This window comes from Veillonella intestinalis (assembly GCF_943192895.1).
Classification (GTDB): domain Bacteria; phylum Bacillota; class Negativicutes; order Veillonellales; family Veillonellaceae; genus Veillonella_A; species Veillonella_A intestinalis.
The window spans coordinates 1-115,343 of the sequence record NZ_CALPCB010000001.1 but is presented as its reverse complement, the minus strand read 5'-3'; the positions used below and the strand labels follow the sequence as shown (position 1 = coordinate 115,343).

108 protein-coding genes, 2 tRNA genes, 1 rRNA gene, 1 other RNA gene, 2 pseudogenes and 1 CRISPR repeat array (1 of these 115 running past the window's edge) are annotated in these 115,343 nt (G+C 37.2%); of the genes and pseudogenes, 30 read left to right on the top strand and 84 right to left on the bottom strand.

Annotation, left to right across the window (positions count from 1 at the left end; genetic code table 11):
* A protein-coding gene (locus tag NFR27_RS00565; protein WP_251441480.1) for a DODA-type extradiol aromatic ring-opening family dioxygenase crosses the window boundary here: on the bottom strand, positions 1-242 show its start. Its footprint begins 685 nt before the window's first position; only the first 242 of its 927 coding nucleotides appear in the window; the start codon lies at positions 240-242; its stop codon lies off the left edge, out of view.
* Between the two features lie 307 nt (positions 243-549).
* Here NFR27_RS00565 and NFR27_RS00560 point away from each other — a divergent pair, with 307 nt between their 5' ends.
* Positions 550-1,908 (top strand): hypothetical protein, encoded by a 1,359-nt coding sequence (locus NFR27_RS00560; protein ID WP_251441479.1) that lies wholly within the window; start codon positions 550-552, stop codon positions 1,906-1,908.
* 970 nt (positions 1,909-2,878) lie between these two features.
* A CRISPR array of direct repeats spans positions 2,879-3,958; the repeat unit is 31 nt; unit sequence ACTTCAATCCACTTACACACATGTATAAGAC.
* 191 nt (positions 3,959-4,149) lie between these two features.
* On the opposite strand, the gene cas2 is transcribed toward NFR27_RS00560, so the two are convergent.
* From cas2 to NFR27_RS00510, 10 genes are all read right to left on the bottom strand, one after another.
* Positions 4,150-4,440, bottom strand: a complete 291-nt coding sequence (gene cas2 / locus NFR27_RS00555; protein WP_251441478.1) for a CRISPR-associated endonuclease Cas2 — start codon at positions 4,438-4,440, stop codon at positions 4,150-4,152.
* Positions 4,441-4,545: 105 nt separating this feature from the next.
* Positions 4,546-5,577 (bottom strand): type I-C CRISPR-associated endonuclease Cas1c, encoded by a 1,032-nt coding sequence (gene cas1c, locus NFR27_RS00550; protein WP_251441477.1) that lies wholly within the window; start codon positions 5,575-5,577, stop codon positions 4,546-4,548.
* On the bottom strand, positions 5,574-6,227 hold the full coding sequence (gene cas4, locus NFR27_RS00545; protein WP_251441476.1) for a CRISPR-associated protein Cas4: 654 nt from the start codon (positions 6,225-6,227) through the stop codon (positions 5,574-5,576). The genes cas1c and cas4 overlap by 4 nt, the downstream gene beginning before the upstream one ends.
* 32 nt (positions 6,228-6,259) lie before the next feature.
* Entirely contained in the window at positions 6,260-7,108 is an 849-nt protein-coding gene (cas7c, locus tag NFR27_RS00540; protein WP_251441475.1) for a type I-C CRISPR-associated protein Cas7/Csd2, read from the bottom strand.
* A gap of 125 nt (positions 7,109-7,233) precedes the next feature.
* A complete protein-coding gene (gene cas8c / locus NFR27_RS00535) occupies positions 7,234-9,225 on the bottom strand; it encodes a type I-C CRISPR-associated protein Cas8c/Csd1 (protein WP_251441474.1) in 1,992 nt (663 codons plus the stop codon).
* On the bottom strand, positions 9,222-10,019 hold the full coding sequence (gene cas5c / locus NFR27_RS00530; protein WP_251441473.1) for a type I-C CRISPR-associated protein Cas5c: 798 nt from the start codon (positions 10,017-10,019) through the stop codon (positions 9,222-9,224). The genes cas8c and cas5c overlap by 4 nt, the downstream gene beginning before the upstream one ends.
* A gap of 13 nt (positions 10,020-10,032) precedes the next feature.
* On the bottom strand, positions 10,033-12,804 hold the full coding sequence (locus tag NFR27_RS00525) for a CRISPR-associated endonuclease Cas3'' (RefSeq protein ID WP_251441472.1): 2,772 nt from the start codon (positions 12,802-12,804) through the stop codon (positions 10,033-10,035).
* A 376-nt stretch (positions 12,805-13,180) separates the two neighbouring features.
* Positions 13,181-14,584, bottom strand: coding sequence for an anion permease (locus NFR27_RS00520; protein ID WP_251441471.1), 1,404 nt, complete (start codon positions 14,582-14,584; stop codon positions 13,181-13,183).
* A gap of 84 nt (positions 14,585-14,668) precedes the next feature.
* Positions 14,669-15,220, bottom strand: a complete 552-nt coding sequence (locus NFR27_RS00515) for a FumA C-terminus/TtdB family hydratase beta subunit (protein ID WP_251441470.1) — start codon at positions 15,218-15,220, stop codon at positions 14,669-14,671.
* A 9-nt stretch (positions 15,221-15,229) separates the two neighbouring features.
* Complete coding sequence (locus tag NFR27_RS00510; RefSeq protein WP_251441469.1) at positions 15,230-16,072, bottom strand: fumarate hydratase; 843 nt, start codon at positions 16,070-16,072, stop codon at positions 15,230-15,232.
* Between the two features lie 215 nt (positions 16,073-16,287).
* Between NFR27_RS00510 and NFR27_RS00505 the strand changes: the two genes are divergently transcribed.
* Entirely contained in the window at positions 16,288-17,169 is an 882-nt protein-coding gene (locus NFR27_RS00505; RefSeq protein WP_251441468.1) for a LysR family transcriptional regulator, read from the top strand.
* A 206-nt stretch (positions 17,170-17,375) separates the two neighbouring features.
* Here the strand turns inward: NFR27_RS00505 and NFR27_RS00500 are convergent, their stop codons facing one another.
* Complete coding sequence (locus NFR27_RS00500) at positions 17,376-17,513, bottom strand: rubredoxin (protein ID WP_251441467.1); 138 nt, start codon at positions 17,511-17,513, stop codon at positions 17,376-17,378.
* A gap of 124 nt (positions 17,514-17,637) precedes the next feature.
* Positions 17,638-18,306, bottom strand: coding sequence for an NAD(P)H-binding protein (locus NFR27_RS00495; RefSeq protein WP_251441466.1), 669 nt, complete (start codon positions 18,304-18,306; stop codon positions 17,638-17,640).
* A gap of 341 nt (positions 18,307-18,647) precedes the next feature.
* Here NFR27_RS00495 and NFR27_RS00490 point away from each other — a divergent pair, with 341 nt between their 5' ends.
* Positions 18,648-19,019, top strand: coding sequence for a pyridoxamine 5'-phosphate oxidase family protein (locus tag NFR27_RS00490; protein WP_251441465.1), 372 nt, complete (start codon positions 18,648-18,650; stop codon positions 19,017-19,019).
* Between the two features lie 195 nt (positions 19,020-19,214).
* Here the strand turns inward: NFR27_RS00490 and NFR27_RS00485 are convergent, their stop codons facing one another.
* Positions 19,215-20,075 carry an MBL fold metallo-hydrolase gene (locus tag NFR27_RS00485; RefSeq protein WP_251441464.1) on the bottom strand — a complete coding sequence of 287 codons (861 nt, stop codon included), beginning with the start codon at positions 20,073-20,075 and terminating at the stop codon, positions 19,215-19,217.
* Between the two features lie 230 nt (positions 20,076-20,305).
* On the opposite strand from NFR27_RS00485, the gene NFR27_RS00480 reads away from it, so the two are divergent.
* Positions 20,306-20,935 (top strand): TetR/AcrR family transcriptional regulator, encoded by a 630-nt coding sequence (locus NFR27_RS00480; protein WP_251441463.1) that lies wholly within the window; start codon positions 20,306-20,308, stop codon positions 20,933-20,935.
* Between the two features lie 258 nt (positions 20,936-21,193).
* On the opposite strand, the gene NFR27_RS00475 is transcribed toward NFR27_RS00480, so the two are convergent.
* From NFR27_RS00475 to NFR27_RS00425, 11 genes are read right to left on the bottom strand one after another with little or no spacing between them, the layout of a single operon-like run.
* On the bottom strand, positions 21,194-21,757 hold the full coding sequence (locus NFR27_RS00475) for a hypothetical protein (protein ID WP_251441462.1): 564 nt from the start codon (positions 21,755-21,757) through the stop codon (positions 21,194-21,196).
* Entirely contained in the window at positions 21,747-22,295 is a 549-nt protein-coding gene (locus NFR27_RS00470) for an N-acetylmuramoyl-L-alanine amidase family protein (protein ID WP_251441461.1), read from the bottom strand. The genes NFR27_RS00475 and NFR27_RS00470 overlap by 11 nt, the downstream gene beginning before the upstream one ends.
* The gene (locus NFR27_RS00465; RefSeq protein WP_251441460.1) at positions 22,295-22,531 is read right to left on the bottom strand and encodes a hypothetical protein; all 237 of its coding nucleotides are present in this window, start codon (positions 22,529-22,531) and stop codon (positions 22,295-22,297) included. The genes NFR27_RS00470 and NFR27_RS00465 overlap by 1 nt, the downstream gene beginning before the upstream one ends.
* A 12-nt stretch (positions 22,532-22,543) precedes the next feature.
* Positions 22,544-22,804, bottom strand: coding sequence for a hypothetical protein (locus NFR27_RS00460; RefSeq protein ID WP_251441459.1), 261 nt, complete (start codon positions 22,802-22,804; stop codon positions 22,544-22,546).
* A gap of 28 nt (positions 22,805-22,832) precedes the next feature.
* Positions 22,833-22,988 carry a CD1375 family protein gene (locus tag NFR27_RS00455; RefSeq protein WP_251441458.1) on the bottom strand — a complete coding sequence of 52 codons (156 nt, stop codon included), beginning with the start codon at positions 22,986-22,988 and terminating at the stop codon, positions 22,833-22,835.
* Positions 22,989-22,990: 2 nt separating this feature from the next.
* Positions 22,991-23,275: a hypothetical protein gene (locus NFR27_RS00450; protein WP_251441457.1), complete on the bottom strand. Its 285-nt coding sequence runs from the start codon at positions 23,273-23,275 to the stop codon at positions 22,991-22,993.
* A 15-nt stretch (positions 23,276-23,290) separates the two neighbouring features.
* Positions 23,291-24,676: a phage tail-collar fiber domain-containing protein gene (locus tag NFR27_RS00445; RefSeq protein ID WP_251441456.1), complete on the bottom strand. Its 1,386-nt coding sequence runs from the start codon at positions 24,674-24,676 to the stop codon at positions 23,291-23,293.
* A gap of 3 nt (positions 24,677-24,679) precedes the next feature.
* Complete coding sequence (locus NFR27_RS00440) at positions 24,680-25,354, bottom strand: putative phage tail protein (protein ID WP_251453858.1); 675 nt, start codon at positions 25,352-25,354, stop codon at positions 24,680-24,682.
* Entirely contained in the window at positions 25,329-26,378 is a 1,050-nt protein-coding gene (locus NFR27_RS00435) for a baseplate J/gp47 family protein (RefSeq protein ID WP_251441454.1), read from the bottom strand. Before NFR27_RS00435 ends, NFR27_RS00440 begins: the two co-directional genes overlap by 26 nt.
* Before the next feature lie 12 nt (positions 26,379-26,390).
* The gene (locus NFR27_RS00430) at positions 26,391-26,825 is read right to left on the bottom strand and encodes a DUF2634 domain-containing protein (protein ID WP_251441453.1); all 435 of its coding nucleotides are present in this window, start codon (positions 26,823-26,825) and stop codon (positions 26,391-26,393) included.
* A 12-nt stretch (positions 26,826-26,837) separates the two neighbouring features.
* Positions 26,838-27,248, bottom strand: a complete 411-nt coding sequence (locus tag NFR27_RS00425; protein WP_251441452.1) for a DUF2577 family protein — start codon at positions 27,246-27,248, stop codon at positions 26,838-26,840.
* Positions 27,249-27,384: 136 nt separating this feature from the next.
* Here NFR27_RS00425 and NFR27_RS00420 point away from each other — a divergent pair, with 136 nt between their 5' ends.
* From NFR27_RS00420 to NFR27_RS00395, 6 genes are all read left to right on the top strand, one after another.
* Entirely contained in the window at positions 27,385-27,561 is a 177-nt protein-coding gene (locus tag NFR27_RS00420) for a hypothetical protein (RefSeq protein WP_251441451.1), read from the top strand.
* Between the two features lie 2 nt (positions 27,562-27,563).
* Positions 27,564-27,725 (top strand): hypothetical protein, encoded by a 162-nt coding sequence (locus NFR27_RS00415; protein WP_251441450.1) that lies wholly within the window; start codon positions 27,564-27,566, stop codon positions 27,723-27,725.
* Positions 27,726-27,736: 11 nt separating this feature from the next.
* Positions 27,737-28,021, top strand: a complete 285-nt coding sequence (locus tag NFR27_RS00410; RefSeq protein ID WP_251441449.1) for a hypothetical protein — start codon at positions 27,737-27,739, stop codon at positions 28,019-28,021.
* Between the two features lie 110 nt (positions 28,022-28,131).
* A complete protein-coding gene (locus NFR27_RS00405; protein WP_251441448.1) occupies positions 28,132-28,665 on the top strand; it encodes a hypothetical protein in 534 nt (177 codons plus the stop codon).
* Between the two features lie 121 nt (positions 28,666-28,786).
* Positions 28,787-29,122, top strand: a complete 336-nt coding sequence (locus NFR27_RS00400) for a hypothetical protein (protein ID WP_251441447.1) — start codon at positions 28,787-28,789, stop codon at positions 29,120-29,122.
* Entirely contained in the window at positions 29,106-29,393 is a 288-nt protein-coding gene (locus NFR27_RS00395) for a hypothetical protein (protein ID WP_251441446.1), read from the top strand. Before NFR27_RS00400 ends, NFR27_RS00395 begins: the two co-directional genes overlap by 17 nt.
* A 142-nt stretch (positions 29,394-29,535) precedes the next feature.
* On the opposite strand, the gene NFR27_RS00390 is transcribed toward NFR27_RS00395, so the two are convergent.
* The 17 genes from NFR27_RS00390 to NFR27_RS10125 form a co-directional block, all read right to left on the bottom strand.
* Entirely contained in the window at positions 29,536-30,525 is a 990-nt protein-coding gene (locus tag NFR27_RS00390) for an XkdQ/YqbQ family protein (protein WP_251441445.1), read from the bottom strand.
* Positions 30,526-30,531: 6 nt separating this feature from the next.
* Entirely contained in the window at positions 30,532-31,368 is an 837-nt protein-coding gene (locus NFR27_RS00385; RefSeq protein WP_251441444.1) for a hypothetical protein, read from the bottom strand.
* Positions 31,368-33,620 (bottom strand): phage tail tape measure protein, encoded by a 2,253-nt coding sequence (locus tag NFR27_RS00380; protein WP_251441443.1) that lies wholly within the window; start codon positions 33,618-33,620, stop codon positions 31,368-31,370. Before NFR27_RS00380 ends, NFR27_RS00385 begins: the two co-directional genes overlap by 1 nt.
* 178 nt (positions 33,621-33,798) lie before the next feature.
* Positions 33,799-34,236, bottom strand: coding sequence for a phage tail assembly chaperone (locus NFR27_RS00375; RefSeq protein ID WP_251453856.1), 438 nt, complete (start codon positions 34,234-34,236; stop codon positions 33,799-33,801).
* A gap of 61 nt (positions 34,237-34,297) precedes the next feature.
* Positions 34,298-34,735 (bottom strand): phage tail tube protein, encoded by a 438-nt coding sequence (locus tag NFR27_RS00370; RefSeq protein WP_251441441.1) that lies wholly within the window; start codon positions 34,733-34,735, stop codon positions 34,298-34,300.
* Positions 34,736-34,777: 42 nt separating this feature from the next.
* Entirely contained in the window at positions 34,778-35,869 is a 1,092-nt protein-coding gene (locus NFR27_RS00365) for a phage tail sheath C-terminal domain-containing protein (protein WP_251441440.1), read from the bottom strand.
* Positions 35,870-35,872: 3 nt separating this feature from the next.
* Complete coding sequence (locus tag NFR27_RS00360) at positions 35,873-36,307, bottom strand: phage tail terminator family protein (RefSeq protein ID WP_251441439.1); 435 nt, start codon at positions 36,305-36,307, stop codon at positions 35,873-35,875.
* 3 nt (positions 36,308-36,310) lie between these two features.
* Positions 36,311-36,736, bottom strand: coding sequence for an HK97 gp10 family phage protein (locus NFR27_RS00355; RefSeq protein ID WP_251441438.1), 426 nt, complete (start codon positions 36,734-36,736; stop codon positions 36,311-36,313).
* Positions 36,715-37,101, bottom strand: a complete 387-nt coding sequence (locus NFR27_RS00350; RefSeq protein ID WP_251441437.1) for a phage head closure protein — start codon at positions 37,099-37,101, stop codon at positions 36,715-36,717. Before NFR27_RS00350 ends, NFR27_RS00355 begins: the two co-directional genes overlap by 22 nt.
* A complete protein-coding gene (locus tag NFR27_RS00345) occupies positions 37,098-37,397 on the bottom strand; it encodes a head-tail connector protein (RefSeq protein ID WP_251441436.1) in 300 nt (99 codons plus the stop codon). Before NFR27_RS00345 ends, NFR27_RS00350 begins: the two co-directional genes overlap by 4 nt.
* A gap of 11 nt (positions 37,398-37,408) precedes the next feature.
* Positions 37,409-38,560 carry a phage major capsid protein gene (locus tag NFR27_RS00340; protein WP_251441435.1) on the bottom strand — a complete coding sequence of 384 codons (1,152 nt, stop codon included), beginning with the start codon at positions 38,558-38,560 and terminating at the stop codon, positions 37,409-37,411.
* Positions 38,561-38,642: 82 nt separating this feature from the next.
* On the bottom strand, positions 38,643-39,221 hold the full coding sequence (locus NFR27_RS00335) for an HK97 family phage prohead protease (RefSeq protein ID WP_251453853.1): 579 nt from the start codon (positions 39,219-39,221) through the stop codon (positions 38,643-38,645).
* Positions 39,222-39,281: 60 nt separating this feature from the next.
* The gene (locus NFR27_RS00330; protein WP_251441433.1) at positions 39,282-40,481 is read right to left on the bottom strand and encodes a phage portal protein; all 1,200 of its coding nucleotides are present in this window, start codon (positions 40,479-40,481) and stop codon (positions 39,282-39,284) included.
* A 3-nt stretch (positions 40,482-40,484) separates the two neighbouring features.
* Complete coding sequence (locus tag NFR27_RS00325; protein ID WP_251441432.1) at positions 40,485-40,655, bottom strand: hypothetical protein; 171 nt, start codon at positions 40,653-40,655, stop codon at positions 40,485-40,487.
* A gap of 12 nt (positions 40,656-40,667) precedes the next feature.
* Positions 40,668-42,335 (bottom strand): terminase large subunit, encoded by a 1,668-nt coding sequence (locus tag NFR27_RS00320; RefSeq protein WP_251441431.1) that lies wholly within the window; start codon positions 42,333-42,335, stop codon positions 40,668-40,670.
* A 3-nt stretch (positions 42,336-42,338) separates the two neighbouring features.
* Complete coding sequence (locus NFR27_RS00315) at positions 42,339-42,698, bottom strand: hypothetical protein (protein WP_251441430.1); 360 nt, start codon at positions 42,696-42,698, stop codon at positions 42,339-42,341.
* 459 nt (positions 42,699-43,157) lie between these two features.
* On the bottom strand, positions 43,158-43,496 hold the full coding sequence (locus tag NFR27_RS10125; protein ID WP_371875179.1) for an HNH endonuclease: 339 nt from the start codon (positions 43,494-43,496) through the stop codon (positions 43,158-43,160).
* Positions 43,497-44,546: 1,050 nt separating this feature from the next.
* Between NFR27_RS10125 and NFR27_RS00310 the strand changes: the two genes are divergently transcribed.
* Genes NFR27_RS00310 through NFR27_RS00280 form a run of 7 tightly spaced genes read left to right on the top strand, consistent with a single transcriptional unit; the run spans position 44,547 to position 47,988 of the window.
* Positions 44,547-45,140, top strand: coding sequence for a hypothetical protein (locus NFR27_RS00310; protein WP_251441429.1), 594 nt, complete (start codon positions 44,547-44,549; stop codon positions 45,138-45,140).
* A 22-nt stretch (positions 45,141-45,162) separates the two neighbouring features.
* Positions 45,163-45,453, top strand: a complete 291-nt coding sequence (locus tag NFR27_RS00305) for a sigma factor-like helix-turn-helix DNA-binding protein (RefSeq protein ID WP_251441428.1) — start codon at positions 45,163-45,165, stop codon at positions 45,451-45,453.
* Positions 45,443-45,739, top strand: coding sequence for a hypothetical protein (locus NFR27_RS00300; RefSeq protein WP_251441427.1), 297 nt, complete (start codon positions 45,443-45,445; stop codon positions 45,737-45,739). Before NFR27_RS00305 ends, NFR27_RS00300 begins: the two co-directional genes overlap by 11 nt.
* Before the next feature lie 58 nt (positions 45,740-45,797).
* Complete coding sequence (locus NFR27_RS00295; RefSeq protein WP_251453850.1) at positions 45,798-47,420, top strand: hypothetical protein; 1,623 nt, start codon at positions 45,798-45,800, stop codon at positions 47,418-47,420.
* 1 nt (position 47,421) lies between these two features.
* Positions 47,422-47,568 carry a hypothetical protein gene (locus NFR27_RS00290; RefSeq protein ID WP_251441425.1) on the top strand — a complete coding sequence of 49 codons (147 nt, stop codon included), beginning with the start codon at positions 47,422-47,424 and terminating at the stop codon, positions 47,566-47,568.
* Between the two features lie 53 nt (positions 47,569-47,621).
* Positions 47,622-47,837, top strand: coding sequence for a hypothetical protein (locus NFR27_RS00285; protein ID WP_251441424.1), 216 nt, complete (start codon positions 47,622-47,624; stop codon positions 47,835-47,837).
* Positions 47,824-47,988, top strand: coding sequence for a hypothetical protein (locus NFR27_RS00280; RefSeq protein ID WP_251441423.1), 165 nt, complete (start codon positions 47,824-47,826; stop codon positions 47,986-47,988). The genes NFR27_RS00285 and NFR27_RS00280 overlap by 14 nt, the downstream gene beginning before the upstream one ends.
* Positions 47,989-48,706: 718 nt before the next feature.
* On the opposite strand, the gene NFR27_RS00275 is transcribed toward NFR27_RS00280, so the two are convergent.
* On the bottom strand, positions 48,707-49,216 hold the full coding sequence (locus tag NFR27_RS00275; RefSeq protein ID WP_251441422.1) for a hypothetical protein: 510 nt from the start codon (positions 49,214-49,216) through the stop codon (positions 48,707-48,709).
* A 126-nt stretch (positions 49,217-49,342) separates the two neighbouring features.
* Here NFR27_RS00275 and NFR27_RS00270 point away from each other — a divergent pair, with 126 nt between their 5' ends.
* Positions 49,343-49,933: an N-terminal phage integrase SAM-like domain-containing protein gene (locus tag NFR27_RS00270; RefSeq protein ID WP_251441421.1), complete on the top strand. Its 591-nt coding sequence runs from the start codon at positions 49,343-49,345 to the stop codon at positions 49,931-49,933.
* 38 nt (positions 49,934-49,971) lie between these two features.
* Positions 49,972-50,502, top strand: a pseudogene (locus NFR27_RS00265) (site-specific integrase); the annotation flags it as partial.
* A gap of 297 nt (positions 50,503-50,799) precedes the next feature.
* Here the strand turns inward: NFR27_RS00265 and NFR27_RS00260 are convergent.
* The 12 genes from NFR27_RS00260 to NFR27_RS00205 form a co-directional block, all read right to left on the bottom strand.
* Positions 50,800-50,875 (bottom strand) — tRNA-Thr (locus tag NFR27_RS00260).
* Between the two features lie 112 nt (positions 50,876-50,987).
* Complete coding sequence (locus tag NFR27_RS00255) at positions 50,988-51,812, bottom strand: TPM domain-containing protein (protein ID WP_251441419.1); 825 nt, start codon at positions 51,810-51,812, stop codon at positions 50,988-50,990.
* Positions 51,813-51,869: 57 nt separating this feature from the next.
* Positions 51,870-52,424, bottom strand: a complete 555-nt coding sequence (locus NFR27_RS00250; protein ID WP_251441418.1) for a LemA family protein — start codon at positions 52,422-52,424, stop codon at positions 51,870-51,872.
* 178 nt (positions 52,425-52,602) lie between these two features.
* Positions 52,603-53,556: a magnesium transporter CorA family protein gene (locus NFR27_RS00245; protein WP_251441417.1), complete on the bottom strand. Its 954-nt coding sequence runs from the start codon at positions 53,554-53,556 to the stop codon at positions 52,603-52,605.
* A gap of 199 nt (positions 53,557-53,755) precedes the next feature.
* Positions 53,756-55,852: a heavy metal translocating P-type ATPase gene (locus NFR27_RS00240; protein WP_251441416.1), complete on the bottom strand. Its 2,097-nt coding sequence runs from the start codon at positions 55,850-55,852 to the stop codon at positions 53,756-53,758.
* Between the two features lie 428 nt (positions 55,853-56,280).
* On the bottom strand, positions 56,281-56,841 hold the full coding sequence (locus tag NFR27_RS00235) for a Fe-S-containing hydro-lyase (RefSeq protein WP_251441415.1): 561 nt from the start codon (positions 56,839-56,841) through the stop codon (positions 56,281-56,283).
* 17 nt (positions 56,842-56,858) lie between these two features.
* Positions 56,859-57,701, bottom strand: coding sequence for a fumarate hydratase (locus tag NFR27_RS00230; protein ID WP_251441414.1), 843 nt, complete (start codon positions 57,699-57,701; stop codon positions 56,859-56,861).
* A 792-nt stretch (positions 57,702-58,493) separates the two neighbouring features.
* The gene (gene narI / locus NFR27_RS00225) at positions 58,494-59,156 is read right to left on the bottom strand and encodes a respiratory nitrate reductase subunit gamma (RefSeq protein WP_251441413.1); all 663 of its coding nucleotides are present in this window, start codon (positions 59,154-59,156) and stop codon (positions 58,494-58,496) included.
* The gene (gene narJ / locus NFR27_RS00220) at positions 59,153-59,725 is read right to left on the bottom strand and encodes a nitrate reductase molybdenum cofactor assembly chaperone (protein WP_251441412.1); all 573 of its coding nucleotides are present in this window, start codon (positions 59,723-59,725) and stop codon (positions 59,153-59,155) included. The genes narI and narJ overlap by 4 nt, the downstream gene beginning before the upstream one ends.
* A complete protein-coding gene (narH, locus tag NFR27_RS00215; RefSeq protein ID WP_251441411.1) occupies positions 59,718-61,190 on the bottom strand; it encodes a nitrate reductase subunit beta in 1,473 nt (490 codons plus the stop codon). Before narH ends, narJ begins: the two co-directional genes overlap by 8 nt.
* Complete coding sequence (locus tag NFR27_RS00210) at positions 61,180-64,902, bottom strand: nitrate reductase subunit alpha (RefSeq protein WP_251453847.1); 3,723 nt, start codon at positions 64,900-64,902, stop codon at positions 61,180-61,182. Before NFR27_RS00210 ends, narH begins: the two co-directional genes overlap by 11 nt.
* 291 nt (positions 64,903-65,193) lie before the next feature.
* Positions 65,194-65,874 carry a Crp/Fnr family transcriptional regulator gene (locus NFR27_RS00205; protein WP_251441409.1) on the bottom strand — a complete coding sequence of 227 codons (681 nt, stop codon included), beginning with the start codon at positions 65,872-65,874 and terminating at the stop codon, positions 65,194-65,196.
* Between the two features lie 470 nt (positions 65,875-66,344).
* Here NFR27_RS00205 and NFR27_RS00200 point away from each other — a divergent pair, with 470 nt between their 5' ends.
* Both NFR27_RS00200 and NFR27_RS00195 read left to right on the top strand, forming a co-directional pair.
* Entirely contained in the window at positions 66,345-67,682 is a 1,338-nt protein-coding gene (locus NFR27_RS00200; RefSeq protein ID WP_251453844.1) for an MFS transporter, read from the top strand.
* A gap of 431 nt (positions 67,683-68,113) precedes the next feature.
* Positions 68,114-68,548 carry a Dps family protein gene (locus tag NFR27_RS00195; protein ID WP_251441407.1) on the top strand — a complete coding sequence of 145 codons (435 nt, stop codon included), beginning with the start codon at positions 68,114-68,116 and terminating at the stop codon, positions 68,546-68,548.
* A 200-nt stretch (positions 68,549-68,748) separates the two neighbouring features.
* Here the strand turns inward: NFR27_RS00195 and NFR27_RS00190 are convergent, their stop codons facing one another.
* The 9 genes from NFR27_RS00190 to ffs form a co-directional block, all read right to left on the bottom strand.
* Entirely contained in the window at positions 68,749-69,726 is a 978-nt protein-coding gene (locus NFR27_RS00190) for an aldo/keto reductase (protein ID WP_251441406.1), read from the bottom strand.
* 282 nt (positions 69,727-70,008) lie between these two features.
* Complete coding sequence (locus NFR27_RS00185) at positions 70,009-71,334, bottom strand: MFS transporter (RefSeq protein ID WP_251441405.1); 1,326 nt, start codon at positions 71,332-71,334, stop codon at positions 70,009-70,011.
* 218 nt (positions 71,335-71,552) lie between these two features.
* Positions 71,553-72,479 carry an RluA family pseudouridine synthase gene (locus NFR27_RS00180; protein ID WP_251441404.1) on the bottom strand — a complete coding sequence of 309 codons (927 nt, stop codon included), beginning with the start codon at positions 72,477-72,479 and terminating at the stop codon, positions 71,553-71,555.
* Positions 72,480-72,535: 56 nt separating this feature from the next.
* Complete coding sequence (locus NFR27_RS00175; protein ID WP_251441403.1) at positions 72,536-75,106, bottom strand: 3'-5' exonuclease; 2,571 nt, start codon at positions 75,104-75,106, stop codon at positions 72,536-72,538.
* Between the two features lie 15 nt (positions 75,107-75,121).
* On the bottom strand, positions 75,122-75,355 hold the full coding sequence (locus NFR27_RS00170; protein WP_251441402.1) for a hypothetical protein: 234 nt from the start codon (positions 75,353-75,355) through the stop codon (positions 75,122-75,124).
* A gap of 9 nt (positions 75,356-75,364) precedes the next feature.
* Positions 75,365-75,955 (bottom strand): recombination mediator RecR, encoded by a 591-nt coding sequence (recR, locus tag NFR27_RS00165; RefSeq protein ID WP_251441401.1) that lies wholly within the window; start codon positions 75,953-75,955, stop codon positions 75,365-75,367.
* A gap of 1 nt (position 75,956) precedes the next feature.
* Positions 75,957-76,292 (bottom strand): YbaB/EbfC family nucleoid-associated protein, encoded by a 336-nt coding sequence (locus NFR27_RS00160; RefSeq protein ID WP_006555898.1) that lies wholly within the window; start codon positions 76,290-76,292, stop codon positions 75,957-75,959.
* Between the two features lie 35 nt (positions 76,293-76,327).
* A complete protein-coding gene (dnaX, locus tag NFR27_RS00155) occupies positions 76,328-78,658 on the bottom strand; it encodes a DNA polymerase III subunit gamma/tau (protein ID WP_251441400.1) in 2,331 nt (776 codons plus the stop codon).
* Positions 78,659-78,747: 89 nt separating this feature from the next.
* Positions 78,748-78,847, bottom strand: an RNA gene (gene ffs / locus NFR27_RS00150) — signal recognition particle sRNA small type.
* Positions 78,848-79,086: 239 nt separating this feature from the next.
* Between ffs and NFR27_RS00145 the strand changes: the two genes are divergently transcribed.
* The 3 genes from NFR27_RS00145 (at position 79,087) to NFR27_RS00135 (ending at position 83,117) form a co-directional block, all read left to right on the top strand.
* Positions 79,087-80,508 (top strand): alanine/glycine:cation symporter family protein, encoded by a 1,422-nt coding sequence (locus tag NFR27_RS00145; protein WP_251441399.1) that lies wholly within the window; start codon positions 79,087-79,089, stop codon positions 80,506-80,508.
* A gap of 805 nt (positions 80,509-81,313) precedes the next feature.
* Positions 81,314-82,144, top strand: coding sequence for a basic amino acid ABC transporter substrate-binding protein (locus NFR27_RS00140; RefSeq protein WP_251441398.1), 831 nt, complete (start codon positions 81,314-81,316; stop codon positions 82,142-82,144).
* A 181-nt stretch (positions 82,145-82,325) separates the two neighbouring features.
* Positions 82,326-83,117: a basic amino acid ABC transporter substrate-binding protein gene (locus tag NFR27_RS00135; protein WP_251441397.1), complete on the top strand. Its 792-nt coding sequence runs from the start codon at positions 82,326-82,328 to the stop codon at positions 83,115-83,117.
* Between the two features lie 35 nt (positions 83,118-83,152).
* Here NFR27_RS00135 and NFR27_RS00130 read toward each other — a convergent pair whose 3' ends face one another.
* Together NFR27_RS00130 and NFR27_RS00125 are read right to left on the bottom strand one after the other, a co-directional pair.
* Positions 83,153-84,295, bottom strand: coding sequence for a 2-methylaconitate cis-trans isomerase PrpF family protein (locus NFR27_RS00130; protein ID WP_251441396.1), 1,143 nt, complete (start codon positions 84,293-84,295; stop codon positions 83,153-83,155).
* Between the two features lie 2 nt (positions 84,296-84,297).
* Positions 84,298-86,232, bottom strand: coding sequence for an aconitate hydratase (locus tag NFR27_RS00125; RefSeq protein ID WP_251441395.1), 1,935 nt, complete (start codon positions 86,230-86,232; stop codon positions 84,298-84,300).
* A 158-nt stretch (positions 86,233-86,390) separates the two neighbouring features.
* Between NFR27_RS00125 and NFR27_RS00120 the strand changes: the two genes are divergently transcribed.
* Positions 86,391-87,275, top strand: a complete 885-nt coding sequence (locus tag NFR27_RS00120; protein WP_251441394.1) for a LysR family transcriptional regulator — start codon at positions 86,391-86,393, stop codon at positions 87,273-87,275.
* 100 nt (positions 87,276-87,375) lie between these two features.
* Here the strand turns inward: NFR27_RS00120 and NFR27_RS00115 are convergent, their stop codons facing one another.
* The 3 genes and pseudogenes from NFR27_RS00115 to NFR27_RS00105 form a co-directional block, all read right to left on the bottom strand.
* Complete coding sequence (locus tag NFR27_RS00115; RefSeq protein WP_420910576.1) at positions 87,376-91,380, bottom strand: UvrD-helicase domain-containing protein; 4,005 nt, start codon at positions 91,378-91,380, stop codon at positions 87,376-87,378.
* Complete coding sequence (locus NFR27_RS00110) at positions 91,340-94,882, bottom strand: PD-(D/E)XK nuclease family protein (RefSeq protein WP_251441392.1); 3,543 nt, start codon at positions 94,880-94,882, stop codon at positions 91,340-91,342. Before NFR27_RS00110 ends, NFR27_RS00115 begins: the two co-directional genes overlap by 41 nt.
* A 352-nt stretch (positions 94,883-95,234) precedes the next feature.
* A pseudogene (locus tag NFR27_RS00105) lies at positions 95,235-95,750 on the bottom strand (thiamine pyrophosphate-dependent enzyme); the annotation flags it as partial.
* On the opposite strand from NFR27_RS00105, the gene NFR27_RS00100 reads away from it, so the two are divergent.
* From NFR27_RS00100 to NFR27_RS00090, 3 genes are all read left to right on the top strand, one after another.
* Positions 95,741-96,019 (top strand): PLP-dependent transferase, encoded by a 279-nt coding sequence (locus tag NFR27_RS00100; RefSeq protein ID WP_251441391.1) that lies wholly within the window; start codon positions 95,741-95,743, stop codon positions 96,017-96,019. The pseudogene NFR27_RS00105 and the gene NFR27_RS00100 overlap by 10 nt on opposite strands.
* A gap of 422 nt (positions 96,020-96,441) precedes the next feature.
* Entirely contained in the window at positions 96,442-97,626 is a 1,185-nt protein-coding gene (locus NFR27_RS00095; RefSeq protein ID WP_251441389.1) for an SAM-dependent methyltransferase, read from the top strand.
* 164 nt (positions 97,627-97,790) lie between these two features.
* Positions 97,791-98,345, top strand: coding sequence for a folate family ECF transporter S component (locus tag NFR27_RS00090; RefSeq protein WP_251441388.1), 555 nt, complete (start codon positions 97,791-97,793; stop codon positions 98,343-98,345).
* Between the two features lie 96 nt (positions 98,346-98,441).
* On the opposite strand, the gene NFR27_RS00085 is transcribed toward NFR27_RS00090, so the two are convergent.
* Entirely contained in the window at positions 98,442-99,152 is a 711-nt protein-coding gene (locus tag NFR27_RS00085; protein ID WP_251441387.1) for a DUF554 domain-containing protein, read from the bottom strand.
* A gap of 195 nt (positions 99,153-99,347) precedes the next feature.
* On the opposite strand from NFR27_RS00085, the gene NFR27_RS00080 reads away from it, so the two are divergent.
* Positions 99,348-99,438, top strand: a tRNA-Ser gene (locus NFR27_RS00080).
* A gap of 306 nt (positions 99,439-99,744) precedes the next feature.
* Here NFR27_RS00080 and NFR27_RS00075 read toward each other — a convergent pair.
* The 13 genes from NFR27_RS00075 to NFR27_RS00015 form a co-directional block, all read right to left on the bottom strand.
* Positions 99,745-101,103: a DUF389 domain-containing protein gene (locus NFR27_RS00075; protein WP_251441386.1), complete on the bottom strand. Its 1,359-nt coding sequence runs from the start codon at positions 101,101-101,103 to the stop codon at positions 99,745-99,747.
* Positions 101,104-101,443: 340 nt separating this feature from the next.
* Positions 101,444-102,451, bottom strand: a complete 1,008-nt coding sequence (locus NFR27_RS00070; RefSeq protein ID WP_251441675.1) for an electron transfer flavoprotein subunit alpha/FixB family protein — start codon at positions 102,449-102,451, stop codon at positions 101,444-101,446.
* A 14-nt stretch (positions 102,452-102,465) separates the two neighbouring features.
* Positions 102,466-103,266, bottom strand: coding sequence for an electron transfer flavoprotein subunit beta/FixA family protein (locus NFR27_RS00065; protein WP_251441385.1), 801 nt, complete (start codon positions 103,264-103,266; stop codon positions 102,466-102,468).
* Positions 103,267-103,280: 14 nt separating this feature from the next.
* Positions 103,281-103,562, bottom strand: a complete 282-nt coding sequence (locus tag NFR27_RS00060; RefSeq protein ID WP_162099112.1) for a ferredoxin family protein — start codon at positions 103,560-103,562, stop codon at positions 103,281-103,283.
* A complete protein-coding gene (locus NFR27_RS00055) occupies positions 103,559-104,839 on the bottom strand; it encodes an FAD-dependent oxidoreductase (RefSeq protein WP_251453840.1) in 1,281 nt (426 codons plus the stop codon). Before NFR27_RS00055 ends, NFR27_RS00060 begins: the two co-directional genes overlap by 4 nt.
* 251 nt (positions 104,840-105,090) lie before the next feature.
* The gene (locus tag NFR27_RS00050) at positions 105,091-106,779 is read right to left on the bottom strand and encodes a sulfate adenylyltransferase subunit 1 (protein ID WP_251441383.1); all 1,689 of its coding nucleotides are present in this window, start codon (positions 106,777-106,779) and stop codon (positions 105,091-105,093) included.
* A 31-nt stretch (positions 106,780-106,810) separates the two neighbouring features.
* Complete coding sequence (gene cysD, locus NFR27_RS00045) at positions 106,811-107,710, bottom strand: sulfate adenylyltransferase subunit CysD (RefSeq protein WP_251441382.1); 900 nt, start codon at positions 107,708-107,710, stop codon at positions 106,811-106,813.
* 84 nt (positions 107,711-107,794) lie between these two features.
* Positions 107,795-108,109, bottom strand: coding sequence for a 4Fe-4S dicluster domain-containing protein (locus NFR27_RS00040; RefSeq protein WP_251441381.1), 315 nt, complete (start codon positions 108,107-108,109; stop codon positions 107,795-107,797).
* Positions 108,093-109,811 (bottom strand): adenylyl-sulfate reductase subunit alpha, encoded by a 1,719-nt coding sequence (locus tag NFR27_RS00035; RefSeq protein WP_251441380.1) that lies wholly within the window; start codon positions 109,809-109,811, stop codon positions 108,093-108,095. Before NFR27_RS00035 ends, NFR27_RS00040 begins: the two co-directional genes overlap by 17 nt.
* Positions 109,812-109,853: 42 nt before the next feature.
* On the bottom strand, positions 109,854-110,933 hold the full coding sequence (locus NFR27_RS00030) for an ABC transporter ATP-binding protein (RefSeq protein ID WP_251441379.1): 1,080 nt from the start codon (positions 110,931-110,933) through the stop codon (positions 109,854-109,856).
* A 164-nt stretch (positions 110,934-111,097) separates the two neighbouring features.
* A complete protein-coding gene (locus NFR27_RS00025) occupies positions 111,098-111,931 on the bottom strand; it encodes a sulfate ABC transporter permease (protein ID WP_251441378.1) in 834 nt (277 codons plus the stop codon).
* A 1-nt stretch (position 111,932) separates the two neighbouring features.
* On the bottom strand, positions 111,933-112,784 hold the full coding sequence (cysT, locus tag NFR27_RS00020) for a sulfate ABC transporter permease subunit CysT (RefSeq protein WP_251441377.1): 852 nt from the start codon (positions 112,782-112,784) through the stop codon (positions 111,933-111,935).
* A 9-nt stretch (positions 112,785-112,793) separates the two neighbouring features.
* Positions 112,794-113,861 (bottom strand): sulfate ABC transporter substrate-binding protein, encoded by a 1,068-nt coding sequence (locus NFR27_RS00015; RefSeq protein ID WP_251453838.1) that lies wholly within the window; start codon positions 113,859-113,861, stop codon positions 112,794-112,796.
* 772 nt (positions 113,862-114,633) lie between these two features.
* Between NFR27_RS00015 and NFR27_RS00010 the strand changes: the two genes are divergently transcribed.
* Positions 114,634-114,975, top strand: a complete 342-nt coding sequence (locus tag NFR27_RS00010; RefSeq protein ID WP_251441375.1) for a nucleoside triphosphate pyrophosphohydrolase family protein — start codon at positions 114,634-114,636, stop codon at positions 114,973-114,975.
* Between the two features lie 279 nt (positions 114,976-115,254).
* On the opposite strand, the gene rrf is transcribed toward NFR27_RS00010, so the two are convergent.
* Positions 115,255-115,343 (bottom strand): 5S ribosomal RNA (gene rrf, locus NFR27_RS00005); the annotation flags it as partial.

Below are 115,343 nucleotides of genomic sequence, written 5' to 3'. Positions count from 1 at the left end.
GCCTTTGGCTTAGGTATATTCGCTACTATTTTCTCCCATTCTTTAGTCCAAGGATTGTCTTCTATTAGATTCATGGGGGAACCATGTCCTATAAATAAAACAGGCATACTTGATTTAACTCTGATATTCTCTGAAGTTGCTGATTTTGAAACTGCTCTCTCCGAAATGGCTTCCTCTGAAACCATCACCGTATTTGCTATATTTCTTTGATGTAAGTGTACTGTTTCTTTTTCCTCCATCATAATAAAAACCTCTTTTCAATCTACTATTCAACGCTATAACTTACCTATCTTCTCATGATACCATTATAATATGTAATATAAATCATTACAACTGTTATCTTTGTTATATACTCTCTCTGTTATATATTCCCTTTGCTTTTCTACTTTATATATTTCTGCCACTTTTTTATTATATATTTTGCCTCACAACCTATTTTATACACCAGTTCATATTATATTTATGCGCTTTATATATACTTACTATATAGCTTATTAAGCAACTATTTAACCAATACTACTTTATTTTATTATAGTAAAGAGGCGCATTATGAAACCAACCGTTTATAAAAATACAATACATACACATAATAAAACTAACATTGCACGAAAACTTTTATTAACGTCCACAATGTTAACAATCCTAGCTATGAATCCTGTGTTAGCTAATACAGCTTCAGCAATAGATTTTAACAAAATTCCTCCCCTCCCACCTATGCCCAATGCTACTATGTTACCGCCAATTGGTGACCATAGCATTTCAGAAATCCCTGCCTATGATTATGGTGCCTCTAAAATAGTTAATGCTCGAACCGAAACATTGAATAAAGAGCTAACTAATACTCAATCTGATGAAAATGTAATTATGGCCAAGAAAACTGGCATTGCCAATGTAACTAATATAAAGATATCCAAAACTGGCAACACAACGAGTGAAGACAATAGTAACTTTTACGGACAAAATGCAGCTATATTAGCTACACCTAGTAGTACCATTTATCTAAATGGCACTACTATCAATACAGATGCTAATGGTGCTAATGCCGTTTTTGCTAGTGGTAAAAACGCAAATATTGAAGCTAATAATATTTCCATTCACACAAAACAAGACTCCTCACGTGGCCTTGATGCAACCTATAACGGTGTTGTCATTGGTAAGCAGGTAACAATCACTACAGAAGGGGCCCATAGTGCCTCTCTAGCTACTGATCATGGTGAAGGTACTATCAATGTTTCAGAAGCAACCCTTCATACTAGCGGCCAAGGCAGTCCACTCATTTATTCTACCGGTAATATTACTTTACAAAATGGCGTTGGTGAAGCCACTGATAGCGAAATTGGCGTCATTGAAGGAAAAAATAGTATAACCATTGTAAATTCAAATCTCACGGGCCATGTGGATAATGGCTTTATGCTCTACCAAAGTTTTTCAGGCGATGCGAAAAGCGGTATTGCTCAACTTGATGCAAGCAACTCCAAACTGACAACTTACGCAGATGGTGCTTTTATTCATGTGAATAATACCCAAGCGACAGCAACCTTAGAAAATAATGAAATCATTATGCCAAATACAAATGTCTTAATCAAAGCGGCCGCCAACCGCTGGGGTACAAAAGGCGAAAATGGCGGACATTTAACATTTACTGCTAAAAATCAGCAATTAACCGGGCAAATCATAGCCGATTCTATTAGCACTATTAATCTGTCACTCACCAATGGCTCCATTTTAACAGGTTCTATTAACCCTGATAACCAAGCGCAGGCAATTACCTTAACACTAAGTAAAGATTCCATTTGGAATGCAACAGAAGATTCAAATGTAACTACCTTAACAAATGAAGATCCTACTAATAGTAATATCCATACTAATGGTCATATTGTAAAAATAGCAGGAACTGTACTTAAATAATGAGGTTTAAATAGGAATAAAATAAAAATAAAAATCAAAATAAAGACTTACCTTAAAATTACTAACATAAACTAAGATAGTAATAACAAGGTAAGTCTTTTTTGTTTTAAGTATATTTGAGGTGTATTTCAGACAAGCTTGTACTTATAAAAATAAAACTATAAGTTAATTATGATATAGAAAGATAATTGTTGATTTAAAAACGGCAATCATAAACATAAGACTTTCAATCATTATTTAATTCACCTTCGGTATCATACTTCAACCCGCTTTGCACTCATAAGTACAAGACGTTCATCGAGCAAATAATAGGCTTCATTTTTCTACTTCAATCCGCTTTGCGCTCATAAGCACAAGACTGGTTGGTTCTTATGCAGATTTAAGTCGTATGAAAACTTCAATCCGCTTTGCGCTCATAAGCACAAGACTTTACCATTTGAAGAAATATTGGATATAGCCAAAACTTCAATCCGCTTTGCGCTCATAAGCACAAGACAAGGTTTACGAGCATTACAAATTAAAGCCATCAAACTTCAATCCGCTTTGCGCTCATAAGCACAAGACCCTCTTTTAGGGCGCGTGCGCCTAATCGAGCTTGACTTCAATCCGCTTTGCGCTCATAAGCACAAGACCCAGTTGCTGTTGCATTTATACCTTGGATAAAGAACTTCAATCCGCTTTGCGCTCATAAGCACAAGACTGCTACATATAGTAGTAAAGACTATCTATATAGCACTACTAGAATATATCATAAATAATACTTACTACTAATAATTCATTCTTACACTAAAGTTATAGAATACATTAAAATTTTAGTGCGAAACTATTTATAAATCACATTTAACTTATTATTCGCACTACCACCAATCAAGTAATTCAAATAAGACAAATCATACTATCTCATCATATGTTAAAATTACCACTTTTTCACACATGCACAAGACCATTTCAGCGAACAGACAGGGACCACACTTCAACCCACTTACACACATGTATAAGACCGCCCTTTACCAAGGCGGGGAATATTATTGCTTGAACTTCAATCCACTTACACACATGTATAAGACTTTTTTGAGGAGTTAATCAATGAATAAAAATAAAACTTCAATCCACTTACACACATGTATAAGACTTGATTGGCTCGTAGATGAGGCTGATACAGCCGAGACTTCAATCCACTTACACACATGTATAAGACATAAGTTACTGTTTCGGTATCTTTCCAAAATTTGACTTCAATCCACTTACACACATGTATAAGACTTGATTGGCTCGTAGATGAGGCTGATACAGCCGAGACTTCAATCCACTTACACACATGTATAAGACATAAGTTACTGTTTCGGTATCTTTCCAAAATTTGACTTCAATCCACTTACACACATGTATAAGACATAATCTAAATGATGAGTTACAAACTCCAGTACCAACTTCAATCCACTTACACACATGTATAAGACCATAATAGCGAATCTACAAAAATTCGTGAATGGATACTTCAATCCACTTACACACATGTATAAGACCTCGACATTGTTACGGAGTAAATAAATTGGATCTCACTTCAATCCACTTACACACATGTATAAGACGACCGAAGCCGAAAAGAGAAAGGCTAAAATCGAGACTTCAATCCACTTACACACATGTATAAGACGTATTGTAAATGTAATTTTATTTCTCGTGTTAGCACTTCAATCCACTTACACACATGTATAAGACCTTTAATGGATTTTGAAGCTGGAAAAAGTTTAGATACTTCAATCCACTTACACACATGTATAAGACACAATTGGCATGTGAGAGCTGTAAATATGGAGCTGACTTCAATCCACTTACACACATGTATAAGACTTAGGCGGTAACAGTTCCCACTGCTACCGCTACCACTTCAATCCACTTACACACATGTATAAGACACTCCGTAAATGGCCCTGAAAAACGAAGTGTTGATACTTCAATCCACTTACACACATGTATAAGACCTTAATATTTCATCAGTTTCAATCGGCTGACCATACTTCAATCCACTTACACACATGTATAAGACTGCTACATATAGTAACTAAAAAACACATATCCACTATATCTAAATCAAATTATTAATACTAATTGTTAATAAACTCTCATCCATTATAATATATTATCAACATAAAAGAAAAAGAGTGCGAACTGAATTTACTTTTATAAACAACTTACTATTCGCACTCTAACACAAACAACTATAAATCTATCTCTAGCTTAAATAATCATTGGCCCTTCTACATCATAAGAAGGATCTTTCCCCATAGTTTCAATGCTACTTTTATAATTTTTGCCTAAACGATAAAAACGCAAATTATCAATGTCTGCATCAATGATTTTTTCCAATTTATGCTTTAATAAGCAAAATTGCCCCTCATCTACACTACATTCAAAGACCGAATTTTGAACTCGTTGCCCGTAATCAAGGCATACTTTAGCCACCTGGCGCAATCGACGTCTACCAGCCGTACTTTCTGTATTAATATCATACGTCACTAATACATACACACTACCACATCCATCCTAATTACCATTGTATTACACTGTTTCATTATCTAATTAAGGCTCACCACACATTTATAGTCGCCTATATAATTTATCCAGTCTAGACTATCATTTCCACATAAAAGGTGGATATGCGTCCAAGTCGCCACGTAAGAAACGCGCATATAAAAGAGCCTGTACAAAAGGCACCAAACCCCAAGGAATCTTTTCCTCTAAAAATGGATGCACTAATGTTTCTTTTTTACGTTCCTGCCATTTAGCTACTACAGTTCGTCGAGCATCATCATTCATTAAAATCGCTCCATTGCTTTCCTCTGAAAAATCCTTACTGTTAACTACTTTACGGTTAATCAAAGACAATACAAATCGATCTACCAATGGTGAACGCAACTCTTCTAACAAATCTAAAGCAAAGGAAATCCGCCCCGGCCGATCTACATGCATAACACCGGCATAAGCATCAAGGCCTACTGACTCTAAAGCACTAGCCACATCATTAGCGAGTACGCTATACATAAAAGACAATAACGCATTAACACGATCTAATGGAGGTCTACGAGACCGTATTGTAAATTGAAACGACTCTTTTTGATTTAAAATCATATCATCAAAAACACTAAAATATTCAGATTGAGCCACCCCTTCAATACCACGCAAATGCGCCATATTGGCAGAGGAAGTGCATTGTTTAGTATAGGCTGTTAACGTGTTAGACACACTTTTCAAGCGACTCGTATCAAGGCGTTCGCTATATTGTCTAATGTAACGCTCCAATGTCCATTTTTCATTATATATTTTGGCTGTAATTACATGCTTTGCCACTGCCAGTGCTCGCTCTGTATCATCACATAATCGATATTGCTCACGGCGTAATAAAATATTACCTTGTGAACGCCCCTGCATACGACTAATTAAACGTCCATGACTAGTCATAAATGCAATACCGATACCCTGTTCCATGCAACGTTCTAATAACTTAGGACTAATCCCACTATACGCAAACGTTACGATGTCTTGAATATTATGCAAAGGATACCGACCTAACGTATCACCGTCTTTTTTCAAAACTACATTTTCACCTGCTGTCGCTAGGTAAATATCCGGAGTCATAACATATAAGGTATTTTGTAATACTTTCATTCCTCCAACCGCCTTTGCATATATTCTGTTGCCGATTTTACCTTACTCAGTTCAGGCAAACAAATATTTTGTAACGAGCAGGCCTTGCATCGTTTACTAATTTTTACTTTCGGAGTATACTGACGTGCGTAATATTGATTCATTTCAGCTACCATTTGCTTAATATAATCGCGCATAGCCTCTGTAATAGATACTACTTCACGCCGTCTTGTTTCATGATAAAACAAAGCGCCCTCTGCAATTTTAATGCCCAGCATTTCTTCTAAGCATAGTGCCTGAGCTACAACCTGCAATTGATCGCTTAAGTCTTCTTTAGATTTACCACGCTTATACTCTACGGGAATTACAGTATACTTGGCATCATATTTACTAAAATATTCGCCGGTATCTGATTCTACAAGTTCCACAGCATCACAAATTCCACGAATACCTAAGGTATGGGAGATAACTGGCAACGAACGGAGCACCCGTTTGTTGCCAATTTTTTCATCCGTTTTGCCAGTATCGACTTTCTCATGTTTAATACTGCCATCAATGGTAAAAAAGTTATCTGCCCACGCCTGTTCAATATGAATCAGCGCCCATTGCCTACGGCAAAAAGTAAAATGTTGAATACCTGCTATTTGTAAATAATCATCTTCTTGTGTCATATAATCACACTTATTCAATACTTATTCATTGCTTATTCAATGATTTCAACAGTAAGCCCATCCGCCTTATAGCTAGCTAACTTATCTTCATTAAGTGTGATTTCATAATCAGCAAAGCTACGAGGTGCCCCTTCAGCCAAATGTTTTACTTCTACTAAATTATGAATATGTGCTGTCGATGTACAGCCCAATTTATTAGGATGCGTAAACCAATATAAACGTTCTACGGCCATACTACCTTCTGGACGAGCAGAGGACATATCATTTTCAAATAAAGTTTGTAATGCTTCTTTCACAATTTCAGCATCTTCATCTGTGAAACCTGTTTTTTCAGCAAAATAACAGTTAATGCTACCACATACTTTATAAACACCATATTCAACAAAATATTTTGTCCCCATTGTATCGGAAGAACGTTTACCAACTTCAGCATTCATCCCATTCGTACTACGCGTAATTTGCATAGTAATAACATCTACTACATCAAGACTTTTACCACGGCTAATAGATACAGGCCCACGAATACCAATAGAGCGCTTTTGGAACGTCATAACTTGGCCAAAAGCACGCACATCAAGCCATGTTTCACAAGATTCTTTCACTACATCTTCGGTGCTTACTTTATCACTAAATTTATTAGTGAAACGAGCTTCTAATGAGGAAAAGCCATCATCAACTCGCTCTTGTGATTTTACAAAAATTTCATGGCCCGTATCTTGGAAACGATTACGTAATTTACGTTTAATCGCCACATCAGACACTTCTCCATAGCCATCATAATCAGAACGAGGCGTATTCCCCATCAAAGGATCACCATTAGGATTCGCCCCATTTACAGAAAAGAACAAAACAAAATCGATTTTTTTACTTAATGTACTCATAATAGTACCTCCCTAATCATTAATCATTATGACTTAGACTTGCATATATTTCTCTGTAGACCACTCGTATTCGATCACTACAGTTTTAAATTACTCTCCACTTTTAATCATTCTTAACTGTTAGCCTATTCTTCAGTTTCAAGCTTAACCTCTGTTTTATCTTTCTTAGTATAAAAACTTTGTTTTTGTGCATAATAACCAAGTATAAAGTCTTCTTTTAACACAGCTCTTGCTACAAGAGTATTTTCTTCTGTAGCTTTAATCGCCGTATACAATTCCGTTAATAGTTTATCGTAATTAACATATAGCCCCATTTTTCTCTTTTTCAAACTATTCTGATACGGCATGCTCTTACGCTGTAATAAAACAGAAATTTGCAATGGTCGGCTCTGCATAGCACTCCACAAGCGTTCCGCATTTGTTATACGGCCTTCACTTTTACTATTACTAGACATAGCATCCATTTCTAACTTTTCATAGGTCGCTAGTAAACGACCATACAAGAAACTGCGTGAATTTTCCATACGCAAAGCCCCCTTCTCATCAAACACTTGATAGCCCTTATCCGCTTTATGTTTCTTTATAATACTACAACAACGATTTAGTGCAGCATCCCAGAATTTATCGTATGATTCTCTATTTTTTAACCGATTAACCGCGGTCTGATAAAAATCAATAGGCAATGGTTTACCTGTTAAAACACAAGGCAAAAGTCGTTCTAAATTTTTGCGCACTACCTTTTTTTGTTGACAAATAATCCCTTTATCGCCTTCTTCACCGTAAGTATAGTTAATCAACTTCCGCAAACTAGGTGCTTGCATAATGCGAGTCTGATTTTCCACATCCCAATGAGGCCAAGCCAAATCGATATACCATTGCTGAGCCCGTTCTTTAATATCTGAAATAGCAAAACTTTGGAAATATTTCACAGACATACGGCCATTACTACTTTTTTCAATAATCAAAACACAGAAAAAATCGTCCGCTTCTGTCACTTCACGCTCACTAACGCCAGCAAAATAACGAGTCAACGCAGGAACAATATAACCTAATAGTACATCTTCATGCTTCATAGGTTCTGCTGAAGTATCGTCATTTTCCGTTTCATCTACTTGTGTTTCATCACTGGAGTAGCCCTCATCAGACTGTCGAACTTCTTGGTCTTCATATAAAGGGGCTTGCGCTGCTAATAAATCATAAGAAAGCCAAGATACACAATAGGAGTTTTCTCCTAAATAATGCTTATATTTATCGCTATCTAGTAAGAATTTCAACATATTATGGATTTTTTGCGACGTTTCATAGCCAATATGAATAATCTGCTCCCCATCGGTGAATCGGCCAAAGTAAGTATCCTTATGATTACTAATACTAATTAACTTCGCTTTACCCACAAGTCCACGGTGAGTACTAATGCAGTACATTTTTTTACCAGAAATATCACAATATTCTTGTTCTGGCTGTGCTTCATTCTGCGCCGTTACATACTCAATATATAACTGATGAAGCTCCTTATCTTGTGAAACAGTGATTATACCCTTATCTGCATACGCTATTTCAAAGGTAATAAATAATTTAGCTAAATCAACTTTAGTTTGCTTGCCTGCCTCTTCATATATTACCGCTGAACCATCTAAGGTATAGGCTTCCCCTTTAGTTATATTATTTGCAATATCTTCCAACAGGGTATTCCCTCTCACATAGCGATATATAGCTTGAAACGCTATATTTTGTTTATTGTGCTGTTCTAAAAAGGTTTTTATATCCTCCTGCACTTCAAAGTACAATTTATTTTTTTCAATACCTTTTTTAGTGCCATCACTAACTAAATAGCTCACTTCATCACAAATAGGATGAGGCGCTGCATTAGTCGTTCGATTAATCGACTCTTCTGTTACAGGAAAAACAATATACTCATTTTGCTCCAAATAAGACCCCTTAATCAGTCGACCTTCTTCATTTAAGGTAATCACAAAGATATCCTTGCCAGTTGCCGATTTTTTATTACTATGATACAAGGGCAATAGATTGGGCTCCTTCATATTGTCACTATTATCCACCACCCCACAACTAAGGGCTTGATCATAAGTAGTTAATAGTACCTTCAATAGATTCATTCACTGTCACCCCCTTCTGTATCATATAAAGCTAATTCCTCATCAACCGACATATATCGTATGTCTTTTAACTTAGGATATGGCCGTAATTTATGCGTAATTTCACACTCTTCTGGTCGTATAAAACTAATTACCCCATCACGCATAAAAATGGATGTAAAATTAGAATATAAATGACCATCTGTATAGGACTGTGTTACCCCTTTTTGACGTGGCTCCCGTGTATCCTGATTGGCAAACCCAGGATACACAAAGGAGTGAAACATAATTCCATAAGAAACATCACCCGTTTTAACTGGTTGTAATGCTTCATAATCACTTTCTCGTAAGCGCTGAACATAGCCTATACATTCTCTCGTACCTAAGAAAATATCCCGACGACCCCCTCTACTCATAGAGCGTAGTATAATCTGTTCATGTTTTTTCTCATCCCAATCAGCCTTCATATCAGGAAACTGCTCATTCCACTCAAAGTGAAACTTAATCGCATAGGCTACATCTTTTAAATATGTAAAATACGATAAATCTTTATTGGGAATACCTGTTTTACTATCCGACGTTCCCAAAGGTAATAAAATGCCACGTGTTTCCATCTTTACGGGATTTAACACTTTCACTTCATCGATCACATAGTAGATACTCGGCTTCCAATAAGATGCTTCCACAATACCTTTCAGCGCTTGATACGTCGGCACTTGATACGTAAACTTTTCACCGCCCCCTTTTGACATAGGATCCGTGAATAAAGCATAGTCACCATAAACCTTCATATAAAATGGCTTGGATTGAAACATAGCATCCCCTCCTCTAATAAACTAATATTTCCATATCACCCTTTATAAGCCCTTTTTTATCATCATAATCTTGCTTTTGTAAGATACAAATTTGCTTATCTAATTCCCAAGACACAGCACACTTATTAATCATGTCACGACGAATTGAAATAGTATATCGTTGTAACCGACGTAAAACTTGTCTTAATTCTTTATACATATCATCCCCAGACCAAGTAATAATTTGGTCCAGAATATTATATAGCTTATTTAGCAAAGCCGTGCACTCTTCACTATCGTACGGCACAATAACAGTTACTGTATTATCATCAATCAATCTAAAATTATCGCCAGCAGTCCGAAAACTTTGCTTCAGTATAGGATTTATTTTACTCGTTAACTTCTTGCCTCTTAATAAGCTCGCAAGATTAGCCTTTACTAATTGCCCTTGATTAGAATCAGCCTTTAATGCCATTTTTTGAGAAAATTCATCATAAATTCGCTGATTAGTACTCAATAAATCTAGCAGCGTTAGCTTAGACTTATTACCGTTAATTTTAATTTCATATTTTAAAGCTTCACTATCTTTATTTTGTAAATTTCTATACAGCTCTTGATTATAGGCCACTAATAGCTCATTAATAGAGTTCGTCATCGTGAAGCTTGAATCCTCTTTATTAGAAATCCATTTTTGCGTATCTATTTGACTCAATAAAGTCTTGGTGGCTTTCTGTGCGTTTTCAAACAAAGAAATTCGTCCTATATCATCTTTTCCATAGTTCATGATATACATGAGCCCATTTCCTTGCTTTTTACCCTCACGATTACAACGTCCAGCCGATTGAATAATGCTATCAATACCAATTAATGACCGATATACCACATCAAAATCTACATCTACGCCCGCTTCAATTAAATTTGTGCTAACACAAATCAAACGTTGTTGACTCTCTCCTTTGCGCAAAGCTTTTAATTGCGCTTTAATCGTCGAAATATAATGTAATCGATGTGCCGCACATTGATTTGTAGTTAAATTAAATAAAGAAATATCATCTTCTTGGCCATTGTCTATTAATGCCATTTCTAGGGCATCATATAAAGTACTCACTGCTTTCTTCGTGTTAACTACAACCAAAATACTTTGTTCTGACTTAATCCGCTCTAAAATATGATTCACCAACGCTTCTGTGGATAAGTTAGCCTGGTTATCTGGACCTAATAAACTTCTATATTCTACCCGTGAAAAGACTTTATTAGTGCTATTTTCTTTAGAGGTCAATTCAATCAGCGGTACTTCTGTCCCCTTAGCCAAGGTGCGATAACCATAGATACAAGGGTAACGCAATACGGCACTCTGATCATAGCCTGGTGGTGTTGCCGTACAATGGATCAGCGTAGCCCCTGCCATTTTAGTCAAAAAGTTCATCATCAAATTGTAATTATAGATAATTTCAGGCGGCAAACTTTGAATCTCGTCAATGATTATTGTAGCTTTTATTAGCTTACAAAATCTACGAATGGAGGCTGCTCGACTAGCAAACAAAGTATTACTAAGCTGTACGATCGTAGTTAGCACCACTGGGATCTCCCAGGACTCACGTAAATAGTTTACATAACTATAGTCTGCTTCTTCGGTGTATGAATTGTCTAAAGCATGTTCATCATCTAACAATTTTTCTCTATAATCATCAATCACATTAGAATGATGTTCTAAAATATGACCTTCTATGTCGGTTCTAGTTCCCTTTGCTGTTAAAACATCTCGTATTTCCTGTGCATTTTGTTCAAGGACAGATAAAAACGCCGTAGTATAGAAAATGCGTTTTTTCTTAAAATGCTTGGCATTTTCTACAGCAAAACGTAAGGCTGCATAAGTCTTACCTGAACCTACGGGCATATCTAATTTAAAATTCCCTTCACAGCATTGCGTTGCCTTTGCTAATACCTCATCCGCTAATGCTGTGCGCACACGATTTAATTCACTAGTAGGTGTGCCAAATTGATTATAAAAAGTGGTAACCTGCTGACTTAATTCACCCCAAATAGATTGCGTTTCCTCTACACTATAGCGCTTATCAATAATATCTCGACCAAAATTTGCAGAATCATAAATGTCACTATCTTTCAAGATCGATAAGATCAGCCTTGCCTGATAACCATCGTAGGTGGCTTTGGCGATAGCACGCTCATTTTTATTCGCTATCGGATCATAGGCCTCAAGTAACTCTTCCTTTAAAGCATTCCATTTTGAGAATTCTTCATACCCTTTAATAAATAGATCTTCTAAAGTTTGCTCATAATTATCTACTAGCCAATCATTTAATATAGTAAAAAATTCTTGTTCTTCTTCTTTATTTTCACCATACTCGATTTTATAGTCATTAATACGACTTATAAATTTACATGAATTGTCTTTGAATATATCAAAAAGTCCATGATGAGCTAAGATCGCATACTGCATCAGCGCGAGATATAGCTCACGTTGTTCCTGTTCTTCTTTAGTTATGTTTTCTTGTTTCACCTGCACATTTTTCCAAGCTGTTTTATTCAATTCTTTTAAATAACGAGCACCCGTATTCGAATGAATAACTTTCCCCTTTGTTTCACCACTGATATATCTCTGAAAGGCTGTTGTTGCCTTACCCGAGTCATGTAGCAATCCTACCAAGAAACACATTGACGGTATGCCAATCTCTACCCCTATTTCTTTAGAATATTCTGCACAATTTTGCAAGTGGTCAAAGATGTATTGCACTTTAATCTCTTTTAAATTAGTACCAATAACACGAACTTTAATATTTTTCACTTTAAATCCCTCCATATCTTTAATTTGTATTATACTCGCCATTTGCAAAATCTGCAAGCCCTGTTTTCACTTTTTTAATACTTGATTGACCTTATATAAAAGAGAACTGTTGTAAATAATAAATCTAGCATACTATTATTCACAACAGTTTTTAATCTCTTCTTTTTAGTACCAAAAACACTCTTCAATCCACACCGCCAACGCGGAGACGCGAGGAGTCAAGCTCCCCATTACCTTTCGGTAATTCTACATAAATTGTAACATAGAACTTTTATGCACTTCAAACACTCATTATACGTATTTTTCAATATAATTACTCAACATTGCATAGTAGCATAGTAAAAAACAGCAGGTCTATACAGACCTGCTGTCTTTATTACCATAAACCTAACATATACCACCAAGCAGAACCAATACCGAACCAAATTATTATGTTAATCACAGAAACTTGGAATCCTAACTTCCACCAAGTTTGTTGTGATACATAGCCAGCCCCAAAATAGATTGGTGCTGGTGCAGCTGCATAATGCGTTAATGACATACATAAATTAGAAGCAAATGCAAATACTAAAACAGCCAAATATACAGGTGCGCCTGCCGCTACAGCAATCGTAACAAATGCGGAATATAAAGCTGTAATATGAGCAGTTAAACTTGCAAAGCCATAATGAATATAGAAATAAATAAGCAATAAAATAGTTAAAGTTGCCAACCAAGATACACCAACTAAGGCACTACTAATATGAACTGACATCCAGTCAATGATTCCTGTCTTAGCTAGCTGACCTGCTAACCCTACCAGTGTGCCCATCCAAATCAATGTATCCCAAGCACCTTTTTCATCCAATACATCCTGCCACTCTAAAATTCTTGTGACCAACATACTAGATACCCCTAACAAAGCAACTACTGTCGCATGAATCCCAGTAATATTAGAGGTGCTCCACAATAACAAAGCGCCTATAAAAATAACAGCTACCATCTTTTCAGAATTACTCATAGGCCCCATATCTGCTAATTCTCTATGGGCTAATGCTTGTGCTTCTGGCGTCTTTTTTAATTCTGGCGGATACACTTTATACAAATAATACGGAACCACTGCTAACGCGATTAAACCTGGAACAATAGCTGCCAAGGCCCAAGTGCCCCAAGACATATTAATGCCTAAGGCTTGGCTAGCTAATAAAATGGCTAATGGATTGCCTGCCATAGAAGTCATAAACATTGCTGACGTTATTGTATTTCCTTGATATTCAGCTTGCATCAAAAAAGCGCCTACTCGACGGGGGTTCTTATTTGGTTCTGAATCAAATGCAGAGGCTAAACCTCTTACAATGGGAAATAAAATCCCCCCAGCTCTCGCTGCATTAGAAGGTGTCGCTGGACTAATAATCAAATCACTTAAAATAATCGTATACGCTAATTTTAAGGTACTCGTCCCCATTTTCTTAATTAGCCAAAAAGCGATTCGCCGCCCTAACCCCGTTTTTATAAAGCTTTTAGCAAACAAAAAGGCTGCTACAATTAACCAAATACTACTATTACCAAATCCAGCTAAAGCCTGACTCGGCTTTAAAATATTAGCCAATTGTGTAATTGTAATACTAATAAATGCAATAGCACCAATTGGCAATGGTTGCAATATAAAACCAATGATAGTTCCCAAAAATACAGCTAATAAATACCACGCTTGATTAGAAAGCCCTGCTGGTACTGGTGAAATTGCAATCCCAACACCCACTATAATAGGCACTACCCAAGACGCTATCGTTTTCCTCATATGATTCATATAATATACCTATATTTACCTAATCGTAAACTCTTATTATTGTAATTATTAATTATTACATACCCACGGGCAATATTAAGCTTTCTTATACTTTGCTACTTCTTGCTGTTGTAATACATTACCTTCTGTATCAATTCCTACAATAACGCGGAAGCGATCAAAGTATAGTTTTTTAATAGATTCTGTCCCCAATTCAGGATATAACACAATCTCTGCTGATTTTACACGAGCCGCATTAATAGCCGATGCCCCACCAACGCCTAACAACGATACACCGCCATATTGCTTACATAAATCAGCTACATAAGGGGCACGATCACCCTTGCCTAAAAAAGCGACGGCACCTAATTGAAACATCATTTCAACAAATGGATCCATACGTGCTGCTGTTGTAGGACCATTAGAATTAAATACTTGACCTGGTTGAGGTGGACATGGTCCTGCATAATATACCAATTGATTCGTCCAATCTAATGGTGATTCTTCACCAGCCTCTAATAAGTCTTTAATTCGCTTATGTGCCGCATCACGACATGTATATACATAGCCTGTTAAATATAAAACATCGCCTACTTTTAATTGTTTCACAAATTCTTTTGTTAAAGGTAATTGTACATCCCGTTCCATAATAGCCTCCTAAATCACTTCACTCGCCTGACGTGCCGCATTACATTGAAAATTAATCGCCACTGGTAATGCTGTAATATGCACCCCATGATAATCAATATGTACATCTAAGGCAGTTACAGTCCCACCCATACCAATAGGACCAATACCAGATTTATTGACAGCTTCCAAAAATTCATCTTCTAGTTCAGCATAATATGGGTTTGGATTACGGTCACCGATAGGCCGTAATAATGCTTTTTTAGCCATCCAAGCACACGTATCCATAGTACCACCTACACCGATACCAATAATATATGGAGGACAAGGATTGCCACCTACTTTAGCTACTGTATCAAGCAAAAATTGTTTAACTCCTTCTTTGCCTTCACCAGGTAATAAAACTTTAAAAGCTCCCATGTTTTCACTACCGCCACCTTTAGGCATTACTGTTACTTTTACTTGATTGCCTGGTACAATTTCAACATGTAACATAGCTGGCGTATTATCATTTGTATTTTCACGATTTAAAGGATCCGCTACTACAGACTTACGCAAATAGCCATTGGTATAACCACGTCTTACCCCTTCATTTACAGCATCTTCCAACGGCATACCTTCCCAGCATACCTCTTGACCACATTCTAACAATACAACGGCTACACCTGTATCATGACAACATGGCAACTGCTCTTTTTTAGCAAATTCACCATTTTCAACAATAATTTCTAACGATTGTTTACCAATGGGTGATTCTTCTGTTTCTAAAGCTTTGCGAAATGCATCCATTACATTATCATTTAATTCACAACAAGCCTTAATACATAACTTTTCAATGACAGGAATTAATGCTTCTGTCTGTAATACTCTCATGTTAGACCTCCTAATACGCAATACACTAACCTTTACAAACTTTTTATAACGACTTTCGTTAGCACAATCATAGCAATTGCATAACTTTTTGTGAAATATGTTATAATAATTATGCAATAAATATAATTTATCAAACTAAATATTATTTATTTCAAAGCATTTTACCGCTAGATTTATTTCACCAGACTATTTACGTTATATATAAGGAGCCCTCCATGGAGTTGAAGCAATTAGAATTCTTTATTTCAGTGGCCGAATTAGGTAATATGACTAAGGCAGCGCAACAACACTATGTATCACAGCCTAATATAACCGTTGCCATAAAAAAATTAGAAGATGAATTGGGTATAGAGTTATTTAAACGAGAATATAAAAAAATGACCTTAACAGAAAAAGGTCATATATTCTATAACTCTATAAAGCAAACACTTATGCAACTACAAAATGCCGTCGATGAAGTGAAGGATGAAAAACATAAACTCTCTGGTACTGTTACTATTGGTATTCCACCTATGATTAGTGCCTATTTATTTACCCCTTTACTTAATCACTTTCGCCAAGAATATCCCCAATGGGAACTAAATGTATTAGTAGAAGGCTCTGTAGGGGTATCTGAACGAGTATTAGCCGAAGAAGCGGACTTGGGCATTGTGATTATAGATACTATTTCACCTAAATTAGAAGCCATTCCACTATTTAAAAGTGAACATAAATTATGTATTCCTAGCCAACATCCCTTCCATTCGTACAAGAAAGTTCCCTTTGACTATTTAAAAGAAGAATCTCTCATTCTAATGAAGATTGATTCTGTACATCGCCAAAATGTCCTCGCCCACTGTGAAGCTTGTGGTTTTTTACCCAAAATCGTACTCTCTTCTAATCAAATAGAAACTAATATTGATTCAGTAGCCAAAGGCGTTGGCTTATCCTTTTTATTAGACATTGCTAATTTAAATAGAAATGATGTAGAACTAATCTCTATGGATCCACCATTAACCGTTACCATAGGCTTAGTTTGGCGAAAAAATAAATACCTTTCCTATGCAATGAAAGATTTAATCAATTTTATTAAACAAATTCCCTTCACACAGCAATAATAAGACTTACAGCATCCATTTTCTCGTGCTAACAACCACTTTTATAACGAAACTATAATAACTAAAGTCTGAGTGGTAGAAAAATAAAGAATTATAAAACACAATATGAAAGTAACACAAAAAGACGACTGTCTAAGGCTATTAGCCCTAAACAATCGTCTTTTATTCATTAAATCATAAATACATTACCATACATTTCGTAGCCATTACATTCTTTCAAATTGATCCTTCCCCACTCCACAAGTAGGACATTCCCAATCAGCTGGTAAATCAGCAAACTTTACACCTTCAGCTTCTTCATCATACACATAACCACATACTAAGCATACATATTTTTCGTTCATAGGTTTTTCCTCCTTAGGAATATAATGAGCTGTTTATAATATGTCCTTTATAATGAATCTTACTTTACTGCTTATAATTTATTACTAATTTACAGCTTTATTGTACGACTTATAACTAAAAATATCAATATAGTGAAATCGAATCAAAAGCAAGGCCCGCATTCCAAATACGAGAACTGCTCCAAATTTCACAACCCACAGGTTGCGACGTAATCGCTACAATCATAGCTTTTGCTAGGATTTCAGTAGGCATTGGCTTCTTATCCTCAAACCAACCTTTTTTATTTAAAAACCCTAATATACCTGTGCTTATCCGTTCACTCCAACGAGTGGTATGCTTACGCACTAATGCAGGTGGCTGTAAAATTGTAGTCTTAGCAAAATGTAATTCCTTAATCGCCTCTTCCAATTCACCCTTAATGCGAGTATAAAAGAACTTCGAATCTGACGATGCCATTACTGTAGAAACTAATACATAATGACTAACACCATTCATCTTTGCAGCCTTAGCAAACTCCAACTGATAATGGTAATCCACCTTCCACTGTTGTTCCTTACTACCTGCATCCTTACGCGTTGTACCTAAACAAGAAAATAAAACATCGCCCATAATAGCCGATTGCCAATGTTCCATTTGATCAAAATCCACTATATGCGTAATTAATTTTTTATGAGTAATCCCTGGATTCCGCCGCACAAAAATTTCCACTGAATCAAATAATGGATTCGCTAATACTAACTCTAAAACATCCTGCCCGGTAGCCCCAGTAGCACCTAATATAATTGCTTTCATACGCTATGCCTCCAAATTACAAATAAACTCAATCTACTTTTCCAACCTATAGATTCTTTTTTATTTCTTTTATTCTCTTATTTCTCTTATTTGCCTTATGTCTCTTCGCTCTTACTTCTCTTATCTTCTTATTTGCCTTATATTTTTATATGTCTTACCTCTATTATACCTCATCTTAGCTTATCAAAAAATTATCTGATATATTAAAATGACATCTATTATTTAGATAGCCTTTCATTCTTCATTATTATTTGATATATTTTCTCATTAAATTCATGATATAATAAACATATAAGTAAATATTTTTAAAACATATTCTATACTATAACAAGGAGAACACAATGTTATCTGAAAAGTTTTTTGAAGTTCTAAAATATGAAGGCGTTGTATCCATTACGACTTGGAGTGATAACGAAGCTCATGTAACAAATACTTGGAATTCCTATTTAAAAGTAAAAGAAAACACCCTATTAATTCCAGCTGCTGGCATGACCTCTACCGAGGCAGATATTGAGAAAAATAACCGTGTAATCGTTACTTTAGGAGCGCGCGAAGTAGAAGGCTTTAATGGCTATCAAGGAACTGGCTTCCGTCTAGAAGGCACAGCTGATTTCATTGCTAACGGTCCTATTTATGATGAAATGTACGCTGAATTCCCATTTCTAAAGCGAGTATTAGCAATCAAAGTAGAATCTGCTAAACAGCTTCTATGATCATATTTCATTCTTAATAAGATAATCTTTATAATAAAACGCTGTAATCAAACTACAAGGTATCCTAAATATATACCATCTATGATTACAGCGTTTTGATTTACTATATGCTACTATTTTAAAAAGGCCAGATTAATGACAGTCTATTAATCATAATATACAACAGAGTGTCTTATATCCACTTAACACATCAACTTATAAGTTTACTGTTTCTCCATCTTCAGGAATGGTAACTTGTCCATTTAATTTTGTACCATCCACATATTTTCTCATATCGTCACGACTAGTAGCTGTATGATTAACAGTATCCATATGAACGGTTAAAATCTTTGCATTAGGAGCTAATTTAGCAGCTTTTCCTACATCTTCAGTCCCCATAATAATACTATCTTCATACCCTAACATTTTTGCATACCCAGTATTCATAATCAATACATCAGGATTATATTTATTAATAGATTTTGTTACCTCTGGAGTCCAAATAGTGTCCCCCACTAAATATACTGTTTTTTCATTTGGCATAGAGAACACGACACCCATAGATTCTCCTAAGGCTGCCCCCAAGACTTTATTTTCATACATTTCTTCAGTACCATGTGAACCATTACGATGAGTCATAGTTACACCACCGAATGTAGTACTTTCACTAAGCACACGTACATCTGTAAAACCTTGCTTTTTAATTAACTCTTGATCCGCCTTATGCTGTACATAAATCGGCATATTTTTATCAATACTTTCTGCAGCCTTATCATCCCAATGGTCTAAATGAGTATGTGTCACTACAACTACATCAACACCTTTTAAAATCTCATCAATAGATTTTGGCAAATCAACTAATGGCATTCGTTGGGTCTCATTAAAAGTCCCTTCAAAACCAGGATGACTATTTTTACTAGCAAAAAATGGATCAATTAAAATCGTAGTGTCATTATATGTCAACTTACCGGTAGCATTACGAATGTGTTCATAGGAACTATCTGCAGAAACTGTAATTCCCCAAGTTGTTAAAACTGTAGCTGCTAATAAAGAAACACCTAATTTTTTAAATTTCATAGTATAACTCCTCTTATTACGAACTTTTTCTAATATACACTTTGTAAAAACCAACTATTCCATTGATTTTATACTTTTTATAGACTTAGTATAGCAATAATTGTTATACTTAACTCAACAAAAGTAGACAATATGTCTATTATTTTTACACTTTGTATGATTTTGTCAAAATCGGAGTAAATACTAATATAATAAATAAAACTCGTTTTTAATATTATGAGGGATTACAAATGCAACCAAAACCTATGAGTCGCAAAGAATACACACGTCACCAAATTAAAGAAGGTCTTCTCTATGCTTTAACGCAAAATTCTTTTGATAAACTAACTATTTCTAAAATTAGCCAATTGGCGGGAATTACCCGTGCTACCTTCTATCTACATTATGCTAATGTAACAGAAATTCTCTCAGAACTATTAGATGATGCTATATCAGCGGCTGGACAAACAGATACTGCTCCAAATAACTTAATGATTATTAACCAAGCATTACAAAATGCTACTACTATGGAAGACTTACATAAAGCCTATGACTCAATTTTTCATAAATTGCCATTATGTCAACGAGTATCCGCAGACCCCAAATATATACCTTTATTTAAAGATCCTAGCTTAAGCGAATATATTATTAATAACTTATACTATAAAGAGCAAACCGAACAAGTGAACAGCTTGGCCCACCAATTAGATATATCGCCCAAACTAGCAGAGTCAATATTTTTATTTTGCGTTCATGGACTATATGCCATTAATCAACAATATAACTGGCAGCGAAGTGATGATTGGCTCCTTGCACAAAAAGCACTCTTTCACTTTATGGTAAAAGGCTTAGATGGATTAAAAAATTTTACAGCTCTATAAACAAAAACAGCGCAGGTCAATGACCTACGCTGTTTTCTTATGGAGCCGATAATAGGACTTGAACCTACGACCTACTCATTACGAATGACATTTGATAAACTTTATCAATAACTTTTATGAGGATTCTAAACTTTTTGATGTACCACTTAATGTACCAAAACTTACTAAAGATAATATGCTACTCTTTACTTTACAAAAAAAAAATAATGCCCCCTTTGTTATAAGGGGGCTAATAAATTAAAAAAATTATACTATATATTACCATTTTACAACATCATAAGAAACGCCTACGCCGTCCAATTTATTATGACGATTTGATAAGCCTTTATAAGCTTCAATTTGTAAGCGTTCTTTTTGATATGCTACAGTTGCATAGTAATCCTTATCTATGTAAGCGATTCCTACAGCTATTCTATTTTTCTTTTCTTGTGTAATCGAATAAAAATTATTATTAATTGGCTGATTATCAGTATTTGGGGTTGTTTCCTTGATTACATAATCAGCCTTTTCTTTTTGTACTAATGTATTAGCTTTGGTATCAGCTTCCGCTTGCGTATACGTTACGTATTGTATGTTAGCTGGCTTTTCTGATACCTTATGTATTTCTTTTGTGACTTGTACAGCGTCTTTGTCACTAATATATGTATCAGCCTTCTTTTGTGCTTCTACAACGTTTTTAGTGGTTATTTTACTTACTGGCTGGATAGGTATTTGACTATCACTTACGCGCTTGTTATAAGCAAGATAGCACAATAATATAACCACTGCTATTAGTAAAAGTGGTAATATCTTCTTAAATTTTAAGAAAAATTCACGATACATAATCTGTTACCCCTCTGGCTATTGCACGTGCGAAATCGTCCGTTTGATTCATTAGTAACTGTACGTCTGATTCATTGTCTATAAAGGCTGTTTCAACTAATACAGCCGTCATAGCCGTTCTTTTTAATACTATTAAATCTGGTCGTATCTTTAAGCCCCTATCAACCGTATCAAGGCTATTTACGATTTGATTTTGAATACAATTAGCTAATGCTTCTGCATTGCCACCAACATTATATACTAAGCATTCAGTACCTTTAGCGACGCCGTTAAACGCGTTACAGTGAATAGAGATAAATATATCAGCTTGCCAATCATTAGCAGCAGCACAAATAGGAACAGCCCTATCGCTATAGCTAGAATCGTAATATAAGTTATCTGATTGCATAGTCGTTACATCAAAGCCTACAGCACGCAAGTATTTAGCTACTAATTCGCCAATTTCATATACGATATTAGCTTCTGTTACGCCATAATTATTATTTACAGCCCCAGAATCGTATTTCCTATCGTGTCCTTGATTAATAAAAACCTTCATTACTTAGCACCTTCTTCTTTCTTTAGTGTAGTAGTTCTTGTTTTAGTCTTATTAATAGCTGTAACGGTATGTGTTAAAACGTCTTTACTGAATAAGATACCATAAGCCGTTAAAATGATACTTAAATCAAAATCAGCTTGATTAGCCCCGTTCTGATACCAGCCATACGCGAACATAGCCAGAAATAAAATAATGGTTAATACATTAATATTTAAGTTCTCTTTTATCCAGTTCATAAAATTACCCCCTTAAAAGAATAAAGAAACAATAGCGATTGCTGTAGGAATTACAAACAAGAAAAATGAAAGAATTCCAGTCGCTTTATTATCCTTATTTTCTAAGAGGGTTAGCCGTGTATTATGTTCTGTTACATCTCTTTCTAGCGTAGAAATTCTGGATTCATTTACAGCCATTTTCGTATTTAGTTCTTCTTGCGTTTTGCGTAAAGCCTTCATGTCTGATTGAATATCTTCTACTATAGATAAAATTAAAGCTTGCGTATCGTCCAATATACCAGCCCTTTCATAATAAAATATATTATTCTGCGTGTGCGTCTAACCATTCCAGAACATAAGAAACATATTCTTCTGGTACTGGCTTCTTACCTTCTTCGCCTGTTACGGTACGTTTCCCCAGCAATACTAATTTTGCGTATACACTTACCATAGATAGATTAATTTTGAATGTTGCCATAATTAGATACCCTCTACTTTCTCGTATAAATCAGCCAATAATTCTAATAAAGTCGCGTTATCTACTTCGATATTTTCGGCGGCTGCTTCCTCTACGAATACATCTTCTTCAAAAACGGGAATGTCTACATATGATTCGTATTCTTCTTCGGTTAATACTTCTGCTTTAACTACGCCTTCAATTTTTAAAATTTCTTCTTTACATTGTTCTAATGTTTCATAGTGTAAACTTTCTAAATAAGTAGCAATTCTAGCCCCGTCTTTATCTAAGCCTAAAATATAATTCATATTTTTATTCTCCTATTATATCCAGCAATCACAATGCCACCAACAACCAGTAGTCCCGTTTGTGTCCCGATTATAAAGTTTAATCTGTCTAGTGTTACCAGCGATAGTACTACCAGTTAACGGCTTAAAACCAGTTCCGACGTCATTAATTAAAACAGTACCTATTCTACTTACGCTAATTGGCAACGTAATAATTGCTTCTGATTGCCCAGAAGGGAAATTATAATAGCCCCATTGTGAAACATAGCCGTTAGGTAATTTAGTCCAACCATTATTACCGACTTTGCCGCCTGTAATGTCATCAATTCTTAGCATTTTTTTCCCGTCGTGTTTTAGTCCTTCGGCGTTGATTACAACTAGAGGCGTTTTCTTGCCAGCTTGCCAGTCTATAGACATAGCCGTTTTACTTGTCCAGAATCCCCACCAGTTATTACGAATCATCGTGCAATCAGCATTATTATTTTGTAAAAAAGACCAGTTACCGTTGACTTGAATTTCGTTATTAACTAATAGTTTACCTGTCATAGTATCACCAGATTTAGAAACAACTTCGCTAGTAATTGCTAATGTTCCTTTTTTCTTTGGTAGTGATAATACATGTAAATTATCAGAAGAATTGTCATTTCTATATGTTAATATACCGAAATTAGCGGAAGTATCGGCGGTAGACTCTAATAAAAGATGTCTTCCAGAATTATTATGTAGTCTTAATGCCGAATAATCACTGTTATTTGCATTAATGTCTAAATTTCCAGACATGGTATCGCCCGTTTTCTTTACATAGGCGTTGTCTAGTTTTTCGTTAATATCATCGGCTAATTTAGCTGCTGTAACAGCTTTATCTCTTAATTTACGCGTGGTAACGCTGGCGTCTGGGTGGTCGATTTCTGTAGCTTTTCTGTGCTTATTTACTGATTCTTCAATGTCTTTTTTAGTAGCGTAAACGATACTCATATCTAAGATTACTCTAATGTTAGCTGCATTATCGGTAACCGTATCAATATTGACTACTTTTTCTTGTATTGGATATGTTTTATCGTAAATCATTTTAGCTTTACTACCGCAAGTAGTATAAGAGTAAAGCACTTCTTCGCCTTCGTCCAATTTTGCCATTAAACCAATTTCACGAAAATAAAAACCAGTTGTTACTTTTGCGTTACTTACTCTAAACTGTAGTCTCATTTGTCCTTGATGTACCGTTTCATTTTTGGCGATTGGTAATTCAAGACGTGGACTTTTAATTTTTACTAAAGGGTCTATAGCTGTACCTGTAGCCGTACCGTCACCAATTACAATTTTAGTAAAAGATAACTTATGTCCAGCACGTGCTTGCGTAAGCATATCGCGTCCAGCATTGGTAAGGACTAATACATTCCAATCTCCGCTTTTGTTGATTGCCATAAACTAATTTTCCTTTCTGGATTTTAAATACTGTACAAAATCTAATTCTGGCTTAATACCAGCTGTAGCACCTGTTTCGATTTGATAATCTAAATCGCACGGTATATAGATTTCTTCTACTTCTGATACAATACCGCCGTAATACGTTTCTTCTCCTAAATCAGTATGAGTAATAAAATAAAAGCCTAAATGTGCTGGCTTCCATTGCTGGATTGCTTCTAGTAAGTCTTTCCAGCTGGTAATACTACCGTCTTGAATATAGTATTCAAGCTTGTACTGGTCGTAAATTTCATTAATTGAACCGTCTTTGGTAGTAGTGTACTTATTAAGTAAATCAGTCATAAATTGTAATGTAGATGTCTGTTTACTTTGCAGCTTATTCCAGATTCTTTGACGTCTTGTTTCGTAGCTTTCGCTTTCGTCTGTATCTAAATCCAATTCAGATTCCCATAATACAAGTCCCCATGTCGCCGTAGAAACAAAGCATTGTCTAAATAAATCTTCTAATTTATCACGCTGTAATTGATGTTCTTTTGAATGTGCGTCCGCAACTTCTTTGAACGTATCAGACGACTGTAGAAAATCTGGCAAGTAACGAAGAATGTTAATTTCTTCTTGTCGCATAAAATCAGTACCGATTTTGTTATTGAAGTTATCCATTAATAACCACCGTCCCAATTTTCGGTAGTTTACCGTTAAGGATTACAGAATTGTTTCTACCGTTTAACGTAATAGAATCATAATCGGTATAACCAGCATTAAATAGCTGTTTGGCAATCGTCGCAGAAGATACCTTTTCAAGCCTAAATCCGAATTTACGGAAGTAATCAGAAAGAACAGTTTTAAACGCGTCTGTTGTGCCAGCACCAACAACGCCATTTACTACAATGTTGATAGTCTGAATATCTGGTGTTGTTACTGTTACTTTAGCCCCTACTGGTCGTACTGTCTCGATGTAAGCTTTTACTTTATCGATTAAGTCTTGACTAGCTTTGTCGCCGTTACTATCTATAATCGCAATGCCTACAGTCCCAGCCCCATATTGTTCTTCTACTACTTTACAGCCACCAACGCCAGATACTGATGTAGTCCAATTATTGTAATGGAATACGTTTCCGCTGGTAGCTGGTAAGCGAATATATTCATAGTAGCGATTATATAATGCTTCGTCTGTTTCGCGGTCGAATCCGTCTATGGTAGGCTTTTCATTCGTAACAGTACTTACGCCACCAATAGACATAGGAATCAACGTTATTTGGTTTTCCTCTAAGTTATAATCAACGCCTTCAAATTCAGCTTCAATAGGTATAACAGCGTAGCCGTCGTCGTTAATATAACTTTCTTCTGTAGTGTAAAACTTTAAACCGCTTTTAGATTGGAATAGGCTTCGTTCTGGAATCCACGCCATAGCTTGCCCTGTTACCTTGACTTCGCCATGTGATTTTACAGCTACTTTTCTATCAACGCCAAAGTCGCTACAGCGTTCAGTAAGATAGTCGCCCCATGACGTTTTAGCGAATACAGCGTCACGGATTAAATCCATCTCCCAGTATGTATTCTTGTATTCTTCTGAATTAGCGTTGATTAAATCACGCTTAAAAGTACCTTCGATAACCGATTCTTCGTTACCATGTTCTTTTATGTAATTAACTAATCGCGATTGAATCGTATTGACGTCTTGCGACTTAAAAATATCTGCCATGTATGCCCCTTTCTAAACTATAAACGTTGCTGTTAAGTTTGAATAAACTGTAGTTAACGTAATAGTAAGTTCTACTAAGTCGTTTTCTTGCTTGGTTGTTTCGATTTTATCTATTGAAATAATGTAAGGATTTATCAATAAGCCTTCTATAATATCGGCTTTCATAGCGTCTGCTGTAGCCTTTATATTTGGTTGTCCGATATACTTTTCTAACTCAATGCCATAGGCACTATGATAAGCAACATAACGCCACCGTTCAGTTTTTAGCGTCTTGTAAATCCATACCTTCAATGCTTCATTACCTGTTACTATAACGTGTTGTCCGTTATCGTCTTTTATAAACCTATCGGTTTTGAAATCAAATGCATATTCAATAAAGAGTGGCAATTCAGAAGATACGATTGTAGTAGTATCGTCGCTTGTACTTGTAATAAATGGATTAGCCATTGAATCACCTTTCTATAAATGAACTATTTTATCTAAAATAATGTATTGCTGGCTTGTCCCTTCCGTCTGTTGTAAGGGCTGTATTGATACGTAGTCACCAGCTTTTAACGTATCCGTGTATATAATGTTATCCGTGTATGGATTGTCTATAGCGTGTGTATGACTTTCGAAGGCTGCATAACCACCGCCACCGCCACGCGGCTGCGTTTCTGATGTAATTACGCCTTTTGCTGTTCTTTCATATCCAATTAGTAAATACTCACTTATCCATACATCGTTTTTATCTAAAATAAAGTCTTTATATGCTACTTGAATCTCTGGCGGTGGGGCTATGATTTTACCTATTGCCATTAGTGGCGATTGGTTATTTTGCGATACACCATTCATAATAGTAAGCAGCTTAGAATAAGGATTTTCTTTCATTTATTAGTGCCTTTCTAAAAATAATTTTAAAATATTCTTTAAATTTAAGAATATTTTATATTGACATAGAATGAAATTCGCACTATAATTACATCATAGTTAAGGAAACGCGAATAAAAAGAAAGGGGTTTTAACTATGAAACAGTATTTAATAAGTTATCGCGACGGATTAGAAATTAAATCAAAGGTAGCTAAAACGTTTGAAGAAGCAAAAGGTATTTGTACAATACTGATGAATCAATCAGACGATATAGTAGCTAACGTTTACGAAATCACTCAACCAGTTATTTCTTATGCTAAGAAAGGGGCTTAATTATGAAAATCGGTTCTAAATGGATTTTAGTTTTAACTTCTGGCGAAATTATCCCATGCAATAGTAAAAAGGAAGCAAAAGATATGCTTCACGATTATAAAATACTTGCTGGTAATAGTATCTCTGGTTGGATTTTTAAAAACAGTAAACACTTTGTCTTATAGGGGGTCAACACATGTTACAGAAACAATTATTAGCTAAATACATTGAAATGTTAGAGAATGAAGGTATTGTAATACATCGCCAGACTTTGAAGAATCAAGCAATGCAATATCTACAAGACGAATATTACGTCGCCGTATTAGATATTGTAGACGCTTTAGAAGATGTAACCGTAGATTATTTCGTAGCTGGTGACGATAAATACATCGGCTTTGACGCCGAAGAAGTTCTCTTTTTAAACAACGCTTTAATCGAAGGGGGTCATTCTGAATACGTACTATCAACCGAATTAATGTAATGAATTAAGACGCTGTAAAAGGCGTCTTTTTCTTCATATTTAAGAATATTTTTTCTTGACATAGTGCGAAAATCATACTACAATACAAAGTAAGAAATGAGGTGTCAATAATGACATTGGAACAAGTACAAAAAATATTGTCTAAGCAAAAGAAATACAGTTTAAAATGTCTTAAAAACGGTACGTATAGCATTTACCATTATAATAATCGTGTATTTAATGTACCTTCATTAGATGATGAATACTTAGTAAGGTTTTTAAATCGCATACAAGGTATTCAGCAGCCATTAGCTAATGACGAATACGTCGTCAAAATCGGTAAGCGTGCTATTAAATTAAAAAAGAATACGCCAGAAAATGCACTTCAAAAAATCAAAGATAGAAGCGAAGGATTACGCGTTTTAATCAATGAAGAATTCGGACTAAGTACAATACTGTTTAAATTAGCCGACGAATTATATATCGCTGCTAATACAGAAGATATAGACAACATTAGTCATAGATTGTCATTATTAGAATCCGCACTTTCAGACGTTCACATTAGCCCAGACATAGTAACATTAATGGAAGTTCTGAATAAAACCTGTAACGAAATTCATAAATTTTTATATATAGTAAGGACTGGTGAAAATGATAGAAGCTAAAAATTTGCGAAATGGTTTTAGGCTAACATTACCAATTGTTTCTGCTGAATTAGAAATACCACGTTCAACATTGATTGACTGGGAAAAGCCAGACAAAGAATTAAATGTTTACTTATGGAAAATGTATAAACATTGGTTAATCAGCATGATGTATACCGCTTTTATTAAAGAAATTGAATCAGAATTAGCGGACAATACAATAGAACGTGAATCAACTATCCAGCTTGAAAAGAAAGACGGTATAATCGTCGAATGGTATTTTAGTCGTGATACAATGACTAAGTACGCATATCGTGATATTTTGAAAGCGTCTTTTGTCCGCCAGTACAAAAAGGTACAAGACGAACTTACATCAATAACTGTAGATGATTTCTTGAATGAAATCCACGCTAGTAATATCGAAGTTGATAATGTACTAGAATTTAGAAAGGTAAATCGCTATGGAACGAAAGTTTAAAGGAATCAGAAAACTGTTACAAACAATTCGTAGTCGTGGTTTAAATGGTTATGAAGTATATAGCATATACGATTTAGAAACAGATATAATCGAAGTAGTGTACTTCAATCCAGAACGATATAATCAGAACCATGAAAGCGATGTAGCTAACTTATATAGTCGTCAAACAGATACTAACATTATTCATAAGTGGCGTAACGTAACAACTGATACGAACGCAATCCGTCATCAACTAAATTCTTTAATAGAAAAGTATAGCCTAAATAATTAAATTTTTAGGTGTCTGAAAAGCCTTGCTATGACTGGCTTTTTGAAAGCCTTATAAATGATAATATATGAGAATAGCCCCTTGGAGGGGCTTTTTCTTTTTTTAGGTATAAAGTGTTAAGGGCGTTATTTAAAATCGCTTACAGCTAATGTAATGACGTAAAATCTAGGGACAATCTCATTGTATGTTGTCCGTAACTAAAACTATGTGAATCGGATTTGATGAAGAACTTTCCTTTTAGGTTTTCTTCTTGAATCGTTACCGATTTACCAGCTACACAGAAGATATTACCAATAGCTTCTAAACTTGATTCATAGTCTACTGAATGTAGTAATGCACGTGAAGCCGTCGCTGTATCTACTTTCTTATCTGGCTTATAGATTTGTGTTACTTTCCCGTAATGCTGTAAGCCATAATCGGATTGGACTACATTAGAAGCTGTTGTATTGCCGTTATTATCTGCAATGTAAACCATAGATACAAGGTTTTCTAGCGATTCGGAATGTGACGAACTGAAAACGTTTGTAGTATCTGTAAGACTAAAGTTTTCTACTTCTTTACCGCCATTATAGCCAATTACGATATTGTTGTTTTCATCTAGTGCCATAATACAGTACTTTTTATTGTCTTTAGCTGATTGTATGTCTAATGCCTTCTTGAAGATTTCAGTACCAGACATATTATCTGCTATAAAGTCGCCTTTTGCGTCTAGCGTGATACCTTCATCAAGAAGGATATTCATACCGAACTCATTCGCAACCTGTTTTAATACGTCATATACAGTAGCGTTTTGAAATTTCTTGTTTAGCTTTGATTTTGCTAAAAAGATAATATTGTCATACGCTGTAAATGATTTATCATAGCCAGGAGTATTACGACTTGTTAACCAGACTTGCCCTTTAAACAGTATAAATTCTTCTGGTGTCATAGAATCGGAATTAAGAATATACTTAACCGTAATTTTATCACCAGCTATAATATAAGGATTTGTAAATGTACTATCCTTAGTAACATTATTGAATGCTACAGTGAATTCTAACTTACGTCCAGCTTGTGAATTATCGCCACTCCATGAAAACGAAATAATGTAGTTAGTTATATCTTTGTCATTGACTAAGAATTTGAAGCTGCCCATAACTAACTATCCTTTCCTATCCGAATTAAAAACTTGCTTATCTTCTTTTAGTGCTAATTCTTTATTATTTACTACCGCAGATAATGTATTGTTTTTATTACGCTTGAAATTTATTGTATCGCCAATGTTAAATGATACGCCTGTACCACTAGCGGACTTTACTAGCGATTTACCATAGCTTAAATATTTGGCTTGGTTTTCGTCTAAACCTTTTGCATTGGTTTTAGATAATGCACGATTTAAGAATGTTAACGGTGTATCATGCTTACGATACTGTAAATTAGTAGCTACTTTTTTTAGTGCGGTCGTATTACGTTGATTCAGTCCAGTTTTTTCATCAACTACTGATTTGTCTACTTCGTTTATTTTCTTATATTCAGAAAATGAAAGGGCGATAGTGATGTCGCCACCGCCCCCAGATTCAGAATAAGTAAATGAATCTATCGTAACGTCAAAATCTACTGTAGTACCACCAATAAGTAAATGACATGGTGATGTAGCTGTACGTAATGATTCTATGTTTTTAATGTATTCTGCTGTATCTACAGCATTCGCGAATGTATAGTCTTGATTTGGTAAAAATGTCGTGAATGATATTGTCCGAAGCCCTGTTTTACCTAACATATTTAATTCGCCTAATGACTGGATATTTACTTTTTGATGTAGTGAAGAAACGGCTACTTCATAGGATTCTGGCGGAACGGGTAGTTTCACCGTTCCAGATACGCCAGAAATGACTACTTCGCCGTCTTCTGCCCCTACTGTACCGTCGCTATTGCCCAGAAGGTACTGTAAGGCTTTATTTATCATTGTTTCTTTTGTTGAACTAGAAAAAATACTCATTATACAGCCCCTTCTACAGCATTAATAGCATACGATTCTAATGTTTCTGTTAACTTAGTCATTAATTTATCTAAATCAGCGTCTTCTCTAATTACGATTGAATCAGCGACTTTAGCTATAGCGATTGATATACCAGAACGTTTAGCGTTGAGTAATTGCCCTTCTGAACGTCCTAAATCGCGTGCTTCTTTGATTGACTTATCATGTGGAATTACTCTTGTACCTTGCGGTAAATCTACAATTTCGCCGCCTTGGTCGTGAATCTTAGCTAGTCCGCCTTTCCAGTTTTCAGCACCAGTAAAGAGTAACGGAATATTCAAGCTAAAGTTTTGTCCACCGAATGACGGTACCCAATCGGGAACAGTGAAGCTGACGCCATTTAAAACTGAAATAATCTGATTGATTAAGCCTTTTACAGTGTCAACTACTCCAGAAACAGTAGATACCATGCCGTTCCAGATTCCATTAAAGAAGTCGCTTACGGCTTGCCATGCCCCCATAAAACCAGACATAAACGCACCGCCAATATAAGCTAGTAAGTCGCCTAAGTAATTAATAAAGGACATAACGCCATTTACGATATAGTTAAACGCGTTTACTGTTGTGTTTTTCAAGAATTGGAATTCATTACTAAGCCACTTAATACCGATGTCCACGTATTTTACTACAGTGTCCCAGTTGGTATAGAGTAAGTAAATAATGCCAATAATTACAGTAATCGCAAGTCCGATAGGGTTAGCCATGAAAGCACGCCCTAATAACGTTATACCACGAATCAAAAACATAAATACTTTACCGCCAACGGACATAAAGGACATTAAGCCACGGGCAATAGTTAAGCCGATTCGTGCGAAGTCCATACCGAATAATTTAAAGATTACGCCTACATTTTTAATTAATGAACCAAAGGTTCTAAATACTAAACTTACACGTCCGAAAATCATAGGAACAATGCCACCAGCTTTAGCACAAGCAGAAGCGAACGATAATACGCCACCAGACGCAGCGGACAAACCAGTTAAGGCTAAGCCGATACCCTTAGTAACGGCGAATGTACCAATAACTAATTTACCTAATGTAATTGCTAAGTCGATAGTACCGTCGTTATTATCTAAGATTTTTTCAGTAAATTTAGAAAATTCTTCCACCAATACTTTTATTGTTGGGGCTAGTTTTTCGCCGATTTTATACAGAATCGCCATAGCATTATTTTTAGCGATTTCAAGGCTTCCGCCTAATGACTGTTTCATTTCATCATACGCTTTGTTGGCTGCCCCTTGTGAATCCTGTACCGCTGCTAAATTCTTCTTATAAGCGTCTAAGTTATTAGCTAAAAGAAGGAACGCACGCGAACCTTGGTCGCCGAATGCTTCTAATGCTAATGATTGTTTTTGAACGCCACTCATACCAGCTGTAACACGGTTAAATTCTTCTGCAACGTCTGTTAATTGTCGCATGTTTCCCGAAGTGTCGAATAACTGAATTCCCATGTCTGTAAGTACAGCAGAAAACTTAGGATTCGCCATACGTTCAAAAATGTTAGATAAGCCAGTACCAGCCATAGAACCTTTTAAGCCGTTGTTCGCTAAAGTAGCTAATGAAGCTAGTGTAGTATCTAATGTTTGATTCATACTATTTGCTGATGTAGATGTCATTTTTAGGGCTTCCGCTAAGTCGTCAACATTAGCCGATGATAAGTTAGAAGCCTGTGTAATACCGTCTAGCATGTGCGGAACATCTTTTACAGATAAGCCGAAGCTATTCATAGTATTTGTAAACATTAAAGCTGCTACGTCTGCTTGTGTATCAGTAGCCACCGCGAAACGTGATACAGATTCTGTAAGTTCGTTTATTTCCTTGCCGTTTAAGCCGTCGATTGCACCGCCTATTTGGTCTGCAACGCCAATTAATGTTTCAAGTGGTACAGCTACTTTCGTCCCCATTTTGTAAAAGGCGTCTTGGCTAATTTCCGTATGTTTTTTAGTATCATCGGATAATTTATTTAAAAAGGCGTGATACTTAGTATCAAAGCTGGCGTAAGCTGTAATCGCTGTACCAGCTACGGCAACGGCTGCAAGGGCGAACGGTTGCATAGCAGAAGCAGCACTATTGAAGCCTTTACCCATTGAAGCAACGCTTCTATTTACACGCTTAGCCATGCTTTCAGTTTGTTTTAAGTTGTTATTTATCCGCTTTAATTTGGCTGACATGTCGTCTTGTAGCTTGATAATAGCGTCAATTACAGTTGCCAATAAATCACCTCTTAATTCTTAATAGAATCAGCTTCTTCTCTTAACTGATTCAATTCATAAGAAACGAACGCAGATACGATTAATCTTTCACCGATAGGCAACGAATAATATTCGTGCGGTAATAGCCCATGTAACCTATATAAATAATAGGCTGTTTGTGTATTCCTATCGGTTTCAATTAGTTTTTTATTTCTTCGTCTACGTCGATGTCGTCGTCAACATCTACTACTTGCCCCGAAAGTACATTGATACGTTTAGCGATTTCGTTTGTTTCGCCAGCATTGAATAACTTTGTCATTATTTCTTCTGGTGTACCTACATTAAAATGTTCGGCAAGTTTCATACTGTGAAAGTCTGGTTTTTTAATGCCTTCAAGAAGGATTTTCGCACTAAATTTAGATTCGTTTAATTCTTCTTTACCCTTCTTATTTTTAGCAGTACATTGATTGCGAATCTTCATAAACATATCTGTATTAAGTCCTTGCAATGTAAGTACAAACTTTTTACCTGTTTTACGCGTTAACGATTTTACTTCGTATTCTTCGGTTTCTTGCTGTAGTAATGTTGCTGCGTCTTGCTGTAACAAGACATCAATTAAATTTAATTCAGTAGCCATTTTTTATATTCCCTTTCTTCTTAAAATTCAAGAAAAAAAGAGGGGCTAAAAAGCCCCCCTATTATTCACCTGTTGCGGTGTCTAAAATGTCCCATTCAGAAAACGTAAAGTTATAGCTTTCTTCTAAGATTTTATCTACTGACCAATCAGCCAATACTAATTCATCGAAAGTAGCGTCGCGAACTACTACGCGTTCTTCGCCTACGGCGTCTGGGTCGCTAATCTTAGATACGATAGTAAAGATAGGTTGTTTCCCTTCCTTAATTTTATCGTTCATTTTGCGTAAGAAGTAGCTATCTACTTTATGGAATTTGATACTACCTTTAGCCGTATAGCCTGTTACTTTATAAGATTTTGCTTGATGTTTGATAAGCTTAACTTCTGCTTTATCAAGTGTTACAGTAGCTTTAAATTCCATGATTTCGCCTAAATAGTGGTCGTCTACCCATACTTCGCCATGACGACCAGCCATGACTTTATTACCTGTTACATTTTGCATGTATTAATTAGTCCTTTCTTCTTAAAACTTAAGAAAAATCACTTAAATATTGATTGGTAAATCAATGTTTTCGATAGCGTCTAGCATAGATAATGAAGCTGTTAAGAACACATTGTCGCCAATGTTTTCGTACTTAAGTTGAATTTCAGACATTTTAGCCAATTCTTCTTTTGTACGACGTCCGTTTTTCATCAAATAAATCTTAGTATTTTCTAAGTTGATAGAAGCTTCATTCTGGTTCTTTTCTAACAAACCGTCACGTTCTAATTCTAAGAAGTAGCCGTTGATTGCGGTAATCAATAAAGAACGATTGTCGTAGCTATTCGCGTATTTGCCTAAGTAATTATCTTCGGCTGTTTTTTTGATGTCGTCATGAATCATGTCCATTAATTCTACAAGCTTAATCTTTTTGAAGGACTTTCCTTTACCTTCAATAGTAGTAATAAAGCTATTAACGCCACGTGCAACTTTAATTTTTTCGCCGTCATCAAATACAACGAATTCGCCTTTGTCGATACGGGAATCAAGAGTTTCTTTATCCACGAATTCAACTTCTGTTACTTCTGGTAGTGGGGCGTAAGTACAGCTAATTTTTGCTGGTGTTCCGCAGATTAAGCCAGCAATACGGGAACAATATTCAGCCCCTGTATACTGTTTACTACCAACTTTAAACCAGCTATTCGTAACATTGATTACGCCTTCATTGTCCGCTGCTTGTTTGTATAAAACAGCTTTTAACTGGTTATCCTTTTGCGTACGTTGTGCTTTAATCCATGTCGCAATAGTAGCCGCTGCGTCTTCGTCTGCTTCTGGATATACTAAGTAAGTAAACTTAATAGATTCTGCCACCTTTAACATGTCATTAATGCTTGTACTTTCGGCAAAAACTAACGGAATAATTTTATAAGGTGTTGTTTGATAGCCGATTAAAGCTAGTTCAATTTGTTTCTTATTTTCTTCGGATAATTCAGCTGGAATGTCGTCATTATCGAAAACCGTATGTTTTACATATGCATTCGCTGAACCGCTTGGTACTGTATCATGTAACAATAATAAAATAATGCCACGTTTAGCACGTTCAATAGCGGTAATACCGCGTTCGCGATATGAAATAGAAATACTAGGTAAGCCCATTCTCTAAATCCTTTCTGTTAAATAAAGATTGTTCATTAGTTCTTCTGGTTCTGGTTTGGCGATACCGTCGTAATAATTCAAATCAAATGAAAAAAAGACGATGTCGCTGTCATCGCCTTGAATCTCATAAGATAAATTTTCTGGTTGTAATGCCCTGTTTTTTATGAACAGAACCTTAAAGAACATGTCGTTTAAATCGTCTTGAATCTGATATAGTTGTTCAGCTGGCGTACTTCCCTTTTCCGAAAAGAATGTAATATAAATCGTGATTCGATTATGATTCAGATACTTTGTATAAGGTGAAGTCGTTTTCAAGGCTTTAAGAAAAAAACAAGGGCTTTCAAAGCCTTCTTTAACTTCGTCTAAATAGACTGGAAGTTTATAGGATTCTTGAAGCCTATCGCGTACAGATTCAAGAATTGAAATCTGTTGTAACATTGTCTAGCCCTCTATTTTCTTTTTCAAACGTTTTAAATACTTTTCTAATTCAGCTGGTAGTACGTCGTTACCAACATCTTTTGATGTCTTATCAATAAAATGTTTACCTTGGACATAGCCTACTGTATTGCCGTTTTTAGTAACAATTTTATGTCCTCTGTCTACAAGCCCTACATGTGGGGCTGTACTCCATACTTGGGCTTCTAAATTACTAAGGCTATCGCCTACAACTTTCTTGTGCCAGCTTTTAGCTAATGAACGTTTATGTTCTCGTCCAGAAGCGTATTTTTTCGATTCTTTAGTTAGTTCTTTTTTTAATTCAAGCCCTACTTTATTAAGCGTCTTTTCTGCTTCTTTGGGGTGTTCGCTAATAGCCTTTTTGATGTTATCTTGTAATTCATCAATTTTTAAAAGTTTGAATTCTGCCATTTAGTCGTACCCCCTATCGTTTTGTTATTTGATTCTTTACCCCGTGATTTTTTATCGGCTAATATTTCAAGCGATTCATTGTCTCCAAAGGGGTTTATAATCGCTGTGATTTGATACGGTGAACCGTTGTAATAGATAGTCATGTTAGAATCAAGATTCTTACGATACCGAATAACGAATTTTACTGTTTCCGTATTCTGTAACGTTTCATTGTCTAAGATTTCAGACGCACGAATCGGCTGTACAGAAGCCCAGCAAGAAAAAAGCTTTTCTTCTTTGATTGAGGAAAAGCCCTTGTCTGTTGTACCCTGTTTTTTAACGTGAATCTCGATTCGCTTATTTAATCTGCCAGCATTTGTAATCATGATTCCACCGCCTTATAACTGGTGTTATATTTTATGGTATGAATCAATGAAGTAATCGTATGTGGAAATTCCAATATTGCCGTAGATTTATTAGCCATGTTTCTATTACTGTACCAATGACTAACAAGAAGTAGTAAAAGCGTATCCATAATTTCGGAATCCTCTACATACTTCTTGCCTGTCGTTGATTCGATATATCCTATCGCAGCGTTAATTAATAGTTCTACTTGTTTATCTTCGTCTACTAAGTCGTAGTCGATTCGTAAGTAGTTTTTTACTTCCGATAGGCTAATCATAGTTTAGTACCTTATTTCGCAGCTGCTTTGTTTACGAATACTAAGCCGTTAGCGTCTACGACTTTACCGTCAACAAGTGCTACAGAATCATAAACTTTTGCACGTGTTTCATTGTCGATGTAAGTACGTAAATCTACATCATACGCTGTATTAAGCATGTAACGGCTTAAATCAAAGCCTAAAATTACAGTGTCGCCAGCAGCCGCAGCGTCGATGTCTGGTAATTCATCAGTTAATACAATTTGTTTACCGAATACTTTATATTGAGGTTTTCCGCTTAAATCGGTAGCTACAGAACCAATCGCACGATTAGCGTTATCTGTTGCACTGATTAGAGATAAAGCTGTACCTTCGTTCATGATAAGTACAGAACTTGCTTTATACGCGGAAGGAATCGCTTTTACAATTTTTACAATATCTGCTACTTTGAATTCGCTACCAACTGTAACAGTGGCTACTGGTGTAGCTTTCAAAATACCTGTAGGTTGTCCAACGCCAGAACCAGCTACGATAGCTTTTTCTAGGGCTTTCCCCATAGCGTCGCTAACATTTTTAATTAAAGTTGCTTCAAACGCGGATAAAGAACGTACGTCCATTTGGAAGGAAACGCCAGCGGAACAGCGAAGTTGATACGCGTTGAATGTAATAGCACCTGTAACGGCTTTATCGCCTTCTGCTTTAGCATTTTCGTTTTGCCATTTAGCCGTAAATACGGTAGCCATTTCTGGGACTACTACGCCAGCTGGAAACGCTACACGACGTACACGCGGTAAAATATCGCCGAATGCTTCTAGTTTAGTAACGATTTCGTTTAATACAGCTGTTGGCAATACAGCCCCGTTATCAGCTGTAATAGCTGGATTTAATGCACGGAATTCGCTAGGAATTTCAGTTCCTTTAGTAACATATTCCATAAATGCTTTACGGTATTCCATAGATTCAAAATTCATGTTTCGTTGTTCTCCTTTTGCTAATAAATCAGTGCCTAAAGTGTCGTCGTTCTTTAGTTCGTTTAAGATAGCTTCACGACTACGAAGTTCAGCTTCTTCTTTGTTAAGTGCTTCTAACTCCTCTTTAAATGCTTGTAATGCTTCGGAATCAGCATTTTCAATAGTTTTTCGAATCTCTAATTTACGATTCATAATTTCATTAAGTCGATTCATTAAGTGAATGTCCTTTCTTCTTAAAATCCAAGAAAAAACCAATAAAAAAACATACTAAAATATCTTCAATATATAAGTCTATTTAGTACGTCAAAAGTTCTACTTGATTACGTAGATGTTTAGTTTTTGCTTCTTCGATTTCTGCTTGTTTGATGTTTTCAAAGCTTCTGCAAATCGCTTCAATACAAGTATTGCTATAAGCTGGAAAATCAACAATGCTTAGTTCAAAAACACGGTTTAACGCTGTAATATAACGCGTATTACCTTCGAATTTTTCAGCGTCTACATAGAAGCCGAAAGACATTTTAGACAAGTCGCCACGCTTAATTAATTCGTAAATATCGCGTCCAGCTTGAGTATTAGCTAATACAGCTTCAAAATGCAATCCTACATCATCAATAGCAAGCTTCAATGTGCCATTGCTAGTACGGGCTAATAATGTAGCGTTGTCGTTATGGTTGTAACGCAAAATGACATCGGATAGATTACAGTTTAGTAAAGCGTCTTTTGTAATGACTTCATAATATTTATTTCCGACTTCATCTTCAAAAAGTAGCGTAGGCGAATCAAAAACGATTGCATAACCAGCGACTAACATGTCGTCATTTTCAAGTGAAGCAATCGAAGAAGAGTGTAAACTTCGATACTCTAAATCGTTCATGTGTAAACCTTCCTTTCTACTAGTCCATATTAAGAAATTTTCTTAAGATTTAAGAAAAAGTTAGTCTTTTAGTTGGTACTCGTCCGCTTTATCGGCGTTCACGTAGTTAAGTGATACTAAGCGTTTTTCGCCATTTTCTACTGGCGGTAAGTCGAAGATTTCACGCGATTCATTTATTGTTAATAATCCTAATGCACCTAACTCTTTAACCATAGCGACTTTATTAGTGGTCGAAGCATACGATAAACGATTCGAATTAAAGTCGATGTAATTACCGTTCTTATATTCTGTATCGTTAAAAATTTTAGCTGTAAATTCTTGTGATAAAAGAATCTTAATAGGGTCTATTACAGATTCGTAAAATGCTTGCCACTCCTGTTCCGTATAGTTGCCAGATATAATATTTTCTGTTAATCCAAAGTAAGAATATACTTCGTTTTGTAGGAATTTTAATTGTGAATCTTCTACGGATTCTACTTTTAGGTCGATAGGCTGAAATTCTACAGACGAATCAATAGCAGCGATACCACCAGTTTCAGAAGAATAGTTTTTAAACTTCTTAGCCCATGATAAGGCGTTTTCGTACCAGTCAGCGGCTTTCTGGTTGCCAGCTAATTTTAAGATACCTGTAATGTTACCGCTGTTTTGTACCTTATTAGCGATTGACTGTCTAGCCTTATATAGATTCTCTAATGTAGGTTTTAAGCTATTGTTCGCTTGTTGTCCTAAGATGTCGTCGTTTATGTAGTTGTGCCGTAAATGAATGATTTCATCGTAAGAAATTACTTCCGTTTGTCCTGTGTGAAATTGGAATTTCAAGCACAACTCACCTTTGTATTCTTTTAATTCGCAATTACTGAATGTCAAAGGATAGAAGCCAGTAATAAAACCAGCTTTATTTTTCTTTATCCAGACAAACGCGTTGCCGTAAAGAAGAAGCTGGCTAGTAATCTTATACAAAAATTCAGTTGATGTCATAAATTCATTTGGTCGATGTGTTAGTAGCGTATTAATGTTGCTATTTTGCACTGTACGCCCGTTTTCGTCGCTTAGGATATGAACGGGTCTTAACTTGCTTACATGCCTTGCTATGGTCGAAATACACGCATTAACGGTCAAATCGTCATAGATTAATTCGTTGTATTGCGTAATTTGATTCTGATACGAATTTAATAACTTCACCGAATCCAGATTCGCCGTATTAGGAATCGTATTTATTGCATTCTTAAAAATCGTTTCGATACCTCTAAATTCAAACATTAATTAGTCCTTTCTGATTTTACGTTTTAATTGTTGCCAGTAATACGGAAGAATCGCCGTAAAGAATACCCATAGAAAAACGCTTACATACATAATGATAGGCAAGGCAATATAAAAAAATAAGGCTATTACAATAGCCCAGACTAATAAGCCGAAGATTACAGATTCAAACATGTTGTACCCCCTTTAATTCATATAACTATAATTTTCTTCATCATTTAAAAAGACGGTATACGCGTCTAACATTGCTGCGAATCCGTCGATTCTGATACCGTCTTTATTTCGATTTTTTGACGGTTGTATATTTCCGTTTATATCTACATCTGCTTCTACACAAGCCAGATTCCATATTGTGATTGGATTGTTATTATAGTTGATGTTCTTATCTTCAATTTCATTTTTGATACGTTGCATAGGTACGCTTAATGTCTTTTTACCTTGCGGTACGACTTCCAGAATGTTTTTACCGAATTGCATTTGTAATTGTTCTGCTAGTTGTCCGCTGCCCCAGTTGTCATAACCGAACTTATAAGGGAATACATTATATTCGTTCATCATGTCGATATACCAGTCGAATATATCCATTGGATTTATGTTTTTGCCTTTAGATAATCGCACTAAGCCACGATTTACCCATGCCGAATACGGCTTATTATCTCTTTCTTCGTACTCTTTTAGGCGTTCTTCTGGAATGAAATACATTGATTTAACATATATAGTAGGTTCATTAGGCTTTTTAAATAGCATACAAGCCGATGTTAAGTCTACTTGTTGCGATAAGTCCCAGCCCCCTATGTAGTAACAATTTCTAAGGCTTTCCATATCAAACGTAGCGTCGTTAATAATCTTGTCCATATCAAAGAATGCCATATTGCCATTTACTGGAATATTGAAGTCTTTACATAGTGTATTCGGTAGATTCCTTCTATCCGCTTTCGCTTTCTTTACCGATGATTCTAAAAAACTAAGTTGTTTTGAAATACCTAAGTTCGGATTCGCTTTATACCACTTTGTAGGGTCGTCTATTTCATCGCGTGAATCCAATTCATAAATGATTGGTAATACGCCTTCGTCTTTGTAGCTACCGTCTGAATAGCCATTAATGATACGCGTACATTCATCGTATTTTAAATCGTAAATATTGTCGCGAACCATACCAGCCGTAGACGTGATAATAGACAATGGTTGTAATCGTGCTGACATACCGTCAATGATTACGTCGTATAAATTCCTATCTTTAATCGCATGTAATTCGTCAATTAAGGAACAATGGACATTAAGCCCGTCTAATGTATTAGAATCAGAGGATAAAGGTTTGTAGATACCGTCATTCAGCGTACATTTTATTTCGTTGATGTACAATTTAGCGTGCTTCTTCAAAAGCTGGCTTTTGTTAATCATCTTCTTTGATGATTCCCATATTATTTTAGCTTGGTCTTTTTTCGTGGCTGCTGAATAGATTTGAGAACCAGCTTCCCCGTCCGCATACAGCATATACAATGCAATAGCAGAAGCTAATGCTGATTTCCCGTTCTTACGGGCTATTATTAAAATGACTTCTCTATACTTCCGTAATCCTGTTTCTTTATTTAGGAATCCGAATACAGCAGAAATCATAGCCTTTTGCCAAAGTTCTAATAGAAAAGGCTTGCCAGCGATTTTACCTTCTCCATGCTTACAGAATGTTTCAATGAAATTAATTACGTGTAAGGCTTTATTATTGTCGTAAATGTATTCGCTATCATCGTCTAATAAATCGACTAAGTGTTTATAAGTAGCAGCGACTTTTTTACTTACAACAATATCGCCAGATTCAATAGCTGCGTAATATTGTTTTATGTAATTGTCGCCCATAACTTAACCTTTCCCCAGACTTAAAAACTTCTCTAATTCGTCTGATGTGTCTTTCTTTCTATCATCTGGTAAATACGAAATTAAATTCTTAACTGTAGTATTGTAATTCTTAATCATTGCATTATATACGCGGATTGATGTAGATTCTTTTATTCCGTGTTGGTTAGCCCCGTTCTGGTACTGTTCAGTACAGCCATTAATAGCAATGTCTTGCTGTAGTTCCTTTAGCGTTACAGACATAAACGCAGCGTTTAGGATAAGCGATTCTACAATATCGTATGTATCATCGTCTAATAGCGGTTTGAATACAGCTTTTAGCTTATTCGCTTCTTTCGTTATTTGTGACTTATTCGATGTTGCCATATTGCCCCTTTCATAAATTAAATATACGTAGGCTATCTGGTACGACGATATTTTCGTAAATCAGTTGCAATGAGTTCTCATATTCGCAATCGCAAAAACCAACGACTTCAAACAAAAGTGTTTGTTGGTTATTAGGCACGAAAGATACTGTAGCCCGTTCGTGTCTATCTATGTAATCAGCTACTTTAGTCATGTCTGAAAAGCTATCAAACTTAACTGTTACGATATGGTCGCAATGTATTAATACGCTAAGTACGTCGTATGTATTGCCGTCTATATTTATATAAAACGGTTCTATTCTCTCTATTCCCATGTGTTACCTTCCTAATTGATAATTCATCGATAATAACTTGTAATAACCATGACTACACCAGATACAAAAATCAGATTTTATATGAAAAAGAGTGCCGCACGGTCTTCTGTTTTAAATTCATTTTTCACTTAATAGGGGGGATATGCTTAGTAATTAAAGTCCTTGTCCTTACTATCAGATAAGGCGACTACATTCCCGTTACTATCAAATGTGACTACCCTATCAGATACAGCTGATGTACTGGCTTTGAATCGGTTGTGTTGCTTGTTGTGACATTCTTTACATAGTAGTATTAGGTTATCTTCATTAAGTGTTATATTCGGGTCTGATACGTTGTCTATTGTTATCTCTCTTATATGATGTACTTCATTACTGTTTGGTTTATTACATAGAGAACATATATAATTTTTCTTTTCCCGAAATTGATTCGCCGTCTTTTTCCACGCTTTGGAATTGTAGAAAAATTTTAATTTAGGATTAGCCATTTTATACCTTTAATCTTAAAATTTAAGAATATTTTTAATAAAAAGAATCCGCCCCTATTCGGAGGAAAATAGGAACGGATACGTCTTTTATTCGAAGATAACCGCGACTTTACCTTCTCATAATATAAGTATATTTACGCGATTAAAGTTCTATATAGATTAAAATAAAAATCCTTAAAAAGAAGAAAAAAGTTAGTACGCGTAACGTGCGTTTACATTCAATAAAGATTCTTAAAGATTAAGAATATTTTAGATTAAATTAGTTCGTTCGAAGCGAATGCTTCTCTCCCCCTTTTAAGGTGTTTTTTTTACTTAAAAAGAAAGAGGTGCATTTTAGTTTTTAAAAATAAGATTTGTTACAAATACACTTATATTATATTAAAGTGAAATTGTAAGTTTTTTTGTAAAGAATCCAGTAACTACAAGGGTTTATCGCACTTTTAGAGGTGCTAAAAAAAAGCACTTTTTACCCCGAAAAGTGTCAAAAAAAAGCACTTTTTATTTTCTGGTTAGAAAGTATCGTCGCTCAGTTTTAAACCAACACGGACAAAAATAGGCTGATTCTACGGATATAGTAGAGATACAGAATAGGTATTTATAAAAATAAGTTGTAACAGTTATCGAAAAGTTGAGGGTTAAAAATTGCTCAGTTAGTTGAGCAATTCAACCAAAAATAGCCCCGTTTTTCGGATATAGTAGAAAGGTGTTTTATTTGTGTCAATTTGTCCCAAAGAATATTCTTTATACCGTGATTTTGTAGTTATAGTAGACGGTCAAAAAAGATTAGCCCGTATACGGTCTAATACTCCCAAAAAATCAGTCAATTTACGGATATAGTGAAGGACTAAACAATATTGGCAATTATACTTGCCATTTCTCCCAAAAAAGTGCCTATTTTACGGATATAGTAGAAGGGGGAATTACAAAGTCATATACAACTGAATAATTTAAGTTTTTAGAAGCATTTATATATGTATGTGTATAGCAATAGTACACAAGTAATACATATGTAGAAGCTTCTTTTTTTATTACAGAATAGGGGGTTTTTAATTGAATTTAATGTTGCGTAATTTTGATGAATGTTTAGTTATTGGCGATGTAGGGGAAGCATGGACTAAGGAATACTACAAGCTGGTTGCTGGTGAAGATTTATATAAGGCAGATACAGAAGCGTACAGAAGTATTGACGTTGATTTTGTAAATGATGAGTATTGTGCAGCCTTTGATAATGTAGATGATATTTTAAATTCTAATGTAATCAAAATTGAAGTAAAGACTGATAGTTATAAAAGTGGAAATCAATGCATAGAAGTATTAGCTAACTCAAATAAAAATAGCTTAGGCTGGTCGCTTTATACGGAAGCTGATTTCGTTGTATCTGTATTTACTAGCCTTGATAGGGTTTACATTTACGACGGCAAAAAATTAAAAGAATTTGCTACCAGAATCCAGCATGACAACCGATTTAAGTATGTAAGAACTAAAACTAAGGGAACATATTCAGACGGCGTCTTATACGAATCTGCTGTAAGGCTTGTTCCGCGAAAAGTGTTATACGAAGAAGGAATTATAAAAGCCGTGGTTCGTATGTCTGATTTTGAAGAAATTTCGTCATTTGAAGAATTTGGTGTTATGTATAGCTAGTTTTAAGGGGGTAATAATTATTATGAAGAATGATTTTTCAAAAGCTAAACGCGTATTGGATAGTTATATTTATTTGAAAGAACGTGCTTATAGTCATGTAGGGCTTGTAGCAACGCTGGCGGATATAAACGCAGCACTGGATAAGTTAAACGCACGTCATCGCTATATTTTAAAAATGATACATTTTCAAGGCTACAGACAATATGAAGTAGGCGATAAGTTAGGAATCAAAAAGAACACGATTTATTCTGTATATCAAACAGCGTTAAAACATTTTGACAATGCTTTCTTTGGGGGTAGCGATGAAGTTTAATTACGGGAATTTAGAAGATATTAATAACGTCAAATCGTACGAAGATTACGAAGAATCAGAAATCGTAGCTATGGTTGAATACGCTACAAATAATATGTCTGAATATGAATACGATTGCTTAATTGATTCATTGTATTTAAAGCAGCGTACGACTAATCGGCTAGATAGTAAGAATACACGCGAATATTCTTACCATACAGCACAATCACTTGCGAAAAAAGAGAAACGCGAATCAAGCTTAGAAGCATTACAAGAATTTGAGTACGTACAATTTGGCAATAAATAGACTTATATATTGAAGGCTATTTAATCTTAAATTTCAAGAAGTTTCGGAGGATTTTTATATGACTAACTCATTATATACACATGCTGACAATAACAGTAAATATTTTCAATCCAGACAAACACTTGTAACGAAAGAAGGTCGCTTACAGTCTGGCAGATTTTACAGCGATAAAGTGTCAATCAGCTTTGGCTATGACGCGATTAGTAGAGGATTAACACAAAAGGACATTTACTACTTCGCTATGATTATCAGCCAGCATTTGAAAAGTGATAGCATTTTATACTGCTATGACAAACAGTCACGACGTCAAAAACCTATGACGCGTAAGGATTTACAAGCAATTCTTGAATTGTCTGATAGTGCATTTAAGCACTTCTTTTCACGCTGTAAAAAAGCCAATGTTTTAAAAATCCATAAATGGATTAGTAATAACGATATGACGCGTAACGTTATCTATGTCAATCCAGCATTTATACAGCCGTCTTATTCGATTACAGTTGTTGCGTATTGGTTGTTTAAAGAAGATTTAGATAAACGCTTAGACGATACTACTGTAGCTATGTTCACAGATGAATATTATAGACAATACGGCACATTCAACCATAATAAAGCAGATGAATTTTTTCTTAAAGATGAAGAAGAAATCGAAGAAAGTTCTACTTCTGAAAAAGAAAGTTTTGAATCTATTTTTAAAGAGTACGTATTAAACAATAAAGAAGCTGATGTATATAGCTTTGACGGATTTAATCAATTCTTTTTAGCTAATGAATCAAGCGAATATGGTAAGCGTTCAGCTGGCAATATTGTAACTTACAGAAACATGTTTATTGATATTGACGCTGGTAAAGACAAAAACGGGAAGTACTTCAATCTTGAAGAAGTCGCTAAACGTAAAGTAGATATGTTAGCTGTAATCCATTCCTTTGGATTAGTGCCAACCATGATTACAGAAACAAGAAACGGCTTTCATTGTATTTGGTCGATAGAAGAAACAAGTAGCGATGAATGGTTAGCCTTAGAATCTAAATTGGTTGATACATTCGCGATTGCTGATAAGGCTGTATGTGATTCTAGCCGTGTATTGCGTATGCCTTATACTACGTGGCGTAAAGGGAACGAATATAGCGACTATGAAGTAATGATTTATGACGCTAACGCTGTACGCTACAGCATAAAAGACTTTGAATCTGGTTTAACCGATTTTGAAGGCTATGTTAAGGCTGCATGTGAAGAATACTTAACTAAATACCCAGAAGTAAAGCCAGAATCCAGAATCCAGAAATCACATAACCATAAGCCAGCTACTATTTCTGATACGCGTATCTTAGCAATCAGTAAATTACAAGCTGTAAGCGTTGATACGCAAGACGTACGTACAATGACTATCAATGAATTCAAATCATACGCTAAGACGATTAATTTAGCCGATTTTTTAGGCTTACCAGAATGCCAACTATTTCGTTGTATCTTACACGATGATAATATCGCTAGTGCGAATATCATAGGTAACGAAGTAGACGGCTACCGCTATTATTGCTTTAGTCCTAATTGTGCTGGACATGGTAATAAAAAAGGTGCGGACATTTTCAATGTACTACAAGAATTATCTGGAATGCCTTTTTCAGTAGTATTAGATTATTTAGCTAAGTTATTTAACGTAAGTATTCGAAAGGTGGCTTAATATGGATTATATTCGCGATTTGGTACGTGGCTTCTTACACTTATTAATCGCTTGTAGTATCTTCTGGGGCGTTGTTGGTCGCGTCCCTTTAGATACAGAAGTTATTTTATTAGGTTTCTTGGTTGGTGCGTTTAGAGGTGAAAAGTAATGATGATAAAAAACTTAGAAAACATACTCATGTGTTTATCTGAATTACGCTGCATGATAGAAGAAGAATTACTAAGCGGTCAATGGAGTTCAGAAGGAATAGAAGACCTCTTACGCCTAAGAGAGTTGATTGATGATACATCAAATATATATAACGTTGAATATATGTATTCTAATTTAATGACTATCTATTATAATTTGGCTTACTTACGCGGACATAAACCAGAACCGCCAGTAATTGAAATGAGGGTAGAATATGACGAAGATTAATTTAGAGGTTGTTTCTGGAAACAAACAACATAAGAATCAGATTACAGAATCTGAATTACAAGAATGTATTGTAAAAGGATTAAGAAAAGGCTTACCAGAAGAAGACGTTCAAAAAATTAGGGAAGCATTACAAGAAGCGAATAAAAAATAATGGAACGTAACAAGGGTATCTATAAAAAATTATGTTCTTATATACCTAATATCGAATAAAATAGATATAGCAGATTGTACATAAGTACTACAGAAGCCACGGAGTTCCATTCCGTGTTTTTTTATTTGACTTTAAAGTACTTTAAATTAGTTTAAATCTATGCTATAATAAATACACAAGAAGCGATTCATTGTAATTGTACAAAAACGAAACCCCCAGAAATTGCGGTTCTGGGGGTTTCTTGCATTATACGTTAATGCCAGACGGTGGCTATAAAGTTAGTTGCCACGGATTACGATATTAAGCCACTGTATAAAGTAATAAGCTAATATAGAAGCTATTACACTTTTTACAATATCGTAGAAGAAGCGTTTCCTATTCCGATTCATTGTAATTGTACCCCCTTTCTGTTACCAGATTTTACGGGGTGGCAACGATACTATTATATCGTATTTATCTTAATAATAAAAATAAGGCTGTAGCAATCGCTACAGCCCTTTTTATTGTATGCTTATTTTATGGTTAGCTTTATTAATTCCCTTATGTCTTTTATGTCCAACCTGTTCATCTCCTTCCTACAATCATATTATAGTACGGATTTCACACTTCGCCAATATATCTTCTTTAAAACTAAGAATATATATTGAATTCTAAACAAAAGAAGAACGAAATACAATCGCAATAAAAAGCGAAAATATTTCGTATCAATGGAAAAGTTCTATTTATTTTTGTAATAAAATTTTATAAATTTTTCAGAACTAATTTTTTTAAATTTTGGGTCTTCTAAAATTATAAGCCATGCATTTTGATTCACAAATAGATTTACTGCAAGGCTTAAGGTATGAACCCGCGACCATTTTTCAAATTCTTCTATTTCTAGCAATTTATCGTATAATTTAATATCTACAAACATACTTACTTTTACTTGATTAATTTCATCGTCATGTAATATTTTATTATATAATTCGTTAATTTGTTTTATATCTTCTCTATATGTTTTAATAAAATTTTCCATTAAAAAATTAATTGTGTCCGTTTTAGATTTGCGTAATGTATATGCTAAGTCATAGAAATTCTTATAATCTTTATAAAACATTAAGTTATTTACAGTTTTCTTTTTATTTTCCTTATTTTCTTCTTTATTCTCAATATTTGTATCCAAAAATTCTGATAGCAACATTATATCACCTACTTTATACATCTTTAATAATTTTTTATTAATGTTCATATCTATTATAGCATAGAAAATAATTCTTTAATATAAAGACATTTATTTTGATTTCATAAATCTTATCTAGTATACTATAACTAAGTAAAGTAAAGAGTAGCCTAAAAGAAGGGAGTTAAAAATACAATGGCTATTCAAAAATTTAAAAATGGAAAAATTTATAAACCAAAAGGAAAAGATTATTACTACATTAGAGGTTTAACTTTAGGCTTTACACCAGATGGCCAAGAAATAATGTACCAAAATAACTTTTCTTTTGATACTTTAAAAGAAGCCCAACACTACAGAGAGAAAATAATAAAAGATAGGGAAAAGGGGTTTTTCTTACAACAAATTATTGAAGAATCAACAGCTATTCAAAAAAAAGAATTAACTTTACAAGAAGAATCTTTTATTCTCTATGCCGAAAGATTTTTAAATAGTAAAAAATTAGCCTATAAAACCTATTGCGATTATCAAAATATTTTAAAATTATTTATAAAACCCTTTTTTAAAGATTTAAAAATAAAAGATATAACAGGTCTAAAAATAAGGCAATTTACCAAAACATTGCAAGGCAATGGCAATATTCCTCGTACCAGAATATTTCTAAATCAAGTACTTGACGATTTATTAGCTAATGAATTAATTACGTATAGTGGCTATAAGAACATCAAATACCCTGTCTATAAGGTAAAGGTAGCAAGCCCAAAGAAAGCCTCACTGAAGACGAATTAGCTAAATTTTTAGATTATTTTAGAGGACATTGGCTAGAACATATAATACATTTACTATTTAATACGGGGATGCGTCCTCAAGAAGTACAGGCTTTATACTGGAATGATATAGAAATACAACCAGATAATTCTATTTACGTTACAGTTAATAAAGCGTGGGGACTTACCGAAATAGGCTACGGAATTAAAGAAACAAAAAACTTTTCTAGTAATCGAAGAATTTACATTCCGCCTAATTTATATCTTGTTAATTTACTGCGTAAGGCTTTTAAAAACGCTAATGGTTGTAAATATGTTGCCTATAACTCATGGCGTACTGCCCCTATCTCTACAACTAATTTAACTAATCGTTACTTTAAGGTTGCTGGTAAAATAACGCTTAAAAAGAATGTCACAGCACATGTAGCAAGACATACTTATATCTCAATATGTTTAGCTAAAGGAATTTCACCGTATGATATTATTAAGCAGACAGGTCATGCAACAATAGAGATGATTGTTAAAACTTACGGTCATGCAATAAAGAAAACAGAAGATGTATTCAAAAATATTTATATAGTTTCACAGTAATATGAAAAACATTCTAACTATTTCTTCTAGTCCAACATTTGGTACATCAAAAAATACCTGTTCGCCCTTGATTTTACTGGATTTCTGACAAAAAAGACGAGAAAAATGGTACATCAAAAAGTTGATGTACCAAAATAATTTTTATATAACATTATTTTTCAAGATAAAATACAGCAAAAATAAAGTATTTATAAGGGTTCATTTGATTTAAATTACACTTTTCAAAACAAATTTAAAAATTTGTAAAAAAATACGTAGCAAAAGTCACAAAAACCCTTGCTACGCCTACGTTTTCAGTGGAGCCGATAATAGGACTTGAACCTACGACCTACTCATTACGAATGAGCCGCTCTACCAACTGAGCTATACCGGCATGTCTACTTTGTTATTTTAGCGGATTTCAAACTAAACGTCAAGAAAAAGCGCTTACTTATAAACTAATAAGTAAGCGCTTTTTTGCCTATATTTTAACATTTAATAATGGATTACCAGCCACGGCCAGCACCGCCTCCGCCGCCAGAACCGCCACCGAAGCCACCACCTCGGCCACCACCTGATCCACCACCAAAGCCGCCGCCTCCGCCACGACCACCGATGGAGATATGAGCCAATATAAATCGAGTAATAGCGCCTCCAAAAAAGAAGAAATCAAGAATGAGGAAGATAAGAATTCCGCCGCCAATATACATCACTTGTTCATCAGACAACTCATCTGATTCCCCTTGCCGACGATTTCCTTCTTTTACAAGGCCTTGCATCTCTTTACTAATATCAGGATGTACAATTTGCACGGCTTGCCAAACAGTATTTACAATACCACTACCATAGCGGCCTTCCTTAAAATATGGCAATGCATATGTATCTAGCAGCTGACCAACTTTAGCGTCATTTAAATCACCTTCAAGACCATATCCCACGGATAAGTACACCCGCTTATCCGCTATTGCCACCGCCAACACGAAACCATCATTTTTACTGCCGTGACCAACACCCCAGCCACGCAATACAGCAAGGGCATATTCTTCAGGCGCTTGATCACCAAAAGTAGGCACTACTACAACGGCCAATTGACCTTTGCCTGATTTATCGAATTGTGTCCCAATTGCATTTAGAGTTTGTAACTCCTGTTGCGATAATACCTTAGCCTGATCCACCACATACTGCCCTGCTGGGGGCTTAGCAGGTATATTGGCTAATCCTACATTAATCAATAAAACGGCAAATAGTAAAACAAGCCCAAAGATTCGTGGCATACATTTCAGCATTGGATCCCTATTTGACCTACTAGACTTATTTATGCTACGAGTCATGCTAGCCTCCTAACTATATGAAACGCCTAAGTAAAACTATTCGCTTTTACTACCTCATTAAAAGGATACTTTAGGCGCTGCTTGCGCACTTTCATCAGCTTGGAAATATGCTTTTTGTTGGAACCCAAGCATGCCTGCATAAATGGATGTTGGGAATGTGCGAACCTTTGCATTATAGCCACGCACAACATCATTATAATCCTTACGAGCAACAGCAATCCGGTTTTCAGTACCAGCTAATTCATCTTGTAACGCTCTGAAATTCTGATCCGCTTTAAGATTTGGATAATTTTCCGTAATCATAAGCAAACGACTTAATGCACTGGATAATTCTCCATCTGCTTTTGACATATCTTCTACTGTGCGAGCACCACCTAGTTTAGCACGCGCATCAGAAACTGCATTAATAGCTTCTTGTTCATGAGCTGCATACCCCTTAACGGTACTTACTAAATTTGGAATCAAGTCATTACGACGTTGCAATTGCGTTTGTACTTGGGCTAACTGATTATTTACGGTTTCATCCATTTGTACTAAACCATTATATCCACTTACTAACCACACTGCGACTACCGCAATAACAGCAATAACAATGAGCCATGTCTTTTTCATATTGTTCCTCCCAAAACGTAACAGTCTTATCTAATACATACTTATAACTAAAAAACAATATATCGAAATATATCGTATATTTCTTATTATACTATATAATCCATACTTTTTAATAATAAAAAATCTACGCTTTAATACTCTATTAAAGCGTAGATGCTCTATAACTATTTACTATGTACTATAAGAAATCATTTTTCCAAAGCAAAATGCCTGCTACAAAGGTAGCAATCAAAGCAATGCCAATAACAAAGGAAAAGCCATCACCAAAGCCCTCAAACGGCACTGGTACATTAATGCCCCACAAGCTAAAGATTAATGTTGGTACCGCCAAAATAATCGTTACCGCCGCCAATAATTTCATAACCATGTTTAGATTATTAGAAATAATAGAGGTGAATGCATTCATCATGTTCATTAGAATATTTGAGTACATTTCAACCATTTCAATAGCCTGCTTATTTTCAATAATAACGTCTTCTAGCAAATCCTCGTCTTCTTCGTACATTTTAAGCAAATGACGCACATCTTCATGACTGCGAATACGCAAAATTCGCTCCATTACAGTACCATTCGTTTTTAATGCCGATGTAAAATAGGTCATGGACTTCTGTAATTCTAACAATTGGAAAAAGTCTTTATTTTTAGTGGTATGACGCAATTGGATTTCAATATCATCGGTACGACGATTAATTTGTTGCAAGTATCGTAAGAACAATGTAGCTGTACGATACATAATTTGAAATAAAAATCGCGTTTTCTTAAATGTATAAAATGTAGCTACCTGATTATTTAAGAAGGGATACATTACTTCTGACTCTTCTAAACAAACGGTAATAAAGAAATCAGGTGTTAAAAAGATACCTAACGGAACTGTATCGTAACTGTCGCTCCCCCGCAAAGCAGGAATGTTAATAACGACAAAAATATAGTTTTCTTCTATTTCCACGTGCGAACGTTCTTCCATATCCAACGCTGTTTTCAAAACGTCCGTAGGGATTTCCGTCATAATATTGACAAGCGCCAGCTCATCGGGGTCAGGATTCACCAAGTTAATCCACGAGCCCTTTGTTGCATCAGCTACGGTTGTATCTGATATAAGCTCGCCGTCTTCATGTTTGTATACCGTGAGCATACGCCACCTCCCATTCATTAGCTTATACTTCATCATATCCAACCAACATAGCATTCGTCAAGTATAGAATCAGTGAAACGGCCATAAAAAATCGCTCTTAGGTGCTTTAACAGACATTATCTTTTCCTAAGAGCGATTTAATCGCATGAACGAAACAATAAGTAAAAATCTTACCCTATATTAACGTCCAAGCTAGTGTTTACTTTTTATACAAAATTCGAACGGAGTTTAAAATACAAAGTATGGAAACACCAGTGTCAGCAAATACTGCTACCCACATATTAGCATAGCCAAAAAGCCCAAGAATCATAACGAGCACCTTGATACCTAAGGCAACTGCTACATTCTGCCAGGCAATGGAAATTGTATTCTTAGCAATTCTAAAAGATTCTACTACTGAACTAATGCTAGGACGCATATACACAACATCAGCCGCTTCAATCGCTGCATCGGCGCCACTTCCCATAGCACCGCCCACATCAGCTCCAGCTAGTACAGGCGCATCATTAATGCCATCGCCTACAAACATAGTAGATCCATATTCTTGACGAAGCTCTTGCATAACACTTAATTTATCCACTGGCAACAACTCAGCTCGCACGGCACTAATACCTGCTTCTTTAGCCATATAATCAGCACCAGCTTTAGTATCCCCAGTCAACATAATCGTTTTTAGACCACGTTTGGTTAATTCTAAAATAGCCTCTTTTGTATCTGCTTTTAATTTATCTGAAATTAAAATAGCTCCTGCATATTGGCCATTAATTGCGATTAGTACTTCACTGCCATAGGTAGTAGACTCAGTTGGATATCCTGAAATATTAAGTTCATCCATTAAACGACGATTGCCCACAGCTACAGTGTCACCTTTGACAATCCCTGTCATACCACGACCGGATAATTCAGCTAACTCATCCACACTGGCAATAAACATATTACGTTTTTTGGCTTCATTGGCAATACTTACAGCTACGGGATGTGTCGAACGCACTTCCAAAGCAGCTGCATGACTTAACACCGACAATTCATCGAATCCATCAGCACTATGAACAGCCTGAACAGCAAATTCACCGGTAGTAATCGTACCCGTTTTATCCATTGCTACCGCTTTTACCTTAGCAATTGCTTCCATGGACAAACCACCTTTAAACAAGATGCCTACACGGGAGCCACGACCAATACCAGAGAAAAAAGCTAAAGGAACACTCAATACGAGAGCACATGGACAACTAATTACCAAAAAGGTAAGAGCCGTATATATCCAGTACGACCAATTCCCTGTAATTAACGATGGTACTACAGCAACTAATATAGCTAAAACTACCACAATAGGCGTATACACACGGGCAAAGCGTGTAATGAAACGATCTAATCGAGGCTTTGTAGCCGCCGCATTCTCTACAGCATCTAAAATCCGTGTTACCATAGAATCTTTTAATTCTTTATCAACACGCATCAAAATACGACCGCTCTGATTAATACAGCCTGATAAAATTTCTGTACCAGGGCCTGCTTGTACAGGAACTGGTTCACCAGTTACCGGCGCTGTATCAATACGCGTTGCCCCTTCTATGATAGTGCCATCTAAAGGAATGCGCTCACCCGCTAATACTTCAATAGTCTGCCCAATCTGTACATCTTCTGGACTGACTAAGCCGGTATGACCGTGTGGATCAACTACACGAACTTGTTCAGGACGCATATCAATAGCTTCCATTATGGCAGAGCGGCTTCGTTCTGTCGCTTTTTCCTCAAAATAAGTGCCAATACGATAAAATAGCATAACCCCAACGGCTTCTGGGGTCTCCCCAATAATCAATGCCCCCAAAGTAGCCACACTCATTAAGAAATTCTCATCAAAAATTTGACCAGAGCCAATATTTTTAATAGCATTCCACAAAACGCCCCAACCTAATAATAAATAGGTAGCTAATAGCATAGCTAATTCAATATTTTTAGGAATACCTTCTACAAACACATCTACTAACATCACTATAATACCCACAATAATGGCTATAAGGCCACCGCCATGAGCATGGTCATGATCGTGATCATGAGCGCCTTTAGCTTTTCGTTGATATACTTGTACTTCTACACCTTCTTCAATGGCATCACAAATCGTTTGGATTTCTGAGATTAAAGCCGATGTATCTGGTATCGTAGAAGTAATTCGCAATTGCTGCGTACCAATAGAAAAAGAGGCGTCACTAACTGTTTCTAATCCCTTAATACGGTCCTCGATTTTAGCGGCACAGTTCGCACATGTTAAATTCTTAAGTAATAAGATTCGTTCCATCGTTGACTCCTTGTGTGTCTGCAGATACTAAAATGATGTAATACATACATTATAAATAACCTATACTTGCGAGTTTAAAATTTATATATTCGTATCTATCGCAATAACATATGAACAATTATTCATATGTTTCTATATATTCATTATATATGTCCCGAGAACTATTGTCAATATAGGGGTATCGATTATGATATTTTGTTATAACTAGCTATTTTAAAGCATAAAAGTGTTGACTCTATATAAGCGCAGCGCCTTTGACTATATTATGTATTATATATAACAAAAACACGGCTTATATAAGCCGTGTTTTACGTTTGTTTGGTATAACTAGCATTTGTTGGAATGCCTTAGTGTTTCTAAATGACGTCTATATCAAGACCAACTACTGTTGCCCATACAAATAGTTAGGGTTGATATGTTAGACATAATTAGTCTTCTTGACGATATGGTTCTTGACCAAGTTTGTAGAAGTCATTACCTTCGCTATCGATTACTACGATGCAAGGGAAGTCTTCAACTGTTAATTCTGCTAATGCTTCTGGACCTAAATCACCATAAGCGATAACTTCATAATTTTTAATAGATTTTGCGATTAAGGAAGCAGCACCACCAACAGCAGCAAAGTAAGTTACGCCGTTTTTCTTCATGGAATCAACTACTTCTTTAGAGCGAGACCCTTTACCAATCATACCTTTGATACCTTGATTAAGCATAGTTGGTGTGTAAGCATCCATACGACCAGATGTTGTAGGACCTGCCGCACCGATTGGATCACCAGGTTTTGCTGGGGATGGTCCAAGATAATATACAATTTTATCATGCCAATCAATTGGCAATTCTTCGCCGCGAGCTAATGCTTCTGTCATTACTTTATGAGCAGCATCACGAGCGCTATAAATTTTACCAGTAATCAATACGCTGTCGCCAGCTTTAAGAGTTCTGGATACTTCTTCTGTTAAAGGTGTGGTGATACGTTTAGTTTCAGCCATTTCAATCTTCCTCCTTATTAAATAATTTCTTCAGCATGACGGCTTGCATGGCAGCAAATTGTCACGGCTACAGGAAGACCAGCAATATGAGTAGCAGCCCATTCGATATTAACTGCTAACGCTGTAGTGGTACCACCAAGCTGAGGTCCAATGCCAGTTTTGTTAACCATTTCTAATAGTTCTTCTTCTAATTTAGCGTATTCTGGCATATCATTACGTTTTTTAGTGGAACGAAGTAATGCTTTTTTGGAAAGCAATGCTGCATAGTCCATAGTACCGCCGATACCAACACCAAGTACCATTGGAGGGCAAGGGTTAGGACCTGCTTTTTTAACAATTTCCATAACAGCATTTTTAACGCCTTCAACACCATCAGCTGGTACAAGCATTTTTACGCCAGATTTATTTTCAGAACCGAAACCTTTAAGTTCCATGTCAATTTTAACTTTATCGCCAGGAACAATACGAGTATAAATGATACAAGGAGTATTGTTACCAGTGTTTTTACGGTTGAATAAAGGTTCTGCAACTACAGATTTACGTAAGTAACCTTCTACATAGCCTTTAGCTACCCCTTCTTGAATAGCATCTTCTAAATTGCCACCTTCGAAGTGTACATCTTGACCAACTTCTAAGAATACGATAGTGTAACCAGTATCTTGGCAAATTGGACGATCTTCTTCACGAGCAATTTCAGCATTTTTAATGATTTGGTCTAATACAACACAACCTACTGGAGATTTTTCTGTTTCACGACCTGCTTTTAAGCCTTCATATACATCTTGTGGTAAATAGTAAGCCGCATTTTTACACATTTGGGCTACTGTTTCCGTCACTTTTGCTACATCGATAGTACGCAAAGTAATCCCTCCTCAACTTAAAACGAGTTTTCTGATGACTTAATCATAGCACACATGACAAGGCCTTTCAAACAAGTCCTATGCAGTTTAATCAAGTATTTATGTCTAATGAGAATTTTTCGCAAAATCAAAAGATTGATGACAATATCTATACCTCTAGCGCACATACGCTAGTTAAAAGCCACCTTTTTCATCCATTTTATGCATTAATATTCAGCAAATATACACCTCCATAAAGCGCAATACTATGCAATCAATACACAACCGTTTGCCACATAGCTTTTCTATTATATGCCTGTATATAATTGCATTTCCTCATACCATATACATACGTTTTTTCTGCACATACTATACAATAATTTGCCATCTCCATAGTATTGAATTCCACAAAATTTAAATTTTAATTCCATAGCTAGAAATATCTAATCGAATTTCCTTAATTAACTAAATGATAATTATTACCAATAATATAATTTATTTGCTCTTTTTTGACGCTATACAAATCAAAAAAAAGCCTCTCCACTTCATTTTTTTGACGTTTTACAGACACCTATACGCAATTGATATAGGCAATTCTTCTTTTTCATCATTAATTTCTAATGAAAAAATAGGGTTTCACAACTAAAAGTTATGAAACCCTATAAAAGTATAAATTAATTAAATATATCAATACTATACTCTCAATAGCAAGCGTATAGCACTCATTAATTACTTTTTACTTGATTTAATATTTCACTATTAAAAGTATATAAAACTGTCTTAATCTATATCAAACTACACAAACCTACGCACTCAATGCTTCCGATATACAATAGCACTACGATTCAAATAACGGAAGGGAAAACTCAAACAATGAACTAATCGGCTAAACGGAAAAATAATACATACAATCATCCAAGATAGCATATGAGCCTTAAAAATAGGAGGAATATTCACCATTAATTCTGGTTGTGGTTGCAAAATTAATAAACTACGAAACCAAGGTCCAATATACGCACGATAATTAAACGCCCCATCTGCATTCATCATAGTCCCTAAAAAGCCCGTCAAAATAGTAATACCTAAAAATGCAAAGAGCCACACATCCATGGACGATGTATTGACCTTCATATAAGAAGTACCAAAACGTCGTTTCATAAGAAGAAGAAAACCAACAACTAATAAGATACCAGCTAGTCCTCCAATGTACAATGCCCCTGCATGATAAAGATGTTCATCTACACCTACCTTTTCAGTCACTTCTTGAGGCACCAAAATACCACCAACATGACCAAAGAAAACCAATAGTAGTGCAAAATGGAACAAAGGGCCCGCTATACGTAACTGTTTTTTCTCCAAAAATTGACTCGACTTAGTAGTCCAATTGCGCTCCGATACCGTATAGCGCACCGCCGATCCAATCACCAAAAAGGTAAACGCTATATACGGTAAGGCGACCCATACAAATTCACTCATCGTGTAGCCCCCTCCCAACGTTCAATAATTTGTAAAATCACATCTAAAACAAAGGCTTGTACTTGTTGGCTATCGATTAATCGCTGCCGCAATACTGTTAACCCCTCTCGGCTATACGTTAAGATCGGCAAAGCTTCATCAGCTTGTAAAGTACTACAAAGTTCTAATAAAGCAGGCACATAATCTGGTAGCTCTCTAGCCACATCAAAACCATGTTTTTGATAAAACTCTTTAAATACTAATAATTCTGCCGCTTGTTCTTCTGCATTAGTCGCATCATACGACGTTAAATACATATTAGTGTTACCACTAAAATCAAACACTCGCACATATTCATCCTCATACTCACGCTGAGTTTGACTCATAATGTATTCTACAACAGATCCTAAGCTATCTTTTATAGGCCCCTCAGCCCAAGCGGCCAATATAGTTTCTACTTCATGGAGCGAACTCCACCAAGCTTCGCTAGGATAACTCAACAAATACGCACAAACTTGTAATACGTCCTGCTCAGTCTGCATTCGTTGTGTAGCATCTACGCCTACAGTCGCTGCCACTCTATTACTCATGGCAACCACCTCCTGAACAACTACCTGCTCCCGTACTGCCAGAACAACCGCCAAACGCACAGTCACTAAAACCACCTACGCCTTGGTGTAACCGTTTTTCTTCTTGAGAAGCATTCACCCCAGCGGGAATTCTAAAACGGTCTTTATATTTAGCAACCCCTAGTAAGCGATACATATCATATAAAGCATGAGGCCCATATTTTTCATCAAAGTCAGTCGTCGCTTCACCACGCGTACGCTGTTGCATATAACGACGTAAGTCCAATAAAGTATCTAACACACGGCGTATTACCGCTTCATTCCCTGCAGACAATAATTGTGCCAAGTAAGCTACCGGAATTCGCATGGCTTCTGCTTCAGGGAAATGAACTGACGACGCTTGTTTATGTAAAATGGGGCTCATTGGCGGTACATACCACACCATAGGAACCGTACGATATTCCGCATGAAGAGGTAAAGCAATTTGCCACTCTTTAATTAAACGATAAACGGGCGACTCTTTGGCCGCTTTTAGCCAATTCTCTGGAATGCCTTGTTCTCGTGCCATTTGTACTACTGCTGGATCATGAGGATCTAAAATCACATCCAACATATTGCCATAAATGTCTTGCGGATTTTCAGTAGCCGCTACATCAGCTACTTTATCTAAATCATATAAAAGCACACCTACATAACGCATGCGACCTACACAAGTGTCAGCACAAATCTGTGGCAGACCATTTTCTAAACGGGGATAACAGAACACACATTTTTCGGCTTTATTAGTCTGCCAGTTATAATAAATCTTTTTATACGGACAAGCCGGTACACAATGACGCCAACCACGACATACATCTTGTGAAATCAATACAACCCCATCTTCGTCGCGCTTATAAATAGCTCCTGATGGACAAGCGGCTACACAAGCAGGATTCAAACAATGATTACAAAGACGTGGCAAATATTTCATAAAAATATCGTGGAAATCAAGAGCGATATTCTGTCCTAAGTTCTGTAAATTCACATCAGCGCGAGCTGTGCTACCACCGGCTAAATCGTCTTCCCAGTTAGGCCCCCATTCTATTTCCATTTTTTCTTTAGTAATCAAAGAACGAGGTCGTGCCACAGGCTGATTATTCTTGCGCTTAGAATGAATTAAAGTTTCATAGTCATATGTCCAAGGCTCAAAATAATCCTTTAATTCTGGCTGCTCTGGATGGAAAAATAGTTTCATCAAACGATTGCTTTTAGAGCCTGTCGCTAACTCTAGCTTGCCATTCTTTAACACCCAACCGCCTTTCCAACGATTCTGATCTTCCCAATGTTTCGGATACCCAATGCCAGGTTTTGTTTCTACATTATTAAAATACATGTATTCCGCGCCTTCACGATTGGTCCACGTATTTTTACATGTAATCGAACAGGTATGACAGCCGATACATTTATCTAAATTCATGACCATGGAAATTTGTGCTTTAATCTTCAAGCCAATCAACCTCCTTCATCTTACGCACTACCACAAGCATGTCGCGTTGATTACCGGTAGGTCCGTAATAGTTAAACCCATAACTTAATTGTCCATAGCCCCCAATCATATGGGTTGGTTTCATATGAATTCGTGTCGGTGTATTATGAGTACCGCCACGACCGCCAGTCAAACTAGTACCTGGCACATTAATGTGACGATCCTGAGCATGATGCATATATACAAGGCCACGTGGAATACGAGGCGTTACCACAACTCGGGATGCTACTACACCATTACTATTGTATAATTCAATCCAATCATTATCAGCTACGCCAATTTCATTCGCATCATCTTCATTAAGCCATACAGACTGACCACCACGGAATAAAGTCAACATCTGTGGCGTATCAAAGTACATACTGTGAATACTCCATTTATTATGTGGCGTTAAATATTTAAGTGTAATTTCTGGAGTCCCATCATTTGGCAACGCTTCCCGCATTGGTGCGTAGGCCAAAATAGGTTTGTACGTTGCCATCTGTTCACCCCATTCTGCCATAACATCGTGATCTAAGAAATACGATTGACGACCTGTAATAGTGCGGAATGGCATAAGTAATTCCACATTATTCGTAAATGGCGTATAACGGCGATTATCCTTACCATTACCAGTGAAGATTGGCGTACTAATAACTAAGCGTGGTTGAGCCACAATATCTTCAAAGGTAATATGTTCACCACTACGACCACCTGTCATTTTGGTTAAATCCGTAAGTCCCGTCAACTCTTCGGCTTTGGCCCAACTCTTATGTGCTACTGCACCATTCGTAGCGGAAGACATGGTAAGCACGGCTTGGCAGGCTTGATATGCATCTTCAATCGAAGGACAGCCAATGCCCACATCATCAGCCAAAACATCCGTCGTATTGCCTTCTTTAACACCGCCTAAGCTAGCACCACGAATCACACCATTACGAGCTTTTAATTCTTCATATTGTTCACCAATATTAACAGCAATACCATGTGCCCCTACAGCACCATTCGCTAAATTAGGGCCTAAAGCACGCTGCTTTTCAAAAATGCGTGTATAATCACGCGTCACTTCTACCAGTTGAGGCATTGTTTTACCTGGAATTGGTTCACATTCACCACGGCTCCAATCCTTCACCACTCCACCTGGTTGCGCTAATTCTGCTTCAGAATCATGTTGCAAAGGCATCGCCACCATATCACGGTATACAGGCATATTCACTTCTTTTGCTAGTTTTGAAACGGCTTTGCCTAAAGTTAAGAATATATCCCAGTCTGTCTTAGCTTCCCAACCTGGATCAACAGCAGGCTGGAAAGGATGCACAAACGGATGCATATCGGTTGATGATAAATCTGTCTTTTCATACCAAGTTGCCGTCGGTAATACAATATCAGAATATAAAGCAGACCCAGCCATGCGGAAGTCTAAATCAACCAGCAAATCCAACTTGCCTTCACCTGCCTGTTCACGCCACTTGATTTCTGTTGGTTTTGCTACAGGCTCGTTATTTTCTAAAAGGCCATTTTTCGTACCTAACAAATGTTTCATAAAATATTCGTGCCCTTTAGAAGATGAAGTAATTAAATTTGCCCTCCATACTATAAGATTGCGCGGGAAGTTTTCTGGTGCATCTGGATCTTCCACAGCAAAGCTTAATTCTTTCTTCTTTAATTGCTCGGCTACAAACGTTTTTACATCGCCAAACTCTGTAAGACCTGCTTGTTTAGCCTCCTCAAAAATAGCTGCTCCACTTTTATTAAAGGTTGGATAGGAAGGCAACCAACCAAGACGAGCCGCTAATACATTATAATCACCTACATGACGATATCGTGGCGATGCCAATGGCGATACTAAATCGTCTGTATCCATTTCATCAGTACGCCACTGATCCGTAGCGAAATAGAAGAAAGACGTACCATTTTGTAAACGAGGAACTGGCTGCCAATCTTTAGCACTCATAATAGCGCCCCAACCTTCAGCAGGACGAAGTTTCTCCTGGCCTACATAATGCGCCCAACCGCCACCATTTTTACCTTCACAAGCACAGAATAGTACAAGGTTCAATACAGCGCGATAAATTACATCCGCATGGAACCAGTGATTGATACCACCACCCATAATAATCAGAGAACGACCACCCGTAGCAATCGCATTATCTGCAAATTCACGAGCTGTATGAATCACCATGTCTGGTGTAATGCCGGTATATTTTTCTTGCCATGCTGGTGTAAAGGGCGTATCACTAGTATAATCAGCATTAACCTCGCCACCTAGCCCGCGGTCTACACCATAATTAGCAAGTAATAAATCATATACAGTTGTCACATATACAATGCCTGTACGAGTATGCAATTGCTTAACTGGTACATGACGGTCTAGTGTACGTTTTTCATCTAAATGACCAAAGAATGGTAACGTAACAGCCTTCACAGCATCATTACTATCAATAAACGATAATACAGGATTAATCGGTGCCCCATTCTCACTATTTTCTAATTTTAAATTCCATTTTGTTTTGTCACTCCAACGATGACCCATTTGTCCATTAGGAATAACTAAAGTATCCGTAGTCTCATCGAGTACATAATACTTAAATTCACTATGTTCAGAGGTATCGCCCATATCTTTGGCTGTTAAGAAATGACCTGCTACTAATTTACCATCCTTCTCTTCAAGCTGTACTAAGAATGGAAAATCCGTATATCGCTTAGCATAGTCTACAAACATAGGCGTCGTATTGTCTACATAATATTCTTTTAAAATAACATGCCCCATAGCCATAGCTAAGGCACCATCAGAGCCAGCTTTCACATTAAGCCAAGTATCGGCAGCGGTAGTAGATTCTGCGTAGTCAGGAGATACAGAAATTACTTTGGTCCCTTTATAACGCACTTCAGTTAAAAAGTGAGCATCTGGGGTACGTGTTTGTGGCACATTTGATCCCCAAGTCATAATATAGCCCGCATTATACCAATCACTACTTTCTGGCACATCCGTTTGATCGCCCCACACTTGCGGACTAGCTGGAGGCAAATCAGCATACCAATCATAGAAGCTAAGGCAGGCACCACCCATAAGGTTCATAAAACGAGCCCCTGCAGCGTAACTAATCATAGACATGGCTGGAATTGGGGAAAAACCAAAGTTACGATCAGGCCCATAGGTCTGCACTGTATATAGCATAGAAGCTGCAGTAATTTCAGACGCTTCTTCCCAAGTAGAACGCACAAAACCACCCATACCACGAGCCGATTTATAACGCTTCGCTTTTTCTGGATCTGTCACAATGGATTTCCAAGCTTCTAACGCATTCGGATATTCTTTTTTAGCGGCACGCCACATATCCGCTAACTCTCCACGCACATAGGGATACTTCACCCGTAATGGGCTATACATATACCATGAAAACGATGCCCCACGAGGACAACCACGAGGCTCAAAATCTGGCATGTCAGGGCTTGTTTCAGGATAATCATGATTCTGATTCTCCCAAGTGACAATGCCATTTTTGACAAAAACATTCCAACTACAAGAACCTGTACAGTTAACACCATGTGTTGAACGCACTACTTTGTCGTAAGACCAACGATTACGATACATGGATTCCCAGTCACGGCCTCCTTCATAAATGGCTTGATGACCTGATTCACTTTTATTTTTAGGCACTAAATAGGAAAATTTCTTAAAGAACGTGTTCATGCTGTGTCCCTCCTTATTACTTTCAGCATACCAAAGGAACTTATCCCCTTATGTGATTTTAATCACATGAATTTAAGAAATTTAATCCAATCGGACAAACTAATATAAATGATTAAATAAAACTGAACCAATAAAAAAAGTCGGTGCTTATCACACCGACTCTAATTCATATCTACTTTACTATCCTAACAGCAAATTCCATACTCCAAATTCCATGGCGCAAATTTCATGGCGTAAACTTCATAGAGTAAACTTCATGGCGTAAACTTCACAAAGCTACTGTGTAGTCTACTAAGTTAAGGATTCAGCAGGCACCAATATTTTAAAATGATTCTTCTCAAATTCAATAAGACCATCGTCACGCATACGAGATAATTCTCGAGTCAACGCACTACGATCTACACATAAATACTCACTAAGCGCCACACGGCCTAAAGGCACTTCAAACTCCATACGCCCCCAAACCTTTGCCATATAGGAAAAATACGCCATCAACTTATCTCGCAAATTTCGCTTCGAAACAATCTCAAGCTTTTGCAAAATGCGTACATTTTTATCGGCCACTAAGGTCATAATATTTTGCACCAGCTGGCGATAGGGTCCTACATCTTTAGACGCAAAAGCTAATAGCTTATCAAATGGAATATAGAGCGCCGTCACATCAGACGCTGCATAAAAATTGACTAGCGATACTTGATTAGAACTACAAGCAAAGGATTCACCAAATAAATCGCCTCGATTCATAAAGACTAGAATCGAACGATTTCCCCAAATATCTTCACTCATCATATGAACGGTGCCCTTAATAATAACACTAACGCAACGAATTTCTTCCTCCGCTAATGTTATGTAGCCCCCTTTTTTAAAGTTTTTACTGTAAGCCCCTATACTTTTAATAACATCTTTAAATTCAGTTTCACTTAATCCCTTAAAAGCCCTTAACTCCTTTACCATTTCAAACGTATACTTCATACGTAACACCTCAGCCAATGATTTGTCCCTTTCAACGCCCTTTCCCTATAAGCATTTTTCTTTTTCATTATAGCATATCTACTACTATATATCGATGTCTTTCTATGATTCTATATAATGTGTGTTTTATTTATGCTAATGAATCTCATCATTTTTTAGCAATCTTTCAATTCCGTGATAAATATCACATACAAGGTTTTTTATTTCTCTTATACTCCAATTAGACAAGGACTCTACGCCTGTCATCCCCTGTATAGATGATGCTACTAAGCCCTACAATTCTATTAGTAATATCATCTATTCGTAGCCTAGATTGATGAACCCTAAACTTATAGCACCTAATTATAGTCAATAATACTCCCTATTCCCAATCTAGGCTCCTCAAAGGGGAGTAATTTTTTTAACTATAAAATGTTAAAACGCAAAAAAAAAACAAATGTAACGAATTAACACTGAAAAGGAGCTTATCTATGTCATCTACGTCCGACCTTACTGCTTCACTGAGTCGTCGCGAAATCCTAGCTCAGTGGCAGCCTGACAATGAACAATTCTGGAATCAACATGGTAAACGTATTGCTAAACAAAACTTAATCGTATCTACACTCGCTTTAACACTATCATTTTGTGTATGGACACTATGGTCAACCATAGCAGTGAAACTCAATGCCGTGGGCTTTCATTTTACTGACGAACAACTCTTTACCCTAGCAGCTATGCCTGGACTAGTTGGTGCTACGGGACGCTTACTTTACACCTATATGCCAGGCATCCTAGGAGGCCGTAACTGGACATTCTTTGCCACCGCTTTGTTACTCATACCTTTATGGGGCCTTGCTCAAGCCTTACAAGATCCGACCACCTCTTATGAAACCTTCTTTATTTATGTGGCTTTATTAGGGATTGCGGGGGCTAACTTTTCTTCCTCCATGGCAAACATCGGACATTTCTTTCCCCGTTCACAACGTGGCACAGCCCTAGGCATCAATGCTGGTATCGGGAATTTAGGTGTTTCCATCATCTTTCTTATGGCACCTATCGTTATGGGCATGACTGTATTTGCCCCTTTTGTTGGAACGCCTCAAACAATGCAAGATGGCACGGTCTTATTCTTACAAAATACCTGCTATGTGGGCATTATTCAAATCTTAATTACCTTAGGCCTGATTATTAAATATATGGACAACCTACCATTACCAAAACAAAGTCCTGCCTCCATGATGAGTATCTTTACCAATAAACATACCTGGATTATGACTTGGATTTATACCTGTGGTTTTGGTGCTTTTATTGGTTTCTCTGTAGCCCTTAGTTTATTAGTACAAAAAGAATTCCCTGAAATTCCCTTTGCCTATGGCGCATTCCTTGGCCCATTCATCGGTGCTGGTATTCGCCCTATCGGTGGTTGGCTGGCCGATAAAATTAACAGTGGCACAACTATTACACTTTGGTCTTTAGTAGGTATGCTCATTGGTGCTATATTCATTATGTATGGCATAACGGCTCATAATTTTATTATTTTCTTCAGTGCCTTCTTATTTTTATTCTTTATGACAGGCCTTGAAACAGGTGCTTCTTTCCGCATGATTCCTTATATTTTCACCAATGGCATGCAATCCTCCTTAGTTACAGGCTTCACAGCTGCTATCGGTGCCTATGGTGCCTTCTTCATTCCCAAAGTATTCGGCTGGGCTTATAGTAGCTATCATTCTGTAATGCCTGCCTTCTATATTATCTTGGTCTTTATGGTCATTACAATTTTCTTAACTTACTGGTTTTATGCACGTAAAGCAGCTGGTATAAAATGCTAACCATTAACCACAAGTAACTTTTAACCATTAATTGATTAAGAAATTATCCTATTATAATACAATCTTCATAGCCCTTATCAATGCTTCATAACATGAAAAGCAAGGCGTAGCTAATTGTTATGATAATTGATGAGGGCTTTTTATATCCTTAAGTACATATTAATATCTAACTATAAATAGAGTTTACACGTTAAAATTATTCCCTAAAGTTAAATTAAAAATAATATTAACAGAAAATCATTATTAATTAGTTGACATTCATTATTGCCTATGTTAAGATATACACATAGCAACGGATAATTATTATAAACTAAAAACAATTATCCGCAACTAATTAAACATTCAATTTCAATCACATAATGATTGAAGCGATTTAATAGGTAATGTAAATTGCTGAGAATCAATCAGCAGTCAATTTAGGAGGAAAACTTATGAAAAACGTACAAGAAGTAAACAAATATTTAGCAAACTTAGCCATTTGGAATGTAAAATTACACAACCTACATTTCAATGTAGTTGGTTCTCAATTCGTACCAACTCACGAATATCTTGAAAGTGTATATGACAATGCCTTTGAGTACTATGATGCTGTTGCCGAACTTCTAAAAATGAAAGGCGAAGAACCAGCAGTTCGTGTATCTGAATACTTACAAATTGCTTCTATCGAAGAATTAGATGGTCGTAACTTCAGCGTAAAAGAAGTATACGAAATCTTACAAGCAGACTTCAAACTTATGTCTGACCTAGCTCTTGAAATTCGCAGTGTAGCTGATGAAGAAGATAATTTTGCCTTAGTGGCTCTTATGGAAGATCACTTGGCTTACTATGAAAAACAACTTTGGTTCTTACGCGCTAGCTTAGCTTAATAGCACGTTTATAGTATTATAATTTACAAAGCTAACTAACAGTGTATATATACTTATTATATACACTGTTATATAAACCTATGATGTAAGCTTTACATGTAACCATATAACTAAACCCTAAATATAAAGAGGTGTAACCGAATTTGCCTGCGGTTACACCTCTTTTGTTTATACCTCTACATACAATAAACCCATAGACATTATTTATCAGTGGGTACTGGAATAGGCCCCATCATTTTGTGAGGTAAATACAATTCATCTAAATATGTAATTTCTTCACCAGTTAACTTTACATCAAGCGCTTTTACAGCATCTTCAATGTGACTGGCCTTAGTGGCTCCTACAATAGGTGCTGTAATCCCTTTCGCCCATTGCCAAGCCAAGGCAATTTGTGACATAGTTACCTCATGAGTTTGCGCTAGTGCCGCTACACGCTGTACAATTGGCAAATCTTGCTCCTCTGTACTATCATATTTACGTTTTGCAATCGTATCAATCTCACTACGCTTTGTTTTTTCTTGCCAATTAACACGCGCTAAACGGCCGCCAGCTAACGGACTATAAGGCATTAACATAACCCCTTGTTGCTTACAAAGAGGAATCATTTCACGTTCTTCTTCACGATATAACAAATTATAGTGGTTTTCCATAGCTACAAATTGTGTCCACCCATTGAGCTCCGCCACATGTTGCATGGTATGAAACTGAAACGCAAACATAGAGGAAGCCCCTAAAGCTCTTACTTTACCTGCTTTCACTAAGTTATGTAGCGCTTCCAGTGTTTCTTCTACAGGTGTTTCATAATCAAAACGATGAATGATATATAAATCGAGGTAATCTGTACCTAAGCGCTTTAAAGATCCGTCAATTTCACGGGCAATCGCTTCTTTAGATAATTTACCATCATTAAAATATACTTTGCTAGCAATCGCCACTTGGTCACGAGCGACAAATTTCTTCAAAGCCCTCCCTAAATACTCTTCACTAGTCCCATCCCCATATTGATTAGCTGTATCAAAGAAATTAAGGCCTAAATCAAGTGAAAGTTTGACCATAGCTTCCGTTTCTTCTGGATTTAAACTCCACTTTTGCCCCAATACATCTTTGCCAAAGCTCATACAGCCTACGGTGATAGGAGATATTTTAATATCTGTTGTAGGAATTGTAGTGTAGCGCATAAAGACTCCTTTCATGGTGAATCTCTTAGTCAATTGTATTATGATAGATAGCTCTTTGCTTTTATTATACTAAAGGTAACTATACTAAGCTAGAAAAAGTATTGATAGATATATAACCATCTTCCATAATTTCACGCATAGCAAAAACTTTTTATTTTTACAAGTTTATGCTATCAATAGCACAAACTTGTATTTTCTACAACTTTTTACTACAAAACAAAAACCTCTTATTGTTAACATAACATTAACAATAAGAGGTTTTTTCACACTACATCACACATACTATTTTAATTCAGCTGCTTGTTTATAAATCTTTTGAACCCCACGGTTAGATAAATAACAGGAGAACATACAAAGGACTACACCCACAAGCAATGTATAGAAACCCATGTCCCAACCATAATGGTCGACAACAAAGCCAAATAGAGTCGTCCCCAAAGAGCTACCTACTAAATAACTCATAAGGCCACGTAAACCTACGGCCGAACCTAATGCAAAAGTAGGAATTACTTCCATCGCCTGTACAGGAATCATAGATTGCGGAATATAAATTAAACAGCCCGTAATACAAGCAAAAATAGTCGCCCATAAAATAGAATTGGAATTCATATAACCAATAACACAAGCAAAAATAACGACTAAGCAATAAATTGGCAATTGCATAATACGGCCTTTAAAGTATTTATCTACTAAGTAGCCTGCAATAATCGTTGATGGAATCGCTGCCCATTCAAATAACATATAGGCCACACTCATTTCAGCTTTACTAAAGCCTTTTACTTTTAATAAGTATAGTGGAATCCAAGTCAACATGCCAAAGCGAACCATATAAACAAATACGTCAATAAGCACTAAATACCAAGAATTTGGATTTTTAAAAACATAATGATAAAACACGTGGAACGCATTCATATTTTCTGGTCGTTCGCTGTCCATCTTAGCTGATTTTTGCCCAGCTGCCTCTTCATGATACATTTCTTCAACAGTTGGCAAACCTTCTTCAGCAGGACGTTTACGAACAAAATACAAAATCAATAATACGCCAATAGCGGCTAACATAGCAGGTACTGTAAAGGTACCTAAACGCCAATGTTCTGTCCCTAAATAGCCTACCGCAGCCCCTACAATAGGTGCTACAATACCACCACCTAGGTTATGAGACATATTCCAAATGGTACTCGCCCGACCACGTTGTGACCGCGGGAACCAATAACCTACCGTAATAATCGAAGGGCCTACACCCATACCTTGGAACAATCCTAATAAAATAATAAGTGCAATAAATAGACTGTAATGTGTAGTGAAGCCCATAACTATGTTAATAACAACACAAAGAGCTAGGCCTGTGGCCATAAAATACTTAGGATTAGCTTTATCGGCTAACACACTCATAAAGCCTTTACTAAGACCGTAAGTAATTAACATACAGCTCGTCAATAAACCTAGCTGTGTCTTAGTTAATCCCATCTCTCCCGACAAATATGGTAAGGCTAAATTGAAGTTGCTTCGCACTACATAGTACATAGCATAGCCAATCCATATCCCAATTAATGAATGCATCTGCAAGCGTAGAAATCGTTCTTTCGTAGCTTGTAACGCTTCACTCATTGTAAAACCTCCTTCAAACTTAAAACATAACACTAAAAATTAAACACGAGGTTAATTATAGTACAAAAGAAGGTAAAAAAGCTAGAGTAAAAATAACAAAAACTCTTGATTATTATGATTTTTAATCATAATAAAACCTCTTACTACTAATTGTGCAATTAGCAATAAGAGGTTTTTTCAATAGATACTACTTTACACTTACTTCCAACACGTAATCCTCAATCCGCTTCCACAGTCACCATTTGACCGGTTCGCAAAGAGGTAAATACTACTCGTTTAGCCCGTAATTGATAGGTTCTGCCTGGTCGCTCACAACCATACAGAGCATCACCGACTAGAGGATGACCTAAATGAGCCATAGCCACCCGAATTTGGTGCGTTTTCCCCGTATATAAGCGAACATCAACCTTTGTGACTAATTTTGCTTGTTCTGCTGCAGATAAAGTATCTAACGTTTCGCTATCTACTAATTTTAATTCCGTCCCATCTTCCGCATATATACCTAACGCATTATACGCCGTCCGCGTCATTTTACCATCATCACGGACTTCATAATGAATACCATCTTCACTACGTCCCATCGGTAGTTCCACAATATTAACGCCTTCTAAGCGACCTTGTACTGTTGTAGTGTACCACTTTTCAAAGCGCTGATCTTCAATTTGTTTTTGATAAAAACTTTGTGCTAATGCACTTTTAGCTACGACAATACAACCTGACGTATCTCTATCTAAACGATTTAAAAAGCGAACTTTTCGTTTAATACCATTATCTTTAAAATACTGTGCAACCCCATTGGCTAGGGATATTTGACCTTTTGAATTAACAGTAATCCCTACCGGTTTATCTAAAATAAGCAAATCATCGTCTTCATATAAAATAGTCAATGCTACTTCAATCGGCTCGTAATCTATTTTTTCTTTAGGTAGTTGCAACCGCAGCTCATCGCTTAATACGACTGATTCCGTCGGCTTTGTTTTTTTGCCATTTAATAAGACTAGTTTTTCCTGAAACAACTGTTTCATCACAGCCCGTGACATTTGTTTAGCATCTAGCCATTCGCTCACCGTCGTAATACCTGATGCCACATCCTCAGGCATTAATAAAAAATTTACATCATCAGATCGAAATGTTTTTCGTGCCATACAACACCTCCTTACCTTCATATATATATAGACCTATACAGCGCATAACTACAGACTTATTCCCATACCACATTATTAGGTAAATACTGCAAAAATTCACTCGCTTTGCAAGGTTTCCCGCGATCATTAGTAGTAGCATATGAAATAAATAAACGCTGTTTTGCCCTAGTAATTGCGACATAAAATAAACGCTGTTCTTCGGACAATTTACCCTCTTTTAGGGCTAAAAAGCTAGGGAATACACCTTCTCGTAAGCCAGCTAAAAACACATAGTCAAATTCGCTGCCCTTAGCCTGATGAACTGTGATAATAGGAATTCTCTCATTATTCTTCAAGCGCTGATCCGGTTCACCAGCCGTTAACGCTGCTTGCTCTAACATGCGCTGTAAATATTCACGACCTGCTAAGTGATTATCTTGCCCTTCTAAATCTACCATAAGACGATATAAATCACGAATATATTCCACACGCTCATGCTCTTTTCGCTCCGTATAATGGGCCAGTACCCCCATATCATTCATAATGTAAGCCAACAATTGAGATGGCTTATCGGTTACAATTTTACGACGTAATGTAGCCATTTGTGATGCCATCGTAGCAAAGGCATTTTTAAAATTACTAATTAACGCTCTACGCTGATCAGCTGTCGGTTCAATATTTTCTTTAATCGCATACAACAAAAGTCGTGCCGTTGCGCGAATATCATCCATCGCATTATGGGTTGGAGTGTAATTAATAGGGAAAGTTTCACTTAAAAAACCTAATTTATGATTGGCTAACCGTGGATAAAAACGACGATAAATATCTAATGTATCATATACGCCAGCAAACTGAGGCGTACCTAACTTATGACGTTGCAGTTCACTCGTAAAAATGCTGATATCATAATTTACATTATGCCCCACAATAATAGCATCCTTAGTAAATTCTTTAAATTCAGCTAATACAGTAGCTGCCTCTTCACCATGTTCAGCTAAATAGTCATCACTAAACCCATGCACTAATTCTGAATCACCCACAGGCTTACTTGGTCGAATAAAACGTTCAAATACCTTACCTTCTGAACCATCAGGGTTCAAAGTAAAAGCGGCGATTTGAATAATCTCATCTTTAGTCGTATCTGTACCTGTACTTTCTACATCATAAACAATAACCTTGCCAGCGACCAAACCTTTTAGTAAACCATCATAGGGCTCACTTTCAAAAATTTGCATATCCATAAAATCAGTGAGGCGAAGTCCCATTGTTCGAACCGATTCACTCTCAATCTGTTGAATACGCGCTTCCCCAATCCCCTTCACATAACGCTTAATTAAACGCTTAGCACTAATAGCATCATGTGGATTTAGGAGCAATTTAAAATAAGCCATTACATCTTTAATTTCTTGACGCCTAAAAAATTTATATTCATCAATAATCATAAACTGCCGCTGTTCTGCTGGTGGCAAATTATCATTGCAACGCCTAAATAAACCACTCAAATATTGAGCCTGCTTGTTGCCCCGCACTAAAACACCAACATTAGCATCTTTTGGTAGCGACTGAATTGTATCAAAGATATAAGCCCCTTCTTTCCATTCCGTAGGAGCTCTATGCACTACAATGGGCTCCCCTTCTTCCTCAGTCGCAGCAAAGGGAGGTTTTTCATAAAACTCTGCAATCAAGCGTGGAAACATACGCTTTAGTACAGCAAAAGAAGCATCAAATAATTGACGATTAGCTCGATAGTTTTCATAGAATACAATGACTTCTGGCTGAAATTCTTGTTTATACTCAGCTAATAGACGCTCTGGGTTGGAACCTCGCCATTCATAAATTGTTTGAAAGTAATCTCCACAAAGCAAAATATGATTACCCTGCCACAGCAGTTTCATCACTTCAGCCTCTAAATCACTGGTATCTTGCATTTCATCAACAGAAATATAAGAATAACGACTACGCCAACGCTCACGAATCGTTTCATCTTGAAACAAGCGATGTACCTGTGTTATTAAATCAGTAAAATCTACACCATGCACATTGGCTAACGCTTCTTCATAACCTACTAAAGTTTCATAGCCCGTTTCACGAAAATCAGCTAATGTGCTCATCGAAAGTCCGTTAAAAAATCGCTCCATCATTGCCCGTTGTTCAATAAACAAACGATCAATAGTACGGCGATAATCTTCAGCTGGTGGCTCTGTATAATAGCCCCACAAAGAGCGATATTCTTTCACATGACTAATTAAATTCATAAATACAGGCTCTTTCATTCCTATAGGCAGCCAAGGGGCTAATAATTCCTGACAATCCACTTCATCATAAATGGACATATCCATATAAAGCGTATCATTACGCTTACTTTCCTCTTGCAACACTTTATAACAAAAGCTGTGAAAGGTACTAACCTCCACAGCTTTAGCCACTGACCCTGCCATGGCAAGAATGCGATCTTTCATCTCACGGCAAGCCTTATTCGTAAAGGTCATACAGAGAATTTCATCGCCTTGCGCCGCCCCACTTTGTAAAATGTGAGCTACCCGGTGAGCCAAGGTATTCGTTTTTCCAGTGCCAGCAGAGGCCAATAACAGTATATTCTTGTCCAACGTTGCTACAACACGCTGTTGGGCTTCGTTTAACTGCGCCATGGACTCTTAGCCTCCTTACATACTATGCATGAGAGCCACCACAATCACAGGAATTGGCCCTAATACTGCTGTTAAAAACCACATGAGCACGGTCATATCCACAGGGATATGAAAGAAATTATTGCAAACATAAAAAGCAGCATAACCTAAAATTAAATTTAAGCCTACTTTTTTTACCGTATAAAATGCCACTTTAAAAATTATATAAATTACAACTACAGCAACAACAGCTGTTACTATTAAATCCATTTAAATACCTCACATTTCGCGGCGATTCATAACTGCACCACCGATAGTTAACTCATCTGCATATTCAATATCGCCACCTACTGGCACACCACGAGCAATACGAGTTACTTTAATACCAATTGGCTTTAATAAACGCGCTAAATACAGGGCTGTTGCTTCACCTTCTGGATCAGGATCCGTCGCTAAAATTACTTCCGTTACCGTTTCATCACGTAATCGATCTAATAATTCTTTAATCCGAATATCTTCGACCCCGATACCTTCTAATGGTGATAAAGCGCCTTCTAGCACATGATACACGCCTTTATAGTCACCGCTGCGCTCAATAGCAATCACATCACGGGATGTTTCAACCACACAGATAATACTGTGGTCTCGATTATCATTAGCACAATATTCACAAGGATCTTGGGCTGACAAATTGAAACACATAGAACACCGCTTAGTCGCTTCCTTAGCCTGTACAATAGTCGCTACTAAAGCATCTACGTCTTCACTAGGAAGTTCGACTAAATGATACGCTAAGCGACGCGCCGATTTAGCACCAATGCCTGGTAAACGGCGCAACTCTTCTACTAACCGTTCTAAGGGATTGGTCATTTTAGAACATCCCTGGTAATTTCATGCCACCAGTCACTTTGCTCATTTCTTGAGCCATCATATCATCTACTTTTTGACCAGCTGCATTTACTGCGGATAACACTAAATCTTCTAGCATTTCCATATCGTCTGTATCCACTACGGATGGATCAATTTTAACAGATTGCACAATTTTTTCACCATTCATAACAATGGTAACAGCGCCACCACCAACAGATGCATCTACTGTTTTAGTTTTTAATTCTTCCTGCATTTTCTGCATATCTGCTTGCATTTTCTGCACTTTTTTCATCATACCTTGCATATTGCCCATATTTGGCATACCTTTACCGAACATTGTTGTTCCTCCTTTAATTCATACACATTTATACATTAATCCTCATCATCAGGTATAATTTCTACATAAATATCATTACCTTCAGCGGCCGCATGCGCCAATGCTCCTATAAGTACGGGATTATCTAATTCTTCCGGACTACAGTGAGTGGGATCCCATTTAGGTAAATTCTGTAAATCCGTGGCTATTACGGTCTTTTTTTTTTCATCCGATGCCGAAGTGGCATCAGAATTGTCTGGTAACACCGAAGTAGCTCCAAAATCATCTACTACAGGAGTAGCTGACTCAAATTCATCGATTGGTGGTGGCGGTGTTTCAAAATCACTCGCCCCAAAGTCATCAACTGCAGGTGCCGCTGTCTTAGTAGACTCTACTGGTCGTACTGTAGAAGTCGGTTCCGTCACAGAGGGGCTTGCGCCAAAATCATCGATAGCCTCTGACGCCACCTTAGTCGGGGTTACCTTAGGTGTAGTCTGCGGTTGAACCACCGGTTGTTGCGCTACGCTTTGCGGTTCTGCCTTTTTATGCGTAGCACTTTGACCAGCTACACCAGTCGCTACATCCTTAGCAGCTTGCCAATATTCTCTAGCTTCTGGATCTACTTTACTAAATAGCTGAACTTGTACTGGATAGCCTAAGGCCTGATGTACACTCTGCTCTACTTCATAAAGCCGTTGTGAATGCCCAGCAATCGCTACTAGCGGGGCTTGTGAAAATAAAAATACAACGCGACTTTCATCTGCATAAATTAATTCTGCATTTTTATAAAAACCACTCACTAAATTCCACGAACGACTAGAGGCATAATTTAACATATCCGATTTTATTTTACCATAAGTTTTAGGATTTACGATATGTGCTCCTAAAACTACATTTTTATCTTCAACAGAAGATACCGGCGTAGGTCCTGTAGCCTTCGCAGACGCCCCACCAACCGCAGGTCCTTTTGAAGGTCTATTTTCAGAAATAGTAGTGCCAGCTGTTACTGAACTAGACGAGCGTTTGGGCGATTTTAATCCTGGTGGTGGAACTCTTCCAGGCCCTCCATGATTTGGTGGCACTGCACCTACTGGCAAACTATTGGGAGCTGTTCCTTCTGCTATAGTATTGTTAATCGCCACTGAACCAGCCGTCTGCACTGTAGCGCCCTGCATGGGCGCTGCCATCATAACAGGTGATTGGCTTTCCAGCTGAGCTAACCGAGCACTCCATTGGTTATCAGCTGAATCTAAACGGCTTTCTACAGCAGCTAAGCGCTCGATTACATCGTCTTCACTAACCTGCACACGGGCACACATCCCTAATAAACCCATTTCAATAACAATCCTTGGATTATCTACACGTTTAGCATCATTTAAAATTTGCTGCAATTCTTTGACATAATAATTTAGATTATCTACAGAAAATTCCGCTGCTTGTGCATTGAATTGCTCTTTAAACGGTGCATATAAAGCTAATTCTTCTGCCTCTGGCAATACTTTTTCTATCACTAAAGCTCGTACATGTTGAATAAGAGCCTCAATAATTTGTTTGCTGTCACGTCCTTCACTAAGGGCTTTTTTACAAGCCACTAACACAGACGCGCCATCACCTTGTCGTAAATATTCTAAGAATGACATTATCCATTCTTTACCGACCAAGCCAATCATAGATTCTACCGTTTCAGCAGTAATCATGCCCTCGGCCATACCAGAACATTGGTCAAGAATACTCAATGCATCACGCAAACCTCCGTCAGCATGAATCGCAATTAATTGCGCCGCTTCAGGGGCTAATTGAATCTGACTTTCTGTAGCTACATGCAGTAAATGCTCAGCAATATCATCAGCCGTAATACGCCGGAATGTATAGCGTTGACACCGTGACAAAATTGTAACAGGTAACTTATCCACTTCAGTGGTAGCAAAAATAAACATAATATGAGGTGGTGGTTCTTCAATTGTCTTGAGTAACGCATTCCACGCTTCATTCGTCAACATATGGGCTTCGTCGATGATAAAAATCTTTTTACGTCCTTCTACAGGCAAGAACTTAACACTTTCCCGCAATGAGCGAATTTCATCAATCCCTCGATTGGAAGCCGCGTCAATTTCTAAGACATCCATAGATTGACCACTTAAAATCTGCTTGCAAGAAGTACATTCATTACAAGGATGATCTGTGGGGCCTTTTTCACAATTGATAGCCCGCGCAAATATCTTAGCCACACTGGTTTTACCGGTTCCTCGTGGCCCTGAAAAAAGGTAAGCATGAGCCACTTTATCTTCCCGAATCGCGCGCATCAAAGTTTCGCTCACTTGCTTTTGCCCCACCACATCAGTAAAGGTTTGGGGACGCCATTTACGATACAATGCTACATAACTCATAACTTACCTCCTTTCCTATCTGCCTTTTATTTGACAGCGCATTTTACGCTAGTTAGCAAAAAAAGCCGCTGCAACACTCGATTATGACAGCCTCATAGGTTCCCTCGTGGCACATGAAAGTAACCGCTTAGTGCTGCTATCTCTCGATCCTGACACGATTCACAGGCTTCCATTGCACGAGCCCCACAAGACTGCCATAATCCAGTCCTGCATTACGGCTAGCTATATTATTATATACTAATAAGTGGAAAAACTCAAGTTAATGCCACTTTAAAGTGGAAAATAATCACGCACGACTTTCAAAGACAAACCTCATCTATACGCACAAAGATATATACGCCATTCTTTCTATATAGTATAATATTCTATAGATTTATATTCTATAGATATTATTTATATTTTAATTCGTCACATGAAAGGAATGTAGTATGGACGCGTTTAACTCTCTCATCAGCACCATAACCGGCTTTCTCTGGGATTATATCATCATTATCTACCTAGTAGCTGCTGGTTTTTGGTTCTCGTTCTCCACGGGCTTTATCCAAATTCGTTACCTGAAAGAAATGGTTCGCCTCTTAGGCGAAGGTGTCGGAACTAAAACTAATGGCAATCGTATCTCTTCCTTCCAAGCCTTCTGCGTAAGCTCTGCTTCTCGTGTAGGGGTTGGTAATATTGCCGGTATTGCTATCGCTGTTGTTCTTGGTGGCCCTGGTGCTGTTTTCTGGATGTGGTTTATCGCCTTCTTAGGGGCCGCTACAGGATTTGTAGAAAGTACCTTAGCACAAATTTATAAAGTCCCTTCTAAAAAAGGTGGCTTCCATGGTGGCCCTGCGTACTATATCAAACTTGGCCTAAAAAGCCCTGTATTTGCCTTTATTTTTGCTGTTCTTATCAGTGTTACTTACGGTCTTATTTATAATTCAGTACAAGCAAATACATTGGCTAGCGCCCTTCAAACGGTTCAAATCGACCCTCAACATACAGCTATCGCCGTTACTGTTTTAACAGCCCTTGTTATCTTCGGTGGTATTGCCCGTGTAGCTCGTCTTAGCGAATGGCTAGTACCACTTATGGCTGGTGTATATATCTTAACGGCTATCTATATTGTTCTTGTTAATATTACTGAATTGCCTAATGTATTCTATGCTATTTTTACCAAAGCGTTTACCTTTGATGCTACTTCTGGTGGTTTCTTTGGCGCCGCTATCATGAATGGTATTAAACGTGGCTTATTCTCCAACGAAGCTGGTGAAGGTTCTGTACCAAATGCAGCAGCTACAGCTGATGTAAGTCACCCAGTAAAGCAAGGTCTTATCCAAAGTTTTGGTGTATTCGTAGACACCTTCTTAGTATGTACAGCCTCAGCTTTTATCGTCCTTGTATCAGGTAACTATGAAGGTTCTGGTTTGACAGGCATTGCACTTGTACAGCATGACTTAGCAATGCAATTAGGCGATTGGGCTCCTAGTGTTATGGCAATCTTTATTTTTATGTTTGCCTTTTCTTCCATCGTAGGCAACTACTACTATGGTGAAATTAATATTGCTCATTTAACCAAAAACACGTTATATCTCAATATTTTCCGTATTTTCGTAGTTATAATGGTATACTTTGGTTCCATTGCCTCTCTTAATCTCGTATGGAACCTAGCCGATTTGTTTATGGCCTTTATGGTACTTACCAACTTAACCGCCATTCTATTATTAGCTAGACAAAGTAAAGTGGCTATGCTTGATTATTTCAAACAGAAAAAAGCTGGCATTGTAGAGCCAACCTTTGATCGTAGCACGTTACCAAATCAGGACGGTATCGTATGGTGGCATAAAGATGCTAAACATGAAGATGCGTAAGTGTAAAAGCGTATAGTTAGAATTAAAAGATAGTCACTGCTTCTTACTTCCTACGAGTCAAGCTCTGAAGGTCGTACAGAAGCAGTGACTATCTTTTTTCAATTCTACCGTATCTCCTTTTAGAGAAGGAGAACGGTCGTTCAGGAATACTGTCACTCTTTTTTATTTCCACTCATTAACTATACAACTTTATGAGGGGGGAAAGAAACGGTCGTACAGAAGCAGTGACTATCTTTTTTTAATTCTACCGTATCTCCTTTTAGAGAAGGAGGACGGTCGTTCAGGAATAATTACATGCTTTTGTTTTGCCCATTAACTACACTCTTTATAAAAAGCTGAGAAAAGTAGAAAAATTTTCACATTTTATTATACGCACTTTTTTATAACTACAATCTAATTTATTAATATCTATTTTTGAAGCAAATTTTCTATTTCTTGGAAATTTCTTTAAATTCTCCGAAATTATCTCAAAAATTATCTTATGCCCAGTATAAAATAATTTTATACGCAAGTATATTATTCAAGCTAGCAATTCATAAATTTATATAAAATTTCATTTATTAAAAATACAAATTACTATTCACCATTAATTAACTCGCCTAATTTATGCTCTAAAAACCTTGATAAACACTCACTTTATCGAAATTGCCACCTATTGCTATTTACCGATTACAGGACTATAATGAGCCCATAAGATAGTTCATTTGCAATAATTGCAAATGAAAAAGAAGAAGATGAAGTAGTAGTAGTGGATGTAAGTAAAGCACAACAAAATGATTTGCTTTACGGTAAGGAGGAGTTTATTATGATGAATCTATTGGAGCGAGTTAAACGTGTAGTAAACAAACAAATGCTCTTAGGGATTACAGCAAGTCTTTTAATAACAGCCTTATTAGCTGGTTGTAGTAGCAAAGCCAGTACGACTAATACAGCCGTGCCTGCCAATCCCCCTTCTACTGAAAAAGTATTACGTGTAGGTACCGAAACAACCTTTGCCCCTTATGAATTTAAAGATGGTAAAAAATATATAGGCTTTGATATTGATTTGATGGAAGCTATCGCTCAAAAAATTGGCTATAAAATGGAATTAAAAAGTGTAGATTTTGATGAATTAATTCCAGCCTTAGAAACTAACGAAATTGATATGATTGCAGCCGGAATTAATCCTACAGAAGATCGTTCCGAAATTGTCATCTTCTCAGAACCATATTTCAAAGATAATGGTTTCATCACAGTTGTTCGTAAAACAGATGATACTATCCATAGTATGCAAGATTTAGCCAACAAAAACGTAATCACACAAACTGGTACTATTTCCACCGATATGGCAAAACATATTCCAGGTGCCACAGTTAAAGAAGTCAAAAATAATGAAGATGCCTTCAAAGCATTACAAAAATCTGAAACTGATGCCGTTATTATCGATACAGTAGTTGCTACGTATTATTTAAAACAAGACTCCTATCAGGATCTTCGTTTAGCTGGTGAACCTAGTGACCCACGTGGTACTGTATGGGCCTTCCGCCAAGATGATACAGAATTACGCGATCAAATTAACCAAGCATTAGACGAATTAAAAGCAGATGGTACATATAAAACAATATATGAAAAATGGTTTGGCCCTTCTGAATTTTAATGTAAACAAAGCATCCCTATGTAAATATGCATAGGGATGCTTTATTTTACTAGTCAAAATTAAAATTCCACTGAATAGATATACAAAATATTTTTATTTTGTTGATATTTATACAAAAAGAAGCTATAATATACTTATAATTAATTCCTAATTAATACTTATGTAAATGGGGGCGGACATTATGTTTAATAGTCTAAAAAAATTTGCAAGCAAAAAAGTAGTGGTAACACTAACAGCTGCATTGTTAACAGCCGGTTTAATTGCAGGCTGTGGTAGCAGTACTGGCAGCGATTCTAAAGAAAAAGTAATTAAAGTAGGGGCAGAAACTACATTCCCACCTTTTGAATTCACCGAAGGGGATAAATATGTAGGTTTCGACATCGATTTAGCTGATGCTGTAGCTAAAAAAATGGGCTACAAAATGGAATTTAAGAGCATGGGCTTTGATGCCTTAATCCCAGCTTTACAAAGTAAAGACATCGATATGATTGCATCTGGTCTAAGCGCTACACCAGAACGTGAAAAAGCCGTATTATTCAGTACACCATATTTTGATAAAGGTGGTTTCGTAGCTATCGTTAAAAAAGACGATACAGCTGCTAGTATGAATGATTTGGCTGGTAAACGCATTGTCGTTCAAATCGGCAGCGTAGCCTTAGATGTAGCTGAAAAAATTCCTAATGCACAAATAAAATCTGTAGACAGCAACTCTCAATTATTTAATGAATTAAATGCAGGTACTGCTGATGCTATCGTGCTTGATAATGCTGTAGCACTTTATTACTTAAAACAAGGCGCTGATGCTGATGCCAAAATTATTGGCGAACCAGTTGATCCAGAACCATTTGTATGGGCCTTCCGTAAAGATGATAAACAGCTAAAAGAAGCGGCTGATAAAGCATTAGAAGAGTTAAAAACTGATGGCACTTACGATAAAATTTATGAAAAATGGTTTGGTGCTGTAAAAAAATAAAATTATAAGCTTTCTAAGAGACTAAATTGTAAAATTTAGTCTCTTTTTACATAGGCTATCCCTTCCATAATAGGGCGCGCTGTACGAGCAACCCCAGCCTTATATAAAACATAGTCTGGCCCATCATTTTTAATATCAATACTAAAACTAAAGGAGCCAGATGGATGACCTAAAACAACATTTCTACTTAATTTAGCCCGTTCACTCACAACTTCATTAACAACTGTACCAGGAATTAAAGCCGCCGTAGCTGTGCAAATTCCACCAGTCACAGCATAAGCCTTATGAATAACCTTTAAGGCTTTTGTACGCGCTACTACATCAATATCAGAAGCCTCTATACGCCGGCCATCAATAGCTACATAAGATTGTGGTGCTGATACCATGCACACCTTAGGCACTGCAGGACTAGCTGATTCCTTGGAATCAGCTAACCCCATCATAACCGCACCTTGACAGCGAATATCTTCCAATGTTTGTAACAGCCCTTGTGTGTCATTTTCAATATCTATCGGCAATTCTGTACCTTTATAGCCCAATGCATCGGCTCGCACAAAAATAGCCGGTGTCGCTGCATCCACTAGACTCACAGAAATTGTACGGCCATCCGCTAACGTAATCTCATCTTTCACCTGACCAGTAGGCAATAATTTACCCGTCTTAGCCCCTGCTGGTTCTTTAAAATAAAGAATAATCTTAGACGCTTTACCAGGAACACCATCAATAGCAAAATCACCGTCTACTTGTGGTTCCCCATTTTTTACAGGAATATGCGCCTCAATTACTTTATCCGTATTTGTGTTATATATACGAACCACTGTTTCTGGCTCCACTGCTTTAACAAAACCTTGCATTATTGCAAATACGCCAACACCAGCTGACATATTGCCACAATTCCCTTCATAGTCAACAGCAGCATCATCAATACCAACATAACCAAATGTATAGTCTACATCTATATCTGTTCGTTGTGAAATCCCTACTAAGGCTACTTTACTCGTTAACGGATCAGCCCCGCCAATACCATCAATCTGCCGTTTATCAGGACTACCATATAAAGAAAGGATACAAGCATCACGAGCAGCTGGCTCTGTAGGTAAGTCTGCCATATTAATATAAGCGCCTTTACTTGTACCACCGCGCATATATACAATTGGTAATTTTACATAACCATCCATTCTTATTTACCTCCTACGCGTAAGAAGTTTAATTTACCACCAGCTCGAACAATCTCTTTCTGACGTTCATTTAACGGAGTTTTCATCGTAAATTTTATACCTTTTGTCGCTAATTCTACAACAAATTCGCCCTTTTCAAAGGAAGCATCATCCATATGCAAGATTAATTCATCACCATCTTGAAGTAATTCATACGTTTCATCAGATTCAAAGAACAATGGTAAAATCCCAAAATTCACTAAATTATCCATATGAATTCGTTCAATAGATTTTGCCATAACCGCCTTAACGCCTAAATACATAGGACATAAAGCCGCATGCTCACGAGATGAACCTTGACCATAACTTTCATGCGCTACAATAATATTAAATTGACCTTGCTCCACATTTGCTTTACAAGTATCTGCAAAATCTGGTTTCACATGACAGAATGTATATTGACTGTATTTAGGTACATTAGAACGGAATTTCAAATATGGACCTGCTGGCATAATATGGTCGGTCGTAATTTTATCGCCTACCTTAATCGCTACTCTAGCGTTTACAACCTTTGGCATTGGTTCATTGCTTGGAGGATTACCAATATTAGGGCCTCGTAAAATTTCCTGTTCTGCCTCCATAGCGGGTTTTACAATCATAGAGTCATCAATTTCATATACTTCTGGCAAGGTAATCTTTGGTAATTCAAAGTCTAATGTCCGAGGATCTGTAAATTTACCCGTCAAAGCAGACGCTACAGCGGTTTCTGCACTTACCAAATGAACAAGAGCATCTTTAGTGCCACTACGACCTTCATAATTTCGGTTGTTGGTACGCAAGGAAATGCTCTTAGAGCGAGGTGCTTGTCCACAGCCTACACAGAAGCCACAGGTACTTTCTAAAATACGAGCACCAGAGCTAATAATATCGGCCAATGCGCCATTTTTAGAAATCATTTCTAATACTTGCCGACTACCAGGCGCCACACCAAAACTAACATCAGGGTGAATCTTACGCCCTTTTAGCATGGCCGCTACTACCATCAAATCACGATAAGAGGAATTGGTACAACTGCCTACTAAAACTTGATCCACTGGAATCTCATTCATTTCAGCCACAGTTTTAACATTATCTGGTGAATGAGGGCAAGCTACTAGAGGCACTAATTCATCTAAATTAATTTCAATAACATCATCATATACAGCATCAGCATCCGGTTCTAAAGGTAACCACATATCTTCGCGTTGTTGCGCTTTTAAAAACTCACGAGTTCGTTCATCACTTGGGAAAATTGAGGTAGTAACCCCCATTTCAGCCCCCATATTAGTAATCGTAGCTCGTTCTGGCACGGTTAAGCTGGCAATCCCTTCACCAGTGTATTCTAATGCCGTTCCTACATTGCCTTTTGTTGTTAAAATACTCAATACTTTTAGTACTATATCTTTCGCGGCACACCAAGCAGGTAAAGCGCCAGTTAATTTAATATTAATAACCTTTGGACAAATTAAATGAAACGCATGGCCTGCCATAGAGGCTGCTACATCCATGCCACCTACGCCCATCGCAAACATACCTAACGAACCAGACGTTGGTGTATGGCTATCAGAACCAACTAACGTCTGACCAGGACGGGCAAAACGTTCAACATGCACTTGATGACAAATACCATTACCTGCTTTGGAATAATAAATTCCATATTTACTCGCTACATCTTGTAAGTATTTGTGGTCATCAGCATTTTCAAAGCCATCTTGTAAAGTATTATGATCTACATAAGAAACAGATAGTGTTTTTACCTGATTTACACCTAATGCTTCAAATTCAAGATAAGCCATAGTGCCTAATGCATCCTGTGTAAGAGTTTGGTCTATTTTAATTCCAATATCTGTACCGGCCTTCAATTCCCCTTCTAATAAATGAGATTCCAAAATTTTATACATTAAACTTTTACCAGCCATCGCTATGCCTCCTATATAAATTGATTAAATTACATGTATCTTATGCATTTATCATATACTCATTTTTAAAATAAGAAAAATAGATAACTTGTATATTTTGTGATAAAATTTTTATATTGCAAGTATTATATAAGTAAGTAAACGTAAGGAGAACCATCATGGATAGTATAGAAAAGGATTGGGAACTATTTCTTACCATTGCTCAGGAACAAAATATAACCAAAGCCGCCAATAAACTCTTTATGTCGCAACCAGCCTTAAGTTATCGCTTAACGCAGCTAGAGAAAGGCTTTGATGAACCTCTCTTTATTCGGACAACGAAAGGGGTTATCCTCACAGAAACAGGTGAGTTATATTACCAATATGCACTTGACAGTGTAAAACGAAAAAAAGAATTTGAAGAGTCTCTGGAAAATCGCAAAACAACCATAACTGGCACACTCCAATTAGGTTCCTCGTCTATTTTTGCCAACTATGAACTACCTTCTATCTTAGCGGGTTTCACAAACCGCTATCCCCATATTAAATTGCATCTCCAAACAGGCATTAGCTCCCGAATTGCTCAACTATTTACCAACAATGATATTCATATAGGTATTATGCGCGGCCATCATGCTCCAACGGGAGAAAAAATATACTTAAGCACAGAACCCATCTGTCTAGTTACCTCTAAAGCTTGTAATCGTCAAACATTGCCTACCGTTCCTCAAATCCGCTATACCACTGACCCTTCTTTGTATACCATTATGGATACTTGGTGGAATCAAAATTTTGACACCCCGCCAAATACATGCTTATATGTAGATACTATGGCCACCTGTCGTCGATTTATTCAAAAGAATCTTGGCTGGTCAATCTTACCTTACACAGGACTTGAATATTTTAAAGACGACATTAATATAGAACCGCTCCAATGGGATGACGGCACACCCATCGAACGAGAGACTAATCTGTACTACCACCTACGGGATCCACAGCGTAAACCAGTACAAGCCTTTATAGACTATATGCTAGAATATATGAAAAATCAGCCTCATAAATAATCAATAGACAGCCCTTGCAGCGTGAATACTGTAAGGGCTGTCTATTGATTTTCTATTACTATTTAACTTATAATATCTAACTTAATGGACTGACTATTTACTACTCCACATCCACTAATACCGCTTCATGTAAACGGAAAGAATATATATAACAAGCTTTTACCGGTAATCCAGTTAATCTCTCCAAAGCTTTACTATATATCTGTAATTGCACGCCATATCGTTTTATCAACGCTTCCCCATCAGGTACCCGATCTGTTTTATAATCCACTAACACCCATTGATTATCTTCTAAAAAGGCCGTATCAATAATCCCTTGTAAGAACAGCTTTTCTCCTGGTTCTACCTCGGGATATACTTCATGCCCTTCAATGAGCATACTAAATGGCCATTCTCTAGCCACTTGTGGCGAAGCCAAGAGCCGTTGACCTAAATCAGAGGTAAAGAAACGATGTAAAGCCCGCTCATTAAGCACCTGTCGTTCTTCCGTAGTGAAATATCCTTCTAAGGTCAATCGATCCAAAGTATCACGCAAATGTTGTGCTGTATATGCTTCTAACGGCAACCATTGCATAGCTTCGTGCATCAATGTACCCCAACGTGCACCTGACGCCACTTCTTCCTTATCCATCAAGGCTTGTGGTTTTACATCAAAAGCGCCCAAATTAGAAGGTGTTTCTTTTATTTGCATAGGAGACGCAAAGTCTGTAGTAACTGTGGTGTTTGCAGTGTTTTCCATGTTTTCAGTATTTACAGTATTTACAGTATTTACAGTATTTGCAGTATTTGCAGTATTTGCAGTATTTGCAGTATTTGCAGACTCTGTAATAGCTGTAGTATTTGTAGAATTTATAGAGTCTGCAAGATCTATAAGACCTATCGTATCTGAAACTATGCTAACCGCCTCTTCTTCGGGCTCAGCAAAACGTCGTTTCAATTCACTAACAGAGATCTTAGCCGCTCGTTGTACAGCCCCCATATAAGGATAAGCAAAATTAAAGCGTTCTACTATTTCCTCATGCAATGGCTCTGCTTGAATTGGCTCTAACCGTTCAACAGCAGCCAATAAAGCTGGTTCTTTAACAGCATGCTTTGGCGTACTAGTATACTTAGCACCATCATGTAGCGTAATGCTAAGCCTACACTTCTTATCTGGTAAATCCATCAGCGCTACATCTTCTACTTTACTATATACACGAATTGGATTGCCTTCCAAATGGCGACTTAAGCTCATAATAAACCAATCCAAATAAGAATTAGCACCTGTAATTAAAGAGGTTGGTAACTTTTCTGAATTAGCCACGAGCGCAGGACCAGCTTGCTTTTGGCAAAGCGCTTTAAAATCTTTAACAAAACCAGTAATAAAAAGTTTATCGCGAGCTCGTGTTAAGGCTACATACAAAATACGTTCCTCTTCGGCCTTCGCCGCTAAACGAAGTTGCTCCCGCATATGCACCCAAGGCAAAGAACCATATAAAACTCGATACGCTTCAAAATAGCCTTTAACAGCCACACCACTGTCACCATGAAGTAGCATAGGCGCCTGAATATCGCGTAAATTAAAGCCCTTTTGTGAGGAAGCTAAAAATACGACTGGAAACTCCAAGCCCTTACTTTTATGGATGCTCATAATACGCACCACATCATCGGCTTCACTAACCGTTTTACCAATCCCTAAATCTTGCCCCGCTTCTTGTAAACTTTCTAAGAATCGTAAAAAGCGGAAAATACCACGGAAGCTACCTGCTTCATATTGCTTAGCCCGTTCATACAAGGCCATTACATTGGCTCGCCGAACTAAACCATTAGGCATCGCACTAACATAATCTAAATAATTCATTTCTTCGTAGATAGTCCACAACAAATCACTTACACTATGCTGTCTTGAATAAGTGCGCCACCGTTCCAATCGTTCTACAAAATGCAATACCCCTTCATTGTCTGTAGTTTTACCATAACTAGCTAATAAGGACCACAGGGACCCTTCCCCGCTCATGCGCAAATGGCCAAGTTCATTAGCATCTAAGCCTACAAAAGGAGAACCCAAGACCGCCGCCATTGGCAAATCTTGTTCTGGATTATCAATAACTTGTAGTAACGCTAATAATAATTTCACTTCTAAGGCACTAAAATACCCACTATTTTCCTCTGCATACGCCGGTATCCCCGCTTGTCGTAAAGCTTCAACCATGCGGCCAGCCTTAACTTTAACAGACCGAAGCAAAATCACTACATCACGCCAAGCCATTGGTCGATATGAACCATCGGGATTTTGCACAACTTTTGCCTGTTCTTTCAACGCTTGTAGTTTTTCAATAATAAAAGCAATCTCTTTTTCATCATTTTCTAAATCTACATCATCCTCACTAGCAAACTCACTGCCACTGGCACTAGTATCACTAACTGTCCACATTGAGCCTTGTCCTTTGCTAGCTTTATTAGTATCTTCTGTCCCTTCATCAGCAAAAGTAGATTTCGCGCCCTCCCCTACATCAATTAAATGCAATTCCACTGGGCCACCTACCCAATTTTCTGGGGCATCCTCTACTTTGCGTCCTGGATTTAAAGCTTCCTTCTCACCATACTCCAATTCTGCTGCTTCTGCTGACATAATTTGGTGAAATACAAAATTAGTAAATTTTAAAATATTAGCGTCAGATCTAAAATTCTCCGATAAATCAATGCGCATTTCCACATCATCTACACCATGGCCAAAACGATGATATTTCTCCATAAAGAGTAACGGATTCGCCATGCGGAAGCGATAAATACTCTGCTTCACATCGCCTACATAGAATCGATTATCCTTACGTGATACTAAGTTTACAATCGCTTCTTGCACACCACTTGTATCTTGATATTCATCGACCATAACTTCTTTAAAAGTCTGTTGCAATTCAAGGGCTACTTCAGAAGGAGCCCAAGTCCCATCGGCTTGTTTGGTGCGCAACAAAGCCAAACATAGATGTTCTAAATCTGAAAAATCAAGCATACCTAATTCTTGCTTAGCCGCTGTAAACTCAACCATAAAAGCTAAGGTTAAATCCACCAGCCCTTGCACATATGGTAGCATTTGCTTAATCTGTGCATGAAATTGTGCTTCTGTAATAACAAACGGCCCTGTTTGCATAGCCTGCAAAGCCTCTTTATTCGCTACCCCTAAGGCTTTCACTTGAGATACTAAGCCATCACTGAGAATACCAGCATCTAAATCTTTTTTAAAAGAGCGGGTATCAAAAGACTTAAACTTATGCTGTCCTATTAGGGCCACCGCTTCATGCATAGCATCCCAAGTCGTAGCTTCGCCTAAAGCATTCATAATATATTGCACCGAATCTACCTGTTCCGACCATTTAGCCGGCCCATCAGGCAAACTAGTCAATTCTCGCATAGTTTCATAACGCGTCGCAATTTCACCTATAAGCTGTTGCTGTTGTCGCCAGAAGTATTCACCCCAAATAGTATCTAGAATCGGCTGTTCTAATGCTAATTCATATCTATTTTTAGAGTCTACAAGCCAAGCTTCTGGATCTGCTTGGGCTACTGCAAAACGATGAAGGGCTAAAACTTGCTCTATAATACCATCATCGGAACGGTCATTGCCAAACATGTCAGCAATAGCAAATATATGATATTTATTTTCTTCGTAAGCCTTAGCCAACAATGTAGCCAGTACATCAGTCTTAAGGAGCATTAACTCCCCTTCATTCCCAATGCGATAGGAAGGGTCAATATCAAGACGATAAAAATAGCTGCTAATCACCCACTGGCAAAAAGAGTGCAAGGTTGAAATATGCGCTGATGGTAAAAGACTCAATTGTTCTTCTAATTTAGGATCACCTGTGCTATTAAATACATCTGCTAATTTAGCCCCAATACGCGCACTCATTTCAGCGGCAGCGGCCTTAGTAAATGTAACCACTAAGAGTTCCTGAATCGATAGTGGTCGTTCTTTGTCTTGTAAACGCTGAATAATACGCTCTACCAACACAGCCGTCTTACCGGAACCTGCTGCCGCTGCTACCAATAAGGTCTGCGACGGAAGTGTCCCTTGACGGGGTGACTTAATTGCTTGTTCTTGTGCCTTTGTCCACTTCATATACATCGCCTCCTTCCGCCATACGTGCTAAACAAGATTCCTCTGCCATGCCCTCTAAATAGCGATATGCATTGCGTGTATTTTCAAAACGACATAAGGCCTGATACTGACAATAATTACACGGAATACTGTGATTCATATTATATGGGCTCACCGGAAAATGACCAGCCAAAATATGTTGCCCTGCTTTCCCCATGACTTGCTGTGCATAGTCCGTCAATATTTTAAACTGTTCCGTCGTTTTTACTTTATCCTTATCATTGCCATTCACCGTCCCCGCTTTCGTTAAACGAACAGGAACATACGGTGTAGTCTTGCTCCCAACAGTCTCATCAATCTTCATTAACAACTCTGGATTATTTAAAAAATACCCCGTATTGCGCAAGGAAGACTCTGTGTTAAGCAAAGCAGCTGCGCCTTCTTCGGTTAATACTTCTCTTTTTGAAACGCGCGGATTTTTTACATATGTATATACTAAGGCCGCCGGCTCAATATGGTCCGTCCATTGGGCCTTTTCTAAAGCTAATAAATACGTCACTAACTGCAATTTCAAGCCATAATAAACATCGGCCGCTTTTACACTAGCGCCACCTGATTTGTAATCTACCACAAGGCCATACGTCTTACCCTCATACGTCCACTCATCAACACGGTCTAACTGCCCTTGTAAACGAATGTAATTCCCATCGTCTAAAGGAATTTGTACTGCTGGCCAACTGCTTGGGCCACCACCAAAGTTTTTTTCTAAATAACGCGTATTAAACACACTTTTACTAGACCAATCACTCAATCGTTGAACGGTACGTCGCAAGGTCGCTTCTAAACGCTGTTGTAACACCGTTTCATAAATATCACCTGCTTCACCAAGCAATAAATCATTACTAATCTCTGCCACTACGGCTTGGCATAACTGGGCTTCTTCTTCCACACTTACATCACGCCACTGGCGATTTTGAGCTAATAATTGCATGCCTAAAGCACGTAAACTTTCATGTAAGAAAATCCCTATTTCAGGGGCGCCAAATTGTTTTACCTTCCGTTGTTCCAATTTCAAACCATACTTAGCATAAAAGGCAAACGGACAACGTTGATAACTCTCTAACCGTGTTACAGAACCACTCAAAGCGTCCTGACGAAATAGCAAGGCTTGTACCACCGAGCGATCCACTAACGGCACTTCATTCGTATCTGTCACACCACGAGTGGCGATACGCAAAGCTTCACGATAATGGCCTTTTAAACTCCAATCATATAGACTTCGCCAAAGAGCACCCAAATCCTGCCCTTGTGTGACATTCCCCATTTGACCAGCTAATAGCGCCAGACTTTGCATAGGCCGCCATAAATACTGTGGTGCTGCTGTAGGCGAAATTGTTAAAGGTTCTACCTGTGGTACCTGACTATACCCTAACTGCTGCCATCGTTTAATAGCCAAAGCACTTTCTAAAGCCCCACCTTCTTCATCAGCGCCAGCATAGGACAAATATAATTCGTTTCGACCTCGAGTGCAGGCTAAATAGAGCAAAAAGTTTTCATTAAAAGCCCGTACTAAGGCACCTTCTGCCAAAGTAATACCCGCCGCTTTTAAGTCCTGCCGTTCTTTATCATTTAACAGACCTTCATCACCCATGTGCTGCGGAAAAACACCTTCATTAAGGCCCATCAAAAATACTATATCACTTTCATGAGTATAACCACGTTCTACCGTTGTTACCATTACATGGTCTAAACTTGGTGGTACTAATGAATAGGACACTTCCTCTAAACCTTCTTGAACCAATAATTCCATATCCCCTACATTCATTGGATCTGGCAAATTAAGATTCATGATTTCATCAAATAAAGCCACTACACGCTTGTACATTTGCTCATGAGCAGCCACAGTTTCGGCGGCGCCCATCGCTTCAGCTGTTTCACACCACTGGGCTAATTGCACCGGAATACCCACAGCAGTGAGTAAGTTAAAAAGCTGCTCACACCACTCATAGCCGGTGTGTTCCGTCTTAGCAAATTCCCAAAAAGGCTGTAAATGCCTCATAATCAAAGTTCGTGTTTCATTAACTCGCAAACGCCGCACTTCTTCTACATCGACGGTTTCTTCAGACACAGTATGACTTAGCTCTTCATCACCAATACTGACAATATTTTCGCTGTCATCGATAACACTCCGTATTTCTTCATCCTCACTGGCAAAACGATCTTTCCGCTTATACGGCCATTCGTCTTTGAGCCACATAAAATCGCGCACACCAAATTCAAGGCAATAATTTTCTAATTCATCCACCGCTTCACGGCTTATGGGCCAAAAATCTGTTTTTAATAAACGAAATAGCGCATCATGATCAAAGCCACGTCGTACAACTTCCAGTACACTAACTAAAAACTCGCCTAAAGGATGACTCACCATAGGGCGACGGCGGTCAGAAAAATAAGGTATTTCATAACGTTTTAACGCCTTTTCTAACACATCACTATATGTTTCTGACTCACGAAGCATAATGGTAATGTCCTTCCAACGCCGTTTAGGCTCTGTCATAACTGTTAAAATCTGGCGACATACAGCATCTGCTTCTCGTTCTCGATTATAACCGGCTGTAATTGGAATTTGTTCATCCGTAGAATTTCCTTTTAAGGGCGTATTAAAATAGCAACTTTCTAACTCCTTTAAAACAGGTGTTATAAATCGCTCATTGTTTGTAAACTGACGAACCAACAACTCCGTCCCATAGGTAGTATATAAATCTTTATACACGGAATGAGGTCGTCCAAAAATTCGCAACTTATGCTCTGGCACTGTAAGTTTTGCTAAATCTGGTGGCAAAGTAAGCGTAATAATACTCTCTTTCGCCAAATCAAATAAAGTATACAGCAATTCCATTTGTAATGGCGTAAACCAATGAAACCCGTCCACAATAACATGTGAGTCCTTCATAAGCGGACTAGAAGGCAACACCTCCATCAATTCCTGTAGCCGATCTGTCACAGTGCCACAAGTTTCACCGACCAATGCTTCATAGGCTTCCATTAGCTGAGCCAATTCTTGCAATTTACGTTGCAAAATCATGGACTCTACTTGCTCAGCCCCTTGTCTTAAATCCGTCGCGGTTACCTTAAACGAATTACATTCACTTAAAAGCCCCTGTAATACATCAGCAAAATGAGGTTGTCGTGCTGCTTGTCCTAATAGCTCTAAGGAGCCACTATGACGTTTCATAATGAGACGCAATAATAACTTTTGCCCCACATCAGATAAGGTTGTTTCACGAACTTTACCAACAGACTGAAATACCTGATAAGCCAGTCGATTAAACCCCACTACGCGAACAGTGGTAAAGCCTTCTTCAGGCATAAATTCTGCCAAACTTCGTTCAATTGTATACGTTGCCGGCTCTGGCACAATATATAAAATAGGCTCTCCCGGACAAGTGGCAATAATCTCTTTAATCCGTTCAAAACAAGCCTGAGTCTTACCCGTCCCAGCTCGTCCTATAAAGGCGGAAATAGCCATGGTATGCTCCTTTCACTAAAAATAATATATATCACGAAAACTTCTTCTCATATGATGCTATCGTACACTAAGCCTTGTTGTAATAACTCCTGTACTTCGCCATATCAATATATGCTTGTATTTATTCTATCACAAAACAAAGCAAGGAACTGTACGGAAATTTGCAATTGCTCATTTCCATACAGTTCCTTATGAGGCTTTATATGAGGCTATAATTACACGGTATCCTTTAAGGAGTTAAAAAGATACCTATAATTATCACAGAATACCTTTCAATGAATAAGTTCTTAACTTTGAATGTCTGATTAAGACTTATACTAAAAGGTCTACTAATGTACAGCCTGTTTACCTATTAATTAACAGTGTGTTTACCTATTTCTTGCTCAAAGCCAGCTTGCAAGCGCACATACGAGGCACGTCGTTCTTTAGCATCTTGCTCTGTTTTTTCAAATAATTCTTCCGCAATTTCAGGGAAAGATTGTTGTAACGAAGCATATCGCACTTCACCCATGAGGAAGTCACGGAAGCTTTCAGTTGGCTCTTTAGAATCTAAGCTAAATGGATTTTTACCAGTGCCACGTAAGGCTGGATTATATCGATATAAATCCCAATAACCAGCAGCTACAGCGCGACGGGTTTCTTCTTGAGTCGTGCCCATACCGCTCTTAATGCCATGGTTAATGCAAGGTGCATACGCAATGATTAGTGATGGTCCTGGATAGGCTTCTGCTTCCGTTACTGCTTTAAGAAGCTGATTCTTATCGGCCCCCATAGCCACTTGCGCTACATACACATAGCCATAAGACATAGCAATCATACCAAGGTCTTTTTTCTTCGTCCGTTTACCACTAGCAACAAATGGCCTTACCTGGTGGCATGGTTTCCTTTGAATTAAAAGGTGGTGTCAAAGAAGGGGCCCAAGTAATGAATTCAGTAAAACTTTGTCGTTTAGCCGTATCATTAGGGGATGCAGAAACCCTTATTGAACATGCTGCTTCCATGACACATTCCACCTATACTAAAGAAGAATTAGCTGCCGCTAACATTAGTGAAGGTTTAGTTCGTCTCTCTGTTGGTCTAGAAGATGCTAAAGATATCATTGCCGACCTAGAACAAGCTTTAAATACCATTGCTTAATAAAAATAACCTTCAACATTTCTATTTTCAAACACGTTCCCTCTAAAACTAATATATACTTATTTCTAAATACCCGTGAACCCCCTCTCGTTCACGGGTATTCCTATGCACTAAAATCCAATTTCACAATTCGTGAACTCCTATAACAGCCACACCATTATTTCCTATAGCTAATACATATATTTCATAAACCAACACAATACATTCAAAGTTATCAATGTACACGCTTATAACCTCGATAGTTATAACAAAACAATTTATCAATTATTTTAAACACAAATCGTGTAAATTTATTTTATCTATTTATATTTCCAATATCTGTTATAAGTTATTAGAAACGCCGACTTTATTGACATTTAATTATGATAGTTTTAGTATATAAAAACAAGATAGTTAAATTTTTAATAAGGAGGAACCTCATAATGTTAGGCAACTTAGGAGAAAAAATAGAAGAGAAGTCGATGATAAGTTTCTTAAAACGATTTGATGCCAATCCATTTAAAGTAAAATTTAAAGATAATGAATATATAATTGGCAAAGGGGATCCTCTTTTTACTGTACACATGAAAGAACCTATCCCTGCTAGTCAACTCATAGCCAGCACATCCATTGCACTCGGCGAAGCATACATGGACGGCAATTTAGAAATTGAAGGCGATTTATACTTCGCACTAAACCATTTTCTAGGTCAAATGGATGAATTTTCCACAGCTGGCGATGTACTTAATAAATTAACCCATAATCCCTTAACAAAAAAACACCAAGCAGAAGAAGTTCAAAGCCATTACGACATCGGTAATGACTTCTACTCGCTCTGGCTTGATGAAACAATGCAATATTCTTGTGCTTACTTTGAAAATCCTAATAACACCCTCTACGAAGCACAAATGAATAAGATTCATCGTATTCTTGATAAGCTATATTTAAAAGAAGGTCTCCGCCTTCTTGATATCGGTTGTGGTTGGGGCTTTTTGCTTATCGAAGCCGCTAAGAAATATAAAATCAAAGGGACGGGCATTACACTTAGCCATGAACAATATGAAAAGTTCCAAGCACGCATTAAAGAAAATCACTTAGAAGACTATTTAACCGTTAAATTGATGGATTATCGTGATTTACCTAAATCAGGGCTTTCATTCGACCGCGTAGTAAGCGTAGGCATGGTTGAACATGTAGGTCGTGAAAACTACCAACTATTTAATGATTGTGTCGACTCCGTCCTAGTCAACGGTGGCGTATTCCTACTTCACTTTATCAGTGGTATGAATGAAAAGCCTGGTGATGCATGGATGAGTAAATATATTTTCCCCGGTGGTATGTTGCCAAGCCTTCGTGAAATGATTGCGGACATGACAGACGATAATTTTCACGTACTTGATGTAGAAAATCTCCGTATGCACTACAATATGACATTACTCGAATGGGATAAAAATTTTAGAGCTAACTTATCGATTATTCGTGAAAAGTTTGATGAACGTTTTATTCGCATGTGGGACTTGTACCTAAATGGCTGTGCCGCTGCCTTTGCCAATGGCATGATGGATTTACACCAAATCTTAGCTACGAAAGGCATAAATAACGACTTGCCTATTACGCGATGGTATTAAAAAGTTTAGACTTCAAATTCTTCAAATTCTTTAAATATCCATTATAAATACTCATGCTACTAGCTTGCTAACAGCCTCAATCACCCTATATAATAGAAAGGTATAATTCAATAATCAAATCTAAGAAAACTCTATTTATTATTTTTCTAATTAACGAGGATCGCATGAAACAAACATCGTCTATTTCTTTAATTACCCAAACAAGTCTCTTTATTGCACTCACTGTGCTATTATCTTATGTCTTTGCTATCCACACTACCTTTATCCATATCACCTTTGGGTTCCTTTCTACCGCTATTTTTGCTGTTATGCACGGCCCTCTTCGTGCTGGTATTATGGCCGCCATTGCTTGTTTCATAGGCATGCTACTTTTTGGTCAAGGCGTATTTTTCCCCGGCTTTATGCTGTCTGAATTCCTCGTAGGCTATACCTTTGGTCACTTCTTATATAAGAAGCCGATTACTTTAAAACGTGTAGCCATACCATTCCTCATTATTACTATAGTAATTCACTTAGGCCTTAACACCTTATGGCTCGTGATTTTTTATCAAAAGGCGGCTTCTGCTATTTTTATGGGCCGTTTAATCAAAAATATCATTTGCTATCCTATTGAAATTGTTCTATTTTTTGCCGTATATAAAACACTAGGCCGTATTATCCCTGCTCTGAATCCTTCAAAATTAACGACTACCCCAAAGGAAGCAACACCGAATACATAATTCTCTATTTCTAAAATTAAAACACTATAAATAAAAAATACTACAAATAAAAAAACACCGCTTAAACGGTGTTTTTTATTTTATAATTATATCTTACTAAAGCCACGCCCACAAGGCAGCCACTACTAACGTAGGCAACATATTAGCAATACGAATTCGTTTATCCCATAGTAAATTAACCCCTACCAAGAAAATCATAATAGAACCAGTAAACGAAATATTACTAAGAGCCTGTTCTGTCAACCACGGTGTTATGAAAAACGCCAGTAATGTAACCACCCCTTGCACGATACCGACTGGTACGGCCGAATAAATACAACCTTTCCCCAATGTGGTTGTCATAATCATAACTACAATCCCATCCATCATAGCTTTTGCCAATAAAATAGTAGGATCACCAGAGGCATCTTTAATAGAGCCTATAATAGCCATAGCCCCAATGCATACAGTAAAAGAAGCTGTTAAAAAAGCCTCTATAAAGCCCCCTTCACCTTCGTTTTTACTTTTAATCTTTAACCATGCACCGAATTGTTCTAATTTTTTATCTAAATCTAAAATTTCACCAATGACAGTACCAATAATGAATGTAATAACTAGCATCATAATATTAGTTACTACTAACTCCCCATTAACAAAAACTAAAGACTCCTTTGTAGCGCCAACAAAACCAATAAATAAAATGCAAGCGCTCATCGCTGCCATTAACGTTTCAAGCAAGCGCTGATTCAAATAATTACGTGCCGTTAATCCAATGAGCCCCCCGACTACAATGATTAACATGTTAAGCAATGTACCTACTCCAGGCATATAATCTCTCCTTTTTCATAAAATATACACCAAATACTTTTATAAGTATTTAATTATTGATTATAGCACACAAATCATCTAGGTAACATCAAAGTTTGCTTGTATTATTGGACTATGATATTTCAAAGAATTAATGTGGACATAATCTTGACAAAATACTAATTCAAATGATATGATATTTTAGTAATTAGATTTGGAGGATTACTCAAGAGGCTGAAGAGGACGGTTTGCTAAATCGTTAGGGCGGGTTACCGTCGCTAGGGTTCGAATCCCTAATCCTCCGCCAAAACTTTTATACTTTTGTCTGATAATTGCCAAGAGTATTCAAAACCCCTACAAAACTAGGAAACACCTAGAAAGTAGGGGTCTTTTTATATCCTTTTTTAGACATTTTTCGTTCTCAATTAAGGGTGAAATATCCTTAAATATTCAATGTTTTCCGTCTAATTTCCATCTTGTTTTTGAATTATAACTAGATATTCAAGATGGGCTATTTTCTATTTCCGCCTTGTTACAAACCCTTGATTTTACTGTATTCTTCAATAAAACTATTTCCATCTCAAGAGTTTTCCATATATTACGCAATAATACATTACTTAATCCCATTTCCATAAAACTGACTTGGTTGTTCTTCTAATTGAACAATTAAAGACACCTCATCACCTACTTGCTCAACTATCCATCGTTGAATTTTTTTTACATCATCAGTGGTTAATGGATCCCTAACAATAAGAGTCACTAATACCCCACTATAAATCACTTTGCCATCATCATCAACTGAAATAATAGGTGAAAGTTTAACTAATTTTATTTCAGGGAACAAAATAGGCAATTCATTATTTAGCAAACGTATTTGCTCTTGATTATTTTCACTTCTCTGATATGCTGGATAATATGTATTTGCTAACTCTTTATAGGATTTTCCTTTTTCTTTAGCCATCATATTAGCCATACTTTTATTTATAATTTGTTGAACTTCTGAAGAATCTAACTGCGCATTATATCCTTGTACCACTTTTAGTTTCGTCCCCTTTAAACGATTAAAAGTCTGCATTGATTCTTCCAATCGATTAATTTGTCCCTCTGTTAAAGGTCTACCTATTAAATCTAAAGTTAATACATGATCCTCATAAGCATAAGATACGATACTTGTATGTACCATGTTAAGCTCTGTAGCTAAAAACGTCTGAATTTGATCATCTCTTATAGTCTTGTCCACAGTCAAATACGCCATATAAATACTGGGAACAGTAATCAAGATTCCTAACAAAACTAAGATTCCCTTTTGATAGTTTTTATGACTATCTTCTGCATATTTTTTAGGAGGTACACGAAGTAATTTAAATATAATAAAAGCTGATAATATAATAAAAAAGCTATTTATAAAAAATAAATACATTGCCCCTAAAAAATAAGAATAAACTCCACTACTTAAACCATATCCAGCCGTACACAAAGGCGGCATCAATGCAGTCGCAATAGCCACCCCAGGAATAACATTGCTCTTTTCTTGCCTAGTATTACCAATAGCACCTGCAAGCCCACCACTAAGAGCAATCAATACATCCCATGCAGTTGGTGCCGTACGAGTAAGAATTTCCGAAGATGCATTACTAATCGGTGATAATGTAAAATAAATCATTGAGGTAACAAGAGATACAAAAATCTGAAAACTCAACTTTATCATTGAACTTTTAATAAATTTAGTATCATATGTAGCCATACCAAATCCAATAGCTACTAAAGCCCCCATTAAAGGCGACATCAACATAGCACCAATAACCACAGCAGTACTATTCATATTAAGCCCTATAGATGCTGTTAAAATGGCCATTACCAAAATAATTGAATTTCCACCTTTTAACATAGAGTCAGAAGTAACTCTCTCATTAATCTCTTCATAAGAGGCACTATCAATTCTTAAATTAAAAAATTTATTCCACTGAGACATTCTAACATACCTCTCTCACTATTTCTTATTATATTCATCAAGTTATACATCATAAAATCATAGTCTATTCATTACGTCAGCAATCAAAAAAAGATTATTTTTATTTTATTTTATCATACTTATATAATCTTATAAATCATACAAAATTCTAAAGTTGATAATAGTGCCAGAAGCTAAGAGAATACTTCAGAGATTGACTCACTCCTTCCCCCCTTAAGCTCCGTCAAGTCGCTAAATTATATAACAGCAAAAGAAAGTGCCATAGGCTAAGAGAATACCTTCAGAGCTTGACTCGTAGGTTTCTCGGGCCTATGGCACTTTCTATCTATCCACTTATAATTTAGCCCTTGGCGGACTTAAACTTTGCTATCATTTCCTTAGCAACTTCTACAGCATCGCCTACGATACCATAGTCACACACTTTGAAAATAGCCGCTTCAGAATCTGTATTAATCGCTACAATCGTTTCAGAACCAGTAATCCCCGCCGTATGCTGTATAGCTCCAGAAATCCCAAATGCTAAATACAACTTAGGCGCAATTGTTTTACCAGTTTGGCCAATTTGACGACTTAGTGGATACCAACCCTTTTCAACGATAGGGCGTGTTACCCCTAATACACCGCCTAATACATCAGCCAATTCTTCCAAAACTTTGAAGTTCGCAGGGGAACCCATACCGCGTCCACCAGCTACAATAATTTCAGCTTCTTCAATATTCACATCATTCATATCCACTTTAATCATTTCTACAAAACGATTACGAATATCGTTGTCGGTAAGGTTTACTACTTCTTGATGAATCTGACCAGCGCGCCCTTCTATGCGATCTGGCATTTTAAATACATTAGGTCTTACAGAGCCCATTTGTGGACGATGTTCTGGGCATATAATTTCTGCTAAAATATTACCACCCAAAGCAGGTCGTGTCCATTCTACAAGCCCGTCAGATTGACTTACAGTCAAGATTGTACAATCCGCCACAACGCCATTTTTCATACGCCCTGAAATACGAGGCGCCAAATCACGGCCATCATTCGTAGCGCCAATTAAAATAACATTTGGTTTATTTTGACCAAAAAAGTCTGTAATAACCTTTGTATAGCCGTCCGTAGAGTAGCGAGCTAATAAAGGATGCTCAAATACATGTACATGGTCGGAACCATATTCAATTAAACTTTGTGCTTGCGAAGCAACTTGCGCGCCTAAAATCAAAGTATGTACTTCTTCATTAAGCTGATCAGCAATAAGGCGGGCCTGACCAATTAATTCATAGGTTACTTTGCGCACCTGCCCATCAAAGCAGTCGGCAATCACATAAACACCTGTATATTCTTCAAACACCGTAATACCTCCTTATGCTATCAGATAAGTTCCTTTTGTTTTAAAACGCCTAAAATCGTTTCTACAGACTCCTGAACAGGGCCCGTAAGCATTGTGCCAGCTGAACGCATTGGTGGACTATACACCTTGCGAACACGCGTTGGCGAGCCTTGTAAGCCTAATCTCTTAGGATCTGTTTCCATGTCATTAGCCGTAATCAACTTTACTTCATACTGAGTAGCTCGAATAGAGTGATGTAAAGTTGGATATCTTGGTTCATTCAACGTTTTAACTGCTGTCATCAACATAGGCACTGGTGTATCTAATACTTCAAAACCTTCTTCATGTTCGCGCTGTGTCCGTACAATACCATCATTTACTTCAATATTGCAGACATAGGTTACTTGTGGAATACCTAATTCTTCCGCAATTTGTGGCCCTACTTGTGCTGTATCACCATCAATGGCTTGTTTGCCACAGAAAATAATGTCAAACGGCTTGCCCTGGTCGTCCTGCACTTTAGCAATAGCCCGTGCAATCGTATAGCTAGTGGCCAATGTATCAGCCCCAGCAAAGGCCCTATCTGTAATTAAATACGCCTCATCAGCGCCCATAGAAATACACTCTTTCAAGGCAATCGTCGCTTGTGGTGGCCCCATAGTAATGACAGACACACGAGTCCCAGGATAGGTGTCTTTTACCTTCAATGCGGCCTCTAAGGCATTCATATCAAAAGGATTGACAATACTTGGTAAGCCTGTACGAATCAATGTATTCGTTTCAGGGTCTAATTTTATTTCAGACGTATCAGGCACTTGCTTAATACATACGAGTAATTCCATAATGGTCCTCCCTATTAACCTTGACGAAATTCTACACCCTTCGTGTCATCTGGATATTCCCATTTTGTCACGATAGTGTTACCACACAATACACGGCAAGTACCACATTCTACACAACCTGCATAATCAAAAGCTAAGGTACCATCTTCATTAAGTGTGTACAAACCAGCTGGACAAGCATTGACAAGTTTCATTTTTTCCTTCATATCAGGGTAGTCATGGATGATTTCAATATGAGGATGTCCTTCATTTACATAATATTTATTAACACCTAATTTTTCTTCTAAATTCATCATAAGGCACGCCCTCCTTTAAGCGCATCCATAGCTAGATTTACAAGGCCCACACCAGTGGCTCGTTTCAATAATTTAGGAACTAATGGTTTTGCTCCATTACCATTTACAGTAAACACATCTTCCATAATACCATTTACCATGGATGGATATTTTTGGAAAATGCGAGGATTATTTAAGAATTCAGGGAAGTGGCGATACGTTTTTAAATCCTTACCAATAAAGCTATCTTCTATTAAAATATCATAATAACGTAAGGCACCCGCTGAAAAGTCTTGTAATTTCTTGGCTTTAATAATAGCATCGCCCGCATACATACCAGAAGCAATGGCAAAATCCATACCACGCACGGTATAGCCCATATTAATACAGAAGCCAGCCGCATCACCGACGATAATAAACCCGTTGCCACTAAGTGTTGTCACTGCTTTATAGCCCGCTTCTGGCACCATGTGGCCACTGCGTTCTACTAATTTACCACCTTTTAATAAACGAGCAATCGGTCCATAGCTCATAAATTCATTCATCATGTCTTCGATAGTAGCATCCGCTTCACCAATATGCTCTAGACCGACAACAACACCTAGCGAAAGGCTGTTTTTATTAGTGTATAAAAAGCCACCGCCCATTAAACCATGAGTTATATCCCCCATGCAGAGCCACGCTAAGCCATCGTTACCATCCAAGCCAAGTCGTTCCTCTAACACACCTTTATTAAAGGTATATACTTCCTTAGCCCCTACTGCTACTTCAGCTGCTGTCACTGGCGCACGTAAACCAGCCCGTTCAGCTAGTAACGAATTCACCCCATCAGCCAATACAACTACATCGGCTAACATCGTATCTTTGCCACAACGAATACCTACTACGGTATCCCCTTCTTTGAGCAATTCATCTACTTGGATACGATTAACTACAACGGCACCAGCAGCTGCCGCTTGATCCACTAACCACTTATCAAATACACTCCGCAATACAACATAGGATTCGTCCTCTGGTTTAGCTGGTGTTGCTTCATACTCAACGGTGGTTGCTTTACCGCCTTCAAGAATAGAAATCCGTTCTTTAGCCACCTTCCGTTCAAGCGGTGCTGTTTCACGGAAATTAGGAATAAGTGCTTCTAACGAATGTGTATAAATACGACCACCTGTCATATTCTTAGCGCCCCCATAACTCCCTCGTTCTACTAAGAGCACCTTCACACCTGCTTTAGCCATACGATAAGCCGCTGCTGCCCCTGCTAAGCCGCCACCTACAACAATTGCTTCAAATCGTTCCATGCTGTTTCTCCTTGTATAATATACTGTATTAAAAATACAAAATAAATCCCTAAAAAAGTCTATAGAATATATTGATAATTTTAGATATTATCCTTCGTGCTTTCTATTATATATATTCTAATGTCATTTTTAAAATACCTCTTTTGCATAGCTAAATATATTCTATATTATTCAAATGCACTAAAAACAGGCAATACAAAAGCGGTTGTACCTCAAAAAGAAATACAACCGCTTGTATTAGTATGAATTTTTTAAATAGACCAAAAGGAATCATGGAAAATAATTTTACGATATGTTTCAAAACGAAGCCATCTATCATGCCAGGAGCCATCACGTTGCAAACTATCATCAGCAGATTCAGCTATAAACTGCGCTACCTCATCGGCACTATTAATCTGTATTGCAAAGCCACGTCCATTTACTACAGGTACATCGCTATACACATATGACGCTAAATCCACAATATCCATGAATTGACCGTCACGAACTAGAATAGCCACTTTATCACGAACTACTAAAATATCAAAATTAGCTGGATAACTATAGCTCGCCCCTGTAATCGGTAACGCATCACCAATTTGGAACGTCGTTCGAGTTGGTCGAATTTTATCTACTTTTAGACCTTCCACATTATAATAAAACTCATCAAATACATCACCACGAGCATGCAAACCATTACCTTCAAAAGTATGCTGCTCAGCTACTGTGCCTACTGCTTCAATAACGCCACAAGCAGATGTCATATTGCTAACACGATTGATTAAGATCAATTCACCTAGTGTTTTATGATGACGGAATTCATCCATAACTACAGGTGTCTGGAAGTGCAAGGTGCAAAGGGCTATACTATTTTTTCCAAGTTCAGCAACTGGTAGATGCTCGCCACTATTTACATCAATTTGATACTGAATGTCTGTGACCGTGGCGGCTACTTGCTTAGTGCCTAAACTAACCAGATATTCATTCCCCACTTCTAAGGGTTCATCGTCCATCCAAAGTAATTTTACACTGGCAGTCTGCGCCGTACCAATTCCTGTTTGTTTAACCAACACACTGCCCCGTGAAACATCAATTTCACGGTCTAGTTGCACCGTTAAAGGTTGGCCTAGCTGGGCCGCTTGCACCGTATTAAAACCAACTAACAAAGATTCAACCTTAGCACTTTCACCACTAGGTAATACTGTTAAGGTATCACCTACTGCGACCTGACCTGCTTCTACTTGCCCCTGAAAACCACGGAAAGTATGATTAGGACGACATACCCGCTGTACTGGCATATAAAAACCATCTTCAGCCGTACCAGACGCATCTACAGTTTCTAAATAGGGTAACAAAGCGGGCCCTTCATACCAAGGCATAGTTGTCGCTTTGGTCGTAATATTGTCGCCTTCGGTCGCTGATACAGGAATTACCTGTACATTAGTAAGGCCCACTTCCTTAGCAAGGTTTGCAATATCCGCTTCAATCTGACGGAATACGTCTTCTTTATAGCCTACTAAATCCATTTTATTCACAGCAAACACAAATGACTCAATGCCCATAAGAGCACAAATACGAGCATGACGACGGGTCTGCACTAAAATACCTTGTGAAGCATCCACCAAAATAATCGCCAAGTCAGCAAAAGATGCTCCTACAGCCATATTACGCGTATATTCTTCATGACCAGGTGTGTCTGCTACAATGAAACTACGATTATCCGTCGTAAAATAACGATATGCTACATCAATGGTAATCCCTTGTTCACGTTCAGCCATCAACCCATCTAATAGTAATGAATAATCAATGGCACCACCACGACTGCCTACTTTACTTTCTAATTCAAGTGCTTTAGCCTGATCCGCATATAATAATTTAGCATCATATAAAATGTGGCCAATTAAAGTAGATTTACCATCATCTACACTGCCACAAGTAATAAATTTTAAAAGTCCTTTCATGATTGTATCCTCTCTTTACCCAATACCTATATTAGAAATACCCTTCCCGCTTACGCCGTTCCATGCTGCCAGCCGCTTCACTATCAATAACGCGTGTCGTACGTTCAGAGGAAACAGCCGATAAGGTTTCTTCAATGATTTCATCTAAGGTAGTGGCTTCAGATTCAGTACCACCCGTTAAAGGATAACAACCTAATGTACGGAAACGCACTTTCTTTTGTTCAATGGTTTCACCAGGTCGTAATTTAAAACGATCATCATCTACCATAATAATATTGCCATCACGATATACAACAGGTCGTTCTTTCGCAAAATATAAGGATACAATATCTATATTTTCACGTTTAATATATTGCCAAATATCCTTTTCAGTCCAGTTAGATAGAGGAAATACGCGAATACTTTCCCCTTTGTTAATCTTAGCATTATATAGTTTCCACATTTCAGGGCGCTGATTTTTAGGATCCCAACCATGAGAGGCATTGCGGAAGGAAAAAATTCGTTCTTTCGCACGGGATTTTTCTTCATCACGACGACCACCCCCAAAGGCCGCAGTAAAACCATATGTATTTAATGCTTGCTTTAGAGCTTGGGTTTTCATAATATCCGTATAAGCTGAGCCATGGTCAAACGGATTAATACCTTGTGCAACCCCTTCTTGATTGATATATTCAATCATATCTAAGCCAAATTTCTTAGCTGTTTCATCACGGAACTTGATCATTTCTTTAAATTTCCAAGTTGTGTTCACATGCAAAAATGGAAATGGGGGCTTTTCAGGATAAAAGGCCTTTCGTGCTAAATGTAGCATAACAGAACTATCTTTCCCAATGGAATACAACATAACGGGCTTCTCACATTGTGCCGCCACTTCACGGATAATATATATAGCCTCTGCCTCTAATTCATCTAAATGACTATACTCACTCATATTACTACCTTCTCTCTTTTACTCTCTTATACCCTAATGCAAGATGGATTAATATCTAGTACAAAGTTTAGACTCTTTATATATCTAATATTGGTTGGATTCTTGCGCATTTACAACAATGGTTTGGCTCTCCCCATTAGGCGCTATATATTCCCAACGCCAAAAATGACCTTCACGCTGCGCCTTCATCGTGCCCCCTTTGCCACCCATATCGGGTCCTAAAAAATAAGCAATGGCCCCAACAGGACATTCTTTTATACATGCCATACAGCCCCAGCAGTCCTTAGGATAAGCCATATAGGCTTTACCCTCTTCATTCATAGCTGGTAAGCTACCAGGACAAATATTAACACAACGTTGACAACCGATGCAGCTACGCTGATCAATTCTGATGCTCATAATACGCCTCCTTCACTAATGGCCGTTGTCGAATTTCAATCCCTCTATCGGTTGCTATCGAATTAACATAACAAAGCCATTCATCACTACTTTCAGGATAATCTAAATTTTCTGCAAAGCTGTGCCAGCGTGTTTCTTTACGCCCTTCTAAATGAGCAATCAATGTTAAACATACAACTAAACGCTCTTTTAATTCATAAATAAATAATAGGTCGTGCAAATTTTGAGCTTTCAAATGTTGTGCCATTTTTTGCAATTCTTGAATTCTCGTTTTCGCTTTCTTCAATTGTTTACTATTGAAACGATAATAAGCACCAATACCACCTGCATAGCTGTCCATAGTTCGTTGCATCGCTTCTTCTAGCTGTTCCGTTGTATATAATGGAGATTCGCCCGTAAGATAAGCATCATAAGCCGACAAATAGGCCTCTGCTTTCACTTTAAGCCCCTCTGAAACAAAATGACCATTACCATTATGCCTCTCATCATGAGCCTTAGCCGCTTCATATCGCTTAGCAATCGCTAGGGCTGCAATTTCCCCTTCCGCTAAAGCACCAGTTACATATTTTTGTGGACAACCACCAGCTACATCACCAGCGGCATATAAATTGCGAATTGTCGTTTCACGATTCGTATCAACCCAATAGCCACTCGCCGTATGACCGCCTACAATATAAGGTTCTGTTCCTTCAATCTCTACATTCTGCTGTTGTGGTCCTTCCCCCGATTCTAGCCATTTTAAAGTCTGACCTGGCGCCATATTAAGATAGGCCTTCAAAAGATCCATATTTTGCTCACTACTAATTCCTTCTGTGGCTAAATAACAAGGACCATGACCTTCTAAATTTTCTTTTACTGTGCCATAAACACGCTGTGAAGTAGTCAATCCATATTTAGTTTCATATACTTCGCCATCTGCATTAATCTGCTTAGCACCCACCCCTTGAGCAATAGTGCCCGTCGGCGCAATAGTATCTTTACAACGCAAGGCAATAAAACGCATTTCAAAGGTCGTCATTTCTGCACCAGCTTGAATGCCCATGGCATAACCAGCTCCCGTATTAAAAGGTGAATACCACATCTTATGCCGTGAAAAACCAGGATTATTAGGCCGATATAACCCAGCGGCCCCACCGGTAGCACAAATCACATAGGGCGCATAAATTTCATACGCCACCTGATGACGCAACGAAAAGCCTACAGCCCCCTTAATTTCACCATCCTCTACCAAATAATCGGTAATAATGACATGTTCCATCACCGTTGTATTTGGCAATTGTAAAACCACTTCCGCTAACAAAGGCTTAATATTTTCCCCATTGATTTTTATATTGCGATTACCACGGGCTATATACTCTCCATTAGAGTCTTTTAAAATAACTAAACCTAAATCTTCTAATACTTTAGTAACGCCATTCAGTCGTTCACTCATGGATAATAATAAATCATGACGCACAATGCCAGCTGCATCTTTTGTGGCATACTCAACATAATCTTCTGGCTTGCGACCTTTTACAATATACGCATTCAGTGCATTAACCCCTGCTGCTAAACAGCCACTGCGACGAATTACTGCCTTTTCTACAATTAAAACGTTAGCATCTGTTTGTTTTTGCAAAGTCAACGCTGCATAACAACCAGCTGTACCGCCACCAATGATAAGCACATCCGTTTCAATTCGCTCTCGTTTCTCAATTTTCATACGTCCTATCCCACCTAATTTCCTAAAGTCTGTCAAACTCTCTTAAATATAGAATACTTGACCTGGTTCAAGAGCTTTATTTTTCACAATATGAACCTCCGTATTACTACACAAGAAAAGCCGATAAATCAAGACCTGAACCGTTTCACCTACAACAAACGAAGCCGCTTCAATAGGCTGTTCTGCTTCAATCAGATGATTCCCAATACGAATGCGCATGCTAAGGCGCGTTCCCTGAAACGTTACCGCTTCTACACTACCCGTTTCAACAGCACTTTTATCTTCATGGTCTGCATCTGCTTTAAAAACAGCTACGAATTCGGGGCGAATAATTGCCCAATCAAAACCGGCCTCTCGTTCAAAACCGTTAAGGCTTTCATATTCCATAATCCCCTTGGCCTTCCCCATAAATCCAGCCACAAAGGGGGTTGCTGGTTGTCCATAAATCTCTTCTGGTGTGCCCATTTGTTCAATACAACCATTATTAGTTACAATAATTTCATCAGCTAATTCTACGGCTTCTTCTTGATCATGAGTCACAAAGATACTCGTAATCCCCGATTTCTTAATGGTAGCTTTTAACCATTGACGGAGCTCATGCTTAACCTTTGCATCAATAGCCGCAAAAGGTTCATCTAATAACAATACATCAGGCCTTGGTGCCAAAGCCCTTGCAAAGGCTACACGCTGCCGCTGTCCACCAGATAATTCACCAGGATAACGATCTTGCAAATTAGCAAGACCAACTAAATCTAGTAATTCTAACACTCGCTTATGAATCACATGTTGCTCCTCTTTTTGCACGGTAAGACCAAAGGCAATATTATCAAATACCGTCATATGACGAAATAGCGCATAATTTTGAAATACAAAACCTATACCACGCTTAGCCGGTACAATAGCATTCACACGCTTACCAGCAATATAGATATCACCCTGATCTGGTTGCTCTAGTCCTGCTAACATACGTAAAATTGTGGTTTTACCACTCCCACTGGGGCCTAATAGAGCTACAATCTTGCCTTCAGCAATATGAAAACTCACATCTTTAGATGCTTCATAATGGCCATATTGCTTATAAATTCCCTCCATGGCTACATACTGAGACGCTCCTTGTTCCATCTCATCACCTCAAACTCTCTCAATTCTTCAATATTTCTTTATTATCCCTAAATTACCCTTAATAAACTAAAAATCAATCTATATAGTTCTTAATAATAAAAATAATATTAACATTATTTTTATATCCATTTCATTACAATACCTAACCATATTTATTACAATACCTAGCCATTATGACCCACTCGTTGTTCTACATAAGCCCGTAAAATTAATAAGACGATTGCTAACATAACCAATACAGAGGATGCCGCAAAAGCAGCTGTAACGCCTGTAGCAGAACCAGATAAATACAAAGCGTCAATTTCCAAAGGCAAAGTAAAGGTACTGCCACGTACTTTCGATAAGGCTGCTACGGCTCCAAATTCGCCTAACGCTCTGGCGGCACACAGTAATACGCCATAGAGGAAACCCCATTTAATCTGAGGAAAGGTAATTTTCCAAAAAACAGTCAATCCCGATGCCCCCATTAAAACAGCCGCTTCTTCCTCTTCACGTCCTCTTGTATGCATAACGCCTATCACTTCACGGAAAACAAAGGGTAAGGTTACAAAAATTGTAGCTAAGAATACACCTGGTAAAGCAAAGACCACACGCCAGTTCGTACCTAACCACTGATTAAGACTCTCTAAAATACTGTAACCCCATCCAATACGGCCAAACACCATAATAAAGGCTAAACCTGCAATGACCGGTGAAATAGAAAAGGGCACATCAATTAACGTCATTAACAACTGCTTACCTTTAAAATCAAACTTACCAATGCTATAAGCCGCACAAAGACCAAATATCCCACTTACTAATACCGCTACCAAAGCAGCTACTAAAGTGAGACCTAGTGCAGATACTACATAAGGCGTTGTAATAGCCTTTACATAAAATGTCCAGCCTTGTGCCAAAGAACTGAGAATTACCGTTATAAGTGGAAAAACTAACATTAAAATAACGAAAAGAAACCCCACTATAATTAAGCTATATTGCACCCACTTTAATTCTTTCATCCTATCGACCTCCTAACCGCTTCGCTTGACGCAATTGCAATAAATTAACGCTAAGCAAAATGAAAAAGGCCAATATTAATAAAAGCAATGCCATCGCTGTAGCACCTTCATAATCAATATAGTTCAACTTCTGCATAATTACATAAGATACTACTTGTGTCTGGGCTTTAGCGCTATTACCTGAAATATAAATGACACTTCCGTATTCCCCAAGCCCTCGAGCAAACGCAAGGGCAAATCCAGCCAACCCAGCGGGCAAAATTTCAGGTAAAATAATACGCCGGAATATTGTGAAGTTATTCGCCCCTAATACAGCTGCCGCTTCTTCATACGAACCATCCAATTTAGCTAATACAGGCTCAACAGAGCGAACTACAAAAGGAATCCCTACAAAAATTAGTGCAATACTAATACCTATCTTCGTATACACTAAAGAAATTCCCCACTGTATAAGTGTACTACCCAATAAGCCAGTATCTGAATATAACTTAGATAAGGTAATCCCTGCTACAGCTGTAGGTAGTGCAAAAGGTAACTCAATAAGACTATCAATGAAACGTCGCCCTGGGAATGTATATCGTACTAAAATCCAAGCTAATAATGTGCCAAAGACTAAGTTAATAGTTGCTGCTACCAACGATGTCATAATACTCGTAGCAAAAGCGTGCCAAACTACAGGTTTAGCAATGGTTTGCCACAATGTCATGGGCGGAATTTGCACCGCATAGCCTAAAATAGTACCTACTGGCAAAATAACAATGATAGACAAAATGGTTAAGGTCACACCTAAGGTCAGTCTAAAACCTGGTAATAGACGAGGCGCTCTACTATTTGTTTGCATAGTTTGTCTCATAAAGCCCTCCTATTCGTCCCGAATCATATCGAATAGGGCACCATCTTCAAAGAAACGCTCATAAGCAGCGGCCCAACCACCAAAATCACGAATTGTTACCATGCGCTGAGGTGTTGGATATTCCTTGGCTACCTCTGTCATAACAGTAGAATCTGTGGGCCTAAATCCATATTGAGCTATTAAACGCTGACTCTCCGGCGCATATAAGTGAGTTAAGTAATCCTCGGCTACTTCATATGTGCCTCGTTTTCGAGCAATATTAGCGACTACTGCCACACTAGGTTCGGCTACTATAGACACTGATGGCGTTACTAGCTTATATTCACCAGGATAGTGTTGTAAAATCTGCTTAGCTTCATTTTCCCAAACAAGCAATACATCGCCTTGTTTATTTTCTACAAATGTTGTGGTAGCCCCCCGAGCTCCAGCATCCATAACTACTACATTTTCATATAATCGCTTCACAAAATTAGTAGCTTTAGCTGTATCATCAGGCAAACCTGCTCCATAAGCATAAGCAGCTAAAAAAATCCAACAAGCCCCACCACTACTCTTTGGATCAGGTGCAATAATACGGACATTTGGTTTAACTAAATCATCCCAATCCCTAATTTTTAATGCATTCCCCTGTCGCACTAAAAATACAACGGTTGAAGTATAAGGGGCCGAATAATTTGGTAAACTAGACTCCCAATTAGAATCTAATAGGTGAACCTTTTGTAATAAATTCACATCTTGTGCCAAAGCTAAAGTTACAATATCTGCATCAAAGCCTTCTACCACGGCTCTAGCTTGATTGCCTGAGCCACCGTGCGATTGATGGATTATTATCTCTTTACCTGTACGAGCCTTATAATACGCTGCAAAATCAGTATTATAGGCTTCATAAAACTCTCGCGTAGCATCATAGGACACATTAATCAAGGTCATCGTAGTCTCTTCACTAGACGATGAAAATGCCTGTTCTGTGCTCCATAATATAGCCCCCACTATACCTACGGAGAGAAGTAAATACCAACCTCTTCGTTTCATAGACATACCTTCATTCTCTTTTAACTCTCTCTTTTTAATTAGCACACATCTGCGCTAATCTACCTTGCTTCTTTCTCAACTATGGCGTGCTTGAAATACCCTATATATTTATCCTTTCTTTATTTCAGTAAGCTAATTTACTACTATAAAAATATCTACATAAGCTAGGATTCCCCTAATCCTAGCTTATTTAATTCGTATAGCTTAGCTAATATTTAATTCCTACATTTTTAACAGGTATTTAAAACGCACGTATTTATAAAGCTGTCTGTAATTGTACGTTTTAAATCATACATTGTCAATAGGATATACTATTACATTAGAATAAATAGAATACACGCCATCTTTTAATCGCTTCTAAAATTGATATATATTCTCAAAAATTATTTTTCTAGTTAGATGAACACTTTATAAGAATATATGATTACACCCTAATTAAAACATATTCACACAAATCATCACACAAATCACATGTATATGATTACCTGTGCACCAAATATATAATTATCTGTATCTAAGATATATAGATTCTCGTAGCCTTTTATAATATCCATATACAGTTATACATACACAGAGATATATAGTCATATGTAGTCTAAAACATATAGCTGTACATAATCTTAAATACATAATTGTATATATATTTTTGTACTGTCTCTAAAGTTAATAAATACAATTTTAATAATTTTTATCATTTTGTTTATTGAAATTTATATATACTTAATACTAAAATTAAAAATGAATATTGCATATAATTATGCTATACTATAATTAAAATTTTAATTTCTATTACATATCTATAACTAAGGAGGCCTTAATGGAAAAGCAAAACATAACTTTACAAGAAGTCATTGAACGAAATTTAGCGATTCGTGAATCCTATCATAAATTAGAAGATAAATTCAATGGCCAACGCTGGACTATTGAAGAAGATGCACTCGGTTTCTTAACAGATGCAGCTCTTGTAGGACGCCTAGCTATGGCTCATGAAAAAACATGGCCTACAGCCAATACAGAAGATGATCTTAAGACTTTATTACCTCACAAATTAGGTGAATGTGTTTGGTGGTTAGCAGCTCTTGCAGATCGCATGGGAATTGATTTTGAAAAAGCCATTATGGACTTTGTGGAAACAAAAGAAAGTGAATTACCTAAATAATTCACCACTATTTATCCAATTTCTATAAATTACATTACACCATAGTTCTAATAATTAATTATTTATTTAATATATACTAGCATAAAAAGAAGGATGTATCTATAACTATAGTAAGTAATAGATACATCCTTCTTTTTGTATTTTTTGTATTATTTTATTACGATCTATCATGCTACGCTTCGCTTCACTCGCTTCTTGGAAGCGGCCAGACAGATTGTTACTCATTAGATTAACAAAAATAAGAGGCCGTGTCTTTCGACACGACCTCTTATTTTCATTAATCAGCGACTACCTATCCTCCCAGGCCGCTTCCAGCCAAGTACTTTCGGCGTTTACGAGCTTAACTACTGTGTTCGAGATGGGAACAG

Excerpts from the sequence above, each read along its gene's own strand:
- NFR27_RS00325 (WP_251441432.1), bottom strand. The coding sequence starts at position 40,655 with ATGTTTGAATCTGTAATCTTCGGCTTATTAGTCTGGGCTATTGTAATA.
- NFR27_RS00490 (WP_251441465.1), top strand. The coding sequence starts at position 18,648 with ATGTTATCTGAAAAGTTTTTTGAAGTTCTAAAATATGAAGGCGTTGTA.
- NFR27_RS00560 (WP_251441479.1), top strand. The coding sequence starts at position 550 with ATGAAACCAACCGTTTATAAAAATACAATACATACACATAATAAAACT.
- NFR27_RS00235 (WP_251441415.1), bottom strand. The coding sequence starts at position 56,841 with ATGGCTGAAACTAAACGTATCACCACACCTTTAACAGAAGAAGTATCC.
- NFR27_RS00485 (WP_251441464.1), bottom strand. The coding sequence starts at position 20,075 with ATGAAATTTAAAAAATTAGGTGTTTCTTTATTAGCAGCTACAGTTTTA.
- NFR27_RS00335 (WP_251453853.1), bottom strand. The coding sequence starts at position 39,221 with ATGAACGATTTAGAGTATCGAAGTTTACACTCTTCTTCGATTGCTTCA.
- NFR27_RS00160 (WP_006555898.1), bottom strand. The coding sequence starts at position 76,292 with ATGTTCGGTAAAGGTATGCCAAATATGGGCAATATGCAAGGTATGATG.
- NFR27_RS00210 (WP_251453847.1), bottom strand. The coding sequence starts at position 64,902 with ATGAACACGTTCTTTAAGAAATTTTCCTATTTAGTGCCTAAAAATAAA.
- NFR27_RS00340 (WP_251441435.1), bottom strand. The coding sequence starts at position 38,560 with ATGAATCGACTTAATGAAATTATGAATCGTAAATTAGAGATTCGAAAA.
- NFR27_RS00465 (WP_251441460.1), bottom strand. The coding sequence starts at position 22,531 with ATGAACTGGATAAAAGAGAACTTAAATATTAATGTATTAACCATTATT.
- NFR27_RS00050 (WP_251441383.1), bottom strand. The coding sequence starts at position 106,779 with ATGAAAGGACTTTTAAAATTTATTACTTGTGGCAGTGTAGATGATGGT.
- NFR27_RS00120 (WP_251441394.1), top strand. The coding sequence starts at position 86,391 with ATGGATAGTATAGAAAAGGATTGGGAACTATTTCTTACCATTGCTCAG.
- NFR27_RS00295 (WP_251453850.1), top strand. The coding sequence starts at position 45,798 with ATGACTAACTCATTATATACACATGCTGACAATAACAGTAAATATTTT.
- NFR27_RS00030 (WP_251441379.1), bottom strand. The coding sequence starts at position 110,933 with ATGGAACAAGGAGCGTCTCAGTATGTAGCCATGGAGGGAATTTATAAG.
- NFR27_RS00500 (WP_251441467.1), bottom strand. The coding sequence starts at position 17,513 with ATGAACGAAAAATATGTATGCTTAGTATGTGGTTATGTGTATGATGAA.
- narI (WP_251441413.1), bottom strand. The coding sequence starts at position 59,156 with ATGAGTGAATTTGTATGGGTCGCCTTACCGTATATAGCGTTTACCTTT.
- NFR27_RS00385 (WP_251441444.1), bottom strand. The coding sequence starts at position 31,368 with ATGAGTATTTTTTCTAGTTCAACAAAAGAAACAATGATAAATAAAGCC.
- NFR27_RS00185 (WP_251441405.1), bottom strand. The coding sequence starts at position 71,334 with ATGAGTGAAGCGTTACAAGCTACGAAAGAACGATTTCTACGCTTGCAG.
- NFR27_RS00345 (WP_251441436.1), bottom strand. The coding sequence starts at position 37,397 with ATGATTAGCCTATCGGAAGTAAAAAACTACTTACGAATCGACTACGAC.
- NFR27_RS00025 (WP_251441378.1), bottom strand. The coding sequence starts at position 111,931 with ATGAAAGAATTAAAGTGGGTGCAATATAGCTTAATTATAGTGGGGTTT.
- NFR27_RS00375 (WP_251453856.1), bottom strand. The coding sequence starts at position 34,236 with ATGGCTACTGAATTAAATTTAATTGATGTCTTGTTACAGCAAGACGCA.
- NFR27_RS00040 (WP_251441381.1), bottom strand. The coding sequence starts at position 108,109 with ATGAGCATCAGAATTGATCAGCGTAGCTGCATCGGTTGTCAACGTTGT.
- NFR27_RS00245 (WP_251441417.1), bottom strand. The coding sequence starts at position 53,556 with ATGCTCACGGTATACAAACATGAAGACGGCGAGCTTATATCAGATACA.
- NFR27_RS00255 (WP_251441419.1), bottom strand. The coding sequence starts at position 51,812 with ATGACTCGTAGCATAAATAAGTCTAGTAGGTCAAATAGGGATCCAATG.
- dnaX (WP_251441400.1), bottom strand. The coding sequence starts at position 78,658 with ATGAGTTATGTAGCATTGTATCGTAAATGGCGTCCCCAAACCTTTACT.
- NFR27_RS00135 (WP_251441397.1), top strand. The coding sequence starts at position 82,326 with ATGTTTAATAGTCTAAAAAAATTTGCAAGCAAAAAAGTAGTGGTAACA.
- NFR27_RS00175 (WP_251441403.1), bottom strand. The coding sequence starts at position 75,106 with ATGGCGCAGTTAAACGAAGCCCAACAGCGTGTTGTAGCAACGTTGGAC.
- NFR27_RS00480 (WP_251441463.1), top strand. The coding sequence starts at position 20,306 with ATGCAACCAAAACCTATGAGTCGCAAAGAATACACACGTCACCAAATT.
- NFR27_RS00370 (WP_251441441.1), bottom strand. The coding sequence starts at position 34,735 with ATGCAAAATGTAACAGGTAATAAAGTCATGGCTGGTCGTCATGGCGAA.
- NFR27_RS00280 (WP_251441423.1), top strand. The coding sequence starts at position 47,824 with ATGACGAAGATTAATTTAGAGGTTGTTTCTGGAAACAAACAACATAAG.
- NFR27_RS00300 (WP_251441427.1), top strand. The coding sequence starts at position 45,443 with ATGAAGTTTAATTACGGGAATTTAGAAGATATTAATAACGTCAAATCG.
- NFR27_RS00410 (WP_251441449.1), top strand. The coding sequence starts at position 27,737 with ATGTTACAGAAACAATTATTAGCTAAATACATTGAAATGTTAGAGAAT.
- NFR27_RS00450 (WP_251441457.1), bottom strand. The coding sequence starts at position 23,275 with ATGAATTATATTTTAGGCTTAGATAAAGACGGGGCTAGAATTGCTACT.
- NFR27_RS00405 (WP_251441448.1), top strand. The coding sequence starts at position 28,132 with ATGACATTGGAACAAGTACAAAAAATATTGTCTAAGCAAAAGAAATAC.
- NFR27_RS00365 (WP_251441440.1), bottom strand. The coding sequence starts at position 35,869 with ATGGGCTTACCTAGTATTTCTATTTCATATCGCGAACGCGGTATTACC.
- NFR27_RS00470 (WP_251441461.1), bottom strand. The coding sequence starts at position 22,295 with ATGAAGGTTTTTATTAATCAAGGACACGATAGGAAATACGATTCTGGG.
- cas7c (WP_251441475.1), bottom strand. The coding sequence starts at position 7,108 with ATGAGTACATTAAGTAAAAAAATCGATTTTGTTTTGTTCTTTTCTGTA.
- NFR27_RS00515 (WP_251441470.1), bottom strand. The coding sequence starts at position 15,220 with ATGGAACGGGATGTACAATTACCTTTAACAAAAGAATTTGTGAAACAA.
- cysT (WP_251441377.1), bottom strand. The coding sequence starts at position 112,784 with ATGAGACAAACTATGCAAACAAATAGTAGAGCGCCTCGTCTATTACCA.
- NFR27_RS00090 (WP_251441388.1), top strand. The coding sequence starts at position 97,791 with ATGAAACAAACATCGTCTATTTCTTTAATTACCCAAACAAGTCTCTTT.
- NFR27_RS00315 (WP_251441430.1), bottom strand. The coding sequence starts at position 42,698 with ATGGCAACATCGAATAAGTCACAAATAACGAAAGAAGCGAATAAGCTA.
- NFR27_RS00435 (WP_251441454.1), bottom strand. The coding sequence starts at position 26,378 with ATGGCAGATATTTTTAAGTCGCAAGACGTCAATACGATTCAATCGCGA.
- NFR27_RS00270 (WP_251441421.1), top strand. The coding sequence starts at position 49,343 with ATGGCTATTCAAAAATTTAAAAATGGAAAAATTTATAAACCAAAAGGA.
- NFR27_RS00320 (WP_251441431.1), bottom strand. The coding sequence starts at position 42,335 with ATGGGCGACAATTACATAAAACAATATTACGCAGCTATTGAATCTGGC.
- NFR27_RS00395 (WP_251441446.1), top strand. The coding sequence starts at position 29,106 with ATGGAACGAAAGTTTAAAGGAATCAGAAAACTGTTACAAACAATTCGT.
- NFR27_RS00420 (WP_251441451.1), top strand. The coding sequence starts at position 27,385 with ATGAAACAGTATTTAATAAGTTATCGCGACGGATTAGAAATTAAATCA.
- NFR27_RS00115 (WP_420910576.1), bottom strand. The coding sequence starts at position 91,380 with ATGTATATGAAGTGGACAAAGGCACAAGAACAAGCAATTAAGTCACCC.
- NFR27_RS00250 (WP_251441418.1), bottom strand. The coding sequence starts at position 52,424 with ATGAAAAAGACATGGCTCATTGTTATTGCTGTTATTGCGGTAGTCGCA.
- NFR27_RS00200 (WP_251453844.1), top strand. The coding sequence starts at position 66,345 with ATGTCATCTACGTCCGACCTTACTGCTTCACTGAGTCGTCGCGAAATC.
- NFR27_RS00240 (WP_251441416.1), bottom strand. The coding sequence starts at position 55,852 with ATGGAACGAATCTTATTACTTAAGAATTTAACATGTGCGAACTGTGCC.
- NFR27_RS00350 (WP_251441437.1), bottom strand. The coding sequence starts at position 37,101 with ATGATTACAAATGCTGGCAGATTAAATAAGCGAATCGAGATTCACGTT.
- NFR27_RS00275 (WP_251441422.1), bottom strand. The coding sequence starts at position 49,216 with ATGAACATTAATAAAAAATTATTAAAGATGTATAAAGTAGGTGATATA.
- NFR27_RS10125 (WP_371875179.1), bottom strand. The coding sequence starts at position 43,496 with ATGGCTAATCCTAAATTAAAATTTTTCTACAATTCCAAAGCGTGGAAA.
- NFR27_RS00330 (WP_251441433.1), bottom strand. The coding sequence starts at position 40,481 with ATGTTTGAATTTAGAGGTATCGAAACGATTTTTAAGAATGCAATAAAT.
- NFR27_RS00510 (WP_251441469.1), bottom strand. The coding sequence starts at position 16,072 with ATGAGAGTATTACAGACAGAAGCATTAATTCCTGTCATTGAAAAGTTA.
- NFR27_RS00425 (WP_251441452.1), bottom strand. The coding sequence starts at position 27,248 with ATGAAAGAAAATCCTTATTCTAAGCTGCTTACTATTATGAATGGTGTA.
- NFR27_RS00100 (WP_251441391.1), top strand. The coding sequence starts at position 95,741 with ATGGCCTTACCTGGTGGCATGGTTTCCTTTGAATTAAAAGGTGGTGTC.
- NFR27_RS00060 (WP_162099112.1), bottom strand. The coding sequence starts at position 103,562 with ATGATGAATTTAGAAGAAAAATTAGGTGTTAATAAATATTATGTAAAT.
- recR (WP_251441401.1), bottom strand. The coding sequence starts at position 75,955 with ATGACCAATCCCTTAGAACGGTTAGTAGAAGAGTTGCGCCGTTTACCA.
- NFR27_RS00035 (WP_251441380.1), bottom strand. The coding sequence starts at position 109,811 with ATGAAAATTGAGAAACGAGAGCGAATTGAAACGGATGTGCTTATCATT.
- NFR27_RS00285 (WP_251441424.1), top strand. The coding sequence starts at position 47,622 with ATGATAGAAGAAGAATTACTAAGCGGTCAATGGAGTTCAGAAGGAATA.
- NFR27_RS00430 (WP_251441453.1), bottom strand. The coding sequence starts at position 26,825 with ATGGCTAATCCATTTATTACAAGTACAAGCGACGATACTACTACAATC.
- narJ (WP_251441412.1), bottom strand. The coding sequence starts at position 59,725 with ATGAGTAATAGAGTGGCAGCGACTGTAGGCGTAGATGCTACACAACGA.
- NFR27_RS00355 (WP_251441438.1), bottom strand. The coding sequence starts at position 36,736 with ATGGCAGAATTCAAACTTTTAAAAATTGATGAATTACAAGATAACATC.
- NFR27_RS00190 (WP_251441406.1), bottom strand. The coding sequence starts at position 69,726 with ATGCGCTACACTACAATTCCTACAACAGATATTAAAATATCTCCTATC.
- NFR27_RS00305 (WP_251441428.1), top strand. The coding sequence starts at position 45,163 with ATGAAGAATGATTTTTCAAAAGCTAAACGCGTATTGGATAGTTATATT.
- NFR27_RS00180 (WP_251441404.1), bottom strand. The coding sequence starts at position 72,479 with ATGGCACGAAAAACATTTCGATCTGATGATGTAAATTTTTTATTAATG.
- cas1c (WP_251441477.1), bottom strand. The coding sequence starts at position 5,577 with ATGAAAGTATTACAAAATACCTTATATGTTATGACTCCGGATATTTAC.
- NFR27_RS00205 (WP_251441409.1), bottom strand. The coding sequence starts at position 65,874 with ATGAAGTATACGTTTGAAATGGTAAAGGAGTTAAGGGCTTTTAAGGGA.
- cysD (WP_251441382.1), bottom strand. The coding sequence starts at position 107,710 with ATGAGTGAGTATAGTCATTTAGATGAATTAGAGGCAGAGGCTATATAT.
- NFR27_RS00055 (WP_251453840.1), bottom strand. The coding sequence starts at position 104,839 with ATGGAACGATTTGAAGCAATTGTTGTAGGTGGCGGCTTAGCAGGGGCA.
- NFR27_RS00065 (WP_251441385.1), bottom strand. The coding sequence starts at position 103,266 with ATGGAATTACTCGTATGTATTAAGCAAGTGCCTGATACGTCTGAAATA.
- NFR27_RS00455 (WP_251441458.1), bottom strand. The coding sequence starts at position 22,988 with ATGGCAACATTCAAAATTAATCTATCTATGGTAAGTGTATACGCAAAA.
- cas4 (WP_251441476.1), bottom strand. The coding sequence starts at position 6,227 with ATGACACAAGAAGATGATTATTTACAAATAGCAGGTATTCAACATTTT.
- NFR27_RS00110 (WP_251441392.1), bottom strand. The coding sequence starts at position 94,882 with ATGGCTATTTCCGCCTTTATAGGACGAGCTGGGACGGGTAAGACTCAG.
- NFR27_RS00290 (WP_251441425.1), top strand. The coding sequence starts at position 47,422 with ATGGATTATATTCGCGATTTGGTACGTGGCTTCTTACACTTATTAATC.
- NFR27_RS00140 (WP_251441398.1), top strand. The coding sequence starts at position 81,314 with ATGATGAATCTATTGGAGCGAGTTAAACGTGTAGTAAACAAACAAATG.
- NFR27_RS00125 (WP_251441395.1), bottom strand. The coding sequence starts at position 86,232 with ATGGCTGGTAAAAGTTTAATGTATAAAATTTTGGAATCTCATTTATTA.
- NFR27_RS00505 (WP_251441468.1), top strand. The coding sequence starts at position 16,288 with ATGGAGTTGAAGCAATTAGAATTCTTTATTTCAGTGGCCGAATTAGGT.
- NFR27_RS00390 (WP_251441445.1), bottom strand. The coding sequence starts at position 30,525 with ATGGGCAGCTTCAAATTCTTAGTCAATGACAAAGATATAACTAACTAC.
- NFR27_RS00075 (WP_251441386.1), bottom strand. The coding sequence starts at position 101,103 with ATGTCTCAGTGGAATAAATTTTTTAATTTAAGAATTGATAGTGCCTCT.
- NFR27_RS00475 (WP_251441462.1), bottom strand. The coding sequence starts at position 21,757 with ATGTATCGTGAATTTTTCTTAAAATTTAAGAAGATATTACCACTTTTA.
- cas8c (WP_251441474.1), bottom strand. The coding sequence starts at position 9,225 with ATGAATCTATTGAAGGTACTATTAACTACTTATGATCAAGCCCTTAGT.
- NFR27_RS00195 (WP_251441407.1), top strand. The coding sequence starts at position 68,114 with ATGAAAAACGTACAAGAAGTAAACAAATATTTAGCAAACTTAGCCATT.
- NFR27_RS00520 (WP_251441471.1), bottom strand. The coding sequence starts at position 14,584 with ATGAGGAAAACGATAGCGTCTTGGGTAGTGCCTATTATAGTGGGTGTT.
- NFR27_RS00130 (WP_251441396.1), bottom strand. The coding sequence starts at position 84,295 with ATGGATGGTTATGTAAAATTACCAATTGTATATATGCGCGGTGGTACA.
- NFR27_RS00400 (WP_251441447.1), top strand. The coding sequence starts at position 28,787 with ATGTATAAACATTGGTTAATCAGCATGATGTATACCGCTTTTATTAAA.
- NFR27_RS00010 (WP_251441375.1), top strand. The coding sequence starts at position 114,634 with ATGGAAAAGCAAAACATAACTTTACAAGAAGTCATTGAACGAAATTTA.
- NFR27_RS00170 (WP_251441402.1), bottom strand. The coding sequence starts at position 75,355 with ATGGATTTAATAGTAACAGCTGTTGTTGCTGTAGTTGTAATTTATATA.
- NFR27_RS00145 (WP_251441399.1), top strand. The coding sequence starts at position 79,087 with ATGGACGCGTTTAACTCTCTCATCAGCACCATAACCGGCTTTCTCTGG.
- NFR27_RS00445 (WP_251441456.1), bottom strand. The coding sequence starts at position 24,676 with ATGGCAATCAACAAAAGCGGAGATTGGAATGTATTAGTCCTTACCAAT.
- cas5c (WP_251441473.1), bottom strand. The coding sequence starts at position 10,019 with ATGTTTCAATCCAAGCCATTTTATATGAAGGTTTATGGTGACTATGCT.
- NFR27_RS00495 (WP_251441466.1), bottom strand. The coding sequence starts at position 18,306 with ATGAAAGCAATTATATTAGGTGCTACTGGGGCTACCGGGCAGGATGTT.
- NFR27_RS00095 (WP_251441389.1), top strand. The coding sequence starts at position 96,442 with ATGTTAGGCAACTTAGGAGAAAAAATAGAAGAGAAGTCGATGATAAGT.
- NFR27_RS00085 (WP_251441387.1), bottom strand. The coding sequence starts at position 99,152 with ATGCCTGGAGTAGGTACATTGCTTAACATGTTAATCATTGTAGTCGGG.
- NFR27_RS00360 (WP_251441439.1), bottom strand. The coding sequence starts at position 36,307 with ATGTTACAACAGATTTCAATTCTTGAATCTGTACGCGATAGGCTTCAA.
- NFR27_RS00415 (WP_251441450.1), top strand. The coding sequence starts at position 27,564 with ATGAAAATCGGTTCTAAATGGATTTTAGTTTTAACTTCTGGCGAAATT.